The following is a 110,706-nucleotide window of genomic DNA, read 5'->3' as shown; positions in this document are numbered from 1 at the left end:
CAACCGGCCGCGATTTCGCCGGCCATCGTCAGCAACGTGAGCGCGAGCACCCAGCGGGTGCGCCGCTCTCCGCTCGCATTGCCCTGGTCGAAGACGTGGCTGTGCGTCCAGGGGCCGAGGTCGTGTTCGTGTCCGGCCATGGGGTCTTCAGTTGGCGTGGGCGGCGGTGATGGCGTCGATGCGCTGCATCACCTCGGGCGTCAGCTTCGGCGCCAGGTCCAGCGCACCGAGGTTGTCCTTGAGCTGCGACAGGCGCGAGGCGCCGAGGATGACCGAGCTGACGCGCGGGTTGGCATGAGCCCAGGCAATGGCGAGCTGCGACACGTTGCCGCCGAGTTCCGCGGCCAGCGGCTCCAGCTGCCGCACGGCATCGTTGCGCGCCTGGTCGGTGAGGCCCTTCACCAGCCAACCCATGCCTTCCAGGCTGGCGCGGCTGCCGGCCGGCACGCCGTCTCGGTACTTGCCGGTCAGCAGCCCGCTGGCCAGCGGACTGAAGGTGGTGAGCCCCAGACCGATGTCCTCGTAAAGCCGCGCGTACTCCTGCTCCACGCGACGGCGGTGGAACAGGTGGTACTGCGGCTGCTCGACGACCGGCTTGTGCAGGTGATGGCGGTCGGCAATGTCCCAGGCCGCACGGATGTCCGCGGCCGACCACTCGCTCGTGCCCCAGTACAGCGCCTTGCCCTGCGTGATCATGTCGCTCATCGCCTGCACCGTCTCCTCGATGGGCGTGTTCGCATCGGAGCGATGGCAGTACACCACGTCGATGTGGTCGAGCTGCATGCGGCGCAGGGAGCCGTCGATCGCCTGCATCAGGTACTTGCGATTGAGGGTGTTGCGGCCGTTGGGCACGGCGCCGTCGGCATCCAGCCCCCAGTAGAACTTGGAGGTCACCACGTAGCCCAGGCGCGGCCAGGCAAGCGCCTTGAGCGCCTCGCCCATGACGACCTCGCTCTGGCCTTGCGCGTACTGCTCGGCGTTGTCGAAGAAGTTGATGCCGGCGTCGCGGGCCGCCGCCAGCATCTCGCGCGCACCGGCCGTGTCGACCTGGTTGTGGTAGGTCACCCAGGAACCGAGCGACAGGGCACTGACTTGCAGGCCACTGCGGCCCAGGCGACGATGGATCATGGCTACACCTCGTAAAGAAGTGCGGCATCTTAGCCACAGATCACACGGGACACGCGAGCGGTTCGTGATGTCGGCGACCGCGCCGGGGGCTTGCGGGTTCGCCGCCCCTTTGCGGCCACGCGGCTTCTTGGTACCTTCGGCCGGTGATCACGATCAAACCTCCCCGCGGCCCGGCCGCCGTTGCCCTGGGCGCCATCGTCGCGCTGGTGCTGCTCCTGGTGCTGCTGCCGGCCGCCCACTCGCGCTGGTGGCTGCCGATCGGCATTGCCGCCGGCGTCGGTCTGCACACCCTGCTCGCCCGTGGCCTGAAGGCCGTGCTGTCGGCGGTGTCGCCGCTCGCCAGCGGCGCACCCGAAGCCGCGGGCTACGACCGCTCGGTCTACGGCACGCCGGGCCGCGACATGCTCGAGGTGGCGGGGGCCGCGGTGGCCGCCGGCCTGCTGATGGGCGTCGGCGCGGTCAGCGGCTGGGGCTGGGTGGGCGCGGCCGGGGTGCTCGTCGTGCTGGCGGCGGTGGGCCTGGACGTCCAGCGCTGGCACCGGGTGGCCGCGAGCGCCGACTGGGTGTGGTTCCAGCGCGGCTGGGGCCAGAAGGTGCACCAGGTCGCCATCGAGAACATCCGCGACATCTCCATCCACGAGGAAGACGTGGGCGGTTTCACGCTGCGCCGCGGGTCGGGCAACCGCATCTGCCGCCTGAACCTGCGGATGGCCGACAAGCGTGTCGTCGCGCTTCCCAAGACGGACGCGCACCGCGACCTGGAGGCCGTCGAGGACGTGGCCAATCACATCCGCACCCGACAGCAGCTCACTCAGGAACTGCAGGCCCGTCGCGATGGTGGCCGAGCACCTGCGGCGGCTCCCGCCGCTGCAGAGCCGACGCCGGACGACCGGGCCATGATGCGTGAGCTCAGGCGCCTGCGGCGCGCGGCGCAGCCGGCCGACACCGGCGCCGCCCCACCGACCCTCACGCCGGCCGCGCGGCCACCGGCAGAGCGCTGAGCCGCGCCCCGCCGACCCTCATCCTAGGGGCATCCGGGAACGGGGCACGGCCGCAGAATCGCCCCATGACACCCACTCCCTACGGCGCGAGACGCCGCGAGCTGGCCGCCCGGATGCAAGCGGGCGGAGGGGGGCTGGCCATCATCCCCACCGCGCCCGAGCGCCCGCGCAGCGGCGACAGCGACCACCCGTTCCGCCACGACAGCCACTTCCACCATCTCACCGGTTTCGACGAACCGCAGAGCTGGCTGGTGCTGCGCTGTGACGGACACAGCCTGCTGTTCTGTCGCACGACCAGCCCCGAGCGAGAGGTCTGGGAAGGCCCGCGGCTGGGGCCGGATCGTGCACCGGAGGTGCTGGGGGTGGACGAAGCCCATCCCATCGAGCGACTGGACGAGATGCTGCCCACGCTGATCGCCGGCTCACCGGCGGTGTGGACGGTGTTCGCCGCGGCCCAGGAGATCGGGCCCCAGCTGTCGCGCTGGCTGGGGCTGTTCCCGTCGGTCGACACGCGGGGGCCCGTCCCTCACCGCGACCTCGGACCCCTCATCGACGAGATGCGCCTGGTCAAGGATGCGGGCGAACTCGCCACCATGCGCCGTGCAGCGGCCATCTCGGCCGGCGCCCACGCGCGGGCCATGCGCTTCTGCGGCGAGCGCTTCCGGACGGATCCGGCGGCGGCAGTGCGCGAGTACGAGATCGAGGCGGAGCTGCTGCACGAGTTTCGCCGCCACGGTGCCCAGAGCCCGGCGTACCCGTCCATCGTGGCGGCCGGCGCCAATGCCTGCGTGCTGCACCATGCCTCCGGCGCCACGGCGCTGCGGGCCGGCGAACTGTGCCTCATCGACGCCGGCTGCGAGGTCGATGGCTACGCGAGCGACATCACCCGCACCTTCCCGGCCGACGGCCGCTTCACCCCGGCGCAACGCGACCTGTACGAGATCGTGCTGGCCGCACAGGAAGCCGCCATCGGTGCCACCCGACCAGGCGCCCGCCAGCGCGACGGCCACCATGCGGCGGTGCGTGTGCTGGTGCAGGGCATGCTCGACGCCCGCCTGCTCGACCCCGGCCGGCACGGTGACGTCGACGCCGTGATCGAGAGCGGCGCCTATCGCCAGTTCTACATGCACGGCACCGGGCATTGGCTCGGCCGCGACGTGCACGACGTGGGCGACTACCTCTCGCTCGACGAGCCCCCCGTCGAGCAGCCCGACGAACAGGGGCGTCGGGTGTTGCGTCCGCCGTCGCGCGTCCTGCAGCCGGGCATGGTGCTGACGGTCGAGCCGGGCCTCTATGTGCGCCCGGCGCCCGATGTGCCGGAGGCCTTCTGGCACATCGGCATCCGCATCGAGGACGACGCCGTCATCACGGCCACCGGCTGCGAGCTGATCAGTCGAGGCGCGCCGGTGAATGCTGCGGCGATCGAGGCGCTGATGCGCGGGTGAAACCGCCCAGCAGGTCGCGCGCGGCCCGCTCCCCCTGGGCGAAGGCCTCCTCGAACACCGAATAGCCGGACAGGTCGGCATGCGCGAACGCAACGCGCCCGTCCGGGCGCGCCAGTGCTGCAAGCGCCGGATGGCCGCGCACGCCAGGCACGGGGATGCTCATCGCATGGCCGTAGCGCATGAGGTCGACATGGCGCAGCTTGCCTGGCAGGTCGGGATGGGCTGCGGTCAGGTCGTCCACCACCGCGCCGGCCCACGGCGCCCAGTCGTCGGACAGCAGGCGGGCGCGTGCGGCCTTCAGCTCGACCGGGGACTGGCCGCCCAGCGCCCAATAGGCCGTGAGCACCGTCGGCCCCGGGTGCGGGCGGGTCGATTGGTGCATCGCATCGACGTAGCCCAGCAGGGCGCTGCCATGGATGACGTTGTCCCAGGCGGGGGGTGCCCCCGGGGGATCGTCGAGCGCCTCCCCCACATGCAGATTGGCGACGAGCCACGGGGCATGGTGCATGGCGCGCGAAGCCGCGACCAGCGCGGCCGGCGGCGCGGCGAACAGCCGCACGGCGACATGCAAGGGCGTGGCCATGACGACGCGGGACACTTGCCAGCGCTCCATGCGACGGGCGCCCGCGTCCCACGCATCCACCTGCACCGCGTCACGGCCGGGCTCGACCCGCAGCACCACCCGCCCGCCGTGCAGGCGGTCGGCCAGCGGCGCCGCCATGCGGCGGGTCAGCCAGCCGTTGCCCTCGGGCCAGGTGAGCACGGCTTCCCGCTCGTCGCCGTCGGATGGCATGAAGCCGTGGCGGCTGGCGAAGTAATGCAGGCCGGCCCATGCCGAAACCTGTTGCAGGCCGGCACCGAAGTCGTCGCGGCAGCAATAGTCGAGGTGGCTGCGCAACAGCGGGTGGACATGACCGCCGGCATCGAGCCAGCGGGCGAAGGTTTGTGCATCCAGCGCAGCGTGCCCTGCGGACCAGCCCGCGCGGGCAGTCGGCAGGGAAAACGGCAGCTCGCGTCGGACCTCGTTCACCGCCTTGGCAAAGCGGCGATAGGCGGCGAGCGCCTGGGCGTCGGGCACGGGCAGCAGGCCGTCGTGCCAGCGGCCGCCGTGGAAGATGCGCTCCTGCGGGCTGTGGCAGAGGTGCCGTTCGTCGAAGGTCCAGCGGCCATGGGTGAATCGGCAGAGGCCGAAGGACTCGAGCAGCCCCAGCAGTGCGGTGTCGTGTGCCGCCGGTACCGGCAGGTAATGCGCGCCGAGCGGGCAGGCCATGCCGGCCAGCCGGTGACCCCGGCTGTTGCCGCCCGCCTCGTCCTCGAGCTCCAGCAGCTGCACGTCGTCGACGCCGGCCGCGACGAGCGACCGCGCGCAGGCGAGGCCGGCCACGCCCGCGCCCACCACCAGCACGCCAGCGCGTCGCTGCACGGCGGGCGCCGGCAACGCGCCGCTGCGCGCCAGGTCGCGCACGCGGTGCCCGCGCTCGTGGGACGCGCCCACCCAGCCACCCGTCCACGCCCCGGACCCGGCGCCCTGACGCTCGCAACCCCACAGGCCGGCCGCGAGGCCGCCGGCCATCAGGCTGCGACGGGTCAGCGGCCGCATCAGTGCACCCGCCCCCATTCGTTCTCGAAGGTCTGCACCAGCACCTGGTTGGACAGGCGGTTCGCCTCGGCCGGCACACGTGCCATGTCGGGCGGGAACTGGAACAGCGCGGGCAGGCCCTCGAGCGTGAGGAAGCGCAGGCCGTCGGGCAGGCGTTCGGGCGTGCGCCACGGACGGCGGCTCGCCATGATGAAGCCCCATTCGCCGAAGCTCGGTACGTGCGCGTGGTACGGCGTGGTGGACAGGCCGGCCGTCTCGATCGTCTGCGCCACCGTCCAGTAGCTCTTGCGAGCGATGAGCGGCGAGGTGGTCTGGACCACGGCATAGCCCGAGGCGGCCAGGTGCTGGTCGATCAAGGTGTAGAAGCTCGTGGTGTAGAGCTTGCCGATGGAGAAGTTGGTCGGGTCGGGGAAGTCCACCACGATGACGTCGAACGCGCCCGGGTTCTGCTCCAGCCAGGCGAAGGCATCCTGGTTGACGACGGTGAGGCGAGGCGAGCGCAGCGCGTCGCCGTTGAGGCGGCGCAGCAGCGGCTGCTCGGCGAAGAGACGGGTCATGTGAGGGTCGAGTTCGACCAGCGTGACGCGCTCGACGCTCGGGTAGCGCAGCACCTCGCGCACCGCCATGCCGTCGCCGCCACCCAGCACCAGCACGCTGCGCGGGGCGCCATGCGCCGCCATGGCGGGGTGCACCAGCGCTTCGTGGTACCGGTACTCGTCGCGCGAATGGAACTGCAGGTTGCCGTTCAGGAACAGGCGCACCCCGGCCTTGCTCGACGTGACCACCACCCGCTGGTAGCGGCTGCTCTCGCTGTAGACGATGCGGTCGGCATAGAAGCGGTCTTCGGCCCAGGTGCTGATGCGATCGGCCCCGGCCATCACCGCGCACAGCGCCGCCACCACCGCGGCACACCAGGCCACGTGCCAGCGCAGGCCGCGCAGCTCGCCCCGGAACAGCCACAGTGCCCAGACGGCCACGGCCGCGTTCATCAGACCGAACAGGGCCCCGGTGCGCACGAGGCCGAGCGACGGCACGAGCAACAGCGGAAACGCGACCGACACCGCCAGCGCGCCGAGGTAGTCGAAGGTCAGCACCTGGGAGACCAGGTCCTTCAGCGCATAGCGTTCGCGGAAATGCCGCTTGAGGATCCGCATCACGAGCGGAATCTCGAGACCGACCAGCATGCCGACGAGCAGCACCAGCCCGTACAGCGCCATGCGGAACGACGACGGTGCCGCCGTCTGCAGCGAGAACAGGGCGGCCGGCATCAACCCGCCCACCAAGCCCACCAGCAGCTCGATCCGCAGAAAGTGCGCCACCAGCTGCCGATCGAAGAAGCGCGACAGGTACGACCCGATGCCCATCGCGAACAGGTAGGCCCCGATCACCGTCGAGAACTGCAGGATCGAGTCCCCCAGCAGGTAGCTCGCCAACGCCCCCGCCGCCAGCTCGTAGACCAGCCCGCAAGCCGCCACCACGAACACCGACACCAGCAGCGCCACCTCCGCCGGCCGCACCCGCTCCCGCAGCCCGGTCACGCCCGATTCACCCACCGCACCACCCGAAAGCCTGCAATTTGGCAGACCTGAACCCAGCGACGGGAACCAGCAAGCGAAGCGAAGCGCCGTTCAAGCCACACGCGAGCACGGGTCTCCCGGGCGACCCGTGGCGCCCCCCTCGGGGGGGCAGGAGCAACGCGACGTGGGGGGCTCCATCCAGCAAGCGAAGCGAAGCGCCCTTCAAGCCACACGCGAGCACGGGTCTCCCGGGCGACCCGTGGCGCCCCCTCGGGGGGCAGGAGCGAAGCGACGTGGGGGTTCAATGTATGGCTGCAGCAACGATCAAGCCGATGGCCAGGCACATCGCCGCCACCACGATGGCCAGCGCGGTGTTGCGCTTCTCGACGATCTCGGCCCACAGGTCATACGGGGTGAGCTTGTCGACGATGACGAAGCAGATCCAGAAGACCAGCACGCCGACCAGCGCGTACAGGATGGAGCCGCCGAAGACGCTCGGCTTCAACCATTCGATTCCAAACATGGGGTTCTCCTCGGAAGATTCGGGTAAGGGAAGCGGCCCGGGCTCGGCCGCTCATTTGTGGCTGCCGCCGCTGGAGAAGCCACCGTACGAGCTGCCGCCGGTGCGCCCGCTGCTGCGGTTGTTCGCCAGGCACGACTGGTACTCCTGCGACGCCTGGCCGTAGCGTTGCAGCTGGTCGTTGCAATCATCGTCGCGGCCGCAGCGGAACAGCATCAGGATGACCGCGATGATGAAACCCCACAGGAACAGCTTGGCCAGCCAGGAGCCACTGGACGAGGTCGGGGCCACGTCACGTTCCATCGCGGCTGCTTGTTCATCGGGCAGCTTGAAGGCGCGGCGCACCGCATCGGCCGGCAGCACGGCGCCGGCCGACCACACCACCTCGTGCGTGTCGCCCTCCCGCGTTTCCTCGCGGTTGAGGCGATGGGTGCCACTCGTGTAGTCGATGTTGTCGGTGCGCTGGCGACGTTCCAGGTGCCAGTAGAACTCGCCCAGCACGTAGGTGATCTCGCCACGGTAGCGGTACATCTGCCGGTAGGTGCGGCCCTGGTACTTGACGGTCCGGCCTTGGCCCTCGGGGACCCCGGTGATGGGCACCGCCCAGCTCCAGCCGTCCTCCGCATCCACCAGGAAGGCGAAGCCCGCGGTGCGGTGGTAGAGCAGGTACTCCCGCCACAAGGATTGTTCGTCGTCCTCGGCGTCATCCGGCACCTCGCACCGCTCGACATAACCCACGACCTGCCAGGGCAGCGGATTCTTGCCGCCGAGCGCCAAACGCCCGACGGTGCCGAGTGGAATCAACGGCTCGCTGCCGTTGTCCTGTGCGTAGTGGGCCAGGTCGGCCCCCACGCCCTTGGAGACGTCGACGACGGCATGGCACTGATGGCAAACGATGGACTGGGTGGTGCTGAGCCGAACCTCCAGCGCCGCCCCGCAGCTCGGGCACGACAGGCTCGAGGCGCGCAGGGTCTTCTCCGTGCCACCGCCCGCCCCGCCCCCGCCCTCGGCAAGGCCGACGAGCTTGAGGTCGTCCAGCCGCACCGGGCGGCCGACGGACCACAAAGGGCGCGCCGGATCGGCATAGTCGAGGGTGCCCACCTCGTCGCCCGCGGCGCGCAGGTCGGCCACCACGAAGCCGCGCTCGAGGTTGGGCTTGAAGGGCAGCTCGCCCTGCGCGGCGATCAGGCGCGCTGCGGTGACGGAGGCGATGTGCCATCGTCGCGCGCCCACCGTGAGGGCCTGGCCGACGATGAGCTTTTCCGGCGCCGGGACCGCCTCGGCCAGGGCCTGGTCGAAGGCCAGCACGTAGGCGCCGTTGTCTTCGCTCAGCCAGCCGCTGCGCCCGTTGTCGAACAGCGCATGCCATTCGTTCCAGGTGCCCTGCCCGTAGCGGTACTGCAGGCGTCCCACGAGGGCGAAACCTTCGCCCTGGGCGACGCCGGTCACACCGAGCTGCAGCGGTGAATGGTCGTCGAAGAGTTCGGCGCTTTCGCCGATCTTGCGCAAGGCCTCGCCGTCGCGCACCAGGGTGCTGCGGCAGAAGCTGCACACGGCGAAGGCGGAGGCGGCCGAGCGGAAGTCGACCGGCGCGCCGCAGTTCGGGCACGCGGCCCGGTAGGCGCGCTGGGGTGAGGAGGAATCGGTCGTCAAGGGCAGGCGGTCAGGGGCCGCGGCGAGGCGCCGAACGGGCGCCGCCCGCCGGCATGCAAGGCTGGAACGCGTTCACACGTGCGCGTTCAGACGAGCTTCTTCAGCAGTTCGCCCTTCTTGGCGTCGAACTCTTCCTGCGTGAGGATGCCCTTGGCCTTGAGCTCGCCGAGCTTCTCGAGCGTGGCCATCACGTCCTCGGGACGGATGGCGCCCGCGGCGGTCGCGGCGGTGGCGGCGGGCTGGCTCTGCAGGCCCTGCGACAGCTGGCCCGCGAGCACCTGGCCGAGGGCCACACCGGCGCCCAGCCCCATGGCGTCGCCCGCCACGCTCCCACCCTGCCCTGCGCCTTCCGCGAACTTCGGGATGGACTGGGCGGTCTGGTATTGCATGAACTTGCCCATGTCGCCACCGACCATGCCCATGCCGATCTTCTGGTCGAGGATCTTCTGCAGCTCCTCGGGCAGCGAGACGTTCTGCATCGTCACGCTCTCGAGCTTCAGGCCGAGCGCCTCGAAGGACGGTGCGGTCGCCTCCTGCAGCGCGCGCGCGAACTCGATCTGGTTGGCCGCGAGGTCGAGGAAGGCCACGCCGCTGGAGGCCACGGCGTCCGAGATGTGCTGCAGCATCAGGCCGCGCAGCTGCCCGTCGAGGTCGGCGACGGTGTAGAGGTCGCGGGTGCCGGAGATTTCGGTGTGGAAGCGCTTCGGATCGACGATGCGGTAGCTGTAGTTGCCGAAGGCGCGCAGGCGCACGGCACCGAAGTCCTTGTCGCGGATGGTCACCGGCTGCGAGGTGCCCCAGCGCTGGTCCACCTGCTGGCGTGTGCTGAAGAAGTAGACGTCGCTCTTGAACGGGCTCTGGAAGAGCTTGTCCCAGTTCTTGAGGTAGGTGAGCACCGGCAACGTGCTGGTGGTCAGCTTGTACATGCCGGGGCCGAACACGTCGGCGACCTTGCCCTCGTTCACGAACACCGCCATCTGCGACTCGCGCACGGTGAGCGAGCCGCCGTACTGGATCTCGTTGCCCGCCATCGGGTAGCGCCATGCGAGCACGCCGTCGCCGGACTCGGTCCACTCGAGTATGTCGATGAACTGTTTCTTGATGAAATCCATCAGGCCCATGCGGCTCTCCCCCGGCAGTTGATCCGCGCATCATAGGACCTCCCGGAGGCAGGTCCGCCTCCCCCGGAAGTGGTGCTTGTCACACCGGCGCGGCTTTGCCGATCACACGCACGCGCATGGCCGGATCGACCGCGGCCACCAGGTCGTTGGCGAAGCGGGCCTGCTGGGCGTAGGCGCGGTCCAGTTGGGTGTCGAGGGTCGACACCCGCACCAGCATGCCGTCGAGGATCTGGCCGCGCAGGCCCGAGAGGATCTGACGCCACCGGAACGACCGGCTGCTGCCTTCGACGGTGTCGCCGAGCACAGTCCAGTAGGTGATGGGCTCGGCGCGCCCGGGCTGCGTGGCGAAGAGCCGCGTCACCGGCAGCTCGCGGCCGCCGATCGGCAGCGTGAGCCGCGTGAGTTCGCTCACCTTGAAGCCGCCGCCCGGATAGCAGATCTCGGGCCGGTGCACCTGCAGGCCGACCGACTGCTCGGTGCCGTAGGCCACCGACAGCATCACGCGCTCGCCCGCCGGGCCGACGTACACCCGCTCCAGCACCTGGTCGTAGATGCCATAGATCTTGCCGGTCTCGTCGGACGGACGCACCAGCGCGCCGGCGGTCGGCGCCACCTGCCAACCGGCGAAACGCTCCGGGAAGACGGCTTCGAGCTTGACCGGGGGGCGTTCATCGGCGAGGCGGCGTGTCGGCTTGCCGACCACGGCCAGCGCCGCACCGCCGCCCATGGCGGCCGCGATGAGGAGGGCCTTGCGGCGAGCAGGTTGCATCGTCATTCGGCCCACCGCTTCGGCAGCACCGCACCCAGCAGGCGGTCGAACCCCATGATGAACATCAGGGCCACGGCGAACAGCACCAGACCGGCGAAGCCGTGGACGAAGCCCTGGCCCACCTCGTCGCCCAGGTGGTACGTGATGAGCACGAGGATGATGACCCGCACCACGTTGGCGAGGAAGGCCACGGGGATCACCATCACCGCGAGGATGATGCTGCGCACCGGCGAGCGATAGGCCATGAGGTTGGTATAGAGCAGGCCCATGGCTTCGAGCGTGAACATGGTCTGCAGGCCGGCGCACGCCTCGGCCACCAGCAACTGGTACTGGCCGATGGTGATGACCACGCCCGAGCGCCCGATTGGGTAGCCGAGTGCAGACATGCCGGCCGTGGCAACCGCGGACACGGCGGCCTTCAGCGGACCGGTGATGGCCATCACCGTGCCGTACGGCAGCGGGATGACGAACATCAGGAAGAAGAGCGGAAACCACACCGCGCGCAGGCCGGCCCAGCCGCGATAGGCCAGCGCGACGCCGGCCAGCACCACCACCTGGGACAGCAGTTCGATGCGCAGGAATTGCTGCGTGCGGCCGAACACGTACATCAGGATCCCGATGACCAGCGCAGCCGCGGCCGCACGGGGCGCGGCCGCCTCCGGTGCGAGGGCGGCCAGCGCCTCGCGGCGCCGCCAGGCCAGCCAGCCGCAAATGCCGAGCACCAGCGGCTCGTGGCCCTGGCTGAACGACACCCAGAACCCGTGCAGGAAATCCCAGTAGGTGGGAACGTAGAGGACGCCGAGGCCGATCGCCACCAGCGCGAACGCCCAGGGGTCGAGCGGGGCGAACCAGCGCACGACCGGGTGCACCGGTCGGGTGGAGGCGGCAGGGGCGAGCGGCGTCATGGCGGGCAAAAGGATCAGGGGGCGGACGCCGCCGTTTCAGCCGGGGCAAGACCGTCGGCGGGCGCCGCAGCCGACGCGCCCGCGGCACCGGCGGGGGCGCTGGCAGCCGTGGCGGCCACCAGCTGGGCGTAGCGCCCCTGGTACTCGATCTGCGCCTTCTCGCGCAGGGCGGTCACGCCCTGCTGCTGCGCAGTGCGCTTGCGGTCGTTGGTGAGGAAGGCCGCCACCAGGCGCTTGGCCACGGGGGGCGGTACCGGGGCCAGCTGGGCATTGAGAACCGTGAGCACGCGCACGCCGCCGTCGCGCGCCTGGACCATCGACTGGCCTTCCTTCAGGGCAGCGAGCTGATCGAGCATCGCGAGGGGCACGTCCTCAGCCGAGACGGAGGTCTGGCGGGTCGAGAACTGCAGCGATTCGGCGCGCAGCAGCTCGTTCAGTTCGGTCAGGGTGGCGGCGCCCTCGATGCGAGCCTTCAGCGCCTGCGCCCGCTCGGCCGGCAGCGCGACGGTGGTTTCCTGCAGGGAGTACAGGCGCCGCTGGCTGAAGAGGTTGGGATGGCCGTCGTGGTAGCGGTCGATCTCGTCGCTGGACGGTTCGGTCACTCGCTCGGCGAGGCGCTCGAGGTAGGCGCGGGCCAGCACGTCGCGCTTGGCCGCCTCCATCATCTGAACGACGCGGGGGTCCTGGTCGAGCTTGTCCCGTCGGGCCGCCTGGGCGGTGATTTCCTGGTCGACGAGTCCCTCGAGCACGCGCTTGGCGGCCGCATCCTGCTGGGCGGGCGGCACGTTTGCCAGCTGCCGGCGAAGGACCAGGTCGACCTGGTGCACGGACACCTCTTCGCCGTTCACCTTCACCGCCACCTGCGAGGTGGCCTTCTTCTCGCCGTCCTTCGAGCAGGCCGCCATCGCGAGCACGGTGCTCACGGCGAGGGCCAGCAGGGCAGCACGGGAACCAGATGAGCGAAGCGAAAAGGTCATGTCGGAGTTCCAGAAGGCCGGAAGATGATCCGGAGCCGGGGCGCGAGCATGGCACAGAGCGCGACCGGCGGTGCAAATTCACGACCGCCGCAAAGGGGCGGACGCCTCATGAAAAAAGGCGGACCCGGTCGGATCCGCCTCGCGGAGTGTGCGCGGCGCCCGCGAACGGACACCCGAGCGCTTACTTCGACTGGTTCTTGCGGCGGCGTGCGGCAAAACCGACGGCACCGAGGCCCAGCGCCAGCATGGCGATGGCTTCGGGTTCCGGCACGGCGGCCGCGACATCCATGCGCCCGGCGTAGCCAGCGCCCTCGTACAGGCCGAGGTTGTGGCCCGACACCGTGCCGTTCACGATGAGGTTGTAGGTACCGGCCATCAGGTTGCTGAACGAGAAGTCGGCCGGCGTCGTGTCGACGATGGTCGACGACAGGCCACCGCCGGTCAGCGTCACCGAGGTCAGGGTCGTGTCGTTGCGCGACAGGAACTCGGCGTCCCAGATGGTGCCGATGGTGTTCGAGTCACCAGTCAGGGTGAAGGTGAAGGTGTCGCTGAACGATTGGTTCTTGCCGAACCAGTTGCCGAACCAGACCGACTGCCCCGCCGTCACATCGCCCAGGCCGAACGTGGCGGCCATCGAGGAACCGGCCGCAGCCAGCGCGATGGAGGCCACCAAAGCCTTTAGTTTCATACCCAACTCCTGTTCAAATGCTGTGGCACAGATGCCTGACTCAATGTGCCATGCGTGCGGGCGGGGGGACACCGCGGCGCCCCCCATGGGCAGGGGGGAGGAGCCGCAAACCGCCACCCCTCATTCGCGGGAGGGCCCGCAGGCACTGTCGGCCGCCGTTCGCTTCATTCGTGAGAATCCGCACACATGAACGCCAGATCCTCTTCCCTGTCGCTTGCCGTGATCGGGGCCGGCCCGGTCGGGCTCGCCCTCGCCTTGCAGGCATCGCGGCAGTTGCCGCACGCCCAGGTGACCGTGTTCGATGTGAGGCCGGTCGACGCGCCGGTCGCGGCCGACCCACGCACGCTCGCACTGTCGCTCGGCAGCGTCCAGACGCTGGAGCGCCTGGGCGTCTGGCCGGCGGTCGCCACCCGGGCCATGCCGATCCGCGCGGTGCATGTGTCGCAGCAGCAACCGGCCCTGCTCGGACTCACCGTGGGCACCGACCGCGAGCCGGCCTTGTGCATCCGGGCCGAGGACGAGCGGGTGGCGCAGCTCGGTGCCGTGGCGTCGTACGGGGCGATCGTGGCACCGCTGCAAGCCGCGTGGCTGGCCGCCTGCGACGCCGAGCCGGCACGACTGTCGGCACGTTTCGGCACGCGGGTCACGGCGCTCAAGCCGCTGCCCGGCGGCATCGAACTCGATGCCGGCGTGGCCGAGCGCTTCGACCTCGCCGTGGTGGCCGAGGGCGGGGTGTTCTCCGACCAGGCGCGCAAGGGCCTGACGCGCGACTACCGTCAGACGGCCTGGGTCGGCACCGTGACGCTTGCCGGCAGCGAGCGGGGCGTCGCCTACGAGCGCTTCACCCCCAACGGTCCGGCCGCGCTGCTGCCCTTGCCGGACGGCCCGGAGGGCCACGCCCGCGCATCGCTCGTGTGGTGCGTGCCGTCGGACGATGACCCGGTGGCACCGCTCACCGATGCCCAGCGCGTCGCCGTGCTCGACAACCTCTTCGCCGAAGGCACCGGCCGCATCACCGCGGTTTCGCCGCTGAAGTCATTCCCGCTCGGCCTCAATGCGGAGCGAAGTCTCGTTCAGGGGCGCACGGTGCGCATCGGCAACGCCGCCCAGACGCTGCACCCCGTCGCGGGCCAGGGATTGAACCTCGGGTTGCGCGATGCCCACGAACTGGTGGCCCGGCTGACGCGCCAGCCCGACATCGACAGTGCGCTGCGCCGCATCCAGTGGCAGCGGGCCCCCGACCGCTGGGCCATGATCGCGGCCACCGATTTCCTCGCGCGCAGCTTCACCTGGCAGCTGCCCGGCCTGAGCACCTTGCGGGGCTTCGGGCTGGCCGCATTGCAGGCTGCGCCGCCGCTCAAGTCTTTGCTGGCCCGGCAGATGATGTTCGGACGCCGCTGAATCCTTCGGCCAGGCTCCCGCGCCGATGACTGAGCGCGGGCAGCTGCGCCCTGACGGCCGCAAGCCGCTCCGCTGACAGAGTGGCCATGACGACGCCTTCGCCCTCCTCCCGCATGGCCAGCACCTCGCCCCAGGGATCGACCACCATGCTGTGGCCGAAGGTGCGGCGGCCGTTCTCGTGCAGCCCGCCTTGCGCGGGTGCGATCACGTAGCACTGGTTCTCCACCGCGCGAGCGCGCAGCAGCAGCTCCCAGTGGGCCCGCCCGGTGGTGTGCGTGAACGCAGCCGGCACGGCGAGCAGGTCGCACGGGTCGACGGTGAGCGCACGGTACAGCTCCGGGAAGCGCAGGTCGTAGCAGATGCTCAGGCCCACGCGCAACGACCCGGCCTGGAAAGCCACCGGATACCCGCCCGCGTCGAGCACCTGTCCCTCGTCGTAGCGCTCGCGGCCGTTGTCGTAGCGAAACAGGTGCATCTTGTCGTAGCGCGCCACCTGCCGGCCGTCGGGACCGTAGGCGCCGCAACTGTTGAGCGCCCGATCGGGGTCGCCCGTGCGCAGCGGCAAGGTGCCGCCGATCACCCACACGCCGTGCCGCTGCGCGGCGTTCGACAGCATGGACTGGATCGGGCCATCGCCGGGCGCCTCGGCCACGGCGAGCTTGTCCCGGTCGGTGTGCCCCATGAGGCAGAAGTACTCCGGCAGGGCCACGAGGGACGCGCCGGCCTGGGCCGCCTCGGCGATCAGGGCATCGGCACGTTCGAGGTTGCGGTGCAGGTCCGGCGTGGAAACCATCTGCAATGCAGCAATCAACATGGAATCCTCCGCGGCGTTCGTGTCATCGCCAACGAGCTTACGCCCAAGCGCCGCACCCCGTGCAACCGGATGTGGTCCCGGGGTCGGACGCAGGCCCTTGTGCGGGACTCGTGGCATTCCACACACCCCGCTGTGGCGCGGCCGCCAGCCGGGTGTCCCCGCAGAGCAGAGGGTTTGGTTGTGGGGCAGAATCCGGCGAAATCCGAGGTCACGCCACGTACCAGCCCGACCCGGCCCCGCGATCGATGGGCATTCCACCACTTCATGGCCACTGAGTCTTCCCCTGCCGCCGTGCCGGCCGAGAGCCCGCGCAGCGACGTGCCGGCCTCGGCGCCCGCAGACCACAGCCGTTTCGTGCAGCGTGTGCGCCGCCGCTACGCGGCCGAACTGCCACTGCTTGCGGCCGGCCTGCCGACGGCAGAGACCATTGGGACCCTGATCGACACGCTGCTCTCCGGTGGACGCGCGCTCGCCAGCGCCATGCGGGTGGCACGCAACATCGTGCTCGAACGCCTGGCGGTGCTCGACATCGAGCAGAACGCAGCCATGCTCGACATCACCCGCGCCATGACCGCGCTGGCCGAAGTGACGCTCGACCGCGCGGTGATCCAGGCCTGCGCCGACCAGGACGCCCGCTTCGGCCCGCCGTTGGACGAGTCCGGCCGGCGCATCGAGTTCTGGGTGGTCGGCATGGGCAAGCTCGGGGCGCACGAGCTGAACGTCTCCTCCGACATCGACCTCATCTACGTCTACGAGGACGCCGGCCAGACCACCGGCCCTCGCTCGGTGAGTGCGCATGAGTATTTCAGCGAAGTCGCGCGCAGCCTCTACGCGCTGATCGGTGACGTGACGGAGGACGGCAACGTGTTCCGCGTCGACCTCGCGCTCCGACCCAACGGCAACTCGGGCCCGCCGGTCGTGAGCCTCGCGATGCTGGAGGAGTACTTCCTGATCCAGGGTCGTGAGTGGGAGCGCTTCGCCTGGCTCAAGAGCCGCGTGGTGGCGCCCTTCGATGCGTTGCGCACCGGGCGCGCGATGGCCCTGCGCGACACGGTAACCTCCTTCGTCTACCGACGCTACCTCGACTACGGCGTCTTCGAAGGGCTTCGCCAGCTGCACCGCAAGGTGCGCGACGAGGCCCAGCGGCGCGCCGCCGGCCGGCCCGAGCGCGCCAACGACGTGAAGCTCTCGCGCGGTGGCATCCGCGAGATCGAGTTCATCGTGCAGTTGCTGCTGGTGGTGCGCGGCGGACAGTTTCCCGAGATCCGCACCCGTTCCACGCTGAAGGCCCTGGAGCGGCTGACGGCGCGCGGGCTGATGAAGCCCGGCAGCGCCGAGCGCCTGGCCGAGGCCTACACCTTCCTGCGCCGCATCGAGCACCGCATCCAGTTCCTCGACGATCAGCAGACCCACCTGCTGCCCACGGCCGATGCCGACCTGGCCTGGATCGCCCGCAGCATGGGGCTCACCGAGTGCAACGCCGACGCCTGCGAACTGCTCGACACCTTGTGCGAGACGCGCGAGTTCGTCGCCATGGAGTTCGACGCGCTGCTGCACGACGGTCGCCCGCCGTCCAGCAACGGCGGTCCCAACGGCTGTCGCAGCTGCGGCACGGCGCCCGCGGCGATCGACAGCGAGGAGTTCTGCGAGCAACTGCCGCCGGCGCTCGCCGAACGCGTGCGCCCCTGGGCCGACCATCCCCGCATCCGTCTGCTGAGCGACGACGGCCGGCAACGGCTGGTGCGGCTGGTGATGCGGGCCTCGCAGGCCGTCGAGGCCGGTACCTGCAGCATCGAGGCGGCCGCCCGCTTCATCGACTGGCTCGAGCCGCTGCTGCGCCGGGAGAACTACCTCGCCCTCATGGTCGAGCGCCCGGAGGTACAGCTGCGCCTGCTGCGCCTGCTCGGGCTCGCACGCTGGCCCGCGCAGTTCCTGATGCGCCATCCCGGCGTGATCGACGAACTCGCCGACGAACGGTTGCTGCACGGCCGCTTCGAACGTGACACCTACATCGCCGACCTGGAAGCGCGCCACACCGCGTGGGCGCGCTTCAACCAGGCCGACGAGGAATCGCTGCTCGACACCTTGCGCCGAGCCCACCATGCCGAGGTGTTCCGCACCCTGGTGCGCGACGTCGAGGGCCACATCACCGTCGAGCAAGTGGCCGACGACCTGTCCGCCCTGGCCGACGCCACACTGCAGTGCGCCGTGCAATGGGCCTGGATCCACCTTCGCCAGCGCCACCGCGAACAACCGGTGTTCGCGATCATCGCGTACGGCAAGCTGGGCGGGAAGGAGCTCGGCTACGGCAGCGACCTCGACGTCGTGTTCCTCTACGACGATGCCGACGAGGCCGATCCCTACCGTGCCGCCGAGGTCTACACGGCCTTCGTGCGCAAGCTGATCAACTGGCTCACGACCCGTACCGCGGCAGGTGAGCTCTTCGACATCGACACCGCGTTGCGGCCGAACGGCAACTCGGGCCTGCTCGTCACGTCCATCCAGTCCTTCGACAACTACCAGCGCGGTCGTGGCAGCAACACGGCCTGGACGTGGGAGCACCAGGCGGTCACCCGGGCGCGCTTCTGCGCGGGCGATGTGCAGCTGGCCCCGCGCTTCGAGGAAGTGCGACGCGCCGTCCTCTGCGCCGAGCGCGATCCGGCCGCGCTGCGCGCCGAAGTGGCCAACATGCGGGAGCGCGTGCGGGCGGCGCATCCGGTGCCGGCCGGCCTGTTCGACGTGAAGCACAGCCCGGGCGGCATGATGGACGTCGAGTTCGCCGTGCAGCTGCTGGTGCTTTCCGAGAGCGCAGGCCATCCCGAACTGCTCGACAACGTGGGCAACATCGCCCTGCTCCAGCGGGCCGAGGCCTGCGGCCTGCTGCCGGTCGGCGTCGGCCGCAAGGCGGCCAACGCCTACCGGGAAATGCGCCGGGCGCAGCACCGGGCGCGGCTCGACGAGAAGCCGACCCAGTTCGACGAACGCCTGCTCGAGGCCGAACGCGACGCCGTGCTGGCCCTGTGGTCCGCCGTCTTTCCGACGGCGTGATGGCGTCGCGCAGCTGGCCGGCGCTGGCCGGCCTGATGGCCGCCGGTGCCGTGCTGGCGCGGCTTGCGGTTCCGTCAGGGGCCCTCGACTGGCAGCCGGGCCTCTGGCTCGAACAACCCTGGCGGTGGTGGACGGCGGCCTTCGTGCACTTGAGCCCGGCGCACTTCACGGCCAACCTGCTGGCCGCGGCACTCGTCGCTGCCTACGGATGGTTGGGTGACGTCCGGCGTCGCACCACGCTTGCCTGGCTGGCGGCCTGGCCGCTCGGGCACGTCGCGCTGCTGCATGTGCCCGAGCTTCGCCACTATGGCGGCCTGTCAGGCGTGCTGCACGCGGGCGTTGCGGCTGCGGCCGTTCACCTCGCCGCCTCGGGCATGGGGCGACAGCGCTGGGTGGGTGTCGTGTCCCTGGTTCTGCTGGCGCTCAAGCTGACGTCCGAAACGCCTTGGCGCGCAGCCGTGCAGAGTTCTCCGCACTGGGACATTCCGATCGCCCCGATCGCGCACCTCACCGGCGCGGTGGCCGGCGCGCTGTGCAGCGGTGCGGCCGAACTGCTTCGGCAAAGGCGTGCCCATGTCTGACCGTCGACCGCACCTGGACCGCCTGGCGATCGTCCTCGTGGTGGGTTGCTGCGTGCTGTGGGGCCTGAACCAGGTGGCCGTGAAGGCGGTGCTGGGTGAAGTGCCGCCGCTCGTCCAGGCGGCCGTGCGTTCGCTGGCAGGCGCGGTGCTGGTGATCGCGTGGGCGCGTGCCCGCGGCATCCCCCTGTGGCGCAGCGACGGCACCTTGCCCGGCGGCCTCGCGGCGGGCCTGCTGTTCGGCGCCGAATTCGCCTGCGTGTTCTTCGGCCTGCAGTACACCACCGCGTCCCGGATGATCGTCTTCATCTACTTCGCACCGTTCGTGGTGGCGCTCGGCATGCCGTTCATCACGCGGGCGGAGCGGCTCTCCGCCGCCCAGTTCGGCGGCCTCGTCGTCGCCTTCGCCGGCGTGGCATTCGCCTTCGCCGAAGGCTTCACCCAGCCGGCCGTCGGGCCGCTGCAGTGGCTGGGCGACACCCTGGGCGTGGTCGCGGCGGTGCTGTGGGCGGCCACCACGCTCGTCATCCGTGCGACGCCGCTGGCGGGCGCGGCGCCGGAGAAGACGCTCGTCTACCAGCTGGCCGTGTCCGGGGTGATGCTGCTCGGCGCCTCGCTCGCCCTGGGCGATCGATGGACCCTCTCCCTGTCGGCGCTCGCCTGGCTGTCGCTCGGCTACCAGACGCTGATCGTCGTGTTCGTGAGCTACCTGGTCTGGTTCTGGCTGGTGCGCCACTACCCCGCCACGCGCTTGTCCGCGTTCACGCTCCTGACACCGGTCTTCGGGCTGCTGATGGGCGTCGTGCTGCTGGGCGAGGCGGTCACGGTCCGCCTGCTGGTGGCGCTGGCCGGCGTGGTGGCCGGCATCGCCCTGGTGAACCGTCAGCCGCGGATGCGGCCGACGAGCGAGGTGGTCGAGTAACCGTCGACGAAGGACAGCGCGCAGGCGTCGCCACCCCAGCTCCGCACCCATTTCGTCTCTTCCAGCGACTCGATGTCGTAGTCGCCGCCCTTGACGTAGAGGTCCGGGCGCACGCGCTTGAGCAGTTCGACCGGCGTCTGCTCGTCGAACAGCACGACGAGGCTCACGCTCTCGAGGGCGGCCAGCACGCAGGCGCGGTCAGCTTCCGCATTGAGCGGTCGGTCCGGTCCCTTGCCCAGCAGGCGGGCGGAGGCGTCGCTGTTGAGCCCGAGCACGAGGCTCGCGCCCAGGGCCCGCGCCTGCTCGAGGTAGGTGACGTGGCCCCGGTGGAGGATGTCGAAGACGCCGTTGGTGAACACCAGCTTGCGCGGCAGCGCTGCGACGCGCGCCGGCAGGTCGGCGCCGGCGCACAGCTTGTCGAGGAAGGACGCCAAGGCGGCTGGCTCAGGCGGGCTGGGCGCCCGGCTCGGCGGGCTTGCCCTTGGCCGCTGCCGCAGCTGCGGCCGAAACTTCCTTGCGATAGCGGTTCAGCTCCTGGACGCTCGCAAAGCTGCGCTCGAGGAGCAGGCTCATGTTGTGCAGGATGCGGTCGACGACCTTGGTTTCCCACACCGCGTCGAACTGGATCTGCTTGTCGAGCCACTGCTCGAGCCACTGCGGATTGGGCAGCCGGCTCTGGATGGTGTCGCGCGGGAACAGGTTGGCGTTCACATGCAGGTTCGTCGGGTGCAAGGCCTGGGCCGTGCGGCGGGCGCTGGCCATCAGGACGCCGACCTTGGCGAAGGCGGCGCGGGCCTCGTCACCGAACTTCTGCATGGCGCGCTTCATGTAGCGCAGGTACGCCCCCCCGTGGCGGGCTTCGTCACGGGCCAGGGTTTCGTAGATGGCCTTGATCACCGGCTCGGAGTGCCACTCGGCCGCGCGGCGATACCAGTGGTTGAGGCGGATCTCGCCACAGAAGTGCAGCATGAGGGTTTCGAGTGCCGGCGCCGGGTCGAACTCAAAGCGCACTTCGTGCAGTTCGGCTTCGGTCGGCACGAGGTCGGGACGGAAACGGCGCAGGTACTCCATCAGCACGAGCGAGTGCTTCTGCTCCTCGAAGAACCAGACGCTCATGAAGGCGGAGAAGTCGCTGTCGTCGCGGTTGTCGCGCAGGAACATCTCGGTGGCCGGCAATGCGGACCACTCGGTGATCGCGTTCATCTTGATCGTCTGCGCCTGCTCTTCGGTCAACAAGCTGGCGTCGAACTGATCCCACGGGATGTCGGTGTCCATGTTCCAGCGGACGGCTTCGAGTTGCTTGAACAGTTCGGGATACAGCATGGTTCGGCCCAAGGTGAGGGTCTGTCATTCTAGACCGCACTCCGTGACAGTTGAGCGCGTGCCCACCAATGGCCAAGGGCATCGAAGGGCTGGACCGCCCGGCGAAACCCACCGCAGGACGCCGGGGGAGTGGCATGCTGGACGCCCTGTCGTTCGCCGGAGATGTCCATGAAACTTCCCTCCTTCCCTGTCCGGGCGCTGAGGTCCCTGGGTCTGGCCGCCGCCCTCGGCCTGCCGCCGCTGGCCGCCCAGGCGGCCTGTCCGCCGCTGCTCGACCGCACGATGCTGCGCCTGCAGGACGAGAAGCCGCAGAACCTCTGCCAATACGCCGGGCGGGTGGTCGTTGTCGTCAACACCGCCAGCTTCTGCGGATTCACGCCCCAGTACAAGGCCCTGGAAGCGCTGCACGAGCGCTACGGCGAACGCGGCCTGGTGGTGCTCGGCTTTCCATCCAACGACTTCGGCAACCAGGAACCCGGCAGCAACAAGGAAATCGCGGACTTCTGCGAGAACACCTTCGGCGTCAAGTTCCCGATGTTCGTCAAGAGCCGGGTGAAGGCCTCGGCCGGCGCGGAAACGAACCCGCTGTTCATTGCCCTGCGCGAACGCACCGGTGACTCGCCGAAATGGAACTTCCACAAGTACGTCATTTCGCGCGACGGCAACACCGTTCAGAGCTTCGGGACGCGCACCAGCCCGCAGGATCCGGCATTTGTGCGCAGCGTTGAAAAACTTCTGGATGCAAAATGAAGACTGGTGAGTTATATTTTGACTCATGAGTTCACGCCGCCCATCGTCCGTTCCCTTCCGCCGCGCCGTCCGGCGCGCGGTCGCTGAAACCCGCTTCATCGGAACGGAACTCGGCGGCGCGTCGAGCGTCGAATCCGCCGGTCGCCGCTCCCTGGCGTCCACCGGTTTTCTGCTGCACAGCCGTTCGGCTCGACCGAATGCAATCCCGGGGCGGTTCTCCTCCTCCCTCCTCCCTCCCTGCTTCGCCCCGGGGCGCTGTGCGGCATCTTCTCTTCCCGGGAGGGCTGCCTGATGCGCCGCGTCGCCGTCATCGGCTCCGGCATCTCCGGCCTGTCCGTCGCGTACCACCTAGCCGGCCAGGCCGAGGTCGCGCTGTTTGAAGCGGGCCGGCATTTCGGCGGTCACACCCACACAGTTGACATCACGCTCGAGGGCATCACCCACGGCGTGGACACCGGCTTCCTGGTGTTCAACGAGCGCACGTACCCGAACCTGATTCGCCTGTTCGCCGAACTCGGGGTCGAGACCGCCCTGTCGGACATGTCGTTCTCGGTCAAGGCACCCGGCGCCAACCTGGAGTGGAGCGGCTGCGACCTGAACACGGTCTTCGCCCAGCGCAGCAACCTGCTGCGACCGCGCTTCTGGAAGATGCTGGCCGACATCCTTCGCTTCAACCGGCTGTGCACCGCACTGGCCGAGCGCGACCAGGACGCGGCGCTGCAGCAGCCCATCGGTGAGTTCCTCGACGCGCATCGCTTCTCGCAGTCCTTCCGCGAGGGGTACTTCCTGCCGATGGTCGCCTGCATCTGGTCGTGCCCGACCGAACAGATGCTGCGCTTCCCCATCGCCACGATGATCCGCTTCTGCCACAACCACGGGCTGATCCAGGTGAGTGACCGGCCGCGCTGGTTCACCGTGACGGGCGGCGCGCGAACCTATGTGCACAAGATGCTGGCCCGCATTCCGGACGCGCGTCTGAACACGCCGGTGCGCAGCATCCGCCGAATGGGCGACCATGTCCTGGTGTCCACCGATCAGGGCACCGAGCGCTTCGACGACGTGGTGCTCGCCACCCACAGCGACCAGTCGCTGGCGCTGCTCGCCGATGCCACCGCGCAAGAGGCGCAGGTGCTCGGTGCGGTGCGGTACCACCACAACCGGGCCGTTCTTCATACCGACACCGCGCTGCTGCCGACCCGGCCCCTCGCCTGGGCGGCCTGGAACTACGAACGTGCCGCGAACCCGGCCCGCGAGCAACAGGCCGTCTGCCTGCACTACCTGCTCAACCGCCTGCAACCGTTGCCCTTCAAGACGCCGGTCATCGTGTCGCTCAACCCGGTCACCGAGCCGCGCGCCGACTGTGTCCACCGCGAAATCGACTATGCGCACCCGGTCTTCGATCAGGCCGCCATCGCCGCACAGCGCCGCGTCCCTGACCTGCAGGGCCGGGGCAACACCTGGTTCTGCGGGGCCTGGACGCGCTACGGCTTCCACGAGGACGGGCTGATGTCCGGCCTGGCCGTGGTCGCCGGACTCCAGGCAAGCTGGGCGGCGCGCGGTGCGCCGGCCCGAACGCTGGCGGCCGCATGACAGCCGCTGCCGCCCGGCCACTGATCGGCCGGGGTGAAGTGCGCCACACGCGCTTGCGCCCGCGGGCCAACCGCTTTGCCTACCCCACCTACTTCCTGATGCTGCCGATGCGCAGCTTGCGCCAGGCGCCGTGCGCCGACCTGTGCCGCAACCGGTTCGGACTGATCAGCTTCGCCGACCGCGACCACGGCGACGGCCGGGCCGACAGCCTCGCATGGCTCGACGACCTGCTGGCGCGCGAGGGCATCCATGATGCCCGGGGCGAGATCTGGCTGCATTGCTATCCGCGCGTGCTGGGTCACACCTTCAAGCCGGTGAGCTTCTGGTACTGCCACCGCGATGACGGGAGTCTCACCGCCATCGTCGTCGAGGTGAACAACACCTTCGGCGAGCGGCACTGCTACCTGCTCACCGGCCCGGAACTCGCGTTCGGCCGCGAACTTCGAGCCAGCAAGGTCTTCCACGTCTCCCCGTTCTGCGACACCGCCGGCATGTACCGCTTCCGCTTCATGCGCACCGATCTCGGCCGGCCGGCGGGCTCCCGTGCGCGCACCGTCGTGCGCATCGACCACGCGGATGCCGAGGGCGTGCTGCTGCAAACGAGCGTGTCGGGAGAGCTGACGCCGCTCAACGCCGTCGCGCGCCGCTCCGCCTTCTTCGGCATGCCGCTGATGACGCTCGGCGTGATCGTCCGCATCCATTGGCAGGCCCTGAAGCTGTGGGGCAAGCGCGTGCCCTTCTTCAGCAAGCCTTCCGCCCCCAGCACCTTCGTATCCCACTGACCGTCACCGTCGCCCGATGATGAACACCACCACGACTTCCCCCGTGCCGGCCCTGCGCAGCGAGGGCCTGCCCGGCTCGGCACCGACTTCCGCACGCGCGGTCTTCGCCCTGCTGCGGCGGCTGCAGCACGGCACGCTGGACGTGCAGCTGCCCGACGGGCAGGTGATGCACTTCGGGCACCCCGATGACTCGCATCCCCGTGCCACCCTGCGCTTGCGCAACTGGAACGTCTGCGCCGCCGCGCTCAAGTCGGGCGACATCGGCTTCGCCGAGAGCTACATCGCCGGCGACTGGACCACGCCCGACCTCGTCGCGCTGCTGAAGGTGTTCATTGCCAACCGGGACGCCATCGAATCGGTGGTCTACGGCTCGTGGTGGGGTTCGCTGCTCTACCGCGCCAAGCACCTGCTGCACCGCAACTCGCGCCAGGGCAGCAAGAAGAACATCCATGCCCACTACGACCTCGGCAATCCGTTCTATTCGCTGTGGCTCGATCCGACGATGAACTACTCGAGCGCCTGGTTCGAGGGCGATCGGAGCGGTTCGCTGGTCGATGCGCAATGGGCGAAGGTGCGGCGCGCACTTCGCGAGTGCGGCGCGGCGCCCGGAGCCCGCGTACTCGAGATCGGATGCGGATGGGGCGCCCTGGCCGAGTGTGCTGCGCGCGACTTCGGCGCCACCGTCACCGGCGTGACGCTCTCGGCGGAGCAACTGGCCTACGGCCAGGAGCGCCTGGCACGTGAGGGCCTGCCCGGCGACCTGCGCTTCCAGGACTATCGCGACATCGCCGACGGCCCGTACGACGCCATTGCCTCGATCGAGATGTTCGAGGCCGTGGGCGAGGCCTACTGGCCCGGGTACTTCGAGACCATCCGTCGACAGCTCAAGCCGGGTGGCCACGCCTGCATCCAGACCATCACCATCCACGACGACCTGTTCGCACGCTATCGCCGCTCGACCGACTTCATCCAGCAGTACATCTTTCCGGGCGGTCTGCTCCCCAGCCCTTCGGCCTTCCGGGCCGCTGCCGCCGCGGCGGGGCTTCGGGTCGTGAACGAACTGTCGTTCGGGCCGGACTATGCCGAGACCCTTCGCCGCTGGCGCGAACGCTTCCTCGCCGAGGAGCCGAATGTGCGCGGCCAGGGCTTCGATTCCCGCTTCATGCAGACCTGGGACTTCTACCTCGCCTACTGCGAAGCGGCCTTCGACACCGGCAACACCGGCGTCTACCAGTTCACCCTGGTGCGGGACTGAACATGCTGGCGCGCCGTCACCTGCTGGCCTCGCTCCTGCTCGCCGCGAATGGGCTGCCGGCATGGGCACGGCTGCAGGTGCCAGCGGAGGTCCAGGGTGAGCTGCCGGACGCGCGGTTGCAGGGCTCGGCCCGGATGCGCTACTTCGGCCTGCACGTGTACGACGCGCGCCTCTGGGTGCGCCCCGGCTTCGCACCGGCCAGCTTCGCGCGACAGGCCCTGGCGCTCGAACTCACCTACGGCCGCGCGCTCGATGGCCGGCTGATCGCCGAACGCTCGCTGGCCGAGATGGAGCGACTCGAACGGCTGCCGGCGGCCCGTGCACAGGCCTGGCTCGCCGCCATGACCGCTGCATTTCCGGATGTCTCGGCCGGCGATCGCATCACTGGCATCCTCCGGTCGGACCAGCGGGTGCGCTTCTTCGTCAATGGCCGGCTGCGACATGAGGTGGACGACCCCGCGTTCGGTTCGCTGTTCTTCGGCATCTGGCTGTCGCCGCGCACCTCGGAGCCGGCGATGCGCGCGTCGCTGCTCGCCACGAGCGCGGACGCGCCATGAGCACGGCCTGGACCGGCCGGTGGCAGGACGGTGCGCGGTATGGCGCCCTCGGCCTGCCGCTCGCCTTCGTCGCGCTCCCCCTCTACGTCGTCCTGCCCAATCACTACGCCGAACGCTTCGGCGTGCCGTTGGCCACGCTGGGCGTCATGCTCCTGGCCGTTCGCCTGTTCGACGCCGTCGTGGATCCATGGATCGGCCGCGCCGCTGACGCCTTGCTGGCGCGGACCAGTCAGGCGGCGTGGCTCGCCGCTGCGGGCGCCGCCGTGGTGCTGGCGCTCGGTTTCCGCGGCCTCTTCTTCCCGGACGCCGGCTTCACGCAGGTGCAGCTGCTGGCGTGGCTGGGCGCGCTGCTCCTGGTGACCACGCTGGGCTACAGCGCGCTGTCCATCCTGCACCAGGCCTGGGGCGCCCGCCTCGGTGGGGGCGAAGCGCAACGGGCGCACATCGTGGCCTGGCGCGAAGGGCTGGCGCTGGTGGGCGTGCTCGTCGCCAGCGTGCTCCCGGCGCTCGCCGGCCTGTCGATCACCTCCGGCGTCTTCGCGCTGCTGCTGGCGGGTGCGGTCATGATGCTGCGCCGCGCACCGCGAGCGGCCCGTCACCCTGCACGGCCGACCACGCCGCTGCGCATGCCGTTGCGCACGCCGGCCTTCCGACGGCTGCTGGCGATCTACCTCGTCAACGGCATCGCGAGCGCCATTCCCGCGACGCTGGTGCTGTTCTTCATCCGCGACCGCCTGCAGCTTCCGGCCATGGCGCCGGTGTTCCTGGTCTGCTATTTCGCCGCCGCGGCGGCCTCCGTGCCGCTGTGGGTGCAAGGCGTCAAGCGGTTCGGCCTCGCCTCGTGCTGGGGCGGGGCCATGGTGCTTGCCGTGGCGACCTTCGCCTGGGCCGCCAGCCTGGGCGCGGGCGACGGCCTGGCCTTCGCCGCCGTGTGCCTGTTGAGCGGGCTGGCCCTCGGCGCCGACCTGACGCTGCCGAGTGCCCTGCTCGCCGGCGTCATCCAGCAGGCCGGCCACGACGGCGCGGCCGAAGGCGCCTACTTCGGCTGGTGGAATTTCGCCAGCAAGCTCAACCTGGCCCTCGCCGCGGGACTCGCCCTGCCCGCCCTCCAGTGGGGCGGCTATGCACCGGGCAGCACCAGCCCCGAAGCGCTGGACACCCTCACCTTCGCGTACTGCCTGCTGCCGTGCGCGCTCAAGCTGCTGGCCGCGCTGCTGCTGGCCGTCCTGTGGCCCCGTCAACTCCCGAGGTTCGAATGAAACGACGCCTGCTTCTCGCCGCCACCGCGGCCCTGCTCGTGGGCTGCGCCGGCCCTCAACCGGCCGACTACGCCGCCGAGCGCCCGCTGCTCGACCTCAAGCAGTATTTCAATGGCGATGTGGTCGCGCATGGCGTGTTCACCAACCGGTCCGGCAAGGTGGTGAAGCGCTTCACCGTGCTGATGCGCTGTGCCTGGACCGGCGACGAGGGCGTGCTCGACGAAGCCTTCACCTACAGCGACGGCACCACCGATCGCCGGGTCTGGCGCCTGACGCGACATGCGGACGGCCGCTACACCGGCACTGCCGGCGACGTGGTCGGCACCGCCACGGGCCAGGCCGCAGGCAACGCGTTCCGCTGGAACTACACCCTGCGCCTGCCGGTGGACGGCAACGTGGTCGAGGTCCAGTTCGACGACTGGATGTACCTCGTCGACGAACGCGTGATGCTGAACCGGGCCGTGATGAGCAAGTTCGGCATCCGCCTGGGCGAAGTCACCCTGTCATTCACCAAGGCCTGACCCGATGCGCCTCAATCCTTCGCTCATCGACTGGACCGGCCGTGTGGTGTGGCTCGTCGGCGCCTCCAGCGGTATCGGCCGCGCCACGGGCGCCCGCCTGCACGAACTCGGCGCACGGGTGGTCGTCTCCGCCCGCAGTGAACCGGCACTGCGGGCCTTCGAGGTGCAGCATCCGGGCAGCCTCGGACTCGTGGCCGACGCCACCAACGCCGCCGCACTGCGGAGTGCCGCCGCCGCCATCGTGCACCGGTACGGCCGCATCGACGTGGTGATGTACTGCGCCGGACACTACAAGGCCATGCGCGCCACCGCCTTCGATCTCGACGAAGCCGTTCGCCATCAGCAGGTCAACTACGTCGGGGCGCTGAACCTGCTCGACGCGGTGCTGCCGGTGCTGATCGAGCAGCGCAGCGGCCACCTGAGCCTCGTGTCCAGCGTGGCGGGCTACCGCGGCCTGCCGCAATCACTCGCCTACGGGCCGACCAAGGCGGCGTTGATCAACCTTGCGCAGACGCTGTACCTGGATCTGCACCCGCTTGGCATCGGGGTGTCGGTGATCAATCCCGGATTCGTGCGCACGCCGCTCACCGACCAGAACGACTTCGCCATGCCGGCGCTCATCACGCCCGAGCGCGCCGCGGTCGAGATCGTGAAGGGTTGGGCCGGCGGTCGCTTCGAGATTCACTTCCCCAAGCGCTTCACGCTCTGGCTGAAGGCACTGCGCCACCTCGGCGACGGACTCTATTTCACCGCCGTGCGCCGCGGCACCGGCCTGTGAACCCGAGCCCGAGCGATCCGCGCGTCGCCGAGATCGTGGCGCTGTTCGAGCGGCTCACGCCGGCCGACCTGGACCGGCTTCATCAGTGGTATGCCCCGGATGCCCTGTTCAAGGACCCATTCAACGAAGTGCGCGGCGTGCCGGCGATCCGTGCCGTGTTCGAGCACATGTTCGCTTCGCTCGACGCCCCACGCTTCGTCGTGCACCAGGCGGTGGGCTCGGGCGACCAGTGGTTCCTGACCTGGGACTTCCTGTTCGGCTTCAAGCGGTACGCGAGTGGCACGCAATGCGTGCGCGGCGCCACGCACCTGCGCTTCGATGCCGACGGCCGCGTCGTGATGCACCGTGACTACTGGGATGCCGCCGAGGAACTCTACGAGAAGCTGCCCGTGGTAGGCGGTCTGATGCGGTGGCTGAAGCGCCGGGCCCGAAGCTGACCTCGACCGGGCCGACGCCGCGCGGGCTCGCGCGGCGCCGTGCCTCACCTCACTTCAGCCAGCCCTTGCGGCGGAAGTACCAGAACGGCGAGATGATGCTCAGCAGCATCAGGCCGATGGCCATCGGATAGCCGAAGCGCCATTCGACCTCCGGCATGAAGCGGAAGTTCATGCCATAGATGCTCGCGATGAGCGTCGGCGGCAGCAGCGCAACGCTGGCCACCGAGAAGATCTTGATGATCTTGTTCTGGTTGATGTTGATGAAACCGACCGTCGCGTCCAGCAGGAAGTTGATCTTGTCGAACAGGAAGGCGGTGTGGCTGTCGAGCGAGTCGATGTCACGCAGGATCTGGCGCGCTTCCTCGAACTGCTCGGCATTCAGCATGCGGCTGCGCATCATGAAGCTGATCGCGCGGCGGGTGTCCATGACGTTGCGGCGAATGCGGCCGTTCAGGTCTTCCTCACGTGCGATGGCCGCGAGCGCCTCGCCGGCCGCCGCATCGTTCACGTCCTCCTTGAGCACGCGCGCGCTGACCTTCTCGAGGCTGTCGTAGATGCCCTCCAGCGCATCGGCGCTGTACTCGGCATCGGCGTCGTAGAGTTTGAGCAGCACGTCCTTCGCATCCTCGATCAACGCCGGGATCCGCCGGGCCCGCAGGCGCAGCAGCCGAAAGACGGGCAGGTCCTCGGCATGGATGCTGAATAGAACCTTGTTGTGCAGGATGAAGGCCACGCGCACGTTGCGCGGCGTGAGGTCGTCCCCGATGAGGAAGTCCGAGCGGATGTGCAGTTCGCCGTTGTCTTCCTCGTAGAAGCGGGCGGATTCCTCCAGGTCGTCGTCGACGATGTCCTGCGGGATGGCGAGGCCGAAGCGCTGCTCGATCCAGCCGATCTCGTCGGGCGAGGGGTTCTCGAGGTCGACCCACACCGGGCTCACATGGGCCAGGCCGTCGAGGCTTTCGATCTCTTCTTGAAACAGCCGGCCATTGGCCAGCGTGAACACATTCAGCATGCAGGGCTCCAACGGTTCCCCGGATGGCGTCATCGGGGCCAGGAAATGAAGGCGGGCGACCGTCTCACTCCGGGCCGCATCGGATAGCCGATGGGGGGGCGGAGCGGACGGTCAGCGAGAGGCAGGACTGTCCACGTCGGATCCACAGAATCGCGTTGCGGAAATTATCTCATCGCCTTGCCGAGCAACCCGTCATGGTGCACGTTGCCCACGGGAATAACCCGCGGCTGCGTCAAGGCGCGCACGAAAAACGCCCGTTTCTGGCACGGCTTTGAGGCATGTGGAACAAGCATGTTTCCATGCCGGTCATGCGCTTGTCACACGCTGCGTTCGGGCGCACACTGGCTTCGACTTCACCAGCATCCACAGCGACAGACCCCTCGCCACATTGACCGAATCCCCTGCTGTCAGGCCCGTGTCCCCGGACTTTCTCCCGCTCCCCGCACCGCCCTTGCGATTCGCTTCAGCCGACCGTCTGTCCCCTCATCTTCCCGCGTCAGCCGGCGCTTTTCACCGGCTTGCAACGCACCGCCAACGCCTGAATCCGTTTCCATCTCGCTTCCCCACCCCCCTGCGAAAGGAGTTTTCATGAACTTGACGATCAGCGGCCATCACCTCGACGTCACTCCGGCACTGCGCGAGTACGTGCTTACCAAGCTGGACCGGGTCACGCGCCATTTCGACCAGGTCGTCGACATCACCGTGCTGCTCTCGGTGGAGAAGAACAAGGAAAAGGAGCGCCGCCAGAAGGCCGAGGTCACCGTTCACGTGAAGGGAAAGGACATCTTCGTCGAACAGAGCCATGAAGACCTGTACGCCGCCATCGACCAACTGATGGACAAGCTCGACCGTCAGGTCTGCCGTCACAAGGACAAGGTCCAGGACCACCACCACGTCGCCGCCAAGCGCATTGACGCCGCGGCGCCCTGATTCAACTCCCACCACTTGAAAGCAGCGGCCTGCGGGCCGCTTTTTCATGGGCGTAAATCCATGACGCCAGACGGTGGTCTGTCGGTCCTGCTGCAACGCAGCAACAAAAGTGCACAATTTCGCTTCGGAACCGGTGCGCACGCGCCCCCGTGACGCCAGGTGACCCGTAGAATTTGGTGACTTGTCACCCAACCGACAACGCCCTAGGGCCAGACTGTGACCCGCCGATGAACCGACTCGCCGCGATTTTGCCGCCCAGCAACGTGCTGGTGGATGTGGATGCCACCAGCAAGAAGCGCGCGTTCGAGCACGCGGGATTGCTTTTCGAGAACCAGCACGCCATCGCGCGCGCCACGGTCACCGACAACCTGTTCGCCCGCGAGCGCCTCGGCTCCACCGGCCTTGGGCATGGCGTGGCCATCCCGCACGGCCGCATCAAGGGCCTGAAGAACCCGTTGGCTGCCGTTGTCCGCGTGCGCCAGCCGATTCCCTTCGACGCCCCGGACGACGAACCCGTCGGCCTGCTGATCTTCCTGCTGGTGCCCGAAGCAGCCACCCAACGCCACCTCGAGATCCTGTCCGAGATCGCCGAAATGCTCGGCGACCGTGAGCTCCGCGAGCGCCTCAAGACCGAAGAGAGCGCCGAGCGGGTCCACGAGCTCATCTCGAACTGGGAACCGCTCAAATCGGTCGCCTGAAGCCGCTCATCAACCCCCTCCGCGCGTGAAACCATCCGTCATCAGCGCCGAGGCGCTGTTCGAAGAGCACCGGCCGGCCCTGCGCTGGGAATGGATTGCCGGCCACGCCCACCCGGAGCGGCGGTTCGATGAGGCGGCGGTGCGCAACGCGCAATCGGCCGCCGACCTGGTCGGCTACCTGAACTACATCCACCCCTACCGGGTCCAGCTCGTGGGGCGGCGCGAGGTGGCGTACCTCCAGGATTCCTCGCCCGAAGACCAGGAACGCCGCATCCAGCGCATCGTGACGCTCGAGCCGCCGGTGGTCATCGTGGCCGACGCGCAGTCCCCGCCCGACCGCCTGGTGGCGCTGTGCGACCGCGCCGACATCCCGCTCTTCGTGACCGACGAATCGGCCGGACACGTGATCGACGTGATGCGCAGCTACTTGAGCCAGCTGTTCGCGGAGCGGACGACACGGCACGGCGTCTTCATGGACATCCTCGGCGTCGGCGTGATGCTCACGGGCGAATCCGGCCTGGGCAAGAGCGAGCTGGGCCTCGAGCTGATCTCGCGCGGCCATGGCCTCGTGGCCGACGACGCGGTCGACCTGTACCGCATCTCGCAGACCGCCATCGAAGGCCGCTGCCCCGAATTGCTGCTCAATCTGCTCGAGGTGCGCGGCATCGGCCTGCTCGACATCAAGTCGATCTTTGGCGAGACCGCGGTCCGCCGCAAGATGCGCCTGAAGCTCATCGTGCACCTGGTGCGCAAGGAAACGCTGGAACGCGACTTCGAACGGCTGCCCTATGAGCCGCTCAACGAGGACATCCTCAACGTGCCCGTGCGCAAGGTGGTGATCGCCGTGGATGCCGGGCGCAACCTCGCCGTGCTCGTGGAAGCCGCCGTGCGCAGCACCATCCTGCAGCTGCGGGGCATCGACACCTATCGCGAATTCATCGAGCGCCACCAGAAGGCGATGCAGAAGGCCGGCTGAACGCCATCATGGCACCGGCCTCGCCGGCGGCTCACTTGCCGCGGTGCTCGCAGTTCTTCTTGGTGCACACGGCGTACAGCGCCAGCGCGTGGTCCTGCAACTCGAAGCCGCGGCCGTGCGCGATGTCGTGCTGGCGCTTCTCGATCTCGGCATCGTAGAACTCCTCGACGCGCCCGCAGGTGACGCACACCAGGTGATCGTGGTGCTTGCCCTCGTTGAGCTCGAAGACCGCCTTGCCGGACTCGAAGTGGTTGCGCGACAGCAGGCCGGCCTGCTCGAACTGCATCAGCACCCGGTACACCGTGGCCAGGCCGATGTCGGCACCTTCATGGAGCAGGGCCTTGTAGACATCTTCGGCCGTCATGTGACGCTGGGTGGTGTTCTGGAACACCTCCAGGATCTTGATGCGCGGCAAGGTGGCCTTCAAGCCACTGCTTTTGAGTTCGTCGGCGTTGGACATGGCGGACTTCGAGGTCGGAGCCGTAGTTTCCCACGGCCGCCGTTTTCACGGCTCTTTTTGCGGGCTTGGCGCAGGCGGCCCCGGAGGGGGCACCCGCTAGAATCCCCGGATCATATCGAGGTTGCAGACTCCACCCTGCCCCCCTCCCCAGCCCATGACCATGCGCCCCTCCTGTTTCCCGGCCCGTCCGGCCACCCGGCTTGCGCTCGTGCTGATCGGCCTCGCGGGCCTCGGCGGCTGCAGCACGCTGCAGTCCTCCGACAACGTGCTGCTGGGCCTCATCACGCCGTATCGCATTGAAGTCGTGCAAGGCAACGTGCTCACCAAAGAGCAGGTCGCCCTGGTGCAGCCAGGCCAGTCCCGCGCCCAGGTGCGCGACATCCTCGGCTCGCCCCTGCTCACCGACGCCTTCCACGCCGACCGCTGGGACTACGTCTTCACCATCCGTCGCCAGGGCGCCGAGCCCCAGCAGCGCAAGGTGGTGGCGTACTTCACCGGCGACACCCTGCAGCGCATCGAGGGCGGCGAATCCCTGCCGGCCGAGCGCGAGTTCGTGAACTCCATCGACACCGCCAAGACGCCGCGCAATCCCAAGCCCCTCGCCCTCACGCCCGAGGAGATCAAGGCCCTGCCCGTGCCGCCTGCGCCGGCCGCACCCGCGTCGGCACCTGAAGGCCCCGTTCGCGCGTACCCGCCCCTGGAGCGCTCATGACTTCCCCCCTCAAGATTGCCATCGCCGGGGCCTCCGGCCGCATGGGCCGCATGCTGGTTGAGGCCGTCTCCCAGGCCGACGACTGCCAGCTGAGCGGTGCCCTCGACCGCCCCGACAGCCCGGCCCTCGGCCAGGACGCCTCCGCCTTTCTCGGCCGTGCAAGCGGCGTGGCCATCACGCCCGACCTGGTCTCCGGCATCGCGGGTGCGCAAGTGCTCATCGACTTCACCCGTCCCGAAGGCACGCTCGCCCACCTCGCGGTATGCCGTGAGCATGGCGTGGCAGCGGTCATCGGCACCACCGGCTTCACCGAGGCCCAGAAGGCCGAGATCGCCGAGCACGCCCGTCACATCGGCATCATGATGGCGCCCAACATGAGCGTCGGCGTGAACGTGGTGCTCAAGCTGCTCGACATGGCCGCCCGCGCCCTCAACGAGGGCTACGACATCGAGATCATCGAGGCGCATCACCGCCACAAGGTCGATGCGCCAAGCGGCACCGCGCTCAAGATGGGCGAGGTGGTGGCCGAGGCCCTCGGCCGCGACCTCAGGTCCTGCGCCGTCTACGGCCGCGAAGGCGTCACCGGCGAACGCGACCCGTCCACCATCGGTTTTGCCACCGTCCGCGGCGGCGACATCATCGGCGACCACACCGTCCTCTTCGCGGGCACCGGCGAACGCATCGAGATCTCGCACAGGAGCAGCAGCCGCGCCACCTACGCGCAAGGCAGCCTTCGCGCGGCACGCTTTCTTGCTTCCCGCGGCGCCGGCCTGTTCAATATGAACGACGTGCTGGGCATCGCCTGAGCCGGCCCGCATGAACGGCGTCTGGCAATTCTGGCAACAGGCTGATCCCGTCATCCGCGCCGTGGCGGCGTTGCTGCTGCTGATGTCGGTGAGTGCGTGGGTCCTGATCTTTTGGAAGGGGTGGCTGCTGCAGCGAGTGCGGGGCGACCTCCGACGGGGCGTGCCCGCCTTCTGGGCCGCCACCTCCCTGGCCGACGGGCGGGAGCAGCTCCGCCACCTCGACCGCGAGCAGATGCTGACGACCCTCGTCGATGCCGCCAGCGCCGTCCCCCCGGCCGGCACGCTGGAGGCGCACGGGCTCATCGAGTCACAGCTCACCCGCCGCTTGCGCGATGCACTGCACCGCGGCCTGGCGCAGCTGGAGTTTGGCCAGGTGGTGCTGGCCTCGGTCGGTAGCACCTCCCCTTTCATCGGCCTGTTCGGGACCGTCTGGGGCATCTACCACGCGCTCGGCAGCATTTCCACCAGCGGCGCCGTCACGATCGACAAGGTGTCGGGGCCGGTTGGCGAGGCGCTCGTCATGACCGCTGTCGGCCTCGCCGTGGCAATTCCCGCAGTGCTCGCCTACAACGTGTTCGGCAAGCAGATCGCCGCCTGCGAAGCGGAGCTCGAGGGCTTCGCCCACGACCTGCGCGAGATGGTGGCCGACACCACGCTGTCGAGCTGACGCGCCCACCCGACGCCACCGAGAGACCGCAGCATGCCCTTCGGCCGCCTGGAACGCAGCCCTCGGCCCAAACCGATGAGCGACATCAACATGACGCCGCTCATCGACGTCATGCTGGTGCTGCTGGTGATCTTCATGATCACCGCGCCGCTGCTCAGTGCGAGCCTCAAGCTCGACCTGCCGACCGCCGAGGGCACGTCCCAGAGCGATGTGCCTGACTTCATCGCCGTGTCGATCGACGCGAGCGGCCGCTACTTCATCGGCGACAAGCGCATCGACCGCACCGACCTGCGCGTCCACATCGAGCACGCCGCACGCCGCAATCCGCAGACCGAAGTGCAACTGCGTGCCGACACGGCCGTGCCGTACGGGCAGGTGGCCGAGCTCATCGGCACCGTCCAGGCCGCGGGGTTGAGCCGCATCGGCTTCGTGGCCGAGCCCGCACCCACATCGCGGCCCAAAGCGCCGCAGCCCCGGCGCGACGCCGAGCCTTGAGCGGGCACGTCACTCGCCACAGGGGCTGCACCCGAACTCACCCGAACGGGCATCCCGCCGGCTCGCCGGCCGACCTCCCGTCAAGGAGCTGACATGACCTTCGCCGACCGTCTCCTGTTGAGCGTGCTGCAAGCCGTTCGCGTGCAGTCGCCGCTGCCGCCCGATGTGCTGCAGGAGTTGCATGCCGAAGGCCTCGTCGACGCATCGACCGACTCGCCGACGCTGACGGCCCGAGGAAAGGCGGAACTGGATCGGCTGGAGCAGGCGCTGGCCGCCGAAATGGCCGACAGCGGCCCCTCCGGCCCTTAAAAGGGCTGCGAGCGCGGCCCACCCAAAGCGGCCGGCGGCGCTGCGCCCCATCACGGTTTGCTTCAGCGAATGAAGCTGCCGCGCGGCCCGACGATGGTGATCTCGATGAACCGGCCCGGATGGTGGTTGGACGGGCTGAAGGAGATGTCGCCAGTCGCCACCTTCAGGTTGCGGATGCCCTCGATCGCCTTGTTGACGGTCATCGGCGTCACCACGTCCCCCGCGCGCCGCAGGCCTTCGAACAGCATGCGGAACATGAGGTAGGCGCCGTAGTGGCCGTAGCTCGGCGTCTGCTTGGCCCGGGTCACCGAGTTCATGTAGTCGCGGGCGAGCGGATCGGTCTGCCGCCAGTAGGGCACGATCTGAGTGATGGCGACACCGCGGGCGTCGTCGCCCAGCGCGGGCAGCGCGCCGAGCGCCGTGCTGATCGTGTAGATGGGGGCGGCGCCGATGGCACGCTGGGCACGGACATAACCCACGACGGACGGCCCGGCGATCGACAGCAGCAGCACGGCCTGCGGACGCGCCGAGGCCGTGGCCGTCGCGGCCGCCACCGAATCGGTGCCGTCGACGCTCACCGGCACGCTGCTCACGAGGGTGGCCCCGCGTTCCTTGATCGCGGCTTCGGCCACTGGCAGCAGCGACTTGCCGAAGTCATTGTTCTGGAACACCACGGCGATGCGGTCACGCTTGAGGGTCACGAGGTGCCGGACGCACTCGGCGACCTCGTCGGCATAGCTTGCCGTCGTCGTGTAGAAGTACGGGTGGGGCTTGGCCCGCAGCGGGTGCCAGCCGGTGTACACGCCGAACAGCGGCACCTTCTTTTCCAGCAGCAGCGGCAGCACCGCGGCCACGCCTGGCGTGCTGGCCAGGCCGGTGAGTGCGACCACCTTGTCGCGGTCGATCAGGGTGTTGACGTTCTCCACCGTGCGCCGTGGATCGAAGGCGTCGTCGAGTTGAACCAGGCGCACCTTTCGGCCGTTGATGCCGCCCTTGCGGTTCACCTCGTCGATGGCAAGTTGCTGACCCTCCACGATGGGCGCCAGTGCACTGGCGACCGGGCCGGTCAGCGCGAGGCTCTGGCCGATGACGATCTCGCCAGCGGGAGCCGCCTGGGCGAACAGACGGGGGGCTGCGAGGGTGCCAGCGGCCGCAGTGGCGGCCTGGAGAAAGGGGCGACGGGAGAGCAGGCAGGTCATGGGGTCTTCCAGGTAATGCACGCGACGTCTGTCAGCGCCCGGCGAATCTACCTGAACGGAGTCCGATCGATGCACGGTCGTGCAGAAATTCGACCGGTGCGCCAAATTGGCACGGGCGACGTCGCAACGGGGCCCCGACCGGCCGGCGACGGGACGCGCGTCGACGACGTCGACCCGCAAAGAAGGAACGGGACGCAAATCAGAAGAACGCGAACCGGATCAAGGCGGAGACCCGGCCGTACTCACAACACCTTGTCCACCCCGAGGCGAAAGAACAGGACGGCATACGCAACGGGCCAGAACAGGAAGAACTTGAGCTTGCCGGACGTCACGGCCACCAGGGTGTTGTAGTTCGGGTGCCACTCGACCACCCGGCGCAGCACGGCGCGGCTGAGGTAGAGCCCCACCAGGGGGTAAGCCAGAATGAGCAGCGCGGTGAGCTCGGGCAATTCCCATTGGGAGGCCAGCACCATCAGGCCGAACCAGCCGACGAGGCAGGCGGCCCAGTGCAGAAAGGCCGCCCGCAACCGCAGCGGCACGGGTTCGACGAGGGTGGCGGGGGTCTGCTCCATCGATGGGTCCTGAAGTGATCGACCCCAGAAGGCTAAGGTTCGGCGCGCACCCTCACCATCCCCTGGTCAGCCCCGGTCACCTGCGGAAAGGCACTCCAAAAAGGCCTGCGTTGCAGCCTGTGCGTCCGCGGCCTGCGTGACCGCACTGACCACCGCGACGCCATCGACACCGCAGTCCGCCACGGCCCGGGCTCGCGACAGATCAATGCCGCCGATTGCGACCACCGGATAGCGCGGTTGGTAGCGCTGCGTCCAGCGACGCAGCCGCTCGAGCCCCACGGGCCGGTAGGGCATCTGCTTGAGCGTTGTTGGGAAGACCGGTCCGATGGCGACATACGATGGCTGCACGGCATGGGCGCGGGCCATCTCCGCCGGCGTGTGGGAGCTGACCCCGAGCCGCAGCCCGGCGCGCTGAAGGACCGGCAGGTCGGCGGTCTCGAGGTCTTCCTGGCCGAGGTGAACACCGTACGCGTCGACCGCCAGCGCCATCTCCCAATGGTCGTTGATGAACACCTGCGCGCCGGGCGTTGCGCGGCCCGCGGCGGCCGCACGCTCGATCTGCCGCTGCAGTGCGTCCGCATCCAGCGTGCCAGCCTTGATGCGGAGCTGCACCGTGCGCACGCCCCAGGCCAGCAGGCGCTCCACCCAATCGGCGTCCGGCACGACGGGATAGAAGCCGATGCGAGCCGCCATGGGCGCGAAGGCCGAGGCGGACGCGGGACTGTGTGTGGACTGACCCGGCGGCACCCAGCGCAGCGTGGGCAGGTGGCGGCTGTCGGCGGGCGCAGCTGCATGGACGTGCGGGCGGCCCGGCCCGACCGCGCGCGCCTGCGCAATGCCCGAGAGCACGCGCAGCTTGGCCTCCGCCGCAGCGTCGAACAGGCCCCAGCCATCGGCCAGCATGCCCGCCAGCGCGGCCGAGAAGACGCAACCCGTGCCATGGGCGGAGCGCGGCAGGCGCGGCGCGCTCAGCAGCGCCGTGACCCGTCCGTCGCTGACCCAGTCGGGGCTGTCGGCGCCGACCGCATGCCCGCCCTTGAGCACCACGCCGCCCCGGCACAGGGCCGACAAGCCCTCGAGGCGCACCGGCACGTCGTCGAGCAAGGCCAGGGCTTCCGGCAGGTTCGGGGTGATGACGTCGGCATGCCGCATCAGGGCGCGCAGCGCGGTCAGGAAGGCGGCGTGATCGTCCTCGTGGGCCGCCCGCCCGTTGGAGGCGGCCAGCACCGGATCCAGCACCACCGGACAGCGGCGCGCCGCGACGAACGCGCGAACCTCGTCGACGATGGCGGTTGATCCGAGCAGGCCGAGCTTGATGGCCAGCGGCTCGCCGTCGCGCAGCACGGCGTGCAGCGCGTCCCGCACGAGCGCCGGTGCCACCGGCTCCACGCGGTCCAGGCCGGAGGAGTTCTGGACGGTGAGCGCCGTGACCACGCTCGCCCCCTCCAGCCCCATCGCGGCCCACGTGGCGAGGTCGGCGGTGATGCCGGCGCCATGCACCGGGTCGTGTCCCGCGATGGTCAGCAGGTAGCCCATGCGCCGGCCGTCAGTTGGCATGCCAGAACGGCTGGCCGACGGTTGGCGTCGACGCCTGCGCCGTCTGGCGCATGGCCATGGGCGTCGCCTCGAAACCGAGCCGACCGGCGCGCGTGGCCTCGGCGAAGGCACGCGCCATGCGCACCGGGTCGCCCGCCTCGGCCACCGCGGTGTTCAACAGCACGGCGTCGAAGCCGAGCTCCATCACCGCGGCCGCGTGCGACGGTCGCCCGAGGCCGGCGTCAACCACCAGCACCGCGTCGGGCAGCCGCTCGCGCAAGGTCTGCAAGGCATACGGGTTCAAGGGGCCCCGACCGGTGCCGATCGGTGCGGCCCACGGCATGATGGCCGCCACGCCGGCGTCGTGCAGGCGGCGCGCCACGACGAGATCGTCCGTGGTGTACGCGAAGACCTGGAAACCGCTGCGCACCAGTCGTTGCGCCGCCTCCACGGTGCCGAAGGGATCCGGCTGCAGCGTGTAGTCGTCGCCGATGACCTCGAGCTTGATCCAGGCGGTGCCGAAGATCTCCCGCGCCATCTCGGCCAGGGTCACCGCCTCCTGCACGCTGTGACAGCCGGCGGTGTTGGGCAGCACATGGCAGCCGAGCGCCTGGATGCGCTGCCAGAAGGCGTTGCCGCCACCTTCGGCGGGCTGCAACCGGCGCAGGCCCACGGTCAGCACCTGCGTGCCGCTCGCGGCCACAGCGTCAGCCAGCACCTGTGGCGAGGGGTAGCGGGCGGTGCCCAGCAACAGGCGGCTTTCAAGGCGGACACCGGCAAGGGTCCAGGGGGCATCGGTCATGGTTCAACCTCCAGTGACGGGCGCGATGACGTCGATGCGGTCGCCATCGTGAAGCAGGCAGGCCGACCAGCGGGCCCGCGGAACGAAGTCGCCATTGACGGCACAGGCCATGGCGGCGGCCAGCGCATGGCCGGTCTCCAGCAGCAGGCCCTCGAGCGTGGACGCGCCGACGTCACGCAATTGACCGTTGAGCGAGACCCGAACGCTCATCGCACGGCCTGCCGCAACAGCTGCTCGACGAGCGCCGGTGCGCAGAGGTAACCATGGCGGTAGAGCCCATTGAGTTCCCACACCCCGCACTGCTGCCGCAGGGCGGGTCGATGGTCGTCGAAGGCGGGCCGCAGGCCGGCAGCGAGGTCGATCACCCGCGCCTCACCGAAGGCCGGGTGCAGGCTGTAGAGCGCGCTGCCGAGCTCCAGCACGGAGCGCAGCGTGACGGGTCCCGCATCCTCGCTCTCCAGCTCGGTGGCGCCGACGATGAAGCGATGACCCGGACGCGGCGCGATGTACAGCTGGTAGCGCGGGTGCATCAGCCGCACCGGGCGGTTGAACGACAGCCCCGCGCATTCGACCGTCAGCACCTCCCCGCGCACGCCGCGCAGGCCGGACCAGGCCTGCTGTGCGCCGATGCCGCGCGCATCGATCAGCAGGTCGGCGGGCACCGGCCCGTCCGCGGTCTGCACCACGCCGTCCGCCAGCGACTGCACCGCGCAGTGCTCGTGCCAATCGACACGCAGGCGGTCGAGTGCCACCGACAGCCCTTCGAGCAGCTGGTCATTGGCCAGCTGGCCGTCGGTCTCGAGGTGCAATCCGTTCTCGAAACGACCGGCAAGCGCCGGCTCCAGTTCGCCAAGCCGCTCGCGGCCGACCGGCTTGACGGCGGCATGATGGGCTGCGGGCAGCTTCTGTCGCAGCACCTGCTCGAGCTGGTTCAGCATGGGGCGATCCGCCGGATGGGCGACCACCAGGGTGCCTTCTCGCCGGTGGTACACCGCCTGGCCACTGTCCTGGTGCAGCTCGTCGAGCCACTCGGGCCACAGCACCATGGCGCGCTGCGCGAGCGCAAAGACCTCCGCATCGGCCGAGGCCCGCTCCGCCAAGGGCGACAGCATCGCGGCCGCCACGTGGGCCGCGGACGTCCGGTCGCGGCGCCCGGCACGGTCGAACAGGCTCACCTGCCAGCCGCTGCGCGCGAGCCGCCAAGCCAGGAGGCGGCCGACGAGGCCGGCGCCGGCGATCGCTGCGTGGGTCATCGACCGGGTCCCTTCAGAGGTAGAGCTCGTTGCCACGGGCGCGGAACTCCTGCGCCTTGTCATCGAAGGCCTCCTTCAGCGCCATGATGGGCACCGTGGGACGCTCCGGCGCATTCAGCTTCGCGAAGGCCCGCACTTCCTGCGAGATCTTCATCGAGCAGAACTTCGGGCCGCACATCGAACAGAAGTGCGCGACCTTGGCGTTCTCCTTGGGCAGGGTCTCGTCGTGGTACGCCATCGCGGTGTCCGGATCGATGGCCAGGCGAAACTGATCCTCCCAGCGGAATTCGAAGCGCGCCTTCGAGATGGCGTTGTCCCACATCTGCGCACCCGCGAAGCCCTTGGCCAGGTCGGCGGCATGCGCGGCGATCTTGTAGGCGATCAGGCCCTGCTTCACGTCGTCACGGTTGGGCAGGCCGAGGTGCTCCTTCGGCGTCACGTAGCAGAGCATCGCCGTGCCGTACCAGCCGATGTTCGCCGCACCCATGGCAGACGACAGGTGGTCGTAGCCGGGCGAGATGTCGGTGATGAGGGGCCCGAGCGTGTAGAAGGGCGCCTCGTAGCAGGCGGCCAGCTGCTTGTCGACGTTCTCCTTGACCAGCTGCAGCGGCACGTGGCCGGGGCCCTCGATCATCACCTGCACGTCGTGCTGCCAGGCGATCTGCGTCAGTTCACCCAGCGTGTGCAACTCGGCGAACTGCGCCTCGTCGTTGGCGTCGGCGATGGAGCCGGGGCGCAGCCCGTCGCCCAGCGAGAAGCAGACGTCATAGGCCTTCATGATCTCGCAGATCTCGCCGAAGTGCTCGTAGAGGAAGCTCTCGCGGTGGTGCGCCAGGCACCACTTGGCCATGATGGAGCCGCCCCGGGAGACGATGCCGGTGAGGCGGTCCGCGGTGAGCGGCACATAGGCCAGCCGAACGCCGGCGTGGATGGTGAAGTAGTCGACGCCCTGCTCCGCCTGCTCGATCAGCGTGTCGCGAAAGAGCGGCCAGTCGAGGTCTTCCGCCCGGCCGTTGACCTTCTCGAGCGCCTGGTAGAGCGGCACGGTGCCGATGGGCACCGGCGAGTTGCGCAGGATCCACTCGCGCGTCTCGTGGATGTTGTCGCCGGTGGACAGGTCCATCACCGTGTCGGCGCCCCAGCGGATCGCCCAGACCAGCTTGTCGACCTCCTCCTCGATGCCCGACGTCACGGCGGAGTTGCCGATGTTGGCGTTGACCTTGACCAGGAAGTTGCGCCCGATCGCCATCGGCTCGCTCTCGGGGTGGTTGATGTTGCACGGGATGACGGCGCGCCCGCAGGCCACCTCGTCGCGCACGAACTCCGGCGTGATGTCGTGCACCAGGCGGGCACCGAAGGCATGGCCCCGCTGTGGCTTGCGCTCGGCCGCCAAGCGCTCGCGCAGCTGGGCGCGCACCAGGTTCTCCCGCACCGCCACGAATTCCATCTCGGGCGTGATGAGGCCGCGGCGCGCGTAGTGCATCTGCGAGACATTGGCTCCGGCGCGCGCCCGGCGCGGGCGGGGTGCGTCGGCCATGCGCAGCGACGCCAGCGCCGGATCGTCCAGGCGCGTGCGGCCGAAGGCGCTCGTCAGGCCGCCGAGCAACTCGGTGTCGCCCCGCTCCTCGATCCAGCTTCGGCGAAGCGCCGGCAGGCCGCGCGCGATGTCGATGGTCGCCGCCGGGTCGGTGTACGGGCCCGATGCGTCGTACACGCGCAGCGGCGGATTGGCTTCGCGACGCGTGCCTCCTGCGTCCTGCACCAGCGTGTCGCCCAAGGTGATCTCGCGAAAGGGCACGCGCACGTCCGGGCGCGAGCCGGGCACGTAGACCTTGGCCGAACCAGGGAAGGGCTGGCGCGTGATGCGGCGGGAGATGTCGTCGGTGTCGACGTGCGAAGGGGATTTGGCCATCGGTGACTCCAGTGGTGGGGTGCCTGCCTGGAGACCGGGCGCCAAGGAGCGCCGGGGGCCGAGTGCATTGTTTCCTACGCGGGGGTTATCCCAATCAGGTTCAACGGGTTTGGCGTGATGCGCCATCTCAGCCTCGGATCGAATCGACCCTCGGCACCCCGACAAGCGAGCGGATTCTAATCACATGGCCTGTGGCGCGACAACCCTTTGCGCAAGAGCGGCATCGGGCAACCCGCCTTGACATCCATCGAGGCGGGCAGATACTTAACCTTTCGATTCATCTTTGAAGGAGGCGCCCGATGATGACCGAACCCACCGCCGAACACCGCTGGCTGCAGCAATTCGTGGGCGAATGGACCGCCGAGTCCCGAATGACGAACCCACCCGGCGCCGACGGCGCCCCGGCCGAAGACTCGCGGGCGAAGGCCACCGAGACGGTGCGCGCCATCGGGCCGTTCTGGGTGCAGTTCGAAAGCCATGGTGACTTCCCCGGCTGCCCCGATGCCACGCTGCAGCTGACCCTCGGCTATGACGTGCGCAACAAGCGCTTCGTCGGCACATGGCTCGGCTCGATGATGAGCGAGCTGTGGGTCTACGACATCACCCGAGACGCGTCCGGCAATGTGCTCACGATGGCCGTCGAAGGTCCCTCGATGACGGGCGAGGGCACGACGAACTACCGCGACGTCATCGAGTGGAAAAGCCCCGACCATCGGCGGATGACGTCGTGGTCGGAGGGCGAGAACGGCGAATGGCATTGCTTCATGGAGTGCGACTACCGGCGCGTCCGCTGAGGCGGGACAGTCCAGCCGGGTGCGCAGGATCGGTCCGCGGGTTCACGTTCCTGCGAACCGACCCGCTCCTGCGAGGGGCTCAGGCCGCGGCACTCACTTCCTGACGCAGCGTCTGCGCGGCAGCCACCATCTGCTGCAGGGCTGCGCGGGTTTCGTCCCAGCCGCGGGTCTTGAGTCCGCAGTCGGGGTTGACCCACAGCCGATCGTCCGGAATCACCTCACGCGCCTTGCGCAGCAGCGCCAGCATCTCCTCGGCGCGAGGCACGCGCGGCGAGTGGATGTCATAGACGCCGGGGCCGATCTCGTTCGGGTAGGCGAAGTCGCCAAAACCGTTGAGCAGCTCCATGCGGGACCGTGAGGTCTCGATGGTGATCACGTCGGCATCCATCGCGGCGATGGCCGGCAGGATGTCGTTGAACTCCGAGTAGCACATGTGCGTGTGCACCTGGGTGTCGTCGCGAACGCCACTTGCACACACGCGGAACGCCCGCGCCGCCCAGTCCAGGTAGGCCGGCCAGTCGGCGCGTCGAAGGGGCAGTCCCTCGCGGAACGCGGGCTCGTCGATCTGGATCACCGCGATGCCGGCAGCCTCCAGGTCGACGACCTCGTCGCGCAACGCCAGGGCCAGCTGCAAGGCCACCGCCTCACGCGACAGGTCGTCGCGCACGAAGGACCATTGCAGCATCGTCACCGGCCCGGTGAGCATGCCTTTCATCCACCGCGGCGTGAGCCCCTGCGCATAGCGCGTCCAGGCGACCGTCATCGGAGCAGGCCGGGTGATGTCGCCGAAGATGATCGGCGGCTTGACGCAGCGCGATCCGTAGCTCTGCACCCAGCCATGTTCGGTGAACGCATAGCCCGACAGCTGCTCGCCGAAGTACTCGACCATGTCGTTGCGCTCGGCCTCGCCGTGCACCAGCACGTCCAGGCCCAGCGCCTCCTGCTCCTGCACGGCCTCGGCGATGGCGGCACGCATCAGCGTTTCGTACTGGTCCTGCTGCAACTCACCCCGGCGATGGCGGGCCCGCGCGACGCGGATCTCGCTCGTTTGCGGGAACGATCCGATGGTGGTGGTGGGAAAGGCCGGCAGGGCCAGACGAGCCCGCTGGACGACGCGCCGGCCTGCGTACGGCGTGCCGCGGCTGGCGTCCTCGAGCGTGAGGGAGGCGACGCGGGCGCGGGTGGCGGCCTGGTGCACCACCGGATGGGCACGACGGGCAGCGACCGCCGCATCGCTGTCGGCCAGGGCGCGGGCCTCGGCGGCCGGACCATCCAGCAGCGCCCGCTTCAGCACACCCAGTTCATCGAGCTTCTGCACGGCGAAGGCGAGCCATGACCGCACCTGCGGATCGATGCGCTGCTCCTGCGCCAGGTCCACCGGACAGTGCAACAGCGAGCAGCTGGGCGCGATCCACAGGCGATCGCCCCAGTGCTCGCGCAGCGGCGCCAGGCAGTCGAGCGCGTCGCGCAGGTCCGTGCGCCAGACGTTGCGTCCGTCCACGATGCCGGCCGAGAGCACGCGGTCTCGCGGCCACAGGCGAAGGGCATCCTGTGCCTGCGCGGGCGCTCGAACAAGGTCGAGATGGAGGCCGTGCACCGGCAGTGCCGCCAGGCGCGGCAGTGTCGACGCGACCGACTCGAAGTACGTGGCCAACAGCACCTTCAGGTGCGGACGCGCGATGGCCGCGTACGCCGTCCCGAGGGCGTCGAGCCATTCGGCCGGCAGGTCGAGCGCCAGCACCGGCTCATCGATCTGCACCCAAGGCACCGCACGGGCCTCCAGTCGGCGCAGCAGTTCGGCATAGCAGGGCAGCAGGCGCGGCAGCAAGGCCAGCTTGGCGGCCGCCTCGTCGGCGCCCGTGGCGAGCCCCGGGACCTTGGCCAACCAGAGGAAGGTCAGCGGGCCGATCAGCACGGGCTTGGGCGCCAAGCCCCGGTGCTCGGCCTCGCGCACGGCATCGAGCCAGGCGTCGGCGTGCAAGGTGAACGCCTGGTCCTCGCTCAACTCGGGCACGAGGTAGTGGTAGTTGGTGTCGAACCACTTCGTCATTTCCATCGCGGGATGAGCCGCGTTGCCCCGCGCCAGGGCGAACTGCTGGTCCAGATCGAGCGGCCCGGTGCCGAACCCGAAGCGGGCCGGCACGGCGCCGAACATCAGCGCGTGGTCGAGCATGGTGTCGTAGAGCGCGAAGTCGCCCGTCGCGACGACGTCGAGGCCGGCATGGCGCTGGGCGAGCCAGTGGCGGGCCCGAAGGTCTTGCGCGACCTGGGGCAGCACGTCGGGCAGGGATTCACCGCGCCAGTGGCGCTCGAGGGCGAACTTCAATTCGCGCTGTGCGCCGATGCGCGGAAAGCCGAGGGTGTGGGTCTTCATGGAATGGGCCGGAATCACGAGGAAGCCCATCCTAGGAATCGGGCCGCTATGATTCAAGCGAAAGAATCTCACGCTCCACTTGAATCTGATTCATAGATGACTTCAACTGCACACTGAATGACCAGCGCCCTCGAACTCCGCCACCTCCGGACCCTGGCCGTGCTGCAGGACGCGCCCAGCCTGAGCGCCGCGGCTCAGCGTCTGCACCTCACGCAGTCCGCGTTGTCGCACCAGCTCAAGCTGCTGGAATCGACCTACGACCTCGCCCTGCTCGAGCGCCGAACTCAACCGGTGCGCCTGACACCGGCAGGGCTGCGGCTCGCCCAGCTGGCCAATCTGGTGAACGATGCGGTGCAGGCCGCCGAGCGGGACCTGGCCAACATGGCCGGCGGCAGCGCCGGCACGCTTCGCATCGCGGTGGAATGCCACACCTGCTTCGACTGGCTGATGCCGGCGATGGACGCCTTCCGCCCGCAGTGGCCGGCCGTCGAGCTCGACATCGTCTCGGGCTTCCAGGCCGACCCGGTGGGCCTCGTGGTCAGCGACCGGGCCGAGCTCGCCATCACGTCCGACCCCGACGCGAGCGAGGGCGTGATCTTCACGCCACTCTTCCAGTACCCGATGATGGCCGTGATGGCCAACGAGCACCGCCTCGCCGCGCGCACCCACCTGACGCCCCGAGACTTCGCCGACGAGACGCTCATCACCTACCCGGTGCCGGACACGCTGCTCGACGTCATGCGCATCCTGGAGCCGGCGGGCGTGAACCCGCGGCGCCGCACGTCGGAACTCACCGTGGCCATCCTGCAGCTGGTGGCCAGCCGGCGCGGCATCTCGGTGCTGCCCAGCTGGACGCTGCAGCCCTATGTGGACAAGGGCTACGTCACCACACGTCCCATCACGCGGCGCGGCCTGCGCTCACGCCTCTATGCCGCCAGCCAGGCGGGCCTCGCCCAGCGGCCTTACGTGCGGGCCTTCATCGAGACGCTGAAGGAGCGCAGCTTCCAGCTGTTGCCCGGCATTTCGTCGCTCTGAGCGAGGCGGGGCGCGGCCCGGTGGCAGCTCAATAGGTCGGCCACCCGTCGGCGGTCCACTTCAGGTCGCTGATGAGGAGCTTGGGCGCCCCGTTGTCCTGCGCATCGTAGGCGTGGCGCGCCAGCACACCGTCGCCCACGTCTTGCCCGCCGGGCCCCTTCCACCGCGCATTGCCCGCGTCGAGCACCGTGCCGCCGCCGCTGAGCAGGCTGCGCCCGTTGCGGTCGAGGTAGGGGCCGGTAATGCTGCGGGAGCGGCCATGAATGATCTTGTAGGTGCTGTTCACTCCCGCGCAGCACTTGTCGATGGAGGCGAACAGGTGGTACCACCCGTTGGCATAGGTGATGGCCGGCGCCTCGATGCCGCCGCTGCGCTTGGCGATCGACACATGGCCGCCGGTAGGCTTCATGGTGGACTTGTTCAGGCGCACGATCTTCAAGCCGCTCCAGAACGATCCGAACGCGAGCCAGGGCTCACCCGTCGCGTCCACCACGAGGTGCGGGTCGATCGCGTTGTAGTCGTTGGCGCTGGTGGTGCGCAGCACGAGCCCGTGGTCCGTCCAGCGGCCGTCGCCGATGCGGCTCGCCGAGACAAGACCGATCGCCGAGGTGTTGCTGCCGAACGTGGAGATCGAGTAATAGAGCCACACCTTGCCGTTGTACTGATGCACATCGGGCGCCCACACGTCGTTGTTGCGGTGGTTGGGCACGTAGGTGCGCCACCAGGACGGCGATGTCAGAAAGATGCGGGGCACCCGCGTCCACTGCCGCCCGGTGGCATCGCCCTGCAGGACCTGCAGGCCTTCGCCCGTGCTGAAGGTGTACCAGTGGCTGCCTTCACGGATGACCGAAGGGTCGTGCACGCCAACGTCGCCCGACAGCGCCCAGTGTTCGGCGAACGCCGACGAAGATGCGAACGCGAGGGCGCCCGCTGCCAGCGCGCGGCGCCAGGTGGGATTGAACATGCTTGTCTCCTGTTGTGGAACCGGCCGACTCCGCGGCCGTCGGGCAAGGCCCACAGGCGTTGTACGACCGTCCGGCCCGGGCCGCAAGGGGATCGCCCCCAGCGAAGGGGCTTGGCTTTCTATAATCCCCCGACTCCCTTCGAGCGCCCCGCGCCTCCCCATGAGCCCCGACTTCAAACCGACCGAAATCGAACGTGCCGCGCAGGCCGCCTGGAACGCTGCCGACGCCTACCGCGTGACGGAGGACGCGAGCCGTCCGAAGTTCTACGCCTGCTCGATGCTCCCGTACCCGAGCGGCAAGCTCCACATGGGCCATGTGCGGAACTACACCATCAACGACATGCTCACGCGCCAGCTGCGCATGAAGGGCATGAACGTGCTGATGCCCATGGGCTGGGATGCCTTCGGCCTGCCCGCCGAGAACGCGGCCATCAAGAACAAGGTGCCGCCGGCCAAGTGGACGTACGACAACATCGCGTACATGAAGCAGCAGATGAAGGCGATGGGCCTGGCGATCGACTGGTCGCGCGAGATCGCCACCTGCTCGCCGCAGTACTACCGCTGGAACCAGTGGCTGTTCCTCAAGATGCTCGAAGCCGGCATCTGCGAACGGCGCACCCAGGTGGTGAACTGGGACCCGGTCGACCAGACCGTGCTGGCCAACGAACAGGTCATCGACGGGCGCGGCTGGCGCTCGGGCGCGCTGGTCGAGAAGCGGGAGATCCCGGGCTACTACCTCAACATCACGCGCTACGCCGACGAACTGCTCGAGCACGTTCAGACCGGCCTGCCCGGCTGGCCCGAGCGCGTCAAGCTGATGCAGGAGAACTGGATCGGCCGCAGCGAAGGCGTGCGCTTCGCCTTCCCGCACGACATCCGGGGTGCGGACGGTCAACCGATCCAGGACGGCCGCCTCTACGTCTTCACCACCCGCGCCGACACCGTCATGGGCGTCACCTTCTGCGCGGTGGCACCCGAGCACCCCCTGGCCGCCCATGCCGCAGCCAGCAACCCGGCGGTCGCCGCCTTCATCGCCGAATGCAAGGCCGGCGGCACCACCGAGGCGGAGCTCGCCACCCAGGAAAAGAAGGGTGTGCCGACCGGCCTGACCGTCACCCATCCGCTCACCCAGGAATCGGTGCCGGTGTGGGTCGGCAACTACGTGCTGATGAGCTACGGCGACGGCGCCGTGATGGGGGTGCCCGCCCACGACGAGCGCGATTTCGCCTTTGCCAAGAAGTACGGCATCGACATCCTGCAGGTCGTCACCATCGATGGCGAGCACTTCAGCTACGACCACTGGCAGGACTGGTACGGCGACAAGCAACGCAGCGTCACCATCAACTCCGATTACTTCAGCGGCCTGTCCTACCAGGCGGCCGTGGACGCCGTCGCCCAGGCCCTGGAGCACAAGGGCCTCGGCGAGAAGAAGACGACCTGGCGCCTGCGTGACTGGGGCATCAGCCGCCAGCGCTACTGGGGCACGCCGATTCCCATCATCCACTGCCCGGACCACGGCCCGGTGCCGGTGCCCGCCAAGGACCTGCCGGTCGTGCTGCCGGAAGACGTGGTGCCCGACGGCAGCGGCAACCCGCTGACCAAGCACGCCGCCTTCCTCAACGTGCCCTGCCCTACCTGCGGCAAGCCGTCGCGGCGCGAGACCGACACGATGGACACCTTCGTGGACAGCTCGTGGTACTTCATGCGCTACTGCGATGCCTCGAACGACAAGGCGATGGTGGGCGCGGGCACCCAGTACTGGATGCCGATGGACCAGTACATCGGCGGCATCGAGCACGCCATCCTGCACCTGCTCTACGCCCGCTTCTGGACGAAGGTGATGCGCGACCTGGGACTCGTGAAGATCGACGAGCCCTTCACCCGGTTGCTGACCCAGGGCATGGTGCTCAACCACATCTATTCCCGCCGCACCGACAAGGGCGGCAAGGAGTACTTCTGGCCGCACGACGTGGACAACGTCCTCGACGCCACCGGCAAGATCATCGGCGCCAAGCTCAAGAGCGATGGCTCGGCCATCGACTACGAGGGCGTCGGCACGATGAGCAAGAGCAAGAACAACGGCATCGACCCGCAGGACCTGATCGACCGCTACGGCGCCGACACGGCGCGCCTGTTCGTCATGTTCGCCTCGCCGCCCGAGCAGACGCTGGAGTGGAACGACGCTGCCGTGGAAGGCGCACACCGCTTCCTGCGCCGTGTGTGGAACTTCGGCGTGAAGCTGGCCGGCGGCCCGACCGCTGCGGCCGCCCTGCCGGCGCAGCTGCCGGACGACGCCCGTGCCCTGCGGCGCGAGGTGCACAAGGTGCTCGAGCAGATCAGCTACGACTACGAGCGCATGCAGTACAACACCGTCGTCTCCGGGGCGATGAAGCTGCTCAACGCCCTCGAAGGCTTCAAGGGCGAGGCTCCCGAGGTGCTGCGCGAGGCCTACGGGATCCTGCTGCGCACGCTGTACCCCGCCTGCCCGCACATCACCTGGCACCTGTGGGAGCAGCTCGGCTACGCGGGTTCGGCGGGTGACCTCCTCGACGCCGCCTGGCCCGCGGTGGACCCAGCCGCCCTGGTGCAGGACGAGATCGAACTGGTGCTGCAGGTCAACGGCAAGCTGCGGGGCGCCATCCGCGTTCCGGCCAACGCCGACAAGGCGACCATCGAGGCCATGGCCCTCGCCAACGAGGAGTGCGTGCGCTTCTCCGAGGGCCGGACGCCGAAGAAGATCGTGGTCGTGCCGGGCCGCCTCGTGAACGTGGTGGTCTGATGGCGGACCGCCGCCTCCTGCTGTCCGCCGCGGCCTCCACCGCGGCGGGCGCCGTGCTTGCCGGTTGTGGCTTCGAGCTGCGGCGCGCACCGCAGCTGCCGTTCCGCACCCTGCACCTCGCCGGCTTCAAGCCCACCTCGCCCATGGGCGACGCCTTGCGGCGGGCGCTCGCGTCCGCGGCCGGCACCCGCGTCGTGGAAGCCGCCACCCAGGCCGAGGCCATTCTCGAGGTGCATGCCGACGGCCAGGAAAAGAGCGTGGTGGCCTTCACCTCCGCCGGCCAGGTGCGGGAAATCCAGTTGCGTGCGCGGCTCATCTTCCGTGTGCGCACGCCGGCCGACAAGGAACTCATCCCGCGCACCGAGATCCTCCAGACGCGCGACATGAGCTACAACGAGCGCGACGCCCTGGCCAAGGAACAGGAAGAGCAGCTGCTCTACCGTGCGATGCAGGACGACATCGCGATGCAGGTGCTGCGCCGCCTGGCGGCCGTGAAGCCCTGAGGCCGCCATGCAGGTTCGCGCCGACCAGCTCGCCGGGCACCTCAAGCAGGGTGCCGACAAGGGCCTGCGCCCGATCTACACCGTGTGGGGCGACGAGCCGCTCCTCGTCCAGGAGGCCGTGGATGCCGTGCGCAGCGCCGCCCGCGCCGCCGGCCACGCCGAGCGCCAGGTGCACACCGTGGCCGGTGCCCACTTCGACTGGAGCAGCCTGCTCGGCGCCTCCCAGGCCATGAGCCTGTTCTCCGACCGGCAGGTGGTGGAGATCCGCATTCCCTCCGGCAAGCCCGGCAAGGACGGCTCGGAGGCCCTGCAGCGCTATTGCGATGCGCTTTCGCCCGATGTCCTCACCATCGTGCAGCTGCCCAAGCTGGACCGCACGCAGCAGAGCAGTGCGTGGTTCGTCGCCCTCGACAGCGCCGGCGTCACCGTGCGCGTCGATGCCGTCGAACGCAAGGCGCTGCCCACCTGGATCGCCCAACGCCTGGCGGCCCAGGGGCAACGGGTGCAGGGCGGCGAGGTCGGCCAGCAGACGCTCGCCTTCTTTGCCGATCGTGTCGAGGGCAACCTGATGGCCGCGCACCAGGAGGTGCAGAAGCTCGGCCTGCTGTACCCCGCCGGGGAACTGAGCTTCGAGCAGATCGAAAGCGCGGTGCTCAACGTGGCGCGCTACGACGTCTTCAAGCTCGGCGAGGCGGTGTTGGCCGGCCAGGTCGGCCGGGCCTTGCGCATGCTGGAGGGCCTGCAGGCCGAAGGCGAAGCGGCCGTGCTGGTGCACTGGACGCTCGCCAACGACATCCTGGCCCTGCAACGTGTGCGCGCGGCCATGAACCAGGGCAAGCCGCTGCCCATGGCCCTGCGCGAGGCGCGCGTCTGGGGGGTGAAGGAGCGGCTGTTCGAACGGGCCGTCCCCGCACTCACCGACCTTGCGCTCGCGGAACTGGTGGAAGCGGCCCAGGTGTGCGACGGCCTTGCAAAAGGCCTGCGTCATCCCGATTGGCCCACCGACGCCTGGGCCGGCCTTCGCCGGCTGGTGCTCATGATGTGCGAACGGGTGGCGGCGACGCCGACGCGCCGACCGGCATCCGGCGGCTTGCGCCTGGCCCTCACGTCCTGAGCCGCGGCCACGTCCACGCTCGCAACTCCGAACGGTTCCGCCTCATGAACTCACTGTCCCGGCTCGGCCTCGCGCTTGTCATGGCCTTCACCGTTCTGACCGGTTGCAGCCGGCTGGACCCGGTGGGCACCGACCTGCGCACCCTCAACCAGACGGCGCAGGCGGCCATGGCCTCGGCCGACGTGCAGGCCGCGATGGCGCGGTTGCAAAGCGCGTCCACGCCGGCGGAGAAGGCCGCCATCCTGCGCGAATCGTCGGCCGCGATCGGCCGCGCGCAGGCCGACTTGCTCAAGGCGGAGATGCACTCCGAGGAGGTGCGCGCCATCCAGGGCCGCATGGTGAGCGGCTTCGGCAAGCTGTCGACCGGCACGCGCTCGGCGGCAGACGCCTTCGAGCGGTCGGCCACCGATGAACTGGCCAAGGCGCGCGAACAGATGCGGGATGGCCAGATGGAGTTCATCGCCGCCGGCCAGGCGATGGTCGACCTCGCACGCCGCCGCAGTGTCGACCTGACGGCCAAGCCCTGACGGCCGGACGCATCGGCGATCCGGGCCGGCGCGATTGAACTGTCGCGCCCGAGGTGGCACGATCGGCGCCATGAACCCCACCGCAAGGCGCCTTGGCGCCGCCCTCCTGCCGCTGCTGCTCCTGCTGTCCGCGTGCGCGGGCCTGAAGGCCCCCGAGGAGACGCCGTACACCGGCACCATCTTCAGCGCCGGCGGCCTGCATCCCGTCACCACGGTGTTCACCACCGATGCCCGGGACGCCACCATCGGGCGCTATGTGTTCGAGGAAGACGGCGGCACCAAGGTGCCGGGAACCCTCGGCCCCTGCGAGGTGCGTGCGTCCGGGGCACTGCGCTGCGAATGGCAGGACCGCTACGGCCGCGGCTACTTCTTCGCCACCTTCAGCCCCGACCGGCGCCGCTTCCAGGGCCACTGGGGCAGCGGCGACCTGCTGCGCTCGACCTCCGTCGAGGGCATCTGGACCGGGGAACGCTAGCCCTGGGCGGCCGAGAGACGGGCTCGCCACGTCTCTCTGGCGTCGTCACTCTGGCGCTGCTACTGCATCCCGGCCCGCTTCCAGGGCCAGCAGCACCGTCTGCAGGCGGATGGCGGCGCGGTCGCCGTCCAGCTGCAACAGGCGCGCGCCAGTGACGGCGCCGGTGCGCGCCCAGGCCAGCCACACGGTGCCCACCGGCTTGGCCGGCGAGCCGCCCGTGGGGCCGGCGATGCCGGTGACGGCCAGTGCCAGGTCGGCGCGCGAGTGGGCCAGCGCCCCTTCGGCCATCGCGCGGGCCACCTCCTCGCTGACCGCGCCATGGCGGGCGATCAGGTCCGCGGGCACGCCCAGCAGCTCGGTCTTGGATTCGTTGCTGTACGACACCATGCCGCGCTCGAACCACTCGCTTGATCCGGCCAGCGCCGTGCAGGCGCCGGCGATGAGCCCGCCGGTGCAGGACTCGGCGGTGACGAGCCGGAGCCGGCGCACGAGCAGCGCATCGGCCAACGAACGTGCGGCCGGCTCGGCGGCTTCGATCGGGTCGCTCACAGCCACCTCCATGCGGCGAGGACCAGCAGCGTGCACAGCGCCGCCACCAGGTCGTCGAACAGGATGCCGAAGCCCTGGCGCCAGCCGATCTGGCCGTCGCGCCGCAGCTTGAACCGGGCATCCGCCCAGGCGACCGGGCCCGGCTTCACGGCATCGAAGAAGCGGAACAGGGCGAAGGCGACGCACTGGCCCCACAAGCTCGTCGGCGTGACCAGCCACAGCACGAGCCAGAAGGCGATCACCTCGTCCCAGACGATGCTGCCTGGATCGGCGACGGCCATGTGCCGTGCGGTCACGGTGCACGCCCACCAGCCGACCAGCGTGCCGAGGCCGATGAGCGCGGCCCAGTGCAGGTCGCTCAGCACGGGCTGCAGCACGATGAAGGCGAGCCAGGCCCACAAGGTGCCCACGGTGCCGGGTGCGACCGGCGAGAGGCCGCTGCCGAAGCCGAGGGCGATCACGTGCGCGGGGTGCCGGAACATGAACCGCCAGGTGGGGCGTCTCACCGGTGCACGGCCGAGGGGCTGCAGGGTGGGGCTGACGGGAATGTCGTTCATGTCTTGAAGTGGTCGAAGGCGCCGAAGGTGTGAGCCACCGGACGGCCGTGGGCATCGCCGAGCCGCAGCCCGGGTGACGCCTCGATGCGGCCGATGCGGGTCACCGGCACGCCGCATTCCCGGGCTGCCGCCGCGACCCGTGCCGCGGCCGTCTGGGGTGCGGTGAAGAGCAGTTCGTAGTCGTCGCCTCCGGCCAGGCCGCATTCGCGCCGCAGGGCCTCGGGCTGTGCCGCCAGGTCTGCGCTGCAGGGCAGCGTGTCCACCTCGACGGTGGCCCCGACGCCGGAGCGCCGGAGGATGTGGCCCAGGTCGCCCAGCAGGCCGTCGGACACGTCGATCGCGGATGAGGCCAGGCCGCGCAGGGCAAGGCCGAGCGTCACCCGGGGCACTGGCAGCTCCATCGCGCGTCGGGTGCGCTCGAAGGCATCGCCCGGCAGGGCGACCTGACCGCGGAAGGCTTCCAGTGCGAGGCGGGCGTCGCCGACGGTGCCGCTCACATACAGGTCGTCGCCCGCGCGTGCACCGCTGCGCAGCAGCGCCTGGCCCGGGGGCACCTCGCCGAACACGGTGATGCAGATGTTGAGCGGCCCCTGGGTGGTGTCGCCCCCGACCAGCTCGCAGTCGTGCGCATCGGCCAGCGCCAAGAGTCCCCGCGAGAAGCCCGCCAGGAAGGCTTCATCGACCCGGGGCAGCGCCAGTGCGAGGGTGAAGGCCAGGGGCCGCGCGCCGCAGGCAGCCAGGTCGCTCAGGTTCACTGCCAGTGCCTTGTGGCCCAGCCGCTCGGGTTGCACGGTCGACAGGAAGTGGCGGCCCTCGACGAGCATGTCGCTCGAGGTGGCCAGTTGCATGCCGGGGCTCGGGGCCAGCAGTGCGCAGTCGTCGCCGACGCCGAGCGCGGCCTGCCGCACGGGCCGCGTGAAGTAGGCGGCAATGAGGTCGAATTCGCCCAGGGTGCTCATCGGGCGATTGTCGCCGCAAGGCCGACCGGCTCGCCGCCGGCCGGCCGCTCAGGTCGGGCCGCTGGCGCCGTGGTCGCGCAGCACGTTGGCCAGTTCGACCGCCGACTTCACGTCCATTTTCTCGAACACCCGCGCGCGGTGTACCTCCACCGTACGCACGCTGATGTTCAGTGCATCGGCGATGAGCTTGTTGGGCCGGCCGTCGATGACGCACTGCATCACCTCGCGCTCGCGCTCCGTCAGTTCGGACAGGCGGCGCTGCACCGACAAGCGAGCGCGCTGACGGCCGATGGCGTCCGAGCTGGCCTCCAGCGCCCGCTCCACGCGGTCGACCAGCGCGTTGTCCGAGAACGGTTTCTCCACGAAGTCGAAGGCACCACGCTTGACGGCGGCCACGGCCGTGGGCACGTCGCCATGGCCCGTCAGGAAGATGACCGGCATCACGGGGAGCAGGCCCCGATCGATCAGGCGGTCGAACAGCACCAGCCCGCTGGTGCCCGGCATGCGCACGTCGAGCAACAGGCAGCTCGGTGCGGCCGGCCAGGCGGAACGCACCGGGTCGCCGCGGGCGGGTGCGGTGTGGGTGTCGAGCATGGCCTCGAAGGCCTCGGCGCTGGCGAATCCCTCGGAGAGCAGGCGCCGCGAGCGAAGCAACCAGCCGAGGGCGTCGCGCACCACGTCCTCGTCGTCGACGAGATAGACCATCGGCAGTCCGAGCGGAGCGGTGTTGTACGGCGTCATGGGGTTGAACCGGTTCGGTGGGTGTCGGCGAGACGGGAACGAGCGGCGGCGCCCGCCCCGTGGGACGGATCGGCGGCCAGCGTGAAGCGGAATTCTGCGCCCTTCGAGCGCCCGTCCGGGCCCTGCACGTTCTGGAAGTCCAGCACGCCGCCATGTTGCTCGATCACGGTGCGGCACAGGCTCAGGCCGAGACCCATGCCCTCCGGGCGCGTCGTGTAGAACGGCGTGAAGAGCCGGGCGGCCACCTCACTGGCCACGCCCGGGCCATGATCGATCACGCTGAAGGTGACCCAGCGCGGATGGGTCTGGCGGACCCGGATGGTCAGCTCGCGTTCGGCCAGCGGCGTGTCGTTCTCCATGGCCTGGATGCCGTTGCGGGTGAGGTTGAGCATCACCTGCTCGAGCATCGTGCGGTCGCACACCACACGGGGGATGGGGGTGGGCAGGTCGATCTCGATGCGCGCGCCGCTCTTGCGCGCCTGCAGCCGCACAAGGGGCAGCACCGACTCGATGAGCTGGTCGGCACGGACCGACTCGTGCGCCTGCTCGCGTCGCCGGACGAAGTCGTGCACGCTCTTGATCACGCGACCGGCGCGCTCGGCCTGTTCGGCAATGCGCTGGGCCGCCTGGCGCAGCAGCACCTGGGTCTCGGCGCTGGCCGGATCCATCGCCGGGTCGCCCATGAGGTTGAGTGAGCCCGTGGCATAGCTCGCGATGGCCGACAGCGGCTGGTTGAGCTCGTGGCTCAGCAGCGAGGCCATTTCCCCGACGGTGGCCAGACGGGCGGTCGCCTGCAGGCGCTCCTGCTGCTGGCGTGAGACCTCCTCCACCCGGCGCTGGGCGCTCAGGTCCAGCGTGGCGCTCATCCAGCCGGTCTGCAGGCCGGTGCCGTCGACCAGTGGCGCCTCGTAGATCATCACGGGGAAGCGCTCGCCATTGCTGCGCATGAACATGGTCTCGAAGCCCTCGCGCGGCGGCGCCGCGGAGCCGGTCAGGCGGCGCTTCTGCCGCTGGGTGTACTCGGGCACCATCTCGGGCGGCCAGTACGACGGCACGGTCTGGCCGATGAGTTCGCCGGCAGGAAAGCCCACCATCTCGCAGAACGCCGGGTTCACGTACGTGATGCGCCCTTCCATGTCGCGCGCACGCAGACCGGTGACGAGGGAGTCTTCCATCGCCTTGCGAAAGGCCAGCGACTCGGCGAGCGCCGACTCGGCGCTCGCCCGCTTGCGCACGTCGCGGGCGAGCAGGGCAACCACGGCGCCGAGGGCAAGCGACAGGCCGAGCACCAGGGCGGTGGTGAGGTTCGGGATGAGCTGCGGGCGTCCGCTGCTGCTGTCCACCCGCAGCTGCAGGGTGAGCCCCGGCAGGTCGACCACCCGCTCGCTCTTGAACACGCCGGCGCCACGCGGCACGCCGGCCCGCGCGAGCCGCGTGCCGTCCCCTTCGATGAACGACAGCTCGTGGCCGCGCATCACGTCGGGCGGCACCGACTCGTCCAGCAGGCGGGGCAGTGACAGGGTGCCGACGATGAACCCGTCGGGGCGCCCTTGCTTGACGATCGGCAGGCACAGGTCGACCACCTCCTGGCCCATGGCGCCGGCCATGGGCACGAAGTAGGTGCGCGAGAAGGCGGGGCCTGCCTGGCGCTTGGCTGCCGCACACGCCAGGTCCGCCTCCAGTTCGAGTTCATGACGGGGGATCTGACTGAACATCGGCTGCTGGAACGGCGAGTCCACCGCGGCCGCGATGCGCATGCCGGCGTCGCGCCGCTCCACCCGCAGGAGCTCGCGCCGGCCGCGCAGCAGTTCCGCCGCATCGGCATGCCACTGCTCGGGCGTGGGGTCGTTCCAGGACAGCGCCTGCAGGTTCTGCTCGTCACGGCGCAACGCCTGGCGGAGGTCCACCACCACGGCGGCCGCGACACCGTCGACCGCCTCCTGCGCCCGGTTGCTCTCGAAGTTCAGGGTGAGCCACACGAGCAGCGACTGCGCCACCAGCAGCAAGGCCACGAGGGCCGTCCACAGCAACGCCCGACGCAGGCGGCGGGGCCGCGGCGGCAGTTCCGGCGCCGGCGGCAGGGACAGGGAGGCAGTCATGGACCCAGTATTGTCGACAGCCGGCTGCGTCATCTACGCAGTTTCGCGCATGTGGATGGTTGCGGTCCGGAGTGGAATCGCGAACCCGGCACGGGTGTGCCGATCGACACTCCTACAATCCCGCCGACCCCGTTGTTGTCCACAGGTCCACTGCGAGAAATCACCGTCATGGCCAATCCAGAAGAAAAACGCGCCGAACTCCGCCGCGCCGCCCTCGAGTACCACGAGTTCCCGACCCCTGGCAAAGTGGCCATCGCAGCGACGAAGCAGCTGGTCAACCAGCGCGACCTCGCCCTCGCCTACTCACCCGGGGTGGCTGCGGCCTGCGAGGAGATCGTCGCCGACCCGGCCAACGCCTTCCGCTATACCTCGCGCGGCAACCTGGTCGCCGTGATCACCAACGGCACCGCGGTGCTCGGCCTGGGCGACATCGGCCCCCTGGCGGCCAAGCCGGTGATGGAGGGCAAGGGCGTGCTCTTCAAGAAGTTCGCCGGCATCGATGTCTTCGACATCGAGGTCAATGAGCGCAACCTCGACAAGCTGGTCGACCTGATCGCGGCGCTCGAGCCCACGTTCGGTGGCATCAACCTCGAGGACATCAAGGCGCCCGATTGCTTCTACGTCGAGCGCGCGCTGCGCCAGCGCATGAAGATCCCCGTCTTCCACGACGACCAGCATGGCACGGCCATCGTGGTCGGTGCCGCGCTGCTCAACGCCTTGAAGGTGAGCGGCAAGGACATCCGGGAGGTCAAGCTGGTCGCTTCCGGCGCGGGCGCTGCCGCCCTCGCCTGCCTGAGCCTGCTGCTCAAGCTCGGCGTGCCGCGCGAGAACATCTGGGTGACCGACCTGGCCGGCGTGGTGTACGAGGGCCGGACCGAGCTGATGGACGAGGACAAGATCGTCTTCGCCCAGAAGACCGACATGCGCACGCTGGGCGAGGTCATCGCCGGCGCCGACATCTTCCTCGGCTTGAGCGCGGGCGGCGTGCTCAAGAAGGACATGGTCGCCAAGATGGCGCCGCATCCCATCATCTTCGCGCTGGCCAACCCGACGCCGGAGATCCTTCCCGAGGAGATCAAGGAAGTCCGCACGGACGCCATCATCGCCACCGGCCGCACCGATTACCCGAACCAGGTCAACAACGTCCTGTGCTTCCCGTACATCTTCCGCGGCGCGCTGGACTCCGGCGCGACGACGATCACGATCGAGATGGAGATCGCTGCGGTCCATGCCATCGCGCAGCTGGCCCAGGCCGAGCAGAGCGAGGTGGTGGCTGCGGCCTACGCGGGCGTCAACCTGAGCTTCGGCCCCGAGTACCTGATCCCCAAGCCCTTCGACCCGCGGCTGATGATGAAGATCGCGCCGGCCGTGGCCCAGGCGGCAGCCGACTCCGGCGTGGCCACCCGGCCCATCGCCGACATGGACGCCTACCGCGAGAAGCTGAACACCTTCGTCTATGCCTCGGGCACGACGATGAAGCCCATCTTCACCCTGGCCAAAGGCGCGAAGAACCGCCGCGTCGCCTACTCGGAAGGTGAAGAGGAGCGCGTGCTGCGCGCCGTGCAGATCGTGGTCGACGAGGGCCTGGCGCGCCCGACCCTCATCGGCCGCCCGGCCATCATCGCCCAGCGCTGCGAGAAGTTCGGCCTGCGCCTCGAGGCCGGCCGCGACTACGACTGCGTGAACGTGGAGCAGGACGACCGCTACCGCGACTACTGGCAGACCTACCACCAGATGACGGCCCGCAAAGGCGTCACCCAGCAGCTCGCCAAGATCGAGATGCGACGTCGGCTCACGCTGATCGGCTCCATGCTGCTGCACAAGGGCGAGGTCGACGGCCTGCTGTGTGGCACCTGGGGCTCGACCACGATGCACCTGAACTACATCGACCAGGTGATCGGCCGGCGCAAGGGTGCCAACGTGTACGCGGCGATGAACGGGCTGATCCTGCCGAACCGCATGGTGTGGCTGGTCGATACGCACGTGAACTACGACCCGACCGCCCAGCAGCTGGCCGAGATCACCGTCATGGCCGCCGAGGAGATGAAGCGCTTCGGCCTGCAGCCGCGGGCGGCGCTGCTGTCGCACAGCAATTTCGGTTCGAGCCCGCAACCGTCGGCCGTGAAGATGCGCGACACCTTGGCGCTGCTCAAGGAGACCGCACCCTGGCTCGAGGTGGACGGCGAGATGCACGGCGACGTCGCACTCGACGCCGCGGCCCGCCACCAGCTGATGCCCTTCAGCAGCCTCAACGGCGAAGCGAACCTGCTGGTGATGCCCAACATCGACGCCGCCAACATCAGCTACAACCTGTTGAAGACGGCCGCCGGCGGCGGCATCGCCATCGGCCCGGTGCTGCTCGGCGCAGCCAAGCCGGTGCACGTTCTGACGCCGTCCGCAACCGTTCGCCGCATCGTCAACATGACGGCCTTGGCCGTTGCGGACGCAAACGCCATCCGCTGAGCGCCTAAAAAACCGGCAGGGCCGAAGACCTCCCCCAGCCCGGGGTCCCTCGGCACCTGTCACTGTCCTTCCAGAACTCTTTGCCGCCGCACGCAGCCACTCTCCAACGACATAAGCCCGCGTCATGCAAGGAATTTTTTCCTCGTAAGCGCACACTATCGCACCAGGCTCGCTGCTCATTTTTGAGGCAGCGGCTTGAGCTTTTGCGCCCGATTCGGTAACATGACGGTTTGTCGTTCTGGGGATAACCCGTGTTCCTCTCCGCTGGGTCGGCCTTTCGGCAAGCCTTTAGCAAGTCAGGGCTCACCATCCTTCTGGCAACCTCCGCGCTGATCGGCGCTGGGGTCGACGAGGCATCGGCCAAACGGCCTTCGCCCGACGCCGGAACGGAGTCCTCTGCAGTGGTGAGGGTCGACGAACTCCCGAAACAGGCGGTGGACACCCTCCTCCTGATCCGCCAAGGCGGGCCGTTCCCTTACGAGAAGGACGGCACGGTGTTCGGCAACCGGGAGCGTCTGCTGCCGTCCCATCCCCGGGGCTACTACCGCGAGTACACCGTGAAGACGGTCGGTGCGCGCAATCGAGGGGCACGTCGCATCGTCTGCGGCGGCGTCCGAAAGACCGCCCCTGACGCCTGTTTTTATACCGCTGATCACTACGCGAGCTTCCGTCGCATCGCGCAGTGAGCAACGGGTGCCAAGAGTTTGATTTTCTAGACCTAAGGAGGAACGCGACCATGCTACTGCAGACAGTCCGTCCAAACATTGTTCAGTCGATACGCGCCTACCGCGTGGAAGATCTGCAGGAAGCCGCCCAGAGCGTCGGCCAGCATTTCCTCTACGCCAACCTGACTGCTGCGCAGACCAAGCAGGATGTGATGGAGGCCATCGCCGAGTCCTTCCTCTTTCCGTCCCACTTCGGCAAGAACCTGGATGCGCTGTACGACTGCATGACGGACCTGGTCCACAAGTCCGGGACCCAGCCCGGCTTCGTGGTCGTGCTGGAGCAGATCCCGGACAACCCGCGCTTCGACCGCGAAGCGCGCGAGCAGCTGCTCGACGTCTTCCGCGATGCCGCCGACTTCTGGGCCGAACGGAAGATACCGTTCAGGTGCTTCTATTCTTTTCAGTAGCCCGCTCCCAGGAACAAGGGTCATGGGAGCGGGCTAACGAGACGGCCCAGATTGCTACCGACAAGCCGGCCAAGCCGGCCTCGAAGAACGCCGCCAACGCGAACTTCGGGATGAACATGCCGATGATGAGCAGCGCCTTCGACACCTCGATGTGGTTGAGCGCCGCCTGAGGCGACAGCCTGTCGGTCGATGCGTCAACAAGGCCCGCTTCGGCGGGCCTTGTCGTTTCTGATCGAACCGCGGAGCCAGCCCGGCGGGGCCCGACCGTGCCCGCAGCCGTGAGATCCGGTCAGCTGCGCGGAAGGGCGGCGACCGCGGCAGCCAGCGCGAGGTACTCGGCCACCGGCACTTCCTCGGCTCGGCGCGAGAGGTCGACGTCGCCGCTGAAACCGCGCGCCTCGAGCCACTTGCCAAGGGTGTTGCGCAGCACCTTGCGCCGCTGCGAGAAGGCGGTCGTGACGAGCTCACCGAGCAGCGCTGCGTCCACGCCGGCGGGCGCCGGCAGGGGCAGCATGCGAACGATGGCCGAATCGACCCGCGGCGGCGGGTCGAAGCACTCGGGCGGCACGTCGAGCACCGATTCGATGGCGTAGCGCCACTGCAGCATCACGCTCAGGCGACCGTAGTCCTTGCTGCCCGGTGCGGCGGCCATGCGGTCGACCACCTCCTTCTGCAGCATGAAGTGCTGGTCCACCACCCGGTCGACCACCTCCAGCAGGTGAAAGAGGATGGGCGTCGAGATGTTGTAAGGCAGGTTGCCGACGACCCGCAGCGGCTGGCCGGCACGATCGGCGAGCGCATCGAAGTCCACCTTCAGCACGTCGGACTCGATCACCTCGAGTTCGGCGCGGCGACGCAGCCGGGCAGCCAGGTCGCGGTCGAGCTCGATGACGGTGAGGCGCTCGCAGCGCGCCACCAGCGGATTCGTCATGGCGCCGAGGCCGGGACCGATCTCGACCAGGGCCTGCCCCGGCCTCGGGTCGATCACGTCGACGATCGCCTCCACCATGGAAACGTCGGACAGGAAGTGCTGGCCGAAGCGCTTTCTCGGGATGTGGCTCACAACGCGCCTTCGCTTGACGTCGCCATCACTGCGGCGGCTCTCGCATCTCGATGTAGGCGCGGGCGCGCAGCTCGCGGATCCATTCGCTGCTGGCCTGCTCGTACTTCTGCTCGCGCAGCGCGGCGCGCGCCTGCTCGCGTTGCTGCTTGGGTTCCAGGCGGATGTCCCGGCGGTCGATGACCTGGATCAGGTGCACCCCGAAGCGAGAGACGACGGGCTCCGACACGCCCTTGATGGGCAGCGCGTTCATGGCTTCCTCGAACTCGGGCACGAAGCCGCCCGGCGAGACCCATCCCAGGTCGCCGCCTTGCGGGCCGCTGCCGTCCTCGGAGTGCTCGCGGGCGATCGATTCGAAGCTGCGCGCACCCGAGGTGATCTGCCGCTTGAACTCGGAAAGCCGGCGCACCGCAGCCTGCTGGCTGAGCTGCTGCGATGGCCGCAGCAGGACGTGGCGGGAGCGGGTCTGGGTGACGGTGAGGCCGTCGTTCTCGCGGCGTTCGACCACCTTGAGGATGTGGAAGCCGGCCCCGGTGCGCAGCAGCGCCGGATTGACCTGGCCCGAGGGGATGTCGCGCACGTGGTTCAGGAACACCTCGGGCAGGCGCGCGGCCGGACGCAGGCCGATCTCGCCGCCGGTCTCCTTGTTGGCGTCTTCGGAGATGGCGCGGGCCACGGCATCGAACGGTTCGCCACCCTGGATGCGGGCCAGCGCCGCCTGCGCCTTGGCCTGGCGCTCGGCCACGACCGCTTCACTGGCGCCCTCCGGCACGGAGACCAGCACCTGCGCGATGTTGAGCTGGGTGTTGGCGCCACTCGCCCGCTGGCGCGCGAGGTACTCGTCGATCTCGCCATCGGTGATGCGGATGCGGGCCTGCACTTCGCGTTCGCGCATCCGCTCGATCATGATCTGGTCGCGGATGTTGTTGCGAAAGCGGACGTAGTCGATGCCCTCGGCGCGCAGGCGATCGCGCAACTGCGGCACGGTCAACTGGTTCTGGGCCGCGACGTTGGCCACCGCGCGGTCGAGCTCGGTGTCTTCGACGCGCTGCCCGGAGTCCCGGGCGTGGGTGATCTGCACCCGTTCGTTGATGAGCGTCTCGAGCAGCTGGTTGCGCAGCTCTTCCTCGGGCGGCAGCCGGGTGCCGTTGCGGCGGGCTTCGTCACGGACCTGGGCCACGCGCAGCGCCAGCTCGTTGGCGGTGACGAGTTCCTGGTTGACGATGGCCAGGATGTAGTCGGCCGTGCGCGGCGCCGGCCGCGCCTGCGCATGCGGCGCGGCGTGGCCGAGGGCCAGCAGCATCGTCAGCAGGACAGGCGAGAGGCGGGCGAGGGACAAGCGGGCAAATGACATCATGGGGTGATTCTGGTTTCGGCCGGCGCGCCGGTGTCGTCGCGCAGCGGACGGTAGCCGGGGACATTGTCCTTCAAGACCTGGATGGGGTTGTTCGTGCCCAGGCGCGACAGGCCGATGAACTCGATCTCGAAGCCGAGCTGTGTCGTGGCGTCGCGCGTGCTGGTGGACTGGCGGCGGGCCATGATGCGGCCGATCCAGCAGCCCGAGTCGTACTCGAATGCGGCGACCGCATCGGTCACGCGACTTTCAAGAACGCTGTAGTTGACGCGCCCTGCGGCGTACCAGCCGCCTCGGCAATCCCCGCCCGCCGAGCGATCACCCTTCTCGCGCGAGTACAGCGGCCATTGCCACGACACGTCGACCTGCTCGGACTCGCCGTCCTTGAAGCGGTGGGCAACCGCGACGGTGCGGTAGTCGGGCGCCGTGTAGCGCGCGCCCACCACGGAGCGCACGGTGCGACCGAGCTCGGGGTTGTACTGCAGCGCGGCGTCGAGGAACCAGCGGCGCGAGATGTTCGACGAGCCGAAGAGCAGCACGTCCGAGAAGCTCTGCGTGAGCGGCGCGCCATCGTTGGGCGTGACCTTCTGGTCCTGGAAGAGGAAGCGCTGCGCGATGCCCAGCCGCACCTGTTCAGCGCCCGTCGACGGGTCGAGCACCCGGGTGGTGACGCCGCTGGTGAGCTGGTGGGAGTCGGACACGCGGTCGACGCCGGAGAAGGCGTTGTCGGTGTAGATGGACTCAACATTGAAGTCGCGCACCGCGGAGTCGAAGTTGGGCAACCCGGCCTGCTCCCGGTACGGCGTCTTCACGTACAGCATGCGCGGCTCGAGCGTCTGCCGCACGGAACGGCCGAACCAGTCGGCGTCGCGCTCGAGCGTCCAGGCACTGTCGATGCTGATGGTGGGAATGACGCGCGTCACGTCGGTGCGGTTCTGAAATGGCCCGGAGGTGAGCGGCGCATCGAGCGAATAGGAGGCGGCGTTCAATGCCAGCTTGGGCACGAGCGACCAGCCCGGTGTCTGGATGGGTCGGCTCAGGGTGCCCAGCACATGAGTCCGCGAGCCGGTCGGGCGGCGGGCGGTGCTTTGCGGTTCCGGGGTGTAGCCATGCGGGTTCACGAACCGGTTGAATTCGGTCTCCATGCCGAGCTGGATGCCGCCGATGAGCGGCTGCATCATGCGCACGCCCACCTGGGGCAAGCGGTCGTACGGCGCCTCGATGAAGGAGCTGGCCGGGTCCAGCTGCTGCAGCACCTGCCAGCGCTTCACCCGGGCGTAGGGCGTCCAGGTGTCGAAGTGTCGCCAGACCTTCATGTCGGCGTCGAGCAGGCGCGGCGTGATGCTGCTGACGTTGTGGGAGAAGTCCTTCCAGTAGTCGTCGTCGGACACCCGCAACGCATCGATGCGATAGAGCGTGTCGCCCGGCAGCGCCCCATCGTGCATCAGGCGAACCGCGCCCCGGCTGCGGTTGGCCAGCGTGTCGTTCGGAAGCGTGTGCACCTTCAACACGCCATCGTAGGTCGGCTGCAGGTAGCGGAACTCGGTCTCGAGGCCCGCTCCGCGCTTGGCACTGACCACCGGCGTCAGGGTCATGTCGCGGTTGGGGGCGATGTTCCAGTAGTAAGGCACGCCGATCTGGAAGCCGCCCTTGCTGTCGACCGTGGGCGCGGGCGGAAGCCACCCGGACTTGCGGTCGTCGGACAGCGGGAAGGTGAAGGCCGGCGCCGCGAGGATGGGCACGCCGTAGAAGCGCAACACGGCGCCCTCGGCGCGGCCCTCGTTGTTCTCGAAGTCGAGCTGCACCCGGTCGGCCGAGAGCAGCCAGGCCGGGTCGTTGGAGCCGTCGCGCGGGCAGCTGGTGTAGGTCGCGTCGTGGGCGGTGGCGTGGTCGCGGTCGATGAAGTCCCAGCGCGACGCATTGCCGCCTGCGTTGGTGCGGGCGATGTGGTACGACGGTGCGAGGAAGAAGCCCTCGAAGCGCTGGACCGCCAGCTGCACCTCCGGACCGCTGAACCAGTTGCCATCGCTCGACAGGCGCACGTTGCCCGCGCCGCGTGCGGTATCGGTTCGCGCGTCGTAGCTGAGTCGGTCAGCCTCGACGCGCAGCGTGCCCTGGCGCAGGTCCACCCGCCCGGTCGCGGTGACGGCTTCGTCCGGACGGCCCTGGATGTCGTCGGCGTCGATCGTGATGGGCGGCTCGGTGGCGTCTGGCGCCGAGGCGGCCGAAGAGGGCACGGGGGCCGAGGCGCCCGCCGTCGGGACGGAAGGTGGAACCGGAGCCTGTGGCGACGCCGGCGCGGGCGCTGCGGGTTGGGCCCAGGCCGGGTGCGACCATGCTGCCGCCACAAGCACGGCCCCAACGCACAGGCGCCGCAAGCCGTGTGCGTCAGGGGCCATCGGGGTGGAGGATGGGAGCGGGCGCAGCAATGGATTGGAGAACGAAGCGAGCCGGGTGAACCCGGGGGATTGCCGACGCCTTCTGTGGACTGCGGGCGCGGGGGCAGGCGGTTTGTAGAATCCGGATTATCCACGAGGGTCCGGCCCCGGACAGCCTCAACCCTGCATACCCTGCGACATGTCCTCACCCACCCCATCCACTCCCACCGCGGTCGCCTGGTCCGACCCGCAACGCCAGGCTGCCTTCGAGCAGTGGCTTGCCACCCTGGCGCCTGCCCATGGCCTCGATGCCCGCAGCGTGCGAAGCGCCAGCGCGGATGCCAGCTTCCGTCGCTACCTGCGGGTGGACACCGACCACGGCAGCCGCATCGTGATGGACGCACCGCCGGCGCACGAGGACTGCCGTCCGTTCGTGCAGATGGCGCGACTGCTGCGTGACGGCGGGCTCAATGCACCCGAGGTGATGGCGTGGGACGAGGCGCAAGGCTTCATGCTGCTGTCCGACCTGGGCGACCGCACCTACCTTGCGGCCCTGAACAACGACAACGCCAGGCTGCTGTACGGCGATGCGCTCGCCGCGCTGGTGAAGCTGCAGGGCATCGACCCCCAGGGGCAGGTGCCAGCCTACGATCGGGCGCTGCTGAGCCGCGAGATGCAGCTGTTCCCCGAGTGGTACATCGCCCGGCACGTGGGCGCCACGCTCACCTCGGAAGAGCAGTCCCGGCTTGCCGAGTGCATGGAACTGATCCTGCAGAACAACCTTGCACAGCCGACGGTGCTGGTGCACCGCGACTACCACTCACGCAACCTCATGCTCAGCGGCGAACCGGGCAGCCCGGCCAATCCGGGCGTGCTCGACTTCCAGGACGCGGTGCTCGGCCCGGTCACCTACGACCTGGCCAGCGTGCTGCGCGACGCCTATGTCGAGCTCGACGAGGAAGTGCAGATCGACTACGCGGTGCGCTACTGGGAACGCGCCCGCAAGGCCGGCCTGCCGGTGTCCGCCGATTTCGGGGTGTTCTGGCGCGACTTCGAGTGGATGGGGCTGCAACGGCACATCAAGGTGCTGGGCATCTTCGCCCGCCTGTCGCACCGCGACGGCAAGGACAACTACCTGGCCGACCTGCCGCTGGTGTGGCGCTATGCCCACCGCGTGGCCACCCGCTACAACGGCCTCGGTCCCCTGGCTCACCTGCTCGAGCGACTGGCCGGCAGCAGCCGGGTCGAAGGCTTCTACTGATGCGGCGCGCAGCCGGCAGGCGTCCCTCCGCCTGAGGTCGGCGCCCCGCAGCCGGCTGCCGCAAGCCACGGGTCGCGCCCGTCGCCGCCGAAGGTGGCCACCAGGAAATCGATGAAGGCGCGTGTGCGTGCCGGCACGTACTTTCGCGTCGGCATCGCGGCGTAGATCGTGCTCGTGAGGAGGTACCAGTCCGGCAGCACGCGCTCCAGCGCGTTCTCGAGCAAGGCGTCCTCCACCACGTACGACGGCAACGGGGCGATGCCCATGCCGGCCAGCGCGCCGGCGTACATGGTGTCGATGTGGATCGTGCTCAGCGCCGGGCGCGGCGGCACCATGGTGACGGAGTCGTCGTCGCTGCCCTCGCGCGGCACGTAGCGGCGAAAGGTCGCCTCGCGCGCGTAGGTCGGGATCATGGCCTCGTGCCCCATCAGTTCGCTCGGATGCTGCGGGCGGCCCCGCTGGTCGAGGTACGCGGGCGAGGCACAGGCGACGACCTCCGACGTTGCGAGCCGCCGCGCGATGAAGTCGCCGTCGAGCACCTGCCGGGTCGACGTGATGATGGTGACGTCGTGGTTCTCGTCCACGGTCTCCACCACACCGGGGACGGACAGCTCCAGGGTCACGAGCGGGTACGCCTCGCGGAAGCGCGGCAGGTGCTTGGCCAGCTGGTGCACCGCGAAGGCCGGGGGCGCCAGCACGCGCAGATGTCCGCGGGGATCCGATGTCGCGGCGCTCGCCTGCGCCTCGGCCTCCTCGACCTCGGTGAGGATCTGCCGCACGCGCTCGAGGTAGACCTCGCCCGTGTCGGTGAGCGCCAGCCGTCGCGTGGTGCGGTTGATCAGGCGGGCGCCCAGGTGCTCCTCCAGATCGGCCACCAGGCGCGTGACCACGGCGGCCGACAGGTTCATCTCGCGCGCGGCCTTGGCGAAGCTGCCCTCGTCGATGACCCGCGCAAACACCCGCATCGAATGAAGTCTGTCCATCTGATCGCCCCAATCATTCCGTTTTCAGCAACACGCAATTGAACCACAAGCCGTTTATTGAATTCGGCGCAATGTCTACAGTTCATCCCATCGATGAGCCACATGCTGAACAGGCGACTCACCGAGGCGGGAAAGGACGGCAACAGGCCGCCGTGCCCACCCTTCAAACCTCTGTCACCAGGAAGCACATCATGATCCGCAAGCACCACATCGCCGCCGCCGCCCTCGCCCTCCTCGGCACCTCCGCCTTCGCTGGCGGCGAGTTCGATCCGCTCACCGGTTTCGGCCCCGTTCAATCGACCGTGTCCCGCACCGAAGTGCGCGCCCAGGTCGCGGAGGCCCGGAGCGCCGGCACCCTCGGCGGCACCCGTGAAGAACGCATGTTCGACACCGCCGTGGCCGGCAGCAGCCTCAGCCGCGCCGAAGTTCGCGCCGAGCTCGCCCGGGCCCGCGCCGAAGGCGGCAACGACAGCTTCGACGTCGGCACGAACTACGCCCAGGCCCCCAAGACGCCGTCGACCCTCACCCGGGAGCAGGTGCGCGAGGAAACCCGACTGGCCCGTGGCGTGCGCCGCGGCGTCCAGGGCTCTTGACCGCTTTTGCCAGAGGGCGTTGCAGCACGGGCCGCCCTCTCCCCATTGTTTCGTTTTGAGCAATGCGGAATTGAAGCCCAGGCAGTTTTTCACGACCAGGGTTATCCCTAAAGTCCAGGCATCGATGAGATCAAGCCCCAGGCGACTCACCGAGAGGCTGGACAAGACGGCAGATCGCCGCCATGCCCGACATGTCAAACCTCTGAATCGCAAGGACACCATCATGAACGCCAAGCAACTCTTCACCGCCGCTTCCCTCGCCCTCGTGGGCACCGCCGCCCTCGCCGGTGGCGAGTTCGACCCGCTGACCGGCTACGGCGCCGTGTCCACCTCCGCCGCCCCCCGCGTGGCCGTTGCCCCTGCCGCCCAGCGCGCAGCCGTCGAGCGTTTCGACGCCGGCACCGCCTACCTGCAGGCACCGGCCGTCGCCTCGACGACCACCCGCAGCGAAGTGCGCGCCGAGTTCCTGCGTGCCCGCGCTGAAGGCGACCTCGTCAGCTTCGACACCGGCGTGGAATACGCCCAGGCGCCCGAAGGCCGCTCGACGCTGACCCGCGAAGAAGTGCGCGCCGAGACCCGCACCGCTTTGCGCGCCCGCGCCCGCAATGCCAGCGGCTCCTGAGCCGCCCTCCGAACACGCCCATCAAGGACACGATCATGAACGCCCGCCATCTCCTCGCCGCCGTCGCCCTCGCCGTTGCCGGCACCTCCGCCTTCGCTGGCGGTGAATTCGACCCGCTGACCGGCTTCGGCCCGCAGGCCGCTCCCGCTCCGGTCGCGAAGAAGGCCAAGGCACCGGCTGCTGCCGCCTCGGCCACCCCGGCAGCCTCCTCGGCATCGTCGGTCGGCCTGACCCGCGAACAGGTGAAGGCGGACTTCCTCAAGGCGCGCGCCGAGGGTTCCATCGTCAACTTCGACGTCGGCATGGAGTACGCCCGTGCCCCGGCCGGCGAATCGCGTGACCGCGAAACCGTTCGCGCGGAAGCCCGCGCCGCGGTGCGCGGCAACAAGTCCGGCTCCTGAGCCCGACATCGCCGCCTGCAACGAGCCGCCTCCGGGCGGCTTTTTGCTGCCTGCGCGGCTCGCGTCGGGCGCGGGATCGGGCGGAGCGACACGCCGCGCGCCGCGGCCCGCGCTCCGCGGGACGTGGTCCTAAGGGACAATGCCGGCTTCCCGTCCCTCCCCGCCGGGCCCCGACCTTCCATGCTGAGAATCACCGAACTGCGCCTGCCCCTCGATCACGCCGAGGACGCGCTGCGCCCCGCCATCGTCGAACGGCTGGGCATCGCCGATGCCGACCTGCGTGACTTCACTGTCTTCAAGCGCAGCTACGACGCGCGCAAGAAGACCGCCATCGTGCTGATCTACACGATCGACTGCGCGCTGGCCGATGAAGCGGCCGTGCTGCTGCAACACGAGGGCGACCCTCAGATCCGCACCACGCCGGACACGTCGTACCGTTTCCTGGGCCATGCGCCAGCCGACTTCTTCTCGGCCGAACGCCCACGCCCGGTGGTGGTGGGCTTCGGTCCCTGCGGGCTCTTTGCCGCGCTGGTGCTGGCCCAGATGGGCCTGCGCCCCCTGGTGCTCGAACGCGGCAAGGAGGTTCGCGAACGCACGAAGGACACCTGGGGCCTGTGGCGGCGTGGCGAGCTGCATCCCGAATCCAACGTGCAGTTCGGTGAAGGCGGCGCCGGCACCTTCTCGGACGGCAAGCTGTGGAGCCAGATCAGCGACCCCCGTCACCTGACGCGCAAGGTACTCACCGAATTCGTGAAGGCCGGTGCCCCCGAGGAAATCCTCTTCGTGAGCAAGCCGCACATCGGCACCTTCCGGCTGGTGAGCATGATCGAGAAGATGCGCGCGGACATCCTGGCCCTGGGCGGCGAGATCCGCTTCGAGCAGCGCGTGACCGATGTGCTGATCGAAGGCGGGCAGGTGCGGGGCCTCACCCTGGCCTCCGGCGAACAGCTGCGCGCCGACCACGTGGTGCTGGCACTCGGCCACAGCGCGCGCGACACCTTCACCATGCTGCACGAGCGCGGCGTGTTCATGGAGCCCAAGCCGTTCTCGGTGGGCTTCCGGATCGAGCACCCGCAAGGCGTGATCGACCGGGCCCGCTTCGGCCCCAGCGCCGGCAACCCGATCCTGGGCGCGGCCGACTACAAGCTCGTGCACCACGCCCGCAACGGGCGCTCGGTGTACAGCTTCTGCATGTGCCCGGGCGGCACCGTGGTGGCGGCGACCTCGGAAGCCGAACGCGTCGTCACCAACGGCATGAGCCAGTATTCACGCAACGAGCGCAATGCCAACGCGGGCATCGTGGTCGGCATCGCCCCCGAAGACTACCGGCAGGACGGCCGGCGTGAAGGACCGGTGAGCCCGCTCGACGGCATGGCCTTCCAGCGGGTGCTCGAGTCCCGCGCCTTCGAGCTGGGCGGGGGTGGCTACCGGGCGCCGGGCCAGCTCGTGGGCGACTTCATCAAGGGCCGCCCCTCCAAGGCGCTCGGCGATGTGGAGCCTTCGTACAAGCCCGGCGTGGAAATGACCGACCTTGGGCAACGCGGCCGCAGCAGCCTGCCCGAGTACGCCATCCTGGCGATCCGCGAGGCGCTGCCCGCGTTCGAGCGACAGATCCGCGGCTTCTCCATGCACGATGCCGTGCTCACGGGCGTGGAGACGCGCACCTCCTCCCCGCTGCGCATCACGCGCGGGCGGGACCGGCAAAGCCTCAATGTGCGCGGGCTCTACCCGGCGGGAGAAGGCGCGGGCTACGCCGGCGGGATCATGTCGGCCGGCGTGGATGGCATCGAGGTCGCGGAAGCGCTCGCGGCGCAGCTGCTGGGACTGCCGCTGCCGGCCTGATCGCCGAAGCGGCCTGGCAACGGACGCAGCGGCGCCGCCACCCGGCTGCGCTCAACGGTAGGCCGCCATCACCTGCGCCACCGCCGCTGTCAGCTTCTTGCCATACGGCACGTGCAGGAACTCGTTCGGGCCGTGCGCGTTGCTCTTGGGGCCGAGCACGCCACAGACCATCATCTGCGCGGCCGGGAAGCTCTGCTGCAGCAGGCTCATCAAGGGAATGGTGCCGCCCTGCCCCACGTAACCGCAGGGTGCGCCGAACTGGTCCATCGACGCCTGGTTGAGTGCGTCTTCGAGCCAGGGGGCGAGGCCGGGCGCGTTCCAGCCCGTGGCGCCGGCCGCGCCGACGCGGCCATCAGCTGCGAAGGTGACGCGGGCGTTGTAGGGCGCGTTGTCCTCCAGCAGCGTCTTGAGCTCGGCCGCGGCGACGTTGCCGTCGACCAGCGGCGGCAGTCGCAGGCTGAGCTTGAAGGCGGTGTACGGCCTCAAGACGTTGCCCGCGTCCTTGAGTGCGGGAAAACCGTCGGCTCCCGTCACGCTCAGGGACGGGCGCCAGGTGCGGTTGAGCAGCGCTTCCAGCGGGTCGGTGGTCGTCGGCAGGGTGGGCCCCCCATCGGCGCCGCAGGCCCACGGAAAGCGTTTCCACACGTCGTCGCCGAGGATGCGCGCCGTGGCGCGCGCCTGCTCGATACGGTCGGCGGGGATCTCGCAATGGAAGCGCGCCGGCAGCAGGTGTCCGGTGCGGGCGTCCTCGAGCCGGTCGAGCACCTGGCGCAGGATGCGGAAACTCGATGGCACGAGGCCGCTCGAATCGCCCGAGTGGACGCCTTCGGTGAGAATCTCGACCTTGAGCGTGCCGCTCACGACGCCGCGCAGGCTGGTGGTGAGCCAGAGCTGGTCGTAGTTGCCCGCGCCGCTGTCCAGGCACACCACCAGACCGACCTCGCCCAGCCGGTCGCGCAGTGCGTCGACGTGGAACGGCAGGTCGAAGGAGCCGCTCTCCTCGCAGGCCTCGATCAGTCCCACACAGCGGGGGCGCGGCACGCCTTCCTTGTCCAGGGCCAGGATGGCGGCAATGGCGGCATACACCGCATAGCCATCGTCGGCGCCGCCACGGCCGTAGAGCAAGCCGTTCTCGTACTTCGGTGTCCAGGGGCCGAGGTCGCTGCGCCAGCCGTTGAACTCGGGCTGCTTGTCCAGGTGCCCGTAGAGCAGGACCGTGCCGGTGCTGTCGGTCGCGGTGGCCGGCACCTCGAAGAAGATGAGCGGCGTGCGGCCCTCCAGCCGGATGACCTCCAGCCGCAGGCCCGCGACCTTCTTGCCCTCCACCCAAGCGGCGGCATCGCGCACGACCCGATCGATGAACCCGTTCTTCTGCCAGTCCGGGTCGAACATCGGGCTCTTGGCCGGGATGGCGATGTAGTCGGTGAGCGCCGGCACGATTTCCTCGTCCCAGATGCGGTCGGTGATGGCAGCGATGGCACCCGGCAGGTCCGGGCTGCGCGGAGCGAGGGGGTCGCGTGCGTTCATGGGGGGTCTCCTTGTCACCTGGGGGAAGTGTAGAACCGGGTGACTCCCGTATCCTGCGGCGTGGACATCGAGGAGACAAGCATGACGCAGATCACATCACCCTTCCACGCCCGCAGCACCGCCCTCGAGGTGGTGCAGGGCATCGACCTTCGTGGCCGCAACGCCATCGTCACCGGCGGGGGTGCGGGCATCGGCCTCGAAACCGCCCGGGCGCTGGCGCAGGCCGGCGCCGAGGTCACGCTCGCCGTTCGCAATGCCGAGCAGGGCCGGCACGCAGCGCAAACGCTGCGCGACGACACGGGCAACCCCAACGTGCATGTGGGCCTGCTCGACCTGGCCGACCTGCCGAGCGTTCGCCGCTTCGCCGCCGACTGGGGCGACCGACCGCTGCACCTCCTCATCAACAACGCCGGCGTCATGGCCTGCCCGCTGCAGCGCACGGCGCAAGGCTGGGAATCGCAGTTCGCCACCAACCACCTGGGGCATTTCGCGCTCACCACCGCGCTGCTGCCGGCCCTGCAGCGCGGCGCCCCGTCGCGGGTGGTCACCCTCAGCTCCATGGGACACAAGCTGGGTGGCGTGGACTTCGACGACCTGCACTTCGAACGGCGCGACTACAACAAGTGGAAGGCCTATGCACAGGCCAAGTCGGCGAACGCGCTGATGTCGCTCGGCCTGCACCTCCGACATGCCAGGGACGGGGTCACCGCCCTGGCGGTTCACCCGGGCGGCGTGGACACCGAGCTGCACCGGCACGTGCCCGACGACGAGAAGCGGGCCATGGGCTGGGTCGGTGAAGACGGCCGGATGAGCAGCCGCTTCAAGACGCCGGCCCAGGGCGCGGCCACTTCCGTGTGGGCGGCCACGGCGCCAGCCCTCGAAGGCCGGGGCGGCCGCTACCTCGAAGACTGCCAGGAAGCGCTCCCGGCCGAACCGGGCAACCGGACCTCCGGCTTCGCGCCCCACATCGCCGACCCGGCGGCGGCGGAACGGCTCTGGCAGGTGTCGCTGGCGCTGACCGCCTCGCACTGACCCGCCCTGCTCCGCCTACATCATGGCCAGCAGGTCGGGCAGCGCCACCGCGCTGCGGAGGTCGCTCGGCCGGACGGTCCCGGTGATGCGGTAGGCCGGCTGGGCGGTATCACGCCGCAGCGGCGCGAGCAGCGCGGCGCCGCCCGCCGTCGTGAGGCTCACGACGTGCGGTTGGCTGGCGTGCGGCCCGCGCCGCAGCACCATGGCCAACTCGCCGTTGGCCAGCGCCACGCAAGTGCCCGGCGGGTAGATGCCCAGCACCTTGATGATGGCCGAGCCGACTTCGTCGGGCTCGCCGTTGGGTCCGAGGCAGGCGGCGCGCGCAGCCAATGGCGCCGGCATGCCGGGCCGGCTGAGGCGGGGGCTGATCTTGGCGAAGAAGACGTCCAGGCGGCGCAGCACCCGCGCCAGCTGATCGGCCGGCGCGAGCGCGGCGAAGCGCAGATCGACCGGGCCGTCCTGGTGGTGGCGCGTCACGACATCGATGCACAGGCGGTCCTGCACGCCGGCGGACTCGAGCTGGCGCGCGCTGAGCTCGGGATGGCGGTCGATGCGGACGCGCTGGTCGAGCGAAGGTGTGCGCTCACGCAAGGTGAGTTCGTCCTGCATCGCCGTCATGCTCCAGTTCATCGTCAGCGCCGCCAGCATCAGCGAACGGACCTGCGCCTCGGGCATGTCGAGTTGCTCGGCGCACAAGGCCGAGGCCATGGCGCACAGCAGCGAATGCCGGCTGCTGTAGTGCTCATAGCGGCGCACGGCCCGCTGGAGCACGAGGAAGAGCAGCGCATCGGCATGCTGGTGGGTGAGATCCAGCGTGCGGGAAGAAACGGCCACCATCCGGGGCAGCCATTTGTCATCCGGCCGGTTGTCGATCAGCAGCGCGTGCAGCTGCGACTGCAGCTGCCCCAGCTCGGCGATCAGTTCGGCATGGTCAGGGGGTGACGGGGGCGGCGGCGCCGCCCCGCGCGGCGCCTCGAATGCCTCGGCGAAGGCATCCTCCAGCTCGCGCTCGCGGGCGCGTTCCTGGCGCCACTCGGCGCTCTGGTGCTCGTCAACCATGAGATCGTGGCCCAGCAGGTGCTCGAGCTGCGTGCGGTCGGCAATGACCGCCTCGCGCGGCATCAGCAACAGGCCCTCGGTGTTGTGGAGGTCGAACGGCAGCGAGGTTCCGACCTGGAGGTATTCGGCCTCGAACGGAATGAGCTTCATGGACGGGCTGGGTCATCGGGCAACAAAAAAGGGCTTGCTTTCCTCAGCAAGCCCTTCCCATTAGACCGCAGTCGCTCAAGCGCGTTTGAACTGGAAGGACTTCAGCTCGAGGAAATCCTCGAGACCGTACTTGCCGAACTCACGACCGTTGCCGGACTGCTTGTAGCCGCCGAAGGGGGCCAGCATGTTGAAGGTGCCGCCGTTGATGTCGACCTGGCCGGTGCGCATCTTGCGGGCCACCTGCTGGGCCCGGGCGTCGGAGGACGACCAAACGCCGCCGGACAGACCGTACTGCGTGTTGTTGGCGATGCGGATGGCATCGGCCTCGTCCTTGTAGGTGATGATGGACAGCACCGGCCCGAACACCTCCTCCTGGGCCAGACGCGACTCGGGCTTGACGCGGCCGAACACCGTCGGGCGCACGTAGTAGCCACGCGACTGCAGGCCCTCGGGCGCACCCAGGCCACCCGTCAGCAGCTCGGCGCCCTCGGACAGGCCGATCTCGATGTACTCGTTGACCGTCTTCTGCTGTGCCTTGGAAGCGACGGGCCCCATGGTGGAGGTTTCCTCGAAGGGGTCGCCCACGCGGTAAGCCTCGGTGGCGGCCACGGCCAGCTGGGCTGCCTCCTCGTAGCGGCTCTCCGGCACCAGCATGCGCGTGTGGGCGGTGCAGGTCTGGCCGGCGTTCAGGAAGCAGGCGCCCACCGAGCCGCGCACGGCGGTCGGGAAATCGGCGTCGTCGAGGATGATGGAGGCCGACTTGCCGCCGAGCTCGAGCGCCACGCGCTTGATCGTGGCCGAGGCCAGTTCGGAGATGCGGCGCCCGGCGCGGGTGGAACCCGTGAACGACACCATGTCGACGTCCGGGTGCGACACCATGGCCTCGCCCACCACCGTGCCACGGCCGGTGACGAGGTTGAACACGCCGGCGGGCAGTCCGCTGTCGTGGATCACCTCGGCCAGGATGAAGGCGTCCAGCGGTGCGACTTCGGACGGCTTGAGCACGACGGTGCAGCCCGCGGCCAGCGCGGCCGCCACCTTGGCGGCGATCTGATGCAGCGGGTAGTTCCAGGGCGTGATGGCGGCGACCACGCCGATGGCTTCGCGCACGACGAGCGAGTTGCCGACTTCCTCCTCGAAGTGGAACTTGTCGACCAGGCCGGCATACAGCTTGAAGGCGGCGATCGGCGAGCCGGCCTGGATGCGCAGCGACTGCTTCAGCGGCATGCCCATCTCGGAGGTGATGGCCTGGGCGATGTCGGCGGCGCGCGCCTTCAGGCCCTCGTGGATCTTCATCAGGAAGGCGGCACGCTCGGCCACCGGGCGGCTCGACCAGCCGTCGAAGGCGTCACGGGCGGCCTGGACCGCACGGTTGACGTCGTCGGCCGTGCCGCGCACCACCGTGGCGATCGTTTCCTCGGTCGCGGGCGAGGTGACGGTGCTGGGGCTTTCCTGGCCCACGCTCGGGACCCATTGGCCCCCGATGTACAGCTTGTCGTGTTGGATCATGTGCGTCTCGCGTCGTTGTGATGGATCGGGTGCAGGCTCGGCCGGCCTGGACCGCGAATTTTAAACGCGCGTGCAGTCTCGTCCTGTCACCTGGGCGGCACCCGGCTGCGCGGGCGCGCACGGCCATGGAAGAATGCCGCCATGAGCCTTGACCTGTTGCGCCGCGTTCAAGCCTGGAGCGAGGGCGAGCTGTCGCCCGGGGCCACCCAGGTCTTGCTGCCCGAGCTGCTGGCCGCCCGGATGTGGCTGCCCGGCGCCCGGCAGCCCGCCGCGGGCGCGTCGGGCCATGGCATGCAGCGCCTGCACTTCCTGCCCGGTGACCCGGGCGAGCTGCCCACGCTTCCGGTCTGGCTCGACGATCCGGCGTCGCTGTCACCGCCGGTGGCCGTGCCGACCCTGCTGCAGAACGGCGCCGCGCTGCTCGCTTTCGCCATGAGCCAGCGCTTCAACGCGGTCCTGGCCACTGGCGACGAACGTTGCCTGCTGACCTGCGACGACCTCCTCAGCCTGCGCGCCCTGATGGTGCTCGAACGGGTGGCGCGTGGCGAACCGGTCGAGCGGCCCGCGGCGCCGGACATCTCCCGACTGCTGCCCGGGCTGCTCGCCCACTGCGCCAGCGAACCCGCCATCGAACGGGCCTGGCTTGCCCTGATCCACTCGGCTGCCAGCACGCAGGCGGCCGTGATGCTGCAGGCGCCCCAGGCCGAGTGGCACCAGGCCGCGCTGGCGCGGCGGCTCGATCCGCTGCTCCCTCCTGGCGTGTCGCTGACCGTGATCGATGCGCAGGGCGACTTCAACCCGCCGCTGCGGCGTGCCATCGGGGCGCATCCGCCGGTCCATGACACGGCCGCGCGACCCGGCTGGCTGGGCCGGGTCCGCCGGCGTTTCTCGGCGGCCCCGGTGCCGGTGATCGAGGTGGACCTCCACGCCTGATCGCACCGGCCCTCCCGTCAGCGTGCGGCCAGCCAGTCACCCAGGCACTGCAGCACCTCGTCACGCTCCGGTTCGTTGAAGATCTCGTGGTACAGCCCCGGATGCGCGCGGGCCGCGACCAGCACCGGAGGGGCAGCGGCAACAAACGCCTCACTGCCTCGCGGCGCCACGCAGCGATCGCTTCCGGCCCACATCACGAGCGTGGGAAGGTTCCACGCAGCGGCCTGGCTGCGCACCGCCTCGCCCGCCTGGACGATGAAGCGCGCCAGGCGCGGCGTGATGCGGTTGTGCACCAAGGGATCGGCCACGTACGCCGCCACCACGCCGCGGTCGCGGGACACCCATTCGGGTTTGAGCCCGTTGCCCACCGGCAGGTCCGGCGCCACCCATCCCATGAGCCGCAGCTGCAGCATCTGCGCCTTGGACAGGCCCGTGTCGAGCGCGGGGGACGAGAGAACCAGGGCATCCACCGGATGGAACCAGCGGTGCGGGTCGGCGAGCGTGCCCTCCGCGACGTAGCGCGCGGCCACGGCGCCACCCATGCTGTGCCCGAGCAGCACGATGGGCCCGGTGTGCTCGGTGCGCGTCGCGGCAACCACCTGCCCCAGATCGCAGAGCAGCGAATCGTCTTCCGCAATGCCGCCACGCCGGCCGTCGCTGCGGCCATGACCACGGTGGTCGTACGTGACCACATGCCAGCCCCAGCGGAGCAGCGCCTGCACGACATGGCCGTACCGGCCGCCATGCTCTCCGAGGCCGTGCACCAGCACCACCGTGCCGCGCGCATTGTCGGGACCGGCGTGGTGGGCCACGTGAAGGTTCAGCCCGTCAGGCGTCTTGAGTGTGCTCAGCATGGTAGGGCCCAGTGTAGCGAGCGGATTTTTGCACGGCCGACGTGCTTTTCCGCTTGTCAGCGCATCGGGTCGCCGCCGACACTGCGCGCTGCCGCGGATCGGCCTGCGACCCGGCCCCGCACAACAAGAACCCGTAGGAGGACCATGTCCCGTTCTGCCATCACCCGCCGCGCCGCCCTGGCGTGCACCGTCGCCGCGAGCCTCTGGGCCGCCGTTCCCGCCCTGGCCAGCCCGACGGCCACCCGCTTCGAACCCGCCGTGGAGGTGACCGGCACCAAGCTGCTGCTCAACGGCGCCGGCACGCGCCGACGCGGCATCTTCAACGGCTACGACATGGCGCTGTACACCCAGCGCAAGGTCAGCACGGTGGACGAACTGCTTGCCCTGCCCGGCCCGAAGAAGCTGCAGTTCGTCGCCTTGCGCGACCTGCCGGGCACGGAGCTCGGCCGACTGTTCGTCAAGGGCATGGGCGAGAACTCACCCAAGGAGCTGACGCAGAAGCACAGCCTGTCGAGCCTGCGCCTGATCGAGATCTTCTCCGGCCGCCCCAAGGTGGGCCCGGGTGAGTCGTTCTCGATGGTCTACCTGCCGGGCAAGGGCACGCAGTTCTTCATCCTCGACCGACCCCAAGGCGATCCGGTGGGCGATGCCGAGTTCTTCGGCATGGTGCTGCGGATCTGGGTGGGCACCTCGCCGGCCGACACGCTCCTCAAGGAATCCCTGCTCGGCCGCGAGTGAGGGCGGCGCGCCGCGGCAAGGTCAGCCGCGGTCGAACTTGAACACCGCCACACTCGCCCGCAGGTTCGGCAGGTGGCGCACCGCCCGGCCGTTCTGGATGCCGAACGACTCTCGCACCCGCAGGCCGTTCTTGCGCGCCAGCACCTCGAAGTCGGCAAACGTGCCGACGCGGATGTTGGGCGTGTCGTACCACTGGTACGGCAGCACGCGGGTCACGGGCATGCGCCCGGCGGCGATCTGCAGCCGGTTCGGCCAGTGGGCGAAATTGGGAAAGCTCACGATGCCGACGCGGCCCACGCGGGCGGTCTCGCGCAGCATGCGTTCGGTGTTGCGCAGGTGCTGCAAGGTCTCGAGCTGCAGCACGACGTCGAAGCTCTGGTCATCGAAGATGGCCAACCCCTCTTCCAGGTTCAACTGGATGACGTCCACGCCTCGCTGCATGCACGCCAGCACGTTGGCGTCGGCGATCTCGATGCCGTAGCCGGTGCACTGCCGGTTGGCCTTCAGGTACGCCAGCAACTCGCCGTTGCCGCAGCCGAGGTCGAGCACCCGCGAGCCGGCGGGCACCAGCTCGGCGATCAGCTCCATGTCCTTGCGGTCGCTCATGCCTGGCCCTCCTGGGCGATGTTCTCGAAGCGCTGGCGCATCACCGCGTGGTAGCGCGGGTCGTCGAGCAGGAAGGCGTCGTGACCGTGCGGCGCATCGATCTCGGCGTAGCTGACCTGCAGGCGGTTGTCGAGCAACGCCTTGACGATCTCCCGTGAACGCGCTGGCGAGAAGCGCCAGTCGGTCGTGAAGCTCACCAGCTGGAACTTGCAGCGGGCCTGCGCAAAGGCTGCGGTGAGGTTGCCGCCATGCTCGCGGGCGGGGTCGAAGTAGTCGAGGGCCCGGGTGATCAGCAGGTAGGTGTTGGCGTCGAAGTAGTCGCTGAACTTGTCGCCCTGGTAGCGCAGGTAGCTTTCGATCTCGAACTCGACGTCCTGTGTGCTGTAGCCAAGCACCGCGTGCTTCATGGCGCGGCCGAACTTGGCCTCCATCGAGTCGTCGCTGAGGTAGGTGATGTGGCCGATCATCCGGGCCACCCGCAGGCCGCGCTTTGGCACCACGCCGTAGGCATAGAAGTGGCCGCCGTGGAAATCGGGGTCGGTCACGATGGCGCGGCGCGCCACCTCGTTGAACGCGATGTTCTGCGCCGACAGGTTGGGCGCGGTGGCCACGGCGATGCAGTGGCGAAGGCGCGCCGGATGGCGCAGCGACCAGCTGAGCGCCTGCATGCCGCCCAGGCTGCCGCCGAGCACGGCGGCCAGCTGGTCGATGCCCAGGCGGTCGAGCAGGCGCGCCTGGGCGTCGACCCAGTCTTCGACCGTCACGACGGGGAAGTGCGCGCCGTACGGCTGCTCCGTGGCCGGGTCGATCTGCATCGGACCGGTGGAGCCGAAGCACGAGCCCGGGTTGTTGACGCCGATGACGAAGAAGCGGTTGGTGTCGAGCGGCTTGCCCGGTCCCACGAGGTTGTCCCACCAGCCTTCGCTGCGCGGCTGTCCTTCGTAGGTGCCGGCCACGTGGTGCGAGGCGTTGAGCGCATGGCACACCAGCACGGCGTTGTTGCGTGCCGCGTTGAGCGTGCCGTAGGTTTCATACACCAGCGTGTAGTCGCGCAGCACGGCGCCGCTCTTGAGCGGCAGCGGCTCGGCGAAGTGCATCGATTGCGGTTGGACGTGGCCGACAGATCCCATGGATCACCCAAACAGAAATCCGGCGCCGCAAAGCGGGACACCGGATCGGGGCCACGTCTTTAGCGGTATTTGTTGAGCGCCCGCAAGCCGGAACAAATCGGCGCTGTGGGCGCAGTATACCGAGCCGCCTGCGACTCAGCCGCCCGTCGCCGATGCCAGGGAAAGGCGCCGGGGCCCGAGTGAAAGCCGGGCGAACGCAAGCGACACCATGGCGCAGAACGTGATGCCGGAGATCATCGGAAATGCCGTGCCGTCGAGCAGCAGACCGGTCACGCCCATGACCAGCGCACCGATGGCCAGTTGCACCGTCGCCATCAGCGCCGAGGCGGTGCCGGCGATCGGCCCGTGCGCTTCCAGGGCCAGCACCGCCGTGCCGGGAATCACGAGCCCGAGAAAGCCAAACGCGACGAAGAGAAACGCCCCCATCACCCCCAGATGGTCCACTCCCGCGGTGGCCAGCACCAGCAAGGCCCCGAGCATCACCGTGAAGCCGGTGGCCGCGAGACGCACCGTGCGGGCCAGGCCGACGAGGCGCGAGAGCGGACCGGTGAGTTGCGCCACGCCGAAGAAGGACAGGGCGTTGACCGAGTAGACAAGGCTGTACTGCCGCGGCGTGAGCCCGTAGTGCCCGATGAGCACGAAGGCCGAGTTGGCGAGGTACACGAAGAAGGCCGCCATGCCGAATGCCCCGACCAGGGACACGCCGAGGAAATGGCGGTCGCGGAGCAGGCGGCCATAGGCCGCGCGGGCTCCGCGCCAGCCGGCGTCGGCCTGAGCCGAGCGGCCGGAGCGCGTTTCAGGCAGCAGCAAGGCGAGCAGCAGGAGACCGGCGACGCCAGTGCCCACCTGGAACCAGAAGATGGCACGCCAGCCTGCGGCCTCGGCCACGAGACTGCCCGCCAGCGGCCCGAGCAAGGGCGAGATGCCGAAGACCAGCATCAGCAAGGACATGAGGCGCGCCGCTTCTGCGCCGGTGTGCAGGTCGCGCACCACGGCGCGCGGGATGGTCATCGCCGCGCCTGCGCCGAGCCCTTGCAGGAAGCGGCTCGCGACCAGCACGTCCGCTTCACGGGCCATGGCGCAGCCGACGCTGCCCGCGACGAACAGCAGCAGGCCGGCGGCCAGCGGCAAGCGGCGGCCGAAGCGGTCGGAGGCCGGGCCATAGGCGAGCTGGCTCACGGCCACGGCCGCCAGGAAGGCGGTGAGGCTCATCTGCACCGCGCCGTCGTCCGCGCCGAGCAGCTGCGCAATCGACGGCAGCGCCGGCAGGTACATGTCGACCGCCAGCGGGCCGATGGCCGAGAGCAGGCCCAGCACCAGAACCGGAAGCAGGCGGGAAGCGTTCATCGAGGAGCGTGGGAGAGCGGAGCCTCGGCATCATGCCGCAAGGGTGCGCGCCGTGGCACGGCGGCGCGGCCGCAGCGCGGGCGGCCCCAACGCAATGCACGCAATTCGGGACGTGCCGGGCTCAGCGGCCCCAATGCCGGTCGCACATCACCGGGTACTCGACCGGACGCAGTGCCGTGAAGTGCAGGTCGCGCACATGGCTGAAGTCCGACCACAGCAGCTTCGCCCCGCGCATCCAGCGGACCGGCCGGACCCGGGCCCGCACGGCGTCCAGTTCATGTGGCGAGGCAGGGCGCAGCGGTCCGGCGGTGCCGATGAGCCGCAAGCCCGGCGGCGTGGCGAAGCGCCCGCGGAGCAGCGAGCGAAGCCAGAATCCTCGGCGCGTGTCCACCGCCATCAGGCAGATGTCGGGCCGGGCCTCGACGTTGGCGGCCAGTCCCGTGGTGTAGCGGTCGAAGAAGAATCCACCGGGCGCGTCGTGCAGGAACACCATGCCGATGGGCGTGACATGCGGACCGCCGTCGGGACCGACGGACGCGATGGCGCAGTGCATTCCCGATCGCTGGCTTCGGTCGACCACCCGGCGGATCTCCGACCAGTGGGCTTCGAGTGGCAAGGGAACTGTGGACATGGACGCCTCGTCGGTGGTGGCCAGTGTGGCCAGGTTGCAAGGGATGCGGGCGAATCCCCGACCGCACGGGGATGTGCCCGCATGCCTATGATTGCAGCCCGCAATTCTTCGCCCACCTGCACGACGCCATGACCCAAGCCGCCGTGACTGCCGGCCGCCCGTGACCATGGGCCGCCCCGAACACTGGGAAGCCGACGCAGGCGACGCCAGCGTCGCCCACCTCGACATTCCCCCTGACGCCGTCCGCGACCGTGCCTTCGAGGTGGCCGTCGACTGGCGGGTGCGTGCCGTGCCGGACGCCGCGGAGCCATGGCACGAACTGCGCGTCCTCGTGAACGGCGCGCACCAATGGACGCGGCGAGTGCCCACACACGCCGACGGCGGCGACGGCCTGGACTACCGGGTGCGATGCAGCGTGCCGGCGGGGCAGCCGCTGCGGGTGGCTGCCGTGACCGATTGCCGCGGGGTGCGGCGGCTGGGGCTGCGCATCCAGGCCGACGAAGACTGACCCGTCCGTGTCCTGCAGGTGACAGCACCGCCTGCGCGTCGGTTGCACAGGCCGCAGCCGAGCGTGAGTTAATCGGCAATGCGCGTTCATCTTTTCCGGGCCCTGGATCGGAAAATCCATGGGTGTCTCTTTCCTTTCGCGCCTCCCTGCCTGACTCCGCCGTGTCGCTGGCCCATGCCATGCTCGACGCGTTGCCGGGGCGCGTCTGCCTGATCCGCCCGGACGGATCGCTGGCCGACGCGAACCGCGCGTGGCGGGAGGCCGTGGACCACCCCTGGGGACGCGAGGGCGGCAACTTCTTCGACGCCTGTGCCGTCGCGACGCCCTTCCACCGCGAGGATGCGGCTGTACTGGCGGCCGGCGTGCGTGCCGTGCAACAGGGCGTGCACCCGGCCTTTTCCCTGTGCCTGCGTGAGCGCCACGGCCGACGCGACCTGGCGCGCGTCACGCCGCTGGGCGCGGGTCAGGCCGGCACGGTGCTGCTCGCGTTCGACGACATCTCCTCCCTCGACAACGGCGACGAGGCCCTGGCCCGGTTCCGAACCGCGATGGAAACGACGTCCGATGCGATCTACCTGGTCGATCGCGCCACCTTGCGCTTCATCGACGTCAACGACGCCGCCTGCAAGCTGCGGCAGTGCACGCGCAGTGAGCTGATGGCCATGGGCCCGGCCGGTGCACTGAACAGCACCCCCGAAGCCGTGGCCCGCGTCTACGACGACGTGATCGCGGCCGGCGATGCGGTGCAGCCAGTGGAGTGGAGCGTGAAACGCGGCATGGGCCAGCGTTTGTACGTGGAGATCCGACGCCGCGCGCTGCACACCGCCGATGGCTGGGTGATCGTCACCATCTCGCGCGACATCACCGCCCGCAAGCTGGCCGAGCTCGGTGTGCAGCGCGCCGCCCATCAGCAGCGCCTCATCGCCCGGTTCGGCCAGAAGGCCCTTACCGACGCCGGCCTGGACGACTTGTTCGAGCATGCGGCCACAGCGGCGTCAGAGGGCCTGGGCCTCGAGTTCGCCGAGGTCAGCCAGTGCCCGCCGGACGGCAGCGGCCTCGTGTTGCGGGCGGCCGTCGGCTTCGACAGCGGCAGCGTCGGGCAGCCGATGTCCGCGCCGGGCCTGCTCACGCAGAGCGCCCAGGTGCTGGCGACGGCTGCACCGGTGATCGTGTCGGACCACCCGGGCCATGCCCCGGGCGGCTGCGCCTTGCTGCAACGCCACGGTGTGCGCAGCGGCCTGGGCGTGCCCATCCCTGGCCCGAAGGGCCCGCGCGGCGTGCTTGGCGTGTACAGCCGCAGCCAGCGCAACTTCGGCGCCAAGCACATCGACTTCCTGCAGAGCGTGGCCAACACCCTCGCCACCGCCATGGACCGCGTGGACGCCGAAGGCCGCCTCACGCACCTCGCCCAGTTCGACACCCTCACCGGGTTGCCGAACCGCTCCCTGGTGATGGACCGGCTGTCGCAGGCCTTGGCGCATGCCGAACGGCACGACTGGCGCGTCGATGTCATGTTCCTCAACCTCGACCGCTTCAAGTTGGTCAACGACACGCTGGGTCATGCCTGCGGCGATGATCTCCTGCGGCAGGCCGCGCAGCGGCTGAAGGCCTGTGTGCGAGCGAGCGACACCGTCGGTCGGTTGGGCGGCGACGAGTTCGCCATCGTGCTGCCCAAACCGGACGACGCGGCCACCGTCGCCAAGCGCGTGATGGCTGCGCTGGCCGAGCCTTTCCGGCTTGACGGCGAGGCGGTGTACGTGTCGGCCAGCATCGGCATCAGCGTGTTTCCGGAGGATGGCCGGGACGCCCACGGCCTGCTGCGTTGCGCCGACGTGGCGATGAACCAGGCGAAGCAGCGAGGTCGCAACACCTTCCTCTTCTACCTGCGCCAGATGAACGAACAGGCGGTGCAGCGGCTGCAGCTGGAAAGCCAGCTGCGCAATGCGCTCGAGCGCGACGAGTTCCTGTTGCACTACCAGCCGAAGGTCAACATCGCGAGCGGCGAAATCAGCGGCTTCGAGGCGCTGCTGCGCTGGCAGCATCCGGTGCGCGGCATGGTGCCGCCGCTCGAGTTCATCGGCATCCTCGAGGAGACCGGCATGATCGTCGCGGTCGGCGAATGGGTGCTGCGGACCGTGTGCCGACAACTGGCGCGCTGGCGCGCGGACGGCCTGCCGCTCCGGCCGGTGGCCATCAACCTCTCGGCGCGACAGTTCCAGGAAAAGGGCCTGGACGAACTGGTGCGCACCATCGTCGCCGAAGAGGGGGGCGACCCGGCGATGCTGGAGTTCGAACTGACTGAGTCGATGCTGATGGCCGACGCCGATGCCGCGGCCCGCACGCTCGGCGCCTTGAAGGCCTATGGCGTGCGCCTCTCGGTGGACGACTTCGGCACCGGCTATTCGAGCCTGGCGTACCTCAAGCGCTTTCCGCTCGACGCGCTCAAGATCGATCGCAGCTTCATGCGCGACGTGACGACCGACCCCAACGACGCCTCCATCGCCCTGGCCATCATCCGGCTGGCGCACAGCCTGCGCCTCGACGTGGTGGCCGAGGGGGTGGAGACCGCGGAACAGATGCAGTTCCTGCGCTCGCACGACTGCGACCAGATGCAGGGCTTCTACTTCTCGCGTCCCTTGCCGCTGGACGACTGCACCCTGGCGCTGGCCGAAGGCCGGCGGATGGAAGCGCGGCACGCCGGAGCCTGAGGGCGACGCGCTGCCGTCGTTCGGAAGCCCCGCACGGCACGCGGCCCCTCTCCGCCGAAGCGGGAGGGGCCGCGCGACCGCTCCAGGCGCCGGCCAGGCCGGCGTCCGAACTCAGGCCGGCACCGACGACCGGATCAGGTAATCGAAGGCCCCGAGTGCCGCCTTCGCGCCGTCGCCCGCGGCGATGATGATCTGCTTGTACGGCACCGTGGTCACGTCGCCAGCCGCGAAGACCCCGGGTACCGAGGTCGCACCCTTGGCGTCGACGACGATTTCGCCATGGCGCGACAGCTCCACCGTGCCCTTGAGCCATTCGGTGTTCGGCACGAGGCCGATCTGCACGAACACGCCCTCGAGGGGAACATGGTGGGCGGTGCCGCTCGCACGGTCGGTGTAGCTCAAGCCGTTCACCTTGCTGCCGTCGCCGGTGATCTCGGTGGTCTGCGCCTGGGTGTGGATCGTGACATTCGGCAGGCCGCGCAGCTTGCTCACCAGCACTGCGTCGGCGCGCAGCTGCTCGCCGAACTCGAGCAGGGTGACGTGCTCGACGATGCCGGCCAGGTCGATTGCGGCCTCGACCCCCGAGTTGCCGCCGCCGATGACCGCGACGCGCTTGCCCTTGAACAGCGGCCCGTCGCAGTGCGGGCAGTAGGCGACGCCCTGGTTGCGGTACTTGTGTTCGCCGGGCACGTTCACCTCGCGCCAGCGCGCACCGGTCGACAGGATCACCGAGCGTGCCTTGAGCGTGCCGCCATTGGCGAGCTGCACCTCGACGAAGTCGCCATTGCGCGCCAGCTTGTCGGCCCGCTGCAGGTTCATGATGTCCACGTCATAGTGCTTGGCGTGCTGCTCGAGCGCGGAGGCGAACTGCGGCCCTTCCGTGGCGAGCACGGACACGAAGTTCTCGATGGCGAGGGTATCGAGCACCTGCCCGCCGAAGCGCTCGGCCACCACGCCGGTCCGGATGCCCTTGCGGGCGGCGTAGACCGCCGCCGCGGCACCGGCGGGCCCGCCGCCGACGATCAGCACGTCGAACGGGTCGCGCGCGCTCAGCTTGGCGGCGTCCCGGGCACCCGCGCCCTTGTCGAGCTTGGCGATGATCTCCTCGACGCTCATGCGGCCCTGGCCGAAGTTCTCGCCGTTGAGGAACACCGTGGGCACGGCCATGATCTGGCGGTCCGCCACTTCCTGCTGGAAGAGGCCGCCGTCGATGACGACCGACCGCACGTTCGGGTTCAGCACCGCCATCAGGCTCAGCGCCTGCACCACGTCCGGGCAGTTGTGGCAGGTGAGGGACATGTACACCTCGAAGTCATAGCGACCGTCGAGGTTCTTGATCTGTTCGATGACGTCGGCATCGACCTTGGGCGGATGACCGCCGACCCAAAGGAGCGCGAGCACCAGCGAGGTGAATTCGTGGCCCAGCGGAATCGCGGCGAAACGCAGGTTCATCTGCGAGCCGGTGCGGTTCAGGCTGAACGAGGGACGACGGGCATCGCTGCCATCGGTCTTGAGGGTGATGAGGTTCGAGAGGCCGGCGATCTGCTTGAGCAGGGCGAGCATGTCGCGCGACGAGTCGCTGTCGTCCAGCGACGCCTCGATCTCGAACGGCTGCGTGACGCGCTCGAGGTAGGTCTTCAACTGGGATTGCAGGGTGTCGTCCAACATGGCGGGGCTCCTTCTGGTGTGTCTCGAGAGGCCCCCGGGCGCCTCGTGGGCGACCGGGGGCGGGGATCAGGCCGGAAGGCCGATCAGATCTTGCCGACCAGGTCGAGCGACGGGGTCAGCGTCTTCGCGCCTTCGGTCCACTTCGCAGGGCAGACTTCGCCCGGGTGCGAGGCGACGTACTGCGCCGCCTTGACCTTGCGCAGCAGTTCGCTGGCGTCGCGGCCGATGCCGTTGTCATGCACTTCGAACAGCTTGATCAGGCCTTCGGGGTTGATCAGGAAGGTGCCGCGCAGCGCCAGGCCTTCTTCCTCGATCAGCACGTCGAAGTTGCGGGCCAGAGTGGCCGTCGGGTCGCCGACCAGCGGGTAGTTGACCTTCTTGATGGCGTCGGAGGTGTCGTGCCAGGCCTTGTGCGCGAAGTGGGTGTCGGTCGACACACCGTAGATTTCGACGCCCAGCTTCTGGAATTCGGCGTAGTGGTCGGCCAGGTCTTCCAGCTCGGTCGGGCACACGAAGGTGAAGTCGGCCGGGTAGAACACGATCACGGACCACTTGCCCTTCAGCGTGTCCTGGGTCACCGGAACGAATTTTTCCTTGTGATACGCGACCGCGCTGAACGGCTTGATTTGCGAGTTGATGAGAGACATGGCTTGCTTCCTCTTTGGTTGTTTGGAGACGGGACGAACTGAATCTTAGGATCGTCCAACGATATTGTGGGTGCATTGATTCAATCTAATCGATTGAAATCTTCTATTGGTCTTCGATGTCACGCCGAGCGGATCGATCGGCGACTCGACGGGTTTGCTAGCACGTTGCCCGCGATGCAGTGGCCGGCCCTTGAGCAACCTCAACCGCAGCGCCGGATAGCTTGCGCCGGTCGGAGCGGCCCTGCTCCAATGGATTCGTCAGCGCGCCGCCCGACTGCTCCGCGGTCCGGACGGCGTCCGGCCTCTGCCAACTCACCAGGAAGACCAACATGAAACACCGCCTGCTTGCGCTCTCCACGATCGTGCTCGGGGCCCTCTCGGCCCAGCCGCTGCTGGCCCAGACGGCGTCCGCGCCTTCCCGCGCCGACGTCAAGGCCGAGATCCCGGCCGACCGCACCAAGGACGCGCGCATCAGTGCCGAGCGCATGCCGCCGGCGTCCCAGCAGAAACCGATTGCCAGCGGCGAGAACCAGCCCAAGTCGCGTGACCAGGTGCGGCAGGAAACCAAGGAAGCCATCGCGGCCGGCAAGGCACCGCAGGCAGGCGACACCGACACCCCCGCCTCCGAAGCCAAGCCCAAGGCCACGCGCAAGCCGATGTCGCAGCGCCGCGCCGACGCCAAGGCCGCCCGCGAGGCGCGTCGACCCGAAGCCACCGACGCAGCGCGCAACCAGGACCCGGCGGGCGGCGTGTACGACCCCGCCAAGAAGGCACCCGCCAAGCCCTGACACCGTCAGGCCGACCGACCCGCCGCAACGCACGAGTCCGGCGCGCCCACCGGATGCGCCCCTCGCTGCCGGCCGCCGGAACGCCCGTTCCGGCGGCTTTTCTTCGTGCTCATGCCCCGATCACGGTGCGCGAGGGCCGTTGCGATGAGGCTTTCCGGTCGTCAGCCCCACGACTCAGGGGGTGGCGGCATCGAGAAAGTCGTGAAGAATTTGGCTTCGTCTCGCCTTGCCGTCGCCTTGCCATCATGTTGTCGTCCATTGTCCTGTTGCAGCGCGACCATGAAGCCAGCCCCCATCTGCGCGCCCTGCTGGAGGGCTCTGGCCGGTTCGAGGTCGTGGGCCTGGCCCACACGGTGGCCGAGGCACGCAAGCTGCTGCCCCATGCCCGCCCCGAGATCCTGATGACCGACCTGCGGCTGCAGGACGGCGACGTGGATGGCCTGCTGCGCGACCTTCGCCGGGCCGGCGAGCGGCGTCGCCTGCATGTCATGGTCACCCTCGTCTCGCACGACGATGCCCTGATCCTCGATGCCCTGCGCGCCGGTGCGGACGGCTATTGGGTGCATGCCCGTTCGCCGGAGCTGCTGCTGACGACACTCGAGCAACTCACGCGTGGGGAGTCCCCCATGACGCCCACCATCGCGCGCCATGTGCTTGCCCATTTCCAGCACAGCCTGCCGGCCGACCTGCGCAGCGCGGACGACCCGCTCAACCCGCTGGCACTCACCGACACCGAGCGCGAGATTCTCGAGCGGGTGGCGCAGGGCTACCTCATCGACGAGATCGCGCAGCAGTGGCAGGCAAGCGTGCATACCGTGGCCCGCGGCATCCGCCGCGTGTACCAGAAGCTGCAGTTCGACTTGCGGGCCAATGGCCTGTCGCTCGCCTGAGCGAACAGGCTCGGCGCCCGTTGTCGCGTGGCGATCAGGCGGGTGGCGCGGTGTCGACGAAGCTCTGGCGCAGGGCCAGCTTGGCACTGAGCTTGGCGAGGTTCGGGTACTGCTCGCGCCACGCGATGTCGGCGAAGCGGAAGTCGAGGTAACCGAGCGCGCAGCCGGCGGCGATGTCGGCCAGCGTGAAGTGAATGCCGGTGCACCAGGACTTGTCGCCCAGGCCCTGGCTCATCGCGGCCAGCGACGCGTGGATCTTCACCATCTGCCGCTCGACCCAGGCGTCCGAGCGCTGCTCGGCGGTGCGCCCGGCCCAGGTGCGTTCGAGGCGAGCCAGCACGGCGGCGTCGAGCACGCCGTCGGCCAGTGCTTCCCAGGTGCGCACCTCGGTGCGTTCGCGACCGCGCTCGGGGATGAGTCGGCCAACGGGCGAGAGCGTGTCGAGGTACTCGACGATCACCCGCGAATCGAACACCGCCTCCGCCCCGTCCATCACCAGGCACGGCACCTTGCCGAGCGGGTTCGACTTGAGAATGCCGTCTCCGGCCCAGACGTCCTCGAGCTCGAGCTGGTAGTCGAGCTTCTTCTCCGCCATGACGATGCGGACCTTGCGCACGTAGGGACTGCTGAGCGAACCGATGAGTTTCATGGTTGTGGGTTTCCCTGGATTCGGACGATTCTAGCGAACGCAGCCGTTGGCGACCGGTGCAGGCCAGGTGATAGAGTTTTGTCCAGCCGGCGCTCGCCGCGGCAGCAAGTTCCATGCAACGGTGCCGACGCGGGCCGAGCCGCGGCACCTCGTCGGTGCAACGCCGCCGCATCCTTGCGCCGGCCTCCCATTCCCGCTCGGCCTTCGACGCCATGACCCACGACCTGCCCATCGACTACCGCGAAGGCAAAGGTGCACCCAGCGTGCCGGCCACGCTGCGCATGGGCCAGCAACGGCTGCTGGTGGCAGGCCAGGGACTGGCCCGCAGCCTGCCCTTCGACGACCTGCTGCCGCCCGAGCGCACGACCGACGGCGGACGCTCGGTGGTGCTGCGCAGCGGCGGCGCCCTCTACTGCCGTGACGGCACGGCGTGGGACAAGTGGGCTGCGGCCCACGGCCATGCGCGTGAACTGGTACCCCGAGCCAACACCGTCTGGCCGTGGCTGGCGCTCTTCATGGCCACCCTGGCGCTGGCCGTTGCACTCGGGACCTCGCTGTATGTCTGGGCCCTGCCCTGGGCCGCCCGGACGCTGGTGGCGGTGGTGCCGCTGGAGGTCGACCGCGCCCTTGGCGACGCCTCGCTGAAGTCGGTCGAACTCGATGCGCTGGCGCCGAGCCAATTGCCCGAGGCACGTCAGGCACGCCTTCGGTTGGCGTTCGCCGGCATCGTGCGCAAGGCGCACGGCGACAAGCCGCCGGTGCACCAGATCCTCTTTCGGAAGTCACGCGACAAGGGCATGGGGCCGAACGCCTTCGCCTTGCCGGGCGGCACGATCGTCGTCACCGACGAGTTGGTGGAGCTGCTGGCCGACAACGACGACGCCGTGCTGGGCGTCATCGCCCACGAACTCGGCCATGTGGAGCATCGCCATGGCATGCGACTGTTCGTCCAGTCGAGCCTGCTCGGCGTGCTGACGGGCTGGGTGCTCGGCGACTTCAGCGGCCTGATGGGCACGGCGCCGGTGGTGCTGGGACGCGCCGCCTACTCCCGCGATGCCGAGCGTGAGGCGGACGCCGCAGCGGTGGCCCTGCTCAAGGCCAACCGCATCTCACCGCTCGTGATGGTCACCTTCTTCGAGAAGCTCGCCGCGGCGCGACCGCCCGCGCCGGCCGACGGCATGCCGCGCTGGCTGGGCCTCGGCATCGCCTCGCATCCCGAGGACGCCGAGCGCATGCAGTTCTTCCGCGACGCCGCCCAGTCGCGGTCCTGACGCGCGTTGCACGCACGGATCCCGGCGCCTCATCCCGGCAGGGTCCAGTCCACCTCCACGGGACGCCCCGGCAGGCTCAGGCGGGCCGAGGCCGGCGCGCTGCGCGCCAGCACGCGGCCCGCCCGCACCACCAGCAGGCGCGCCGCGCGCAGCCGGATCGCCTCGCCGGGGCTGCGGGCGTGCAGCAGCACCATGTCGCCGCGGCAGCCCGGCTCGAGCCCGTAGCCTTCGAGGCCCAGCACGGCAGCCGCATTGCGGGTCACCGCATCGAAGCAGGCCCGCACCTGCGCTTCCGAGGTCATCTGCGCGACGTGCAGGCCCATGTGGGCCACCTCCAGCATGTCGCCGGAGCCGAACCCGTACCACGGGTCCATCACGCAGTCATGGCCGAAGGCGACATTCACGCCGGCGGCCATCAGCTCCGGCACCCGTGTCATGCCGCGGCGCCGCGGATAGGTGTCGTGCCGGCCTTGCAAGGTGATGTTGATGAGTGGGTTGGCCACGGCGTGGACCCGCGACTCGGCGATCAGCGGAATCAGCTTGCTCACGTAGTAGTTGTCCATCGAGTGCATGGACGTCAGGTGCGACCCGGTCACCCGCCCCTGCAGGCCGAGCCGGAGGGTCTCGGCGGCCAGCGTCTCGATGTGGCGCGACAGCGGATCGTCGGTTTCGTCGCAGTGCATGTCCACCCGCAGGCCCCGGCGCGCCGCCACCTCGCACAGCAGGCGCACGCTCTCGGCACCGGCCGCCTGCGTGCGCTCGAAGTGCGGAATGCCGCCGACGACGTCCACGCCCATGTCGAGGGCGCGTTCCAGGTTGCTGCGGGCCGTGGCTGAACGGAGGTACCCGTCCTGAGGAAAGGCGACGAGCTGCAGGTCGAGGTACGGTGCCATCCGGCGCCGGGCCTCGAGCAGCGCCTCCACCGCCAACAGCCGGTCATCGCAGATGTCGACGTGCGTGCGCACCGCCAGCAGGCCCCGCCCCACGGCCCAGTCGCCGTATCGCAAGGCCCGTTCGATGAGGGCTTCCTGCGTGAGCAGCGGCTTCAGTTCGCCCCAGAGCGCGATGCCTTCGAGCAAGGTGCCGCTCGCATTCACCCGAGGCAGGCCGTGGCTGAGCGTGGCGTCCATGTGGAAGTGCGCGTCGACGAAGGGCGGGCTGAGCAACCAGCCACCGCCATCGTGCTCGGGTGTGCCGGGCGCCACGGTGAGCGCCGGGCCGACGGCGCGGATGCGCCCTTCGTCGACCCACACGTCCTGCCCGGTGCGCCCGTCAGGAAGCACGACGTTGCGCAGGCACAGTGAGGGGGCATCGTCGTGCATGGCGACCCTACTTGGTGCCGAAGATGCGATCGCCCGCGTCGCCCAGCCCCGGCACGATGTAGCCGTGCTCATTGAGCCCGCGGTCGATGGCCGCTGTGTAGACCGGCACATCGGGATGGGCCGCCACGAACTTGGCCAGGCCTTCCGGCGCGGCGAGCAGGCACACGAAGCGGATCGACTTCGGCCGCGTGGCCTTCAGCCGCTCGACCGCCGCGATGGCGGAGTTGCCCGTGGCCAGCATCGGGTCGAGAACGATCGCGTCGCGCTCGTTCATGTCCTGCGGCATCTTGAAGTAGTACTCGACGGCCTGCAGGGTGGCCGGGTCCCGGTAGAGGCCGATGTGCCCGACGCGCGCGCCCGGCACGATGCTCAGCATGCCGTCGAGGAAGCCGTCGCCCGCGCGCATGATGCTCACGAAGACGGTCTTCTTGCCATCGATGACGGGGCTCTTCATCGGCTCCAGCGGCGTCTCGATGTCGATCAGCTGGGTGGGCATCTCGCGTGTGACCTCGTAGGCCATGAGCATGCTGATCTCGCCCAGCAGGCGGCGAAAGCCGCTCGTGCTGCGGTCCTTCTGGCGCATCAGGGTGAGCTTGTGCTGGATGAGCGGATGGGTGATGTGGTGGACGGTGGTCATGGAAGAAAGCCCTCGGGACATGCCGCCACTTTAGGGCAAGCCCGAGGCTTCCTGCACGGAAAGTGCCAGCTCGGGGCGGGGCCGCGCGCAGCCTTTAAAATCCACCCTCGGCCCGCCGCAGCGGGCCCATCGGACACCCCTCCCCTCTTCTACCGCGGCCGCGTCGGGCCGCCCCCGCCATGAACCTTTCCGCCCTCACCGCCCTGTCGCCCCTGGATGGCCGCTACGCTCCGAAGGTCGCCGCGCTGCGGCCGCTGCTGAGCGAATTCGGCCTCATGCACCGTCGGGTGCAGGTCGAGATCGAATGGTTCATCGCCCTGTCCGACGCCGGCTTCGGCGAGTTCAAGCCGCTGTCCGAAGCCGCCCGCGGCTTGCTGCGCGGCCTGGTGACGCGCTTTTCCGAAGCCGACGCCCAAGCCATCAAGGACATCGAGAAGACGACCAACCACGACGTGAAGGCCGTCGAGTACTGGTTGAAGGACCGCTTCGAAAGCCAGGCTGAACTGAAGGCCGCCGGCGAGTTCGTGCACTTCGCCTGCACCAGCGAGGACATCAACAACACGAGCCATGGCCTGATGCTCAAGGCCGCGCGCCAGGACGTGCTGCTGCCGGCCGTCGACAAGATCATCGCCCGCTTGTCCACGCTGGCGCACGACTTCGCCGCCGTGCCCATGCTCAGTCGCACGCACGGCCAGACCGCCAGCCCCACCACCGTCGGCAAGGAAGTCGCCAACGTGGTGGCGCGCCTCAAGCACGCCCGCGAGCGCATTGCCGGCGTGAAGCTGCTGGCCAAGATGAACGGCGCCGTGGGCAACTACAACGCCCACCTCTCCGCCTACCCCGGTTTCGACTGGGAGTCGTTCAGCCAGCGCGTGATCGAGAAGCAGCTCGGCCTCACCTTCAACCCGTACACGATCCAGATCGAGCCGCACGACTACATGGCGGAGCTCTTCGACGCCGTGACCCGCACCAACACCATCCTCATCGACTGGTCGCGCGACGTGTGGGGCTACATCAGCCTCGGCTTCTTCAAGCAGAAGACGAAGGAAGGCGAGGTCGGCTCGTCGACCATGCCGCACAAGGTGAACCCGATCGACTTCGAGAACGCCGAAGGCAACTTCGGCCTCGCCAACGCGCTGCTCACCCACCTCGCCCAGAAGCTGCCCATCAGCCGCTGGCAGCGCGACCTCACCGACAGCACGGTGCTGCGCAACATGGGCGTCGCGCTCGGCTACGCCGTGCTGGGCTACGACTCGCTGCTGCGCGGCCTCGACAAGCTGCAACTGAACGAGCCGGCCCTGTCGGCCGACCTGGACAGCGCCTGGGAAGTGCTGGCCGAGCCCATCCAGACGGTGATGCGCCGCTTCGGCCTGCCCGAGCCGTACGAGCAGCTCAAGAAGTTCACCCGCGGCCAACCCATGACCCGCGAGCTGATGCAAGGCTTCATCGCCGGCCTCGCGTTGCCGGAGTCCGAGAAGGAACGCCTGCTGGCCATGACGCCGGCGTCCTACACCGGCCTCGCCGCCACCCTGGCCGCCAAGGTCTGAGGCCCGCGCCATGGATTTCATCGCCCAGCTCCAGCGTGCCGAACGGCAGAACCAGTCCATGCTGTGCGTGGGCCTCGACCCCGAACCGGCCAAGCTGCCCGGCGCGATGCGGGGCGATGCGTCCCGCATCTTCGAGTTCTGTGCCCGCATCGTCGACGCGACGAAAGACCTCGTCATCGCCTTCAAGCCGCAGATCGCCTACTTCGCCGCCCATCGCGCCGAAGACCAGCTCGAGCAACTGATGGCGCACATCCGGCGGGTGGCGCCCGAAGTGCCGGTCATCCTGGACGCCAAGCGGGGGGACATCGGCTCCACCGCCGAGCAGTACGCCCGCGAGGCCTTCGAACGCTACCAGGCCGATGCGGTGACCCTGTCGCCGTTCATGGGCTTCGACTCCATCGAGCCCTATCTGCGCTATCCCGGCAAGGGCGTCATCCTGCTGTGCCGCACCTCCAACCCGGGTGGCAGCGACCTGCAGTTCCAGCGGCTCGCCGACGTGCCGGGCCAGCCTCGGCTGTTCGAGCACCTGGCCCGCCTTGCGCAAACCGACTGGAACCGCAACGGACAGCTCGGCCTGGTGGTGGGTGCGACCTTCCCCGAGGAAATCGCCCGTGTTCGTGAACTGGCCCCGACGCTGCCCCTGCTGATTCCGGGGGTGGGCGCGCAAGGCGGCGATGCAGCGGCCACCGTGAAGGCCGGCTGGCGCGACAACGGGCCGATCATCGTCAATTCCTCACGTGCCGTGCTCTATGCCTCCTCGGGTGAGGACCATGCTGCCGCGGCGCGGCGGGTGGCGCTCGAGACACGGGCCCTGTTGAACGCGTCGCGCCCGGGCTGACGGGCGCACGCGACGCACGGGAAAACGAGACTGCGCGTGACGGGCGGGCAGATGACACACTGAGGCACTCCCGGCCCACCGCGTTTCCCGATGCCGTCCCCGTCCGCCCCATGACCGCCACGCCCGCGTTCACCCCGGACCAGCGCAGGGCCCACCCGCTGGCGCGGCTGTTCTTCAAGGCCGCCGCCGCCATTGCCCTTGGCAATGCCGCCGTGTACGGCTTCGTGCCGCTGCCCATGGGCCTCGGCTGGCGTCTGGCCCTGGTGCTGGCCTGCCTGGCCATGGCGGGCGGATTCCTGTGGGCCGTGGTCCTGCTGCGGGTGCGGCCCATCGGCCCGGTGATCCGCAGGGCGGCCTGGGCGGCCAGTGCCGTGACCGTGCTGTCGGCGGTGGCCACCGGGCAGGGAGCGCATGCAGTGAGCCTGGGTTACCTGGGCCTCTTCATCTGCCTTGTCACCGTGCTGTCCGACGTGCGTGCCGCCGTTCGGCTGGCGATCGTGGGGGAACTGGCGATCGCGGGGCTCGCGTTCGCGCAGTTCCAGGGCTGGTTGCCGGTCCCCGTGAATCCGCTGCACGTCTTCAGCTACGGGCTGCTGTTGGCCGCCTCCGTGGTCAGCGGCACCATGATGGCGCGCATGGTCAACCATGCGCTGCACAGCGCCGACGAGCGCGAACAGCGCTTTCGCGGGTTGCTCGCGCTTGCCGCTGACCTGTACTGGGAAGTCGATCGAACCCTGCGCTTCGTGCAGGTCGACGACGAGATCTCGCCCGGTTTCCTCACGCCGTCGGAGCAGCACGCCGGCCGCTTTCCCTGGGACCTCGACTTCGGTCTGAGCGAAGCGGATCGCCTTGCCACGCGCGCTGCGATGGAGGCGCACCAGCCCTTCTCCGAACTGCGCCTGCAGCGCGTCGGGCCTGACGGCCGCGCACGGCAGTTCGTCATCAGCGGGCGGCCTCGCTTCGACTCCGACGGTCAATTCCTGGGCTACTGGGGCGTGGGCAAGGAGATCACGGACGAACTGCTCGCCCAGCAGGCCGTGCGGGCGAGCGAACGGCGCTACCAGGAGCTGTTCACCCGCTCGCCGACGCCGCTGCTGGTGCACCGCGACGGCGTGGTGATCGACGCGAACGAAGCCTCGGCAGGCATGTTCGGCCACGAGACGGCCGAAAGCCTGCTCGGCACCGACCTCCTCGAGCGCTACGCGGCGGGCGCGTCGCGGACGCTGCAGACCGAGCGACTCGCGCACCTGCAACGCCAGCCGGTGGGCAGCGCGCTCGAAATGGCCGACTTCCAGTTGAACTCGATCGACGGACGGCGCCTCACCACGCAGGCGACCGATGTGCGGGTGAACCAGGCCGACGGGCCGGCCACGCTGTCGATCTACCACGACATCACCGCGCGCGTCGCCGCCGAGAACGCTCTGCGGCGTTCGGAGGTGATGCTGACCCACATGTTCGCGACCAGCCCCGACTTCATCACGCTGAGCGAACTCGACAGCGGCCGCTACCTGATGGTCAACGACAGCTTCACCCGCATCTTCGGGTATGCCGCCGAAGCCGTCGTGGGCAAGTCGGCCCTGGACCTCGGCTTCTGGTACCGGCCTGAGGAGCGCCGCATCCTCCTCGATCGGGTCAACACGCAAGGCGAGGTGCATGAGCTGCCCGCCACTTTCGTCAACCAGCAAGGCGAACCGGTGTCGCTGCTGCTGTCGGCGGCGCGCTTCGAGCTCGACGGCCGGGCCTACATGGTGGTGAACGGGCGCGACGTGACCGAGACCCAGCGCGTGCAGCACGAGCACGAGGCCATGCTGCAGAACGCGCTCATCGGCATCGCCCTCACGCGCCGCGGCCGATTCGTGCAGGTCAATGACCGCTTCGAGTGCATGTTCGGATGGGAGCCCGGCACGCTCGCCGGCCAGCCAGAGCAAGTGGTGTGGCTGCGCGCCGAGGATGCGGCCGACGCGACGCCGGAGGAGCCACTGGAGCGGGAGCGCATCATGCGCCGGCGTGATGGCAGCACCTTCATCGGCCGGGTGCGCGCGCAGGCCCTGCACTCGCCGCATCCCGGGCTCGACGGCACCATCTGGATCGCCGAGGACGTGACGGAGCGGCGGCAGATGGACCAGGCCCTTGCCGATGCACGGGACCGTGCCGAAGCCGCCAACCGCGCCAAGAGCGCGTTCCTTGCCAACACCAGCCATGAGATCCGCACGCCGCTGAACGGGCTGCTGGGCATGGCCCGTCTGGCGATGCAGTCCGGCATCGACGAACGCCGCCGCCAGCAGTACCTGGCGCAGATCCATGACAGCGCCCAGAGTCTGGCCGGCATCATCTCGGACATCCTCGACCTGTCCAAGATCGAGGCCGGCAAGTTCAGCGTCGAGTCGGTGCCTTTCGAGCTGCGCAGTCTGCTCGGCGCGGTTCACCATGCCTACCAATCGCTCGCGCATGCGCACTCGCTCGCCCTTCAGCTCGAGGTGGATGAGCGTCTCCCAAACACCGTGCGCGGCGACCCCCTGCGGCTGCGCCAGATCCTCAGCAACTACATCACCAACGGGCTGAAGTTCACCGCGCGCGGGCACGTGCGGATCGAGGCGACGCCCTCCGCACCGGGGTGGGTGCGATTCAGCGTGACCGACACCGGTCCGGGCATCGACGCGGCCACCCGCGAGCGCCTGTTCGAGCCCTTCACCCAGGCCGACGAGTCCACCACCCGTCGCTTCGGCGGCACCGGCCTCGGGCTCTCGATCTGCAAGGAGCTGGCTGCGCTGATGGGCGGGCGTGTGGGCGTGGAGAGCACGCCCGGCCAGGGAAGCCGCTTCTGGGCCGAACTCCCGTTGCCCGAGGCCGATCCGCTCGACCTCGAGGAGGACGACGAAGCGCAGGACATCATCCGCCTGACCGGCGTGCACGTGCTGCTGGTGGAGGACAACCCGGTCAACATGCTGATCGGCGTGTCGACGCTCGAGCAATGGGGTGTGGACGTGATGCAGGCCACCGACGGTCACGAGGCGATCGAGGCCGTCGCGCGGGCGGTGGCGGCACGCCGGCCCTTCGACGTCGTGCTGATGGACGTGCAGATGCCCCGCCTCAGCGGCCATGAGGCCGCCCGTCGACTGCGTCAGCAGCACACCGCCGAGGCGCTTCCCATCATCGCGCTCACTGCCGCGGCCCTGGTCTCGGAACGCGAGGAAGCCATGGCCGCTGGCATGAACGACTTCCTCACCAAGCCGCTCGACGCGGCCACGCTGCGCAAGGCGCTGGTGAGGGTCGTGGAGCAGCACTCGCAGTTCGGTGCCTTGCTGCCGGAGGACGATGCGTTCGGGCCGTCGATTCACTAGGTACGGCGCGCGGAGCGGCACGCACGCCGAGCGACCGGCTCGGAGCGGCGAACGAGGCGGCAACCGCCGGGAGGTTCATGTCCGCGTCGAACTCGTGGCGGCTGCCGCCATGCCAGGCAGCCTGGCGAAGTAGCCCTGCAACGCCGTCATGGCGAGGCGCACCTTGGCCGGCTCGCCGTCGCGCTGCGGCGTGATGGCGGTGACGGGCATCGGCGTGAATCGCCACTGGGGCAGCAGGCGGACCAGCGATCCGTTCGTCAACGAGGGCCGCACATCGGCGTGCACGAGGCGAGCCACGCCCATTCCCTGCTCGCACATCTGCCGCAGGGCGAGCAGGTTGTTGCTGGCAATGCGCACGGCGACGCCGACCTGCTCGCGCTCGCCGGCCGGACCATGCAGGTCGAGCACCATGGCCGGCGCGCGGTCGCCGGTCGCCGACGTCGCGGCATGCGGCGCATCGACCGCTTCATGCGCAGGCCCCAGCCACTGATGCAGCGTGAGGTCGCCCGGTGCGGTCGGGGCGGCGTACCGCTCGAGGTGCGACGGCGCGCAGCAGAGGATCATCTCGAGTTCGCACAACCGACGCGCGGTCCAGCTGGAGTCGGCGATGCGGCCGACACGGAGGGCGATGTCGATGCGGGCATCGATGAGGTCGATCATGGCGTCGTCGACGAGCAGGCGCAGCCGCAGGTGCGGCGACTGCGCCAGCAGCGGCGCGAGCGCCGGGCCGATGTGGGACGCGAAGCCGACCGGTGCGGCAACGCGCAGCTCTCCGGTGGGCGCGTTGCGCGCCAGCACGAGGGACTCGGAGGCGGCACGCGCGGCCTCCACCAGCTGGCGGCAATGCGGATAGCAGCGCTCGCCGGCCTCGGTGAGCGCGAGCTTGCGGGTCGAGCGGTGCAGCAGCGTCACACCGGCCTCGCGTTCCAGCGCGCGAATGATCTGGCTGACCGCGGAGGGACTCATGCCGAGCCGTCGCGCGGCCGCGCTCATCGAGCCGGCCGCCACGGTCTCGGCAAACACGACATAGGGTTTCAGTTCGCCCATTCTTTAGCTCTGCTTCAAGGTGTTGTCGATTCGAACCGGCTAATCAACGCATTGTGAAGCCGATATCGTCACTCCATTGATTCACGCCCTGGAGAACACCATGAAGATCGCCCTCATCGGCGCCACCGGATTCGTCGGCACTGCGGTGCGCGAGGAACTGATGCAGCGCCAGCACCAAGTTACCGCGCTCGTGCGGAACGTGGCGAGATTGACACCTGGTCCGAAGCTGTCGATCGTTGCGGTGGACGCCTTCGACGCCAATGCCCTGGCGTCGGCACTGCGCGGCCACGACGCCGTGGTGTCGGCCTTCAATCCGGGCTGGAACGAACCCGATCTGTACGACAGGTTCCTGCGCGGCAGCGGGGCGATCGAACGGGGTGTCGAAGCCAGCGGGGTCAAGCGCTTGCTGGTCGTCGGCGGCGCTGGCAGTTTGTTCGTGGCCCCCGGGGTGCAACTGGTCGATACGCCGGAATTCACGGGTCACGTGCCCGCCAACGTCGTGCCGGGTGCCCGGGCAGCCCGCGACGTGCTGCTTGCGCTGCAGAGCAACGTGGCGCTGGAATGGACCTTTCTCAGCCCGCCGGCCATGCTGACGCCCGGCCCGCGAACGGGCCGCTACCGGCTCGGCAGCGAGACACTGCTGATGGACGGCGACAAGCCGGCTGGCATCACGGTCGCCGACCTGGCCGTCGCCATTGCGGACGAGATCGAGCGGCCGCGCCATGTGCGAGCGCGCTTCACCGTCGCAGCCGCGGTGGCCACCGGCTGAGCGGCCTTCGGTCCGGGCGCCACGCCTGACACAGATCAACGACAAGCCGCGCCGGTCGCGTCACCCTCGGGGGCTGCCTGTATCCCCGGAGCGAGAGAAGATGAGTGCATTGGAATGGTCGGCCGCCCTGGCCCTGGAACTGCCGGTGATGGACGACACGCACCGTGAGTTCGTCGACCTGCTCGCGGCCGTCGAGGCTGCGCCCGACGACGAGGCGCTGGCCGCCTGGTCGTCGCTCGTCGCCCATACCGACGACCACTTCGCCCGAGAAGATCGATGGATGCGCGACACCCGGTTCGCATCTTCCAACTGCCACACCACGCAGCACGCCGTCGTGCTCAAGGTCATGCGCGACGGAGAAGAAGCGGGCCGGGCCGGCCGCATCGACGTCATTCGCGTCATGTCCCGGGAGCTCGCCGGCTGGTTCCCGCAGCATGCCCAGTCCATGGACGCCGCCCTCGCCTTGCACCTTCGCCGTGTCGGCTATGACCTGCAAGCCGGCATCGTGACGCAGCCCGAGCGGCTGCCGGTCGAGGAGATCCTCGGCTGCGGCGGACACACTTGCCACACCGCGGCCTGAAGCGAATCCGTTGCGGGCCCTCGCGACGAGGTGGCGGCAAAGCGGGGGTCGACGCACGACCGGACCGCACTCCCAACCCGCGGCGTGCGTGTAGCATGCCGCGCAGTCCCCTGTGCCCCGAAGCCGGTTGCCCGCTCGAGGCGGCCCCTGCAGCGATCGGATGCCGAACATGGAAACCCCTTCAGACGAGCTGATCAAAGTCCACCTCGACCTGCCCAACCACTGGTGGTTCAAGGGTGAATCGCTGTGGGCCAAGCCCCTGGGCAATGACCTCTACGAAATCCAGAACATCCCGTTCTGCGCTTACGGCCTGAACTGCGGCGACGTGGTGCTGGCTACGGCCGACGCGCCTGACCTCAAGCCGGAGGTTCGCTCGGTCGTTCGACCGGGCGGCAATGAAACGCTGCGCCTGAGTTTCAGCCTCGTCCGAGAGGCACAGGAGCCGGTGCTGGCGGCCATCGTGCGCTTCGGGGCGTGGACGGAACGGGCGAACGACAGTTTCGTGTGCGTCAACGTGCCGCCATCGTCCGACGCCGCCGCGCTTCGGGCCTACTTGAACGAGCAGGAGGCGGCCGGCGCGTTGGAATACGAGACGTGCGAACCTCGCGTGGAAGGCTCATTCGACGATGCACCGGATTCGGCATTGCCGGACGAGGAAGCCTGATGCCACCGGTACCGGCCTTCCACTTCTGACGCCTCCATCGCACCATGCTGCCCACCCGTGACGACATCCCTTCGCTGTCCCACCGCGAACTCACCGAGCACCTGCGGCTGGCTCGGGCGAACCCGGGGCCGTATGCCGAACTTCGCGAAGCACTCGAGTGCGAGCAGGCGGCGCGCAGCCCGGGGACGAACTACTGCTGCCCGAAGTGCGGCCACGACAGCTTCGAGCGCAGCGAGATCCGCACCGCACGCTCTCCCTTGAGTTCGCTGTTCAACGTGCAGAGCGCCCGCTACACGGCCGTGGTGTGCAGTTGCTGCGCGTTCACCGAGTTCTATCAGGGACAGGTCTCGGCGGGCGCCCAGGCGCTGGACCTCATCCTCGGCTCGTGACGATCAGAGGGCGCGGCACACCGCCGCGCCGCACCATCCGAACTGACCCCGAGTGCCGCGGCGCACCGAGCCGCTACGATCCTGACGTTCCAACCCGCGCCCCCCGGCATGGCCGCGCCGGGCGTGACCACACACAACCCAGGAGAACCATGTTCAATCACATCGTGATCGGCTCGAACGACCTCGAGCGAGCCAAGCAGTTCTATGACGCCGTCCTCGGGACGCTGGGCGCCGGGCCAGGCATGCCCAACCAGGCGCCCAGCGGTCATTCGAGGCTCTTCTACCGGCACAACGGCGGCGTCCTCGGCATCAGCCAGCCCATCAACGATGAAGCGGCCACGGTGGCCAACGGCGGCACCATCGCCTTCAAGTGCACTTCGCCGGAGCAGGTGAAGCTGTTCCATGACACCGCACTGGCGCACGGTGGGACCTCCATCGAGAACCCGCCCGGCCTGCGCGAGAGCTCGCTCGGCGCGATGCACCTGGCCTACGTGCGTGACCCGGACGGCCACAAGCTCTGCGCGGTCTATCGCGTTCAAGCAGCCGCTCCCTCGGCCTGATCGCGGGCCCGACCCACCATGCCCTCGCTGCAGCATCGCAGCGAGGCCGCCCGGTCGGCGCCAATCGCGTCTCGGCGGGTTGAACTGGGTGGGCCGAGGCGGGCATGATGCGGGATTGCCTCGAGCGTCCACCATGCCCTTCACCCCCTTCCATTTCGGCCCCGGCGCGTTGCTGCACGCCGTCGCCCCGCGGCAGGTCAGCTTCCTGTCGTTCTGCGCCGCCAACGTGCTCATCGACCTCGAGTCTCTCTACAACCTGGTTCACGACCGGCATCCGGTGCATGCGTTCCTGCACACCTACGTCGGCGCGACGATCGTCATCGTCGCCATGGCCGTGGTCTTCCTCCTGGCGCGAGCGCTGGCCCGGCGCGCACGCCTGCAGCACCTCTGGCGATGGCGTCCCTTGGGCCTGCGGCAGGTTTTCCTGGGGGCCGCGCTCGGCGCCTACTCCCACGTGGTGCTCGACAGCGTGATGCACGGCGACATCGAGCCGCTGCAACCCTTCGCCGCAAGCAACGCGCTGTGGAGCGCCATTCCGCTCAGCGCGCTTCACATGGCGTGTCTTGCCAGCGGCCTGGTCGCATTGATGGTCATGGCGACCCGCTGGTTCGTGATGGGCGGCGACGACGAGGGGTGACGGCCCGCGGACGCCAGCCAGCATGTCGAGCGGTCGAGGCCTTCGCCCGCGTGCAGCAGGCGAGGCGGCTCGGAGGGGTTGAGTGGGTCGATCCGCCTGATGGCGAACGAGCCGGACCTGCCCGTGGCTGCGCGCAGTCCGGGGGCCGGCACCACAGCGCTGTCGGACGACCCGCACCTTCAAACCCGCCCTTGGCGGGCACCGCGCCGCCGCGCCCAGGCCCATGATCGAAGCATCCCTCTACCGGAGACCGACATGAGCGAACTGAAGATCGATGTGAACCGCGACGACTCACTGCACGAATGGGCCGACAAGCTGGACGTCAGCCCGCAGCAGGTGAAGGAAGCGGTCGAGGCAGTGGGCCCGCTGGCGGCCGATGTCGAGCAGCACCTGAAAGGGGTGCGGTCGACCACGAACAGCGAGCGCACCGAGCACTCCGGCTGATCGCGGAAGGCGCCGGCGGGCGCCTCTCTCAGAGTGCGTACCCGCCGTCCCCGCAGGCGTCGGGCGCCGGTACCATGTCGGGCTCCGCGGCCGAAGCGGGCGCGACCGGCGGGACGGGCGCTGGCCGCAACGGCACGGACATCCACCCGCCCCGGAGGGTTCGCAGCACCGCCCGGCCGCATTGCTGGCGAATGAGGTGACCGCGTTCCACCTTGGTCACATCGCCCTGCACATACCGGACGCTCTTTTGCGGTGCGAGCTTGCCTTCGAACGAGGCCGCCTCGATCAGCAGCCTCAATGAATGCGTGTACATCGCCAGACTGATCCGCTGGAGACGCTGTTCCTGTGCATCGCTCCAGTACGCTTGCGCGTCCATGTCCGGGTCGCGCGGGGCGGAGACGACCTTGATCACGGCTTGATAGCGGATGTCATCGGGCCGCTCCACCGACCGCACGGTCAATTCGTTCTCCAGCACCAGCGCGTTGGCGCCGAGGCTCATGGAGAACACGGGCGCGCTGTGAACCAGCCAGCCGCCTGCCGGCAGGTCGGTGGTCTGCCGCCTGATTCCCGGTACGGCCAGTGGCGCGGTCGCGGCCTGCAGCAGCGCATCATGCGTGACCTCGGCAACCGACGCCTTGTAGGGGTCGAGGACTCGGTCCGCGACCACCTGCGCCTCGCTGCGGCGACTGCTGTTGCTGCTGTTCACGATGACGGCGTGCGTGGCAACAGCCGCCAGCGCACCGACCAAGCCACCCCCCACGCTGGGATACGCCATGGTGCCGGCGGCCCCGCCCAACCGGTCGGGATCAAGCATGCCCTGGAATCGGACCTGTGCGCTGTCCGGAACCTTTAAGACGAAGCCATCCGTGGCCAAGGGCACTGCGACGATCGGATCGACGGATGCCGCGACCGACGCGGTCGCGAGGCACCAGGCAAGACTGACCAGCAGGCGCGGAAGCCCGCGGTGGGAGGTGACGAGCATGCGTGACGCTCAGTTGGCCAAGGGACCGGTGACGGTGTCCTTGGCGGCCTCGATGGCCTGGTAGTAAGCGTTCGTCAGACCCGGGAATGCCGGCGGCTCGTCCCACCGTCCCGCCCCGGCCTTGAAGATTGCGATCGGTGCATACCAGTCATAGGCGCCGGTGTTGAGGTCGATCACGTAGCCCGCGCCCTGCACGGTGGCCTTCGGCTCGGCCACGGGAATGTACGAGGCGTAGTTGCGCCACACGCCCACGGCGGTCACGTCAATGAAGAACAGCTTGTCGACGCCGTACTTGGCCTTCAAGGCGGCGAAGTCGCGACGCGCAAAACCGGGTTTTGCGTCGACTTCGGGAAGCTTCTTGAGTTCGATGGGTTCGTCGATGACGCGTGGCTCCAGCCCCTTGCCCTTGAGCAGCTCGGCCACTTCCAGCTTCAGTTCCAGCAGCTCATCCGCCTTGAGCGCCTGGACATGGTTGGTCATCGAATTGTTGGCCACCGATGCGGCCGCCAGACAGAGCAGGCAGTCGGCCCCGGGGAAGCGGGTGTCGACCTTTGGCAGGGGCGACATCGCCACGCCGACGCGCGCCTTGGACGACAGCATCTCCGCCTTCATGGCAAGAGGCGGTTGGGGCGGAGTGGCACAGCCTGCGAGCGCGGCCGAGGCGACCAGCAGGAGGGCGGCGAGACGTTGATTCATGATGTCCTGAGAGAGGTGGAGGGAACCGCCGAGGGCGGTGGCCGGATGGCCTGCATGGCCAACGGGCGGCTTCACATCTCCAGCACGGCGCTCGCAGTCCGGCCGCGGACCACTGGCGGTCCGCCACCTCCCCTCCCTGCGAGGTGCGCGGCTCTGTCGGCCTTGACCCCGTTGACTACACGATTCGGCGGCGAGTGTAGGTGGACCTTTCGTGTTGAGTCACCGCGTCGACTCGCCGCTCCGGCGGCAATGACGACCCCTCGTGACATTGCGCACGAAACCCGCAACCTCTTCATCGGCCCACCGTCGCAACGGTTGGGATCCCCGGAGCGCCCGCTCCCTCATCAAACCAACATCGGCCGGGACCGGCGGTTCGACGACCGATGGTCAGTGAAAGTCGCGATGCCGGTGGAGTTCAGCCTTCGAGTCAGAACGCGGCGCGATAGTCAGGTCGGCTAGTCCGATCGGCCCGTCATGCGCTCGGGCAGCTCGGAACAGCCGGCGGCCAGGCAGCGCGAAGCAACCTGGCCGCCGTGTTCACACCAGCATCACTTCGGCATCACGACGCTGTCGATGACGTGGATGACGCCGTTGTCCGCGACGATGTCGGTGGCGGTGACGCTGGCGTTGTCGACCTTGACCCCGCTGGCCGTGGTCACGGTCAGCGCGCTGCCCTGCACGGTCTTGACCGGGCCGGCCTTGACGTCCTTGGCCAGCACCGTGCCCGGCACCACGTGGTACGTCAGCACGGCGGTCAGCTTGGCCTTGTCCTTCAGCAGAGCGTCGAGCTGAGCCTTCGGGATCTTGGCGAACGCCTCGTCGGTCGGCGCGAAGACGGTGAACGGGCCGGGGCCCTTCAGCGTATCGACAAGGCCGGCCGCCTGGAGGGCCGCGGCAAGGGTCTTGAAGTTGCCGGCGCCGACGGCGGTGTCGACGATGTCTTTCGCCTGGGCGGCGAACGAGGCGCCGACCGACAGGGCAAGCGCGATCAAGGTCTTCTTCATGGTGATCCTTCTTTCAAGGGTTGCCCGCGAGGGCGGAGGGTGGGCTGGAGCGGCCGCAGGCGGCACGCTCCTTCGATGGACTCAGAGCGAGGGAATCAGCACCTTGCCGACGACATGGATGACGCCGTTGCTGGCGCGCACGTTGGTCGCGACGATTGGCGCGGGCGTCGGCGTGGTATCGGTGATGGTCAGTGGGCTGGCATTGATGGTGATGTTCTCGCCCGCCACGGTCGTGACCGGAGTGCCGAAGGGGATGTCGGCCGCCAGCACCTGGCTCGGCAGCACGTGATAGGTCAGCACGCGCGCGAGTTGCGCATTGCTCAAGCCCGCCGTGGTGGAGGCAATGGCCGCGAAGGCATCGTTGGTGGGCGCAAAGACCGTGAAAGGACCTGCACCACTCAACGTGGCCTGCAGGTCCGCCTTCACCACGGCGCCCACGAGGCTCGTGAAGAGCGGATTGACTTGCGCCATCTGGACGACGTTCAGCACGCCCGGAGGCACGAGCACCTTGTCCACTGCATGGACGATGCCGTTGGTCGCCGGCACGTCAGCCGTGGTCACGCGGGCGGTGGTGAGGGCGCCGTCGGTGATCACCACGCCGGACGCGGTGTTCAGGGCCAGCGTGGCGGGCGAGTTCTCGAAGCGGTAGGCCGTTGCCACGGTGGCTCCGCCAGCGGCGAGTTCAGCGGCGGTCTTGCGGGCCGGCACGACGTGATAGGTCAGCACGCTGGCCAGGGCGGACGACGGCAGGGCATTGACCATCGCCGTGGCGTCTGCGAAGCCGAGCTGGGTGGCCAGCGTGTTGAACGCGGCGTCCGTCGGGGCGAACACGGTCAGGCTCGCGCTGTTGTCGCTGAGCGTGGGCACGAGGCCCGCTTTCGTGGCCGCCGCTGCGAGGGCGTTGAAACCGTTCGCCTGAGCGACCTGGACGATGTTGCCGGACGGCGCGACGGGTGCAGGGTCGTCGTCGCCACCGCACGCCGAGAGCGCCACGACTGCGGTCGTTGCCAGCAGCCGATTGAGCCAATTTGCCATGTGAGCCTCCGAGTCAGGGTTGTGGTTGCCTTCAGTCGCGGCCGTGTCGGGATGTCGAACGCCGTGGCCAGTGACCTCGGCGTCCCCCTCGTCCTGGACGGATGTGACTAAAGAGACTTCAGTATGAACTGCTCAGTTCACCGTTGCAACTGATCAGTTCATTCCACACTCTGTCCGTGGGCATTGAACGGGCGGTCCATGGGAGGCAAGGGATGGCGCCCGGAAAGTTCGCCCTTGACCGCTCAGACCCCGTGTCGCACCGGCCCGCCCCGCGGCGACGCGATTCCCGTGCTGTCAGCCAGGGGATGGCGCCTGCCAGTTGCGCACGTGCC

General features: G+C 69.1%; 107 protein-coding genes, 1 pseudogene and 1 riboswitch (1 of these 109 running past the window's edge). Of the genes and pseudogenes, 56 read left to right on the top strand and 52 right to left on the bottom strand.

What is annotated here, in order from left to right; translation table 11 throughout:
• Together dmeF and ACSQ2F_RS22545 are read right to left on the bottom strand one after the other, a co-directional pair.
• Positions 1–140: the 5' portion of a CDF family Co(II)/Ni(II) efflux transporter DmeF gene (gene dmeF, locus ACSQ2F_RS22550; RefSeq protein ID WP_436026552.1), read on the bottom strand. Its footprint begins 856 nt before the window's first position; the window shows 140 of its 996 coding nt (coding positions 1–140); its start codon is at positions 138–140; its stop codon lies off the left edge, out of view.
• Between the two features lie 7 nt (positions 141–147).
• A complete protein-coding gene (locus ACSQ2F_RS22545; RefSeq protein ID WP_436026551.1) occupies positions 148–1,128 on the bottom strand; it encodes a potassium channel beta subunit family protein in 981 nt (326 codons plus the stop codon).
• A gap of 143 nt (positions 1,129–1,271) precedes the next feature.
• Between ACSQ2F_RS22545 and ACSQ2F_RS22540 the strand changes: the two genes are divergently transcribed.
• Together ACSQ2F_RS22540 and ACSQ2F_RS22535 are read left to right on the top strand one after the other, a co-directional pair.
• Positions 1,272–2,129, top strand: a complete 858-nt coding sequence (locus ACSQ2F_RS22540) for a hypothetical protein (RefSeq protein WP_436026549.1) — start codon at positions 1,272–1,274, stop codon at positions 2,127–2,129.
• A 65-nt stretch (positions 2,130–2,194) separates the two neighbouring features.
• Positions 2,195–3,574: an aminopeptidase P N-terminal domain-containing protein gene (locus ACSQ2F_RS22535; protein WP_436026547.1), complete on the top strand. Its 1,380-nt coding sequence runs from the start codon at positions 2,195–2,197 to the stop codon at positions 3,572–3,574.
• Here the strand turns inward: ACSQ2F_RS22535 and ACSQ2F_RS22530 are convergent.
• The 9 genes and pseudogenes from ACSQ2F_RS22530 to ACSQ2F_RS22490 all read right to left on the bottom strand — a co-directional run.
• Positions 3,519–5,174: a flavin monoamine oxidase family protein gene (locus tag ACSQ2F_RS22530; RefSeq protein WP_436026545.1), complete on the bottom strand. Its 1,656-nt coding sequence runs from the start codon at positions 5,172–5,174 to the stop codon at positions 3,519–3,521. The two genes, ACSQ2F_RS22535 and ACSQ2F_RS22530, sit on opposite strands and share 56 nt — an antisense overlap.
• A complete protein-coding gene (locus ACSQ2F_RS22525; RefSeq protein ID WP_436026543.1) occupies positions 5,174–6,712 on the bottom strand; it encodes a polyamine aminopropyltransferase in 1,539 nt (512 codons plus the stop codon). The genes ACSQ2F_RS22530 and ACSQ2F_RS22525 overlap by 1 nt, the downstream gene beginning before the upstream one ends.
• Before the next feature lie 280 nt (positions 6,713–6,992).
• Positions 6,993–7,214, bottom strand: coding sequence for a DUF350 domain-containing protein (locus ACSQ2F_RS22520; RefSeq protein WP_436026541.1), 222 nt, complete (start codon positions 7,212–7,214; stop codon positions 6,993–6,995).
• Between the two features lie 51 nt (positions 7,215–7,265).
• A complete protein-coding gene (locus ACSQ2F_RS22515; protein ID WP_436026540.1) occupies positions 7,266–8,864 on the bottom strand; it encodes a DUF4178 domain-containing protein in 1,599 nt (532 codons plus the stop codon).
• Positions 8,865–8,950: 86 nt separating this feature from the next.
• Positions 8,951–9,985, bottom strand: coding sequence for an SPFH domain-containing protein (locus ACSQ2F_RS22510; protein WP_436026538.1), 1,035 nt, complete (start codon positions 9,983–9,985; stop codon positions 8,951–8,953).
• Positions 9,986–10,064: 79 nt separating this feature from the next.
• Positions 10,065–10,760 (bottom strand): exosortase-associated protein EpsI, B-type, encoded by a 696-nt coding sequence (epsI, locus tag ACSQ2F_RS22505; RefSeq protein WP_436026536.1) that lies wholly within the window; start codon positions 10,758–10,760, stop codon positions 10,065–10,067.
• Positions 10,757–11,659: an exosortase B gene (gene xrtB, locus ACSQ2F_RS22500; protein ID WP_436026534.1), complete on the bottom strand. Its 903-nt coding sequence runs from the start codon at positions 11,657–11,659 to the stop codon at positions 10,757–10,759. Before xrtB ends, epsI begins: the two co-directional genes overlap by 4 nt.
• A 14-nt stretch (positions 11,660–11,673) precedes the next feature.
• Complete coding sequence (locus tag ACSQ2F_RS22495; RefSeq protein WP_436026532.1) at positions 11,674–12,636, bottom strand: EpsD family peptidyl-prolyl cis-trans isomerase; 963 nt, start codon at positions 12,634–12,636, stop codon at positions 11,674–11,676.
• Between the two features lie 181 nt (positions 12,637–12,817).
• A pseudogene (locus tag ACSQ2F_RS22490) lies at positions 12,818–13,297 on the bottom strand (FxDxF family PEP-CTERM protein); the annotation flags it as partial.
• A 213-nt stretch (positions 13,298–13,510) separates the two neighbouring features.
• Here ACSQ2F_RS22490 and ACSQ2F_RS22485 point away from each other — a divergent pair.
• Entirely contained in the window at positions 13,511–14,725 is a 1,215-nt protein-coding gene (locus ACSQ2F_RS22485; protein WP_436026530.1) for an FAD-dependent monooxygenase, read from the top strand.
• Here the strand turns inward: ACSQ2F_RS22485 and ACSQ2F_RS22480 are convergent.
• Positions 14,682–15,539, bottom strand: a complete 858-nt coding sequence (locus tag ACSQ2F_RS22480) for a carbon-nitrogen hydrolase family protein (protein WP_436026528.1) — start codon at positions 15,537–15,539, stop codon at positions 14,682–14,684. The genes ACSQ2F_RS22485 and ACSQ2F_RS22480 overlap by 44 nt on opposite strands.
• A 264-nt stretch (positions 15,540–15,803) precedes the next feature.
• Between ACSQ2F_RS22480 and glnE the strand changes: the two genes are divergently transcribed.
• The 3 genes from glnE to ACSQ2F_RS22465 are packed head-to-tail and all read left to right on the top strand — an operon-like array spanning position 15,804 to position 20,087.
• The gene (gene glnE, locus ACSQ2F_RS22475; RefSeq protein ID WP_436026526.1) at positions 15,804–18,587 is read left to right on the top strand and encodes a bifunctional [glutamate--ammonia ligase]-adenylyl-L-tyrosine phosphorylase/[glutamate--ammonia-ligase] adenylyltransferase; all 2,784 of its coding nucleotides are present in this window, start codon (positions 15,804–15,806) and stop codon (positions 18,585–18,587) included.
• Positions 18,587–19,168, top strand: a complete 582-nt coding sequence (rrtA, locus tag ACSQ2F_RS22470; protein ID WP_436026524.1) for a rhombosortase — start codon at positions 18,587–18,589, stop codon at positions 19,166–19,168. Before glnE ends, rrtA begins: the two co-directional genes overlap by 1 nt.
• Entirely contained in the window at positions 19,161–20,087 is a 927-nt protein-coding gene (locus ACSQ2F_RS22465) for a DMT family transporter (RefSeq protein ID WP_436026522.1), read from the top strand. Before rrtA ends, ACSQ2F_RS22465 begins: the two co-directional genes overlap by 8 nt.
• Here the strand turns inward: ACSQ2F_RS22465 and rfaE2 are convergent.
• Together rfaE2 and ACSQ2F_RS22455 are read right to left on the bottom strand one after the other, a co-directional pair.
• On the bottom strand, positions 20,048–20,521 hold the full coding sequence (gene rfaE2 / locus ACSQ2F_RS22460; protein WP_436026520.1) for a D-glycero-beta-D-manno-heptose 1-phosphate adenylyltransferase: 474 nt from the start codon (positions 20,519–20,521) through the stop codon (positions 20,048–20,050). The genes ACSQ2F_RS22465 and rfaE2 overlap by 40 nt on opposite strands.
• Before the next feature lie 10 nt (positions 20,522–20,531).
• Positions 20,532–21,410 (bottom strand): ferritin-like domain-containing protein, encoded by an 879-nt coding sequence (locus ACSQ2F_RS22455; protein WP_436026518.1) that lies wholly within the window; start codon positions 21,408–21,410, stop codon positions 20,532–20,534.
• Positions 21,411–21,578: 168 nt separating this feature from the next.
• Here ACSQ2F_RS22455 and ACSQ2F_RS22450 point away from each other — a divergent pair, with 168 nt between their 5' ends.
• The 9 genes from ACSQ2F_RS22450 (at position 21,579) to ACSQ2F_RS22410 (ending at position 29,339) form a co-directional block, all read left to right on the top strand.
• Positions 21,579–22,160, top strand: coding sequence for a glutathione peroxidase (locus ACSQ2F_RS22450; protein WP_436026516.1), 582 nt, complete (start codon positions 21,579–21,581; stop codon positions 22,158–22,160).
• A 291-nt stretch (positions 22,161–22,451) separates the two neighbouring features.
• Positions 22,452–23,750, top strand: a complete 1,299-nt coding sequence (locus tag ACSQ2F_RS22445) for an NAD(P)/FAD-dependent oxidoreductase (protein WP_436026515.1) — start codon at positions 22,452–22,454, stop codon at positions 23,748–23,750.
• Positions 23,747–24,532, top strand: a complete 786-nt coding sequence (locus ACSQ2F_RS22440; RefSeq protein WP_436026514.1) for a DUF1365 domain-containing protein — start codon at positions 23,747–23,749, stop codon at positions 24,530–24,532. The genes ACSQ2F_RS22445 and ACSQ2F_RS22440 overlap by 4 nt, the downstream gene beginning before the upstream one ends.
• Before the next feature lie 19 nt (positions 24,533–24,551).
• Complete coding sequence (locus tag ACSQ2F_RS22435; protein ID WP_436026917.1) at positions 24,552–25,787, top strand: class I SAM-dependent methyltransferase; 1,236 nt, start codon at positions 24,552–24,554, stop codon at positions 25,785–25,787.
• A gap of 2 nt (positions 25,788–25,789) precedes the next feature.
• Complete coding sequence (locus tag ACSQ2F_RS22430; RefSeq protein ID WP_436026512.1) at positions 25,790–26,344, top strand: chalcone isomerase family protein; 555 nt, start codon at positions 25,790–25,792, stop codon at positions 26,342–26,344.
• Entirely contained in the window at positions 26,341–27,603 is a 1,263-nt protein-coding gene (locus tag ACSQ2F_RS22425; RefSeq protein WP_436026510.1) for an MFS transporter, read from the top strand. Before ACSQ2F_RS22430 ends, ACSQ2F_RS22425 begins: the two co-directional genes overlap by 4 nt.
• The gene (locus tag ACSQ2F_RS22420) at positions 27,600–28,124 is read left to right on the top strand and encodes a DUF3833 domain-containing protein (RefSeq protein WP_436026509.1); all 525 of its coding nucleotides are present in this window, start codon (positions 27,600–27,602) and stop codon (positions 28,122–28,124) included. Before ACSQ2F_RS22425 ends, ACSQ2F_RS22420 begins: the two co-directional genes overlap by 4 nt.
• Before the next feature lie 4 nt (positions 28,125–28,128).
• On the top strand, positions 28,129–28,902 hold the full coding sequence (locus ACSQ2F_RS22415; protein ID WP_436026507.1) for an SDR family NAD(P)-dependent oxidoreductase: 774 nt from the start codon (positions 28,129–28,131) through the stop codon (positions 28,900–28,902).
• Positions 28,899–29,339 carry a nuclear transport factor 2 family protein gene (locus tag ACSQ2F_RS22410; RefSeq protein WP_436026505.1) on the top strand — a complete coding sequence of 147 codons (441 nt, stop codon included), beginning with the start codon at positions 28,899–28,901 and terminating at the stop codon, positions 29,337–29,339. Before ACSQ2F_RS22415 ends, ACSQ2F_RS22410 begins: the two co-directional genes overlap by 4 nt.
• Before the next feature lie 49 nt (positions 29,340–29,388).
• Here ACSQ2F_RS22410 and corA read toward each other — a convergent pair whose 3' ends face one another.
• The gene (gene corA, locus ACSQ2F_RS22405; RefSeq protein ID WP_436026503.1) at positions 29,389–30,351 is read right to left on the bottom strand and encodes a magnesium/cobalt transporter CorA; all 963 of its coding nucleotides are present in this window, start codon (positions 30,349–30,351) and stop codon (positions 29,389–29,391) included.
• 588 nt (positions 30,352–30,939) lie between these two features.
• On the opposite strand from corA, the gene hpf reads away from it, so the two are divergent.
• From hpf to hprK, 3 genes are all read left to right on the top strand, one after another.
• Entirely contained in the window at positions 30,940–31,281 is a 342-nt protein-coding gene (gene hpf, locus ACSQ2F_RS22400; RefSeq protein ID WP_436026501.1) for a ribosome hibernation-promoting factor, HPF/YfiA family, read from the top strand.
• A 227-nt stretch (positions 31,282–31,508) separates the two neighbouring features.
• On the top strand, positions 31,509–31,979 hold the full coding sequence (gene ptsN, locus ACSQ2F_RS22395; protein ID WP_436026499.1) for a PTS IIA-like nitrogen regulatory protein PtsN: 471 nt from the start codon (positions 31,509–31,511) through the stop codon (positions 31,977–31,979).
• Positions 31,980–32,004: 25 nt separating this feature from the next.
• Positions 32,005–32,955, top strand: coding sequence for an HPr(Ser) kinase/phosphatase (gene hprK, locus ACSQ2F_RS22390; RefSeq protein WP_436026497.1), 951 nt, complete (start codon positions 32,005–32,007; stop codon positions 32,953–32,955).
• A gap of 31 nt (positions 32,956–32,986) precedes the next feature.
• On the opposite strand, the gene fur is transcribed toward hprK, so the two are convergent.
• Positions 32,987–33,415 (bottom strand): ferric iron uptake transcriptional regulator, encoded by a 429-nt coding sequence (fur, locus tag ACSQ2F_RS22385; RefSeq protein WP_436026495.1) that lies wholly within the window; start codon positions 33,413–33,415, stop codon positions 32,987–32,989.
• Between the two features lie 160 nt (positions 33,416–33,575).
• Here fur and ACSQ2F_RS22380 point away from each other — a divergent pair, with 160 nt between their 5' ends.
• The 5 genes from ACSQ2F_RS22380 to ACSQ2F_RS22360 all read left to right on the top strand — a co-directional run bounded on the left by ACSQ2F_RS22380 (position 33,576) and on the right by ACSQ2F_RS22360 (position 36,404).
• Positions 33,576–34,127: an outer membrane protein assembly factor BamE gene (locus tag ACSQ2F_RS22380; protein ID WP_436026493.1), complete on the top strand. Its 552-nt coding sequence runs from the start codon at positions 33,576–33,578 to the stop codon at positions 34,125–34,127.
• The gene (dapB, locus tag ACSQ2F_RS22375; protein ID WP_436026491.1) at positions 34,124–34,933 is read left to right on the top strand and encodes a 4-hydroxy-tetrahydrodipicolinate reductase; all 810 of its coding nucleotides are present in this window, start codon (positions 34,124–34,126) and stop codon (positions 34,931–34,933) included. Before ACSQ2F_RS22380 ends, dapB begins: the two co-directional genes overlap by 4 nt.
• Before the next feature lie 10 nt (positions 34,934–34,943).
• Positions 34,944–35,600 carry a MotA/TolQ/ExbB proton channel family protein gene (locus ACSQ2F_RS22370; RefSeq protein WP_436026489.1) on the top strand — a complete coding sequence of 219 codons (657 nt, stop codon included), beginning with the start codon at positions 34,944–34,946 and terminating at the stop codon, positions 35,598–35,600.
• 33 nt (positions 35,601–35,633) lie between these two features.
• Positions 35,634–36,095 (top strand): ExbD/TolR family protein, encoded by a 462-nt coding sequence (locus ACSQ2F_RS22365; RefSeq protein WP_436026487.1) that lies wholly within the window; start codon positions 35,634–35,636, stop codon positions 36,093–36,095.
• Between the two features lie 93 nt (positions 36,096–36,188).
• Positions 36,189–36,404 (top strand): hypothetical protein, encoded by a 216-nt coding sequence (locus tag ACSQ2F_RS22360; protein ID WP_436026485.1) that lies wholly within the window; start codon positions 36,189–36,191, stop codon positions 36,402–36,404.
• A 62-nt stretch (positions 36,405–36,466) separates the two neighbouring features.
• On the opposite strand, the gene ACSQ2F_RS22355 is transcribed toward ACSQ2F_RS22360, so the two are convergent.
• The 7 genes from ACSQ2F_RS22355 to thiC form a co-directional block, all read right to left on the bottom strand.
• A complete protein-coding gene (locus tag ACSQ2F_RS22355; RefSeq protein ID WP_436026483.1) occupies positions 36,467–37,603 on the bottom strand; it encodes an ABC transporter substrate-binding protein in 1,137 nt (378 codons plus the stop codon).
• A 242-nt stretch (positions 37,604–37,845) separates the two neighbouring features.
• Positions 37,846–38,175 (bottom strand): hypothetical protein, encoded by a 330-nt coding sequence (locus ACSQ2F_RS22350; RefSeq protein ID WP_436026481.1) that lies wholly within the window; start codon positions 38,173–38,175, stop codon positions 37,846–37,848.
• A gap of 66 nt (positions 38,176–38,241) precedes the next feature.
• On the bottom strand, positions 38,242–39,732 hold the full coding sequence (gene thiE / locus ACSQ2F_RS22345) for a thiamine phosphate synthase (protein ID WP_436026480.1): 1,491 nt from the start codon (positions 39,730–39,732) through the stop codon (positions 38,242–38,244).
• The gene (locus ACSQ2F_RS22340) at positions 39,722–40,513 is read right to left on the bottom strand and encodes a thiazole synthase (RefSeq protein ID WP_436026478.1); all 792 of its coding nucleotides are present in this window, start codon (positions 40,511–40,513) and stop codon (positions 39,722–39,724) included. Before ACSQ2F_RS22340 ends, thiE begins: the two co-directional genes overlap by 11 nt.
• Positions 40,514–40,516: 3 nt before the next feature.
• A complete protein-coding gene (thiS, locus tag ACSQ2F_RS22335; protein WP_436026477.1) occupies positions 40,517–40,723 on the bottom strand; it encodes a sulfur carrier protein ThiS in 207 nt (68 codons plus the stop codon).
• The gene (thiO, locus tag ACSQ2F_RS22330) at positions 40,720–41,766 is read right to left on the bottom strand and encodes a glycine oxidase ThiO (protein WP_436026475.1); all 1,047 of its coding nucleotides are present in this window, start codon (positions 41,764–41,766) and stop codon (positions 40,720–40,722) included. The genes thiS and thiO overlap by 4 nt, the downstream gene beginning before the upstream one ends.
• Before the next feature lie 13 nt (positions 41,767–41,779).
• Positions 41,780–43,678 (bottom strand): phosphomethylpyrimidine synthase ThiC, encoded by a 1,899-nt coding sequence (gene thiC / locus ACSQ2F_RS22325; protein ID WP_436026474.1) that lies wholly within the window; start codon positions 43,676–43,678, stop codon positions 41,780–41,782.
• A 54-nt stretch (positions 43,679–43,732) separates the two neighbouring features.
• A riboswitch (TPP riboswitch) is annotated at positions 43,733–43,849 on the bottom strand.
• A gap of 128 nt (positions 43,850–43,977) precedes the next feature.
• On the opposite strand from thiC, the gene ACSQ2F_RS22320 reads away from it, so the two are divergent.
• Positions 43,978–44,472 carry a DUF1579 domain-containing protein gene (locus tag ACSQ2F_RS22320; protein ID WP_436026472.1) on the top strand — a complete coding sequence of 165 codons (495 nt, stop codon included), beginning with the start codon at positions 43,978–43,980 and terminating at the stop codon, positions 44,470–44,472.
• Between the two features lie 79 nt (positions 44,473–44,551).
• On the opposite strand, the gene metE is transcribed toward ACSQ2F_RS22320, so the two are convergent.
• Positions 44,552–46,846 carry a 5-methyltetrahydropteroyltriglutamate--homocysteine S-methyltransferase gene (gene metE / locus ACSQ2F_RS22315; protein ID WP_436026470.1) on the bottom strand — a complete coding sequence of 765 codons (2,295 nt, stop codon included), beginning with the start codon at positions 46,844–46,846 and terminating at the stop codon, positions 44,552–44,554.
• A 117-nt stretch (positions 46,847–46,963) separates the two neighbouring features.
• Between metE and ACSQ2F_RS22310 the strand changes: the two genes are divergently transcribed.
• A complete protein-coding gene (locus ACSQ2F_RS22310) occupies positions 46,964–47,881 on the top strand; it encodes a LysR substrate-binding domain-containing protein (RefSeq protein WP_436026468.1) in 918 nt (305 codons plus the stop codon).
• 28 nt (positions 47,882–47,909) lie between these two features.
• On the opposite strand, the gene ACSQ2F_RS22305 is transcribed toward ACSQ2F_RS22310, so the two are convergent.
• Positions 47,910–48,845, bottom strand: coding sequence for a glycoside hydrolase family 43 protein (locus tag ACSQ2F_RS22305; RefSeq protein ID WP_436026466.1), 936 nt, complete (start codon positions 48,843–48,845; stop codon positions 47,910–47,912).
• Positions 48,846–49,005: 160 nt separating this feature from the next.
• On the opposite strand from ACSQ2F_RS22305, the gene leuS reads away from it, so the two are divergent.
• The 5 genes from leuS (at position 49,006) to ACSQ2F_RS22280 (ending at position 54,243) form a co-directional block, all read left to right on the top strand.
• Positions 49,006–51,624, top strand: coding sequence for a leucine--tRNA ligase (leuS, locus tag ACSQ2F_RS22300; protein ID WP_436026464.1), 2,619 nt, complete (start codon positions 49,006–49,008; stop codon positions 51,622–51,624).
• Positions 51,624–52,127, top strand: a complete 504-nt coding sequence (locus ACSQ2F_RS22295) for an LPS assembly lipoprotein LptE (protein WP_436026462.1) — start codon at positions 51,624–51,626, stop codon at positions 52,125–52,127. Before leuS ends, ACSQ2F_RS22295 begins: the two co-directional genes overlap by 1 nt.
• 7 nt (positions 52,128–52,134) lie before the next feature.
• Complete coding sequence (gene holA / locus ACSQ2F_RS22290) at positions 52,135–53,241, top strand: DNA polymerase III subunit delta (RefSeq protein WP_436026460.1); 1,107 nt, start codon at positions 52,135–52,137, stop codon at positions 53,239–53,241.
• A 44-nt stretch (positions 53,242–53,285) separates the two neighbouring features.
• Positions 53,286–53,768, top strand: coding sequence for a hypothetical protein (locus ACSQ2F_RS22285; protein WP_436026458.1), 483 nt, complete (start codon positions 53,286–53,288; stop codon positions 53,766–53,768).
• Between the two features lie 70 nt (positions 53,769–53,838).
• Positions 53,839–54,243 (top strand): hypothetical protein, encoded by a 405-nt coding sequence (locus tag ACSQ2F_RS22280; protein ID WP_436026456.1) that lies wholly within the window; start codon positions 53,839–53,841, stop codon positions 54,241–54,243.
• Between the two features lie 45 nt (positions 54,244–54,288).
• On the opposite strand, the gene ACSQ2F_RS22275 is transcribed toward ACSQ2F_RS22280, so the two are convergent.
• From ACSQ2F_RS22275 to ACSQ2F_RS22255, 5 genes are read right to left on the bottom strand one after another with little or no spacing between them, the layout of a single operon-like run.
• Positions 54,289–54,804 carry a CinA family protein gene (locus ACSQ2F_RS22275; RefSeq protein ID WP_436026454.1) on the bottom strand — a complete coding sequence of 172 codons (516 nt, stop codon included), beginning with the start codon at positions 54,802–54,804 and terminating at the stop codon, positions 54,289–54,291.
• Positions 54,789–55,349 carry a phosphatidylglycerophosphatase A family protein gene (locus ACSQ2F_RS22270; protein WP_436026452.1) on the bottom strand — a complete coding sequence of 187 codons (561 nt, stop codon included), beginning with the start codon at positions 55,347–55,349 and terminating at the stop codon, positions 54,789–54,791. Before ACSQ2F_RS22270 ends, ACSQ2F_RS22275 begins: the two co-directional genes overlap by 16 nt.
• Positions 55,346–56,299 carry a thiamine-phosphate kinase gene (gene thiL, locus ACSQ2F_RS22265; protein ID WP_436026915.1) on the bottom strand — a complete coding sequence of 318 codons (954 nt, stop codon included), beginning with the start codon at positions 56,297–56,299 and terminating at the stop codon, positions 55,346–55,348. Before thiL ends, ACSQ2F_RS22270 begins: the two co-directional genes overlap by 4 nt.
• A 57-nt stretch (positions 56,300–56,356) precedes the next feature.
• Positions 56,357–57,049: a response regulator transcription factor gene (locus ACSQ2F_RS22260; protein ID WP_436026450.1), complete on the bottom strand. Its 693-nt coding sequence runs from the start codon at positions 57,047–57,049 to the stop codon at positions 56,357–56,359.
• Positions 57,046–59,148, bottom strand: a complete 2,103-nt coding sequence (locus tag ACSQ2F_RS22255; protein ID WP_436026448.1) for a sensor histidine kinase — start codon at positions 59,146–59,148, stop codon at positions 57,046–57,048. Before ACSQ2F_RS22255 ends, ACSQ2F_RS22260 begins: the two co-directional genes overlap by 4 nt.
• 168 nt (positions 59,149–59,316) lie before the next feature.
• Here ACSQ2F_RS22255 and ACSQ2F_RS22250 point away from each other — a divergent pair, with 168 nt between their 5' ends.
• From ACSQ2F_RS22250 to ACSQ2F_RS22240, 3 genes are all read left to right on the top strand, one after another.
• Entirely contained in the window at positions 59,317–61,611 is a 2,295-nt protein-coding gene (locus tag ACSQ2F_RS22250) for an NADP-dependent malic enzyme (RefSeq protein ID WP_436026446.1), read from the top strand.
• A gap of 314 nt (positions 61,612–61,925) precedes the next feature.
• Positions 61,926–62,297 (top strand): ribonuclease domain-containing protein, encoded by a 372-nt coding sequence (locus ACSQ2F_RS22245; RefSeq protein WP_436026913.1) that lies wholly within the window; start codon positions 61,926–61,928, stop codon positions 62,295–62,297.
• A 50-nt stretch (positions 62,298–62,347) separates the two neighbouring features.
• Positions 62,348–62,743, top strand: coding sequence for a barstar family protein (locus ACSQ2F_RS22240; RefSeq protein ID WP_436026444.1), 396 nt, complete (start codon positions 62,348–62,350; stop codon positions 62,741–62,743).
• 289 nt (positions 62,744–63,032) lie between these two features.
• On the opposite strand, the gene rsmA is transcribed toward ACSQ2F_RS22240, so the two are convergent.
• The 3 genes from rsmA to ACSQ2F_RS22225 are packed head-to-tail and all read right to left on the bottom strand — an operon-like array spanning position 63,033 to position 67,394.
• A complete protein-coding gene (gene rsmA, locus ACSQ2F_RS22235; protein ID WP_436026442.1) occupies positions 63,033–63,806 on the bottom strand; it encodes a 16S rRNA (adenine(1518)-N(6)/adenine(1519)-N(6))-dimethyltransferase RsmA in 774 nt (257 codons plus the stop codon).
• A 25-nt stretch (positions 63,807–63,831) separates the two neighbouring features.
• Entirely contained in the window at positions 63,832–65,160 is a 1,329-nt protein-coding gene (locus tag ACSQ2F_RS22230; RefSeq protein WP_436026440.1) for a peptidylprolyl isomerase, read from the bottom strand.
• Positions 65,157–67,394, bottom strand: coding sequence for an LPS-assembly protein LptD (locus ACSQ2F_RS22225; RefSeq protein ID WP_436026438.1), 2,238 nt, complete (start codon positions 67,392–67,394; stop codon positions 65,157–65,159). The genes ACSQ2F_RS22230 and ACSQ2F_RS22225 overlap by 4 nt, the downstream gene beginning before the upstream one ends.
• 340 nt (positions 67,395–67,734) lie before the next feature.
• On the opposite strand from ACSQ2F_RS22225, the gene ACSQ2F_RS22220 reads away from it, so the two are divergent.
• A complete protein-coding gene (locus tag ACSQ2F_RS22220) occupies positions 67,735–68,796 on the top strand; it encodes an aminoglycoside phosphotransferase family protein (protein ID WP_436026437.1) in 1,062 nt (353 codons plus the stop codon).
• Here ACSQ2F_RS22220 and ACSQ2F_RS22215 read toward each other — a convergent pair.
• Positions 68,790–69,779 carry a LysR family transcriptional regulator gene (locus ACSQ2F_RS22215; RefSeq protein WP_436026436.1) on the bottom strand — a complete coding sequence of 330 codons (990 nt, stop codon included), beginning with the start codon at positions 69,777–69,779 and terminating at the stop codon, positions 68,790–68,792. The two genes, ACSQ2F_RS22220 and ACSQ2F_RS22215, sit on opposite strands and share 7 nt — an antisense overlap.
• Before the next feature lie 191 nt (positions 69,780–69,970).
• Here ACSQ2F_RS22215 and ACSQ2F_RS22210 point away from each other — a divergent pair, with 191 nt between their 5' ends.
• The 4 genes from ACSQ2F_RS22210 (at position 69,971) to ACSQ2F_RS22195 (ending at position 73,237) form a co-directional block, all read left to right on the top strand.
• The gene (locus tag ACSQ2F_RS22210; protein ID WP_436026435.1) at positions 69,971–70,372 is read left to right on the top strand and encodes a DUF4148 domain-containing protein; all 402 of its coding nucleotides are present in this window, start codon (positions 69,971–69,973) and stop codon (positions 70,370–70,372) included.
• Positions 70,373–70,595: 223 nt separating this feature from the next.
• Entirely contained in the window at positions 70,596–70,994 is a 399-nt protein-coding gene (locus ACSQ2F_RS22205) for a hypothetical protein (protein ID WP_436026433.1), read from the top strand.
• A gap of 35 nt (positions 70,995–71,029) precedes the next feature.
• Positions 71,030–71,395 (top strand): hypothetical protein, encoded by a 366-nt coding sequence (locus ACSQ2F_RS22200; protein ID WP_436026432.1) that lies wholly within the window; start codon positions 71,030–71,032, stop codon positions 71,393–71,395.
• 180 nt (positions 71,396–71,575) lie between these two features.
• On the top strand, positions 71,576–73,237 hold the full coding sequence (locus ACSQ2F_RS22195) for an NAD(P)/FAD-dependent oxidoreductase (RefSeq protein WP_436026430.1): 1,662 nt from the start codon (positions 71,576–71,578) through the stop codon (positions 73,235–73,237).
• A gap of 51 nt (positions 73,238–73,288) precedes the next feature.
• Here the strand turns inward: ACSQ2F_RS22195 and ACSQ2F_RS22190 are convergent, their stop codons facing one another.
• Entirely contained in the window at positions 73,289–74,764 is a 1,476-nt protein-coding gene (locus ACSQ2F_RS22190; RefSeq protein ID WP_436026428.1) for a M20 family metallopeptidase, read from the bottom strand.
• A gap of 81 nt (positions 74,765–74,845) precedes the next feature.
• On the opposite strand from ACSQ2F_RS22190, the gene ACSQ2F_RS22185 reads away from it, so the two are divergent.
• A complete protein-coding gene (locus ACSQ2F_RS22185; RefSeq protein ID WP_436026426.1) occupies positions 74,846–75,796 on the top strand; it encodes an oxidoreductase in 951 nt (316 codons plus the stop codon).
• 15 nt (positions 75,797–75,811) lie between these two features.
• On the opposite strand, the gene ACSQ2F_RS22180 is transcribed toward ACSQ2F_RS22185, so the two are convergent.
• The gene (locus ACSQ2F_RS22180) at positions 75,812–77,005 is read right to left on the bottom strand and encodes an HD-GYP domain-containing protein (protein ID WP_436026425.1); all 1,194 of its coding nucleotides are present in this window, start codon (positions 77,003–77,005) and stop codon (positions 75,812–75,814) included.
• 75 nt (positions 77,006–77,080) lie between these two features.
• A complete protein-coding gene (locus ACSQ2F_RS22175) occupies positions 77,081–78,514 on the bottom strand; it encodes an aldehyde dehydrogenase family protein (protein ID WP_436026423.1) in 1,434 nt (477 codons plus the stop codon).
• Positions 78,515–78,655: 141 nt separating this feature from the next.
• On the opposite strand from ACSQ2F_RS22175, the gene ACSQ2F_RS22170 reads away from it, so the two are divergent.
• Positions 78,656–79,447, top strand: coding sequence for a hypothetical protein (locus ACSQ2F_RS22170; protein WP_436026421.1), 792 nt, complete (start codon positions 78,656–78,658; stop codon positions 79,445–79,447).
• Positions 79,448–79,464: 17 nt separating this feature from the next.
• On the opposite strand, the gene ACSQ2F_RS22165 is transcribed toward ACSQ2F_RS22170, so the two are convergent.
• Positions 79,465–80,301, bottom strand: a complete 837-nt coding sequence (locus tag ACSQ2F_RS22165; RefSeq protein WP_436026420.1) for a lysophospholipase — start codon at positions 80,299–80,301, stop codon at positions 79,465–79,467.
• Positions 80,302–80,445: 144 nt separating this feature from the next.
• Here ACSQ2F_RS22165 and ACSQ2F_RS22160 point away from each other — a divergent pair, with 144 nt between their 5' ends.
• Positions 80,446–81,039, top strand: coding sequence for a chalcone isomerase family protein (locus ACSQ2F_RS22160; protein WP_436026418.1), 594 nt, complete (start codon positions 80,446–80,448; stop codon positions 81,037–81,039).
• A 21-nt stretch (positions 81,040–81,060) separates the two neighbouring features.
• On the opposite strand, the gene metW is transcribed toward ACSQ2F_RS22160, so the two are convergent.
• The 4 genes from metW to ACSQ2F_RS22140 all read right to left on the bottom strand — a co-directional run bounded on the left by metW (position 81,061) and on the right by ACSQ2F_RS22140 (position 84,753).
• Positions 81,061–81,645, bottom strand: coding sequence for a methionine biosynthesis protein MetW (gene metW, locus ACSQ2F_RS22155; RefSeq protein WP_436026416.1), 585 nt, complete (start codon positions 81,643–81,645; stop codon positions 81,061–81,063).
• The gene (metX, locus tag ACSQ2F_RS22150; protein ID WP_436026414.1) at positions 81,642–82,775 is read right to left on the bottom strand and encodes a homoserine O-succinyltransferase MetX; all 1,134 of its coding nucleotides are present in this window, start codon (positions 82,773–82,775) and stop codon (positions 81,642–81,644) included. The genes metW and metX overlap by 4 nt, the downstream gene beginning before the upstream one ends.
• Positions 82,776–82,910: 135 nt before the next feature.
• A complete protein-coding gene (locus tag ACSQ2F_RS22145; protein WP_436026412.1) occupies positions 82,911–84,122 on the bottom strand; it encodes a multidrug effflux MFS transporter in 1,212 nt (403 codons plus the stop codon).
• Between the two features lie 121 nt (positions 84,123–84,243).
• Positions 84,244–84,753 carry a pyridoxamine 5'-phosphate oxidase family protein gene (locus ACSQ2F_RS22140; protein ID WP_436026410.1) on the bottom strand — a complete coding sequence of 170 codons (510 nt, stop codon included), beginning with the start codon at positions 84,751–84,753 and terminating at the stop codon, positions 84,244–84,246.
• A 166-nt stretch (positions 84,754–84,919) separates the two neighbouring features.
• Between ACSQ2F_RS22140 and ACSQ2F_RS22135 the strand changes: the two genes are divergently transcribed.
• Entirely contained in the window at positions 84,920–85,261 is a 342-nt protein-coding gene (locus ACSQ2F_RS22135; RefSeq protein WP_436026409.1) for a hypothetical protein, read from the top strand.
• A gap of 122 nt (positions 85,262–85,383) precedes the next feature.
• Entirely contained in the window at positions 85,384–87,969 is a 2,586-nt protein-coding gene (locus ACSQ2F_RS22130) for an EAL domain-containing protein (RefSeq protein ID WP_436026408.1), read from the top strand.
• A 111-nt stretch (positions 87,970–88,080) separates the two neighbouring features.
• Here ACSQ2F_RS22130 and ahpF read toward each other — a convergent pair whose 3' ends face one another.
• Entirely contained in the window at positions 88,081–89,637 is a 1,557-nt protein-coding gene (gene ahpF, locus ACSQ2F_RS22125) for an alkyl hydroperoxide reductase subunit F (protein ID WP_436026406.1), read from the bottom strand.
• Between the two features lie 83 nt (positions 89,638–89,720).
• Positions 89,721–90,284 (bottom strand): alkyl hydroperoxide reductase subunit C, encoded by a 564-nt coding sequence (gene ahpC / locus ACSQ2F_RS22120; protein ID WP_436026405.1) that lies wholly within the window; start codon positions 90,282–90,284, stop codon positions 89,721–89,723.
• Positions 90,285–90,613: 329 nt separating this feature from the next.
• Here ahpC and ACSQ2F_RS22115 point away from each other — a divergent pair, with 329 nt between their 5' ends.
• Both ACSQ2F_RS22115 and ACSQ2F_RS22110 read left to right on the top strand, forming a co-directional pair.
• The gene (locus ACSQ2F_RS22115) at positions 90,614–91,072 is read left to right on the top strand and encodes a hypothetical protein (RefSeq protein ID WP_436026404.1); all 459 of its coding nucleotides are present in this window, start codon (positions 90,614–90,616) and stop codon (positions 91,070–91,072) included.
• Between the two features lie 245 nt (positions 91,073–91,317).
• Positions 91,318–91,962, top strand: a complete 645-nt coding sequence (locus tag ACSQ2F_RS22110; RefSeq protein ID WP_436026402.1) for a LuxR C-terminal-related transcriptional regulator — start codon at positions 91,318–91,320, stop codon at positions 91,960–91,962.
• A 34-nt stretch (positions 91,963–91,996) separates the two neighbouring features.
• On the opposite strand, the gene ACSQ2F_RS22105 is transcribed toward ACSQ2F_RS22110, so the two are convergent.
• On the bottom strand, positions 91,997–92,611 hold the full coding sequence (locus ACSQ2F_RS22105; RefSeq protein ID WP_436026401.1) for a glutathione S-transferase C-terminal domain-containing protein: 615 nt from the start codon (positions 92,609–92,611) through the stop codon (positions 91,997–91,999).
• 113 nt (positions 92,612–92,724) lie between these two features.
• Here ACSQ2F_RS22105 and ACSQ2F_RS22100 point away from each other — a divergent pair, with 113 nt between their 5' ends.
• A complete protein-coding gene (locus ACSQ2F_RS22100) occupies positions 92,725–93,882 on the top strand; it encodes a M48 family metallopeptidase (protein WP_436026399.1) in 1,158 nt (385 codons plus the stop codon).
• A gap of 29 nt (positions 93,883–93,911) precedes the next feature.
• On the opposite strand, the gene ACSQ2F_RS22095 is transcribed toward ACSQ2F_RS22100, so the two are convergent.
• Complete coding sequence (locus tag ACSQ2F_RS22095) at positions 93,912–95,204, bottom strand: amidohydrolase family protein (RefSeq protein WP_436026397.1); 1,293 nt, start codon at positions 95,202–95,204, stop codon at positions 93,912–93,914.
• Positions 95,205–95,211: 7 nt separating this feature from the next.
• Positions 95,212–95,841 (bottom strand): uracil phosphoribosyltransferase, encoded by a 630-nt coding sequence (gene upp / locus ACSQ2F_RS22090; RefSeq protein ID WP_436026395.1) that lies wholly within the window; start codon positions 95,839–95,841, stop codon positions 95,212–95,214.
• A gap of 179 nt (positions 95,842–96,020) precedes the next feature.
• Between upp and purB the strand changes: the two genes are divergently transcribed.
• From purB to ACSQ2F_RS22075, 3 genes are all read left to right on the top strand, one after another.
• A complete protein-coding gene (gene purB / locus ACSQ2F_RS22085) occupies positions 96,021–97,388 on the top strand; it encodes an adenylosuccinate lyase (protein ID WP_436026393.1) in 1,368 nt (455 codons plus the stop codon).
• A gap of 10 nt (positions 97,389–97,398) precedes the next feature.
• Positions 97,399–98,226, top strand: a complete 828-nt coding sequence (pyrF, locus tag ACSQ2F_RS22080) for an orotidine-5'-phosphate decarboxylase (protein WP_436026391.1) — start codon at positions 97,399–97,401, stop codon at positions 98,224–98,226.
• Between the two features lie 110 nt (positions 98,227–98,336).
• Positions 98,337–101,567 carry a PAS domain S-box protein gene (locus ACSQ2F_RS22075; RefSeq protein WP_436026389.1) on the top strand — a complete coding sequence of 1,077 codons (3,231 nt, stop codon included), beginning with the start codon at positions 98,337–98,339 and terminating at the stop codon, positions 101,565–101,567.
• Between the two features lie 75 nt (positions 101,568–101,642).
• Here ACSQ2F_RS22075 and ACSQ2F_RS22070 read toward each other — a convergent pair whose 3' ends face one another.
• Positions 101,643–102,614 carry a LysR family transcriptional regulator gene (locus tag ACSQ2F_RS22070; protein WP_436026387.1) on the bottom strand — a complete coding sequence of 324 codons (972 nt, stop codon included), beginning with the start codon at positions 102,612–102,614 and terminating at the stop codon, positions 101,643–101,645.
• A 100-nt stretch (positions 102,615–102,714) separates the two neighbouring features.
• Here ACSQ2F_RS22070 and ACSQ2F_RS22065 point away from each other — a divergent pair, with 100 nt between their 5' ends.
• The 7 genes from ACSQ2F_RS22065 to ACSQ2F_RS22035 all read left to right on the top strand — a co-directional run bounded on the left by ACSQ2F_RS22065 (position 102,715) and on the right by ACSQ2F_RS22035 (position 106,657).
• Positions 102,715–103,383 carry an NAD(P)-dependent oxidoreductase gene (locus ACSQ2F_RS22065; RefSeq protein ID WP_436026386.1) on the top strand — a complete coding sequence of 223 codons (669 nt, stop codon included), beginning with the start codon at positions 102,715–102,717 and terminating at the stop codon, positions 103,381–103,383.
• 100 nt (positions 103,384–103,483) lie between these two features.
• Positions 103,484–103,963 carry a hemerythrin domain-containing protein gene (locus ACSQ2F_RS22060; RefSeq protein ID WP_436026385.1) on the top strand — a complete coding sequence of 160 codons (480 nt, stop codon included), beginning with the start codon at positions 103,484–103,486 and terminating at the stop codon, positions 103,961–103,963.
• A gap of 169 nt (positions 103,964–104,132) precedes the next feature.
• Positions 104,133–104,627 (top strand): DUF4265 domain-containing protein, encoded by a 495-nt coding sequence (locus tag ACSQ2F_RS22055; protein WP_436026384.1) that lies wholly within the window; start codon positions 104,133–104,135, stop codon positions 104,625–104,627.
• Between the two features lie 44 nt (positions 104,628–104,671).
• The gene (locus tag ACSQ2F_RS22050) at positions 104,672–105,016 is read left to right on the top strand and encodes a zinc ribbon domain-containing protein (protein ID WP_436026383.1); all 345 of its coding nucleotides are present in this window, start codon (positions 104,672–104,674) and stop codon (positions 105,014–105,016) included.
• Between the two features lie 149 nt (positions 105,017–105,165).
• Positions 105,166–105,576: a VOC family protein gene (locus ACSQ2F_RS22045; RefSeq protein ID WP_436026382.1), complete on the top strand. Its 411-nt coding sequence runs from the start codon at positions 105,166–105,168 to the stop codon at positions 105,574–105,576.
• A 133-nt stretch (positions 105,577–105,709) separates the two neighbouring features.
• Positions 105,710–106,213 (top strand): hypothetical protein, encoded by a 504-nt coding sequence (locus ACSQ2F_RS22040; protein ID WP_436026381.1) that lies wholly within the window; start codon positions 105,710–105,712, stop codon positions 106,211–106,213.
• A 255-nt stretch (positions 106,214–106,468) separates the two neighbouring features.
• Positions 106,469–106,657, top strand: a complete 189-nt coding sequence (locus tag ACSQ2F_RS22035; protein ID WP_436026380.1) for a DUF3606 domain-containing protein — start codon at positions 106,469–106,471, stop codon at positions 106,655–106,657.
• Positions 106,658–106,685: 28 nt separating this feature from the next.
• Here the strand turns inward: ACSQ2F_RS22035 and ACSQ2F_RS22030 are convergent, their stop codons facing one another.
• From ACSQ2F_RS22030 to ACSQ2F_RS22015, 4 genes are all read right to left on the bottom strand, one after another.
• Positions 106,686–107,639, bottom strand: a complete 954-nt coding sequence (locus ACSQ2F_RS22030) for a hypothetical protein (RefSeq protein ID WP_436026379.1) — start codon at positions 107,637–107,639, stop codon at positions 106,686–106,688.
• A gap of 9 nt (positions 107,640–107,648) precedes the next feature.
• Entirely contained in the window at positions 107,649–108,335 is a 687-nt protein-coding gene (locus ACSQ2F_RS22025) for a hypothetical protein (protein WP_436026378.1), read from the bottom strand.
• 548 nt (positions 108,336–108,883) lie between these two features.
• A complete protein-coding gene (locus ACSQ2F_RS22020) occupies positions 108,884–109,339 on the bottom strand; it encodes a fasciclin domain-containing protein (protein WP_436026377.1) in 456 nt (151 codons plus the stop codon).
• Between the two features lie 81 nt (positions 109,340–109,420).
• Entirely contained in the window at positions 109,421–110,374 is a 954-nt protein-coding gene (locus ACSQ2F_RS22015) for a fasciclin domain-containing protein (RefSeq protein WP_436026376.1), read from the bottom strand.
• Positions 110,375–110,706: the final 332 nt, after the last annotated feature.

This window comes from Rhizobacter sp. LjRoot28 (assembly GCF_964253025.1).
Classification (GTDB): Bacteria; Pseudomonadota; Gammaproteobacteria; order Burkholderiales; family Burkholderiaceae_C; genus Rhizobacter.
Note: the sequence above shows the minus strand (reverse complement) of the source record. Positions and strands in the feature narration are given on the sequence as shown.

Bases quoted from the DNA above. Each gene is read 5' to 3' on its own strand.
- metW (WP_436026416.1), bottom strand. From the start codon at position 81,645: ATGAGCGACCGCAAGGACATGGAGCTGATCGCCGAGCTGGTGCCCGCC.
- ACSQ2F_RS22350 (WP_436026481.1), bottom strand. From the start codon at position 38,175: ATGGAGCAGACCCCCGCCACCCTCGTCGAACCCGTGCCGCTGCGGTTG.
- ACSQ2F_RS22535 (WP_436026547.1), top strand. From the start codon at position 2,195: ATGACACCCACTCCCTACGGCGCGAGACGCCGCGAGCTGGCCGCCCGG.
- ACSQ2F_RS22030 (WP_436026379.1), bottom strand. From the start codon at position 107,639: ATGCTCGTCACCTCCCACCGCGGGCTTCCGCGCCTGCTGGTCAGTCTT.
- ACSQ2F_RS22465 (WP_436026522.1), top strand. From the start codon at position 19,161: ATGTCTGACCGTCGACCGCACCTGGACCGCCTGGCGATCGTCCTCGTG.
- ACSQ2F_RS22105 (WP_436026401.1), bottom strand. From the start codon at position 92,611: ATGAAACTCATCGGTTCGCTCAGCAGTCCCTACGTGCGCAAGGTCCGC.
- thiS (WP_436026477.1), bottom strand. From the start codon at position 40,723: ATGAGCGTTCGGGTCTCGCTCAACGGTCAATTGCGTGACGTCGGCGCG.
- ACSQ2F_RS22430 (WP_436026512.1), top strand. From the start codon at position 25,790: ATGCTGGCGCGCCGTCACCTGCTGGCCTCGCTCCTGCTCGCCGCGAAT.
- thiC (WP_436026474.1), bottom strand. From the start codon at position 43,678: ATGGCCAAATCCCCTTCGCACGTCGACACCGACGACATCTCCCGCCGC.
- ACSQ2F_RS22135 (WP_436026409.1), top strand. From the start codon at position 84,920: ATGGGCCGCCCCGAACACTGGGAAGCCGACGCAGGCGACGCCAGCGTC.
- ACSQ2F_RS22025 (WP_436026378.1), bottom strand. From the start codon at position 108,335: ATGAATCAACGTCTCGCCGCCCTCCTGCTGGTCGCCTCGGCCGCGCTC.
- ACSQ2F_RS22425 (WP_436026510.1), top strand. From the start codon at position 26,341: ATGAGCACGGCCTGGACCGGCCGGTGGCAGGACGGTGCGCGGTATGGC.
- ACSQ2F_RS22075 (WP_436026389.1), top strand. From the start codon at position 98,337: ATGACCGCCACGCCCGCGTTCACCCCGGACCAGCGCAGGGCCCACCCG.
- ACSQ2F_RS22170 (WP_436026421.1), top strand. From the start codon at position 78,656: ATGAGCCTTGACCTGTTGCGCCGCGTTCAAGCCTGGAGCGAGGGCGAG.
- ACSQ2F_RS22450 (WP_436026516.1), top strand. From the start codon at position 21,579: ATGAAACTTCCCTCCTTCCCTGTCCGGGCGCTGAGGTCCCTGGGTCTG.
- ACSQ2F_RS22045 (WP_436026382.1), top strand. From the start codon at position 105,166: ATGTTCAATCACATCGTGATCGGCTCGAACGACCTCGAGCGAGCCAAG.
- ACSQ2F_RS22215 (WP_436026436.1), bottom strand. From the start codon at position 69,779: ATGGACAGACTTCATTCGATGCGGGTGTTTGCGCGGGTCATCGACGAG.
- ACSQ2F_RS22305 (WP_436026466.1), bottom strand. From the start codon at position 48,845: ATGTTCAATCCCACCTGGCGCCGCGCGCTGGCAGCGGGCGCCCTCGCG.
- leuS (WP_436026464.1), top strand. From the start codon at position 49,006: ATGAGCCCCGACTTCAAACCGACCGAAATCGAACGTGCCGCGCAGGCC.
- ACSQ2F_RS22320 (WP_436026472.1), top strand. From the start codon at position 43,978: ATGATGACCGAACCCACCGCCGAACACCGCTGGCTGCAGCAATTCGTG.
- ACSQ2F_RS22510 (WP_436026538.1), bottom strand. From the start codon at position 9,985: ATGGGCCTGATGGATTTCATCAAGAAACAGTTCATCGACATACTCGAG.
- ACSQ2F_RS22380 (WP_436026493.1), top strand. From the start codon at position 33,576: ATGCGCCCCTCCTGTTTCCCGGCCCGTCCGGCCACCCGGCTTGCGCTC.
- ACSQ2F_RS22360 (WP_436026485.1), top strand. From the start codon at position 36,189: ATGACCTTCGCCGACCGTCTCCTGTTGAGCGTGCTGCAAGCCGTTCGC.
- ACSQ2F_RS22175 (WP_436026423.1), bottom strand. From the start codon at position 78,514: ATGATCCAACACGACAAGCTGTACATCGGGGGCCAATGGGTCCCGAGC.
- ACSQ2F_RS22015 (WP_436026376.1), bottom strand. From the start codon at position 110,374: ATGGCAAATTGGCTCAATCGGCTGCTGGCAACGACCGCAGTCGTGGCG.
- ACSQ2F_RS22295 (WP_436026462.1), top strand. From the start codon at position 51,624: ATGGCGGACCGCCGCCTCCTGCTGTCCGCCGCGGCCTCCACCGCGGCG.
- ACSQ2F_RS22520 (WP_436026541.1), bottom strand. From the start codon at position 7,214: ATGTTTGGAATCGAATGGTTGAAGCCGAGCGTCTTCGGCGGCTCCATC.
- upp (WP_436026395.1), bottom strand. From the start codon at position 95,841: ATGACCACCGTCCACCACATCACCCATCCGCTCATCCAGCACAAGCTC.
- ACSQ2F_RS22110 (WP_436026402.1), top strand. From the start codon at position 91,318: ATGTTGTCGTCCATTGTCCTGTTGCAGCGCGACCATGAAGCCAGCCCC.
- thiE (WP_436026480.1), bottom strand. From the start codon at position 39,732: ATGCCAACTGACGGCCGGCGCATGGGCTACCTGCTGACCATCGCGGGA.
- ACSQ2F_RS22205 (WP_436026433.1), top strand. From the start codon at position 70,596: ATGAACGCCAAGCAACTCTTCACCGCCGCTTCCCTCGCCCTCGTGGGC.
- ACSQ2F_RS22115 (WP_436026404.1), top strand. From the start codon at position 90,614: ATGAAACACCGCCTGCTTGCGCTCTCCACGATCGTGCTCGGGGCCCTC.
- dapB (WP_436026491.1), top strand. From the start codon at position 34,124: ATGACTTCCCCCCTCAAGATTGCCATCGCCGGGGCCTCCGGCCGCATG.
- ACSQ2F_RS22275 (WP_436026454.1), bottom strand. From the start codon at position 54,804: ATGGAGGTGGCTGTGAGCGACCCGATCGAAGCCGCCGAGCCGGCCGCA.
- thiO (WP_436026475.1), bottom strand. From the start codon at position 41,766: ATGACCCACGCAGCGATCGCCGGCGCCGGCCTCGTCGGCCGCCTCCTG.
- metE (WP_436026470.1), bottom strand. From the start codon at position 46,846: ATGAAGACCCACACCCTCGGCTTTCCGCGCATCGGCGCACAGCGCGAA.
- ACSQ2F_RS22260 (WP_436026450.1), bottom strand. From the start codon at position 57,049: ATGACGCCGTACAACACCGCTCCGCTCGGACTGCCGATGGTCTATCTC.
- corA (WP_436026503.1), bottom strand. From the start codon at position 30,351: ATGCTGAATGTGTTCACGCTGGCCAATGGCCGGCTGTTTCAAGAAGAG.
- ACSQ2F_RS22445 (WP_436026515.1), top strand. From the start codon at position 22,452: ATGCGCCGCGTCGCCGTCATCGGCTCCGGCATCTCCGGCCTGTCCGTC.
- ACSQ2F_RS22035 (WP_436026380.1), top strand. From the start codon at position 106,469: ATGAGCGAACTGAAGATCGATGTGAACCGCGACGACTCACTGCACGAA.
- ACSQ2F_RS22190 (WP_436026428.1), bottom strand. From the start codon at position 74,764: ATGAACGCACGCGACCCCCTCGCTCCGCGCAGCCCGGACCTGCCGGGT.
- ACSQ2F_RS22485 (WP_436026530.1), top strand. From the start codon at position 13,511: ATGAACGCCAGATCCTCTTCCCTGTCGCTTGCCGTGATCGGGGCCGGC.
- ahpF (WP_436026406.1), bottom strand. From the start codon at position 89,637: ATGTTGGACGACACCCTGCAATCCCAGTTGAAGACCTACCTCGAGCGC.
- ACSQ2F_RS22145 (WP_436026412.1), bottom strand. From the start codon at position 84,122: ATGAACGCTTCCCGCCTGCTTCCGGTTCTGGTGCTGGGCCTGCTCTCG.
- ACSQ2F_RS22140 (WP_436026410.1), bottom strand. From the start codon at position 84,753: ATGTCCACAGTTCCCTTGCCACTCGAAGCCCACTGGTCGGAGATCCGC.
- ACSQ2F_RS22270 (WP_436026452.1), bottom strand. From the start codon at position 55,349: ATGAACGACATTCCCGTCAGCCCCACCCTGCAGCCCCTCGGCCGTGCA.
- metX (WP_436026414.1), bottom strand. From the start codon at position 82,775: ATGGGATCTGTCGGCCACGTCCAACCGCAATCGATGCACTTCGCCGAG.
- ptsN (WP_436026499.1), top strand. From the start codon at position 31,509: ATGAACCGACTCGCCGCGATTTTGCCGCCCAGCAACGTGCTGGTGGAT.
- ACSQ2F_RS22310 (WP_436026468.1), top strand. From the start codon at position 46,964: ATGACCAGCGCCCTCGAACTCCGCCACCTCCGGACCCTGGCCGTGCTG.
- ACSQ2F_RS22185 (WP_436026426.1), top strand. From the start codon at position 74,846: ATGACGCAGATCACATCACCCTTCCACGCCCGCAGCACCGCCCTCGAG.
- ACSQ2F_RS22340 (WP_436026478.1), bottom strand. From the start codon at position 40,513: ATGACCGATGCCCCCTGGACCCTTGCCGGTGTCCGCCTTGAAAGCCGC.
- holA (WP_436026460.1), top strand. From the start codon at position 52,135: ATGCAGGTTCGCGCCGACCAGCTCGCCGGGCACCTCAAGCAGGGTGCC.
- ACSQ2F_RS22240 (WP_436026444.1), top strand. From the start codon at position 62,348: ATGCTACTGCAGACAGTCCGTCCAAACATTGTTCAGTCGATACGCGCC.
- ACSQ2F_RS22365 (WP_436026487.1), top strand. From the start codon at position 35,634: ATGCCCTTCGGCCGCCTGGAACGCAGCCCTCGGCCCAAACCGATGAGC.
- ACSQ2F_RS22055 (WP_436026384.1), top strand. From the start codon at position 104,133: ATGGAAACCCCTTCAGACGAGCTGATCAAAGTCCACCTCGACCTGCCC.
- ACSQ2F_RS22415 (WP_436026507.1), top strand. From the start codon at position 28,129: ATGCGCCTCAATCCTTCGCTCATCGACTGGACCGGCCGTGTGGTGTGG.
- ACSQ2F_RS22050 (WP_436026383.1), top strand. From the start codon at position 104,672: ATGCTGCCCACCCGTGACGACATCCCTTCGCTGTCCCACCGCGAACTC.
- ACSQ2F_RS22420 (WP_436026509.1), top strand. From the start codon at position 27,600: ATGAAACGACGCCTGCTTCTCGCCGCCACCGCGGCCCTGCTCGTGGGC.
- ACSQ2F_RS22250 (WP_436026446.1), top strand. From the start codon at position 59,317: ATGGCCAATCCAGAAGAAAAACGCGCCGAACTCCGCCGCGCCGCCCTC.
- ACSQ2F_RS22220 (WP_436026437.1), top strand. From the start codon at position 67,735: ATGTCCTCACCCACCCCATCCACTCCCACCGCGGTCGCCTGGTCCGAC.
- ACSQ2F_RS22285 (WP_436026458.1), top strand. From the start codon at position 53,286: ATGAACTCACTGTCCCGGCTCGGCCTCGCGCTTGTCATGGCCTTCACC.
- ACSQ2F_RS22435 (WP_436026917.1), top strand. From the start codon at position 24,552: ATGAACACCACCACGACTTCCCCCGTGCCGGCCCTGCGCAGCGAGGGC.
- ACSQ2F_RS22210 (WP_436026435.1), top strand. From the start codon at position 69,971: ATGATCCGCAAGCACCACATCGCCGCCGCCGCCCTCGCCCTCCTCGGC.
- ahpC (WP_436026405.1), bottom strand. From the start codon at position 90,284: ATGTCTCTCATCAACTCGCAAATCAAGCCGTTCAGCGCGGTCGCGTAT.
- hpf (WP_436026501.1), top strand. From the start codon at position 30,940: ATGAACTTGACGATCAGCGGCCATCACCTCGACGTCACTCCGGCACTG.
- epsI (WP_436026536.1), bottom strand. From the start codon at position 10,760: ATGACGATGCAACCTGCTCGCCGCAAGGCCCTCCTCATCGCGGCCGCC.
- ACSQ2F_RS22480 (WP_436026528.1), bottom strand. From the start codon at position 15,539: ATGTTGATTGCTGCATTGCAGATGGTTTCCACGCCGGACCTGCACCGC.
- ACSQ2F_RS22095 (WP_436026397.1), bottom strand. From the start codon at position 95,204: ATGCACGACGATGCCCCCTCACTGTGCCTGCGCAACGTCGTGCTTCCT.
- ACSQ2F_RS22370 (WP_436026489.1), top strand. From the start codon at position 34,944: ATGAACGGCGTCTGGCAATTCTGGCAACAGGCTGATCCCGTCATCCGC.
- ACSQ2F_RS22195 (WP_436026430.1), top strand. From the start codon at position 71,576: ATGCTGAGAATCACCGAACTGCGCCTGCCCCTCGATCACGCCGAGGAC.
- ACSQ2F_RS22355 (WP_436026483.1), bottom strand. From the start codon at position 37,603: ATGACCTGCCTGCTCTCCCGTCGCCCCTTTCTCCAGGCCGCCACTGCG.
- ACSQ2F_RS22070 (WP_436026387.1), bottom strand. From the start codon at position 102,614: ATGGGCGAACTGAAACCCTATGTCGTGTTTGCCGAGACCGTGGCGGCC.
- glnE (WP_436026526.1), top strand. From the start codon at position 15,804: ATGGCCACTGAGTCTTCCCCTGCCGCCGTGCCGGCCGAGAGCCCGCGC.
- purB (WP_436026393.1), top strand. From the start codon at position 96,021: ATGAACCTTTCCGCCCTCACCGCCCTGTCGCCCCTGGATGGCCGCTAC.
- ACSQ2F_RS22100 (WP_436026399.1), top strand. From the start codon at position 92,725: ATGCAACGGTGCCGACGCGGGCCGAGCCGCGGCACCTCGTCGGTGCAA.
- rrtA (WP_436026524.1), top strand. From the start codon at position 18,587: ATGGCGTCGCGCAGCTGGCCGGCGCTGGCCGGCCTGATGGCCGCCGGT.
- ACSQ2F_RS22255 (WP_436026448.1), bottom strand. From the start codon at position 59,148: ATGACTGCCTCCCTGTCCCTGCCGCCGGCGCCGGAACTGCCGCCGCGG.
- ACSQ2F_RS22180 (WP_436026425.1), bottom strand. From the start codon at position 77,005: ATGAAGCTCATTCCGTTCGAGGCCGAATACCTCCAGGTCGGAACCTCG.
- ACSQ2F_RS22440 (WP_436026514.1), top strand. From the start codon at position 23,747: ATGACAGCCGCTGCCGCCCGGCCACTGATCGGCCGGGGTGAAGTGCGC.
- ACSQ2F_RS22530 (WP_436026545.1), bottom strand. From the start codon at position 5,174: ATGCGGCCGCTGACCCGTCGCAGCCTGATGGCCGGCGGCCTCGCGGCC.
- ACSQ2F_RS22495 (WP_436026532.1), bottom strand. From the start codon at position 12,636: ATGACCTTTTCGCTTCGCTCATCTGGTTCCCGTGCTGCCCTGCTGGCC.
- ACSQ2F_RS22165 (WP_436026420.1), bottom strand. From the start codon at position 80,301: ATGCTGAGCACACTCAAGACGCCTGACGGGCTGAACCTTCACGTGGCC.
- ACSQ2F_RS22040 (WP_436026381.1), top strand. From the start codon at position 105,710: ATGCCCTTCACCCCCTTCCATTTCGGCCCCGGCGCGTTGCTGCACGCC.
- fur (WP_436026495.1), bottom strand. From the start codon at position 33,415: ATGTCCAACGCCGACGAACTCAAAAGCAGTGGCTTGAAGGCCACCTTG.
- ACSQ2F_RS22545 (WP_436026551.1), bottom strand. From the start codon at position 1,128: ATGATCCATCGTCGCCTGGGCCGCAGTGGCCTGCAAGTCAGTGCCCTG.
- pyrF (WP_436026391.1), top strand. From the start codon at position 97,399: ATGGATTTCATCGCCCAGCTCCAGCGTGCCGAACGGCAGAACCAGTCC.
- ACSQ2F_RS22060 (WP_436026385.1), top strand. From the start codon at position 103,484: ATGAGTGCATTGGAATGGTCGGCCGCCCTGGCCCTGGAACTGCCGGTG.
- ACSQ2F_RS22065 (WP_436026386.1), top strand. From the start codon at position 102,715: ATGAAGATCGCCCTCATCGGCGCCACCGGATTCGTCGGCACTGCGGTG.
- ACSQ2F_RS22160 (WP_436026418.1), top strand. From the start codon at position 80,446: ATGTCCCGTTCTGCCATCACCCGCCGCGCCGCCCTGGCGTGCACCGTC.
- ACSQ2F_RS22280 (WP_436026456.1), top strand. From the start codon at position 53,839: ATGAACCCCACCGCAAGGCGCCTTGGCGCCGCCCTCCTGCCGCTGCTG.
- ACSQ2F_RS22200 (WP_436026432.1), top strand. From the start codon at position 71,030: ATGAACGCCCGCCATCTCCTCGCCGCCGTCGCCCTCGCCGTTGCCGGC.
- ACSQ2F_RS22455 (WP_436026518.1), bottom strand. From the start codon at position 21,410: ATGCTGTATCCCGAACTGTTCAAGCAACTCGAAGCCGTCCGCTGGAAC.
- ACSQ2F_RS22230 (WP_436026440.1), bottom strand. From the start codon at position 65,160: ATGATGTCATTTGCCCGCTTGTCCCTCGCCCGCCTCTCGCCTGTCCTG.
- ACSQ2F_RS22020 (WP_436026377.1), bottom strand. From the start codon at position 109,339: ATGAAGAAGACCTTGATCGCGCTTGCCCTGTCGGTCGGCGCCTCGTTC.
- xrtB (WP_436026534.1), bottom strand. From the start codon at position 11,659: ATGACGCCGCTCGCCCCTGCCGCCTCCACCCGACCGGTGCACCCGGTC.